Source organism: Oscillospiraceae bacterium (assembly GCA_025757685.1).
In the GTDB taxonomy this organism is placed as follows: Bacteria; Bacillota; Clostridia; order Oscillospirales; family Acutalibacteraceae; genus CAG-217.
This window is the reverse complement of record CP107220.1, coordinates 1137501-1252843: the sequence shown is the minus strand read 5'-3', so window position 1 is coordinate 1252843 and position 115343 is coordinate 1137501. Positions and strand designations below refer to the sequence as shown.

Sequence of the window (115343 nt, the reverse complement as noted above, 5' to 3'; positions counted from 1 at the left end):
CCTGCCTGTCTACTTCCCACACCATTCGGGCCGCCAAGATCATGAAGATGGTGGCTGCCGCCATGGGCAAGGAAGAGGACATTGCCGCTTATGACGCAGACATTCAGCGGATGAGTGACGCTCTGAACCGTTACAGCTGGGACGAAAAGAGCGGCTATTACGCCTACTCCGTCTATGACGATGACAAAAACTATCAAGGCATTTTCACCACCGACGCCGGGGAGAACTACGACAAGGGCATGGACGGTGTGTATCCGCTGTTTGCCGGGGCTGCTCCGGAGGCGCGGCGGGAGCGTCTGCTGGCGCATATTAAGAACCCGGACGAAATGTGGTCCGCTGCCGGCATCAGCGCGGTGGATATGACAGCCTCCTACTATTTTGACGACGGCTACTGGAACGGCAATGTGTGGATGAGCCACCAGTTCTTTATGTGGAAGACCATGTTTGACCTGGGCGAGACGGAATTTGCCTTTGAGGTTGCCCGTCGAGCGCTGGATATGTGGAAGGAAGAGACGGACTTCTCTTACAACACCTATGAGTGCTTTGGTATTCAGACCCGCCGCGGCGGTTGGTTCCACAATTTCGGCGGCCTGTCCGCGCCTATCAATGTGTGGGCGGACTGCTACTATCGCCCGGGCACCTTTACCTGCGGGCTGGATGTGTGGACGGACAGCCAGAAGCTTACGGACACCTCTGCGGAGGTCCACTTCCGTTACACCGGCGACAATGGGCAGTATGCCTTTGTGCTCACCCTGTCGGATGCGCACAGCTATCGGCTGACCTTAGATGGACAAGAACTGGATTACGCTCTGCGCAGTGACGGCTGTATGGAGATTACCCTGCCGGGCACGGTGCGCAGCGGCGTGCTGAAGGCAGAGATGAAATAAAGGAGAACGCAATGGCAGCGAAGTTGTATGGCGCAGACAATGCGCCGCTGAAAATTCAATTTATCACCGATCCGCATTACTACTCCCGCAAGGGGGGCACCGAGGGCAAGGCTTACGAAAAAGCCGAGGCCAAGAGCCAAAAGGTCATTAAGGACAGCGACCTGGTGATCAAAGCCGGGTTCGATTTGCTGTGTGCGGACACTTCCACGGATATTGTGGTGCTGGCCGGCGATACCACCCGGGACGGAGAGCTGGCCTCTCACGCCGAGTTTATTGAAATGCTCCGGGACCTGAAAAAGCGAGGCAAGCGGGTGTATGTGATCACTGCTACCCACGATTATCGGGACGGCGGCGTGGCTGACGGCTATGACGGCGACAAAAAGATTCAGGTGCCGGCGGTGGAGGAGCGCCACGATCTGTGGCAGATGTACTATGAGTTCGGCCCCAACGAGGCCATTGCTACCCACCCGGACAGCATGAGCTATGTGGTGCAGCTGGCCCCCGGCTATCGGCTGTTTGCTCTGAATGACGATACCAACTATAAGCCGGAGGGGGAGAGCGGCTCCGGGTACAGCGACGACTGTATGGCCTGGATTCTGGATCAGCTGGAGGACGCTCGCAAAAATGATCAGTTTGTGATCGCTATGACCCATCACCCCATGATCGCTCCCAGTCCTTTTTATGCCATTATCGGCAAGGGGGATATGCAGCGCAATCATGAGACCACCCGGGAGATTTTTGCGGACAACGGACTGCAATGTATGCTCACCGGTCACACCCATATTCACGACATCAGCGTGGTAGAGACCAAAAAGGGCAACACTTTTTATGACATTGCCTGCGGTGCTATGATCGGCTGCCCGCCCACCATGCGCAACATTACGCTGGACCCGGCCCACGCCAAAGTGGATGTGGAGACGGTGACCATTACCGATGTGCCGGGGCTGGACACCGGCGGCAAGCCTTTTGACCAGTATATGCGCACGTTTTTCTTCGGTATGATCTCCGAGCTGCTGGACGCTGCGGCCACGGATATTGACCATTTGGCAGAGATGACAGACGCTTTTTCCGTTCCCGGCGAAAAGGTCAAAAAACTGGGCTGGCTGATTAAGCCCATTGCCAAGTGGCTGAACAAGCTGACCTTTAAGAAAGCCTGGCGCCTGTGCAAGAAAGAAAACGGCCTGACCAAGAAAGATATTGCGGACATTGCCGATCATCGGGTGGTGGACTTTATTTTAGAGCTGGTGCAGAACCTGTATTGCGGCGACTCGCCTTACGGTCCGGATACGCGGGAGTACAAGATCTGCTGTGGGTTGCTGAACGTGATCGACGCGTTCCTGAACACCATTCACTTCTCCATCGGCAAGGTGCTGAAGGGCGCCACCTCTGTGCGCAGTCTGGTAGAGCCGCTGCTGTGGAATCCGGGTCCCTGCGACGCCAACGCCACGCTGCCCCTGTATCCTTTGTACGATGATGAGAACCCGGCGCTGAAAAAGGCAGAAAAGCCCGCCTTTGACGACCCGGTGCGCCCCAGCAAAAAGGGCCCGCTGGTGCTGGCGATCCTGGTGCTGCTGGTGATTTTGGTGCTGGCGATCCTCGTTGGCCTGATCGCTTTGGTAGTATGGGCTGTGGTTGCCATTGTGCACGCTGCCACCACCGGCTGTATTGGCGCGCTGCCTTTCCTTTTTTAATTCTGTAAAATAAAGGTTGCAATCTTAGCCAAAAAATAGTATAATGAACCCGTTATTTTTGTACAGTCCATGAGAAAGGGGTAAAATAATTATGGCAGATGACAAAAAGAAGAAAATTAGCCTTGGCGGTATCGACAACGCCGCTGAGGAAAAAGGCTCTTTTATGAAGACCCTTTGGCAGCTTGTAAAGTTCCTGGTGGTATCCGGTTTGGTAACGATCATCCAGCTGGTGCTGGCCAATGTGCTCCCGTTAATTTTTGACGGCGTGACCGCTACGCTGCCCGTTTTCCTGCAGGGTATCTTTGATCCCAATGTGATTTTTGACGCCTCCACCAAAGAGGGCATCGAGCAGGTAGGCAAGTATGTGATCGACGGCACCATTCAGAACGGTTCTGTTGTTGGCGGTGTGGTAACCTGGGGCTATCTGCTTCCGTTCTTCCTGTCCAACCTGATTGCAAACATCTATGGCTTCTATCAGAACAAAAAGACCACCTTTAAGTCTGATGCGCCTTGGTACAGCTTTGCGTTCTATATCGTTTTGATGATCGCGCTGATCCTGTTCTCCACCTGGTTCCAGGGCTGGCTGGTTGGCATTATCGCCAAGATCAACTGGGCTTGGATTCAGCCTTTGGCCAGAACCATTGCCGGCTTGGCTGCCGGTTTTGTGCAGATGGTGGTGCTCTTCCCCATGGAAAAGTTTGTCCTTTTGAAAGAAAAGAAGAAGGACGGCGAGGAAGCTGCCGCAGAGGCTGCTGCCGAGTAATCGCTGCTTTAGCAAAAATGAAAGACCGCTTTCCGTTTTTCGGAGAGCGGCTTTTTCTTGCCTAAAAGTAAGGAGTATGGTATAATCACAGCAGAACGCGGAAACTGTAAGAAAAGCCCATTGGCAGTTGGGATGTGACCATATGGAAAAGAAGAAAAAACTGTGGCGGGTGTTGATTCCTGTTTTGGTGGCACTGGCCGTAATTGTTGCCTTTGCCATCAGCGGCACCATTACCCGCAGGGCAGATGAGAAGAAGCCTACGGCGCCCACCAAGGTGTCTGTGGTTAACCAAACGGAGGATCACACGGAAGAGACCCAGGGCAAGACCCGGGTGCGCTTGGTGGCAGTAGGGGACAACCTGATCCACAATACCCTAATCGCTGCCGGAGAGCAAAAGGACGGCAGCCGGAATTACGACGCCTTTTATCAGGATATTAAGCAGTATATTGAACCGGCGGATATTGCCGTTATCAATCAGGAGACGGTGCTGGGCGGCAGCAGCTTTGACTATTCCGGCTATCCCTGCTTTAATTCACCCTGGGAGATTGGTGACGCCGCCATTGCCGCCGGGTTTGATATTTTTACCTGCGCCACCAATCATACTATGGATATGGGCAGTGCCGGGGTGGAGAAAGAGCTGGAATACTTCGGCAAGCATAAAGAGGCGGTGCACCTGGGCACCAACGCCTCTCAGGCGGATTATGACAAGATTACTTATTATGAGAAGAACAATATTACCTTTGCTCTGCTGAATTACACCTACGGCACCAATGGCATTGACTTGCCCAAGGACAAGCCCTGGCTGGTGAATTTGATGGACAAGGACAAGATTCGGAAAGACATTACCGAGGCGCGCAAGCATGCGGATGTGGTGATGGTCTTTCCGCACTGGGGCACGGAGAACAGCCACAAGGTGTCCGATTACCAAAAGGAATATACAAAGCTGTTTTCTGACCTGGGTGTAGACATTGTCATCGGCAGCCACCCGCATGTGCTCCAGCCGGTGGCGTGGGTGACCAACGAAAAGAGCGGCAAAAAAATGCTGGTCTACTACTCCCTGGGTAATTTTATCAGCCACCAGATCAATCTGCCCCAACTGTGCGGCGGTATGGCGGAGGTGACGATCGAAAAGGAGAATGGAAAGATCAACATCTCCTCTGCTAAACTGGCGCCGGTGGTGTGCCATTACAGCCGGGGCGGTAACGGTTTTGTGTTTTCCGTCTATAAGCTCAGTGATTATACCGACGAGCTGGCCGCCACCCAGGCGCAGAAGGGTGCCACGGTGAAGTATTTTACCGATTTGTCGAAAAAAGTTATTCCCGCCGAATTTCTGGACATATAGCAAACAGTCTGTCTATCCTGTGCATATTGTACAAAAGGCGTGCACAATTCCTGCCGCCAATTACAAGATTTGCCAAAGTTGTCAAAAACCGTTGACAAACCCGGGACAATGTGATTATAATGGCATTGTATTCAGAACGAGGGCGTTCCGTTGATAGCGGAGCGCCCTCATTTTTTATTGCCTTTGGCAGTAAGAAAATTCTGTGCTATCTATCATTTCTTAAGAGAGGAGTATTTGCTATGAGTAAATACACAAAGGAAGACATCATCAAAAGCGCACAGGAAAATAATGTAGAGTTTATCCGCTTGCAGTTTACGGATATGTTCGGCATTATGAAGAATGTGGCCATCACCCTGTCCCAGCTGGAGAAGGCGCTGGACAATGACTGTATGTTTGACGGTTCTTCCATCGACGGCTTTGTTCGCATTGATGAGTCCGATATGTATCTGCACCCGGATTACGACACTTGGACCATCTTCCCCTGGAGAAAGCACCAGAATGCGCAGACCGCTCGACTGATCTGCTCCGTATATAAATCCGATAATGAGACCCCCTTCATGGGTGACCCCCGCAATGTGCTGCAAAAGGTGATGGACGAGGCTGCCGAGATGGGCTTTGGCTTTAATGTTGGCCCGGAGTGCGAGTTCTTCCTGTTTAAGCTGGACGAGAACGGCAACCCCACCCTGGAGACCGGCGACGAGGGCGGTTACTTTGACCTGAACCCCATCGACCACGGCGAGAACTGCCGTCGGGATATTTGCCTGGCCCTGGAGGATATGGGCTACACCATTGAGGCTTCCCACCACGAAGTGGCCGAGGGGCAGCACGAGATCGACTTCCAGTTTGGTGATGTAATGCTCAGTGCCGACCGTGTAATGACTTTTAAGCATGTGGTTAAGACTTACGCTGCCAAGCATGGCCTGCACGCTACCTTTATGCCCAAGCCCATTTATGGTATCAACGGTTCCGGTATGCACACCAACATGAGCCTGTATTATTTGAAGGACGGCAAGAACGCTTTTGATGACCCCAACGGCGAGATGGGCCTGTCCGAGACCGCTTATAATTTCATCGCAGGTATTATGGCCCATATTCGCGGCATTGCAGCGTTCTCCAACCCCACCGTGAACTCTTACAAGCGTTTGGTACCCGGCTATGAGGCACCGTCTTACCTGGTATGGTCCGCTTCCAACCGCTCCTGCCTGGTGCGTATTCCTGCCGCTCGCGGCAAGGGCACTCGCGTAGAACTGCGCTGCCCGGATCCCACCTGCAACCCCTATTTGGAGATGGCTTTGTGCCTGGCTGCCGGTCTGGACGGAATTAAGAATAAGATGACCCCCGCTTCTCCCATTGACTACAATGTGTTCGGTCTGTCCGACGAGGAGTTGAAAGCCGCCGGCATTGATTGCCTGCCCGGCAGCCTGAAAGAGGCTATTGAAGCCGCTAAGGCAGATCCGTTTATTAAGGAAACCCTGGGTGACCATGTGTTCAATAACTATATTGAAGGCAAGGAGAATGAATGGGACGAGTACCGCACCAAGGTCTCTCAGTGGGAGATCGACAAGTACATGGTACTGTATTGATTTTGCCCTCTCTTACGGTCGGCACTGTCTTTTGACAGGGTCGGTCATTTGCCGGCGCCGGGCCATTGGCGCGGTGTCGGCATTCTTTAGCACAATGGAGTGCTCGAACTTTTGTTTTCGAGCGCTCTTTTTTTATTTCCATTTTTAAGCTTTTTTTGATGAAAAGGAGGATTTTATGGGGCTTGAAACAATCATGGAAACGGTGAACAGCGAGCTGTTCGGCGTGTGGTTTTTGATCGGCGCAGTGCTGGTTTTCTTTATGCAGTGCGGCTTTGCTATGGTAGAGACCGGCTTTACCAGAGCCAAGAACGCCGGCAATATTATTATGAAAAACCTGATGGACTTTTGTATCGGCACGGTGATGTTCATTCTGTTGGGCTACGGACTGATGTGCGGTCAGGACTATATCGCCGGGGTGATCGGTCTGCCCAACCTGGGCATTTTCACCCACTATAATGATTTCAACTGGTCCAACTTTGTATTTAACCTGGTGTTCTGTGCCACGGCGGCCACCATTGTGTCCGGCGCTATGGCAGAGCGTACCAAGTTTTCTGCCTACTGCATTTACTCAGCAGTGATCTCCGCTGTGGTGTATCCCATCGAGGCAGGCTGGGTCTGGAATGTGGACGGCAACGGCTGGCTGCAAAAGCTGGGCTTCCACGACTACGCCGGATCTTGCGCCATTCACATGGTGGGCGGTATCGCAGCACTGATCGGCGCCATCTTTCTCGGTCCTCGGATCGGTAAGTACCATACGGACGAAAAAACCGGCAAAAAGACACCCAAAGCCATTCCCGGTCACTCCTTGACTCTGGGCGCGCTGGGCGTGTTTATCCTGTGGTTTGCCTGGTACGGCTTTAACGGCGCGGCGGCTACCGATGTACCCACTTTGGCGTCTATCCTGGTGACCACCACCGTAGCGCCGGCTGTGGCCACTTGCACCACCATGATCTTTACTTGGATCAAGGACGGCAAGCCGGATGTGTCCATGTCCCTGAACGGCTCTTTGGCCGGGCTGGTGGCTGTGACCGCCTCCTGTGATGTAACGGACGCTTTGGGCTCCGGAATCATCGGCGCTGTGGCCGGTATTCTGGTGGTGCTGGTTGTGGAGCTGCTGGATAAGAAATTGCATATTGACGACCCGGTAGGCGCTGTGGCTGTACACATGGCCAACGGTATTTGGGGCACGCTGGCCGTAGGCCTGTTTGCCACGGACAAAGCACCGGGCTATGCAGTGTCCGGCCTGACCCATACGGGTCTGTTCTACGGCGGCGGGCTGCACCTGCTGGGTACCCAGTTAATCGGTTTTGCGGCTGTGGCCGGTTGGGCGGCAGTGACCCTGACCATCACTTTCTTTATTCTGAACAAGACCGTGGGCCTGCGGGTCAGCGCGGAAGAAGAGATCAAGGGGCTGGACGCCACCGAGCACAACCTGCCCTCTGCCTATGCGGACTTTATGCCCGTCGGCGGCTTTGCTGCCGTGCCGGTAACGGAAAGCGGCTTGCCGGCTGCACCGGTAGAAAAGGCTGTTCCGGTAGAGACTTATACCACCAAACCGGACGCTAAGCTCAGCGAAGTGGTGATGCTCTTTAACCCGGCCAAGCTGGAACGGGTGAAGGACGCCATGAACGCGGTGGGCGTTACCGGTATGACCGTGACCAATGTAATGGGCTGCGGTACCCAGAAGGGTCATGTGCGTAAGTACCGCGGTGTGGAAATCGAGGAGCTGAACCTGAACCCCAAGATGAAGCTGGAAATGGTGATCTCCGCCGTGCCGGTGGAAACGGTGATCGCCGCTGCCAGAGAGGCGCTATATACCGGTAATATCGGTGATGGTAAGATTTTTGTTTATGATGTGGAGGACGCAGTAAAGGTGCGCACCGGCGCACGGGGCTATGACGCTCTCCAGGGTACGGACGACTGATCGTCCCTACCTATCGCGGCTTTGCCATTATACGGTGGCAAAGCCGCTTTTTTGTACAAAAGAACCAAAAGTGAGCGGTAATTCACAGAGAAGAGCGCAATTCTTTGTGAAATTCACTATAATTATGCTGATTTTGTGTTGTAGATTTTTATAGTGGGCGCATTGACGGGTAATCGACAGTGTTGTACAATAAAGTATAGGTTTTTTTTGAAGAAATACAGATACAGGAGTGATGAATATGCTGCGAGAGGGCGAAGTGCGCATTCCCTCCGGCTGCGCCATTGCCGCCATTATTGACCGCAAGGGTGAGCCGATCAATGGGTCGGAGATTATCCAGTCCATTGCCTTGATGCACGACCGTTCCAACGGCTTGGGCGGCGGTTTTGCCGCCTATGGCATTTATCCCGATCACAAGACGGATATTGCCTTTCATGTGTTTTACCAGTCGGTACAGGCACGAGGCGCTTGCGAGGAGTTTTTGTTCAAGCATTTTAATGTGGATGTTTCCGAGCGCATTCCCACCAAGAAGATCGCGTCCATAGAGAATGGACCGGACATTTGGCGGTATTTTGCCAAGCCCAATAAGGTGCGGATGAAAGAGGCCCGTTTGGACGAGGACGAATATACCGCCCAGTGCGTGATCCATGTGAACAACGAGATCGACGGCGCTTTTATTTTTTCCAGCGGCAAGAATATGGGCTGCTTTAAGGCTGTGGGCTATCCGGAGGATGTGGGCGAGTTCTACATGCTGAATCAGTATGATGCCTATTTGTGGACAGCACATGGTCGCTTTCCTACCAACACCCCCGGCTGGTGGGGCGGGGCACACCCCTTTAATCTGCTGGACTGGTCTGTGGTGCATAACGGCGAGATTTCGTCCTATGACGCTAACCGTCGGTATATTGAGCAGTTTGGCTATGTGTGTACCATGCAAACGGATACGGAAGTGATTACTTATCTGTTTGACCACCTGATCCGTCACCATCAGCTGCCCATTGATGTGGCAGCCGATGTGCTTACGGCCCCGGAGTGGGACGAGATTGACCGTATGGACCCGGAGCGGAAAGAGTATTTTACCAACCTGCGCTCGATCTATAATGGCGCCTTGGTGAACGGGCCGTTCTCTGTGATCCTTGGCTCCAACAAGGGGCTGCTGGCCATCAACGACCGGCTGAAATTGCGATCCCTGACTGCGGCTACCAAGGGCAATCGGGCGTATTTTGCTTCAGAGGAGTCCGCCATTCGCGTGATCTGCCCCCACCCGGAAAAAGTGTGGTCCGTCAGCGGTGCGGAGCCGGTATTTATCCCACTGGAACTGGCAAAGGAGGAAGACGATGATTAATTATATTCCCCGCCGGTTCACCATTGTGCGGGATCGGGAACTTTGTATTGATTGCGGCTGCTGTGTGCGTCAGTGCTCCAACGAGTGCCATAGCTTTGGACCGGACGGCAAAACCGTGGTGTCCCATTCTCAGGATTGCGTGGCCTGCCATCGGTGCGTGGATCTGTGCCCCACCGGCGCCCTTCGGATCGAAAAATATGTGTGCGACTATCGGGACAATGCCAACTGGACCCCGCGCTATCAGCAAGAGATCTGCCGCCAGGCAAATACCGGCGGCGTGCTGCTGTCCGCTATGGGCAACCCGCAGCCGTATCCCATTTATTGGGACAAAATTTTGCTTAATGCCTCCCAGGTGACCAACCCCTCTATTGACCCTTTGCGGGAGCCGATGGAAATCCGCACCATTTTGGGTCGTAAACCGGATCGTCTGCAAGTGGAGCGCAAGGGCAAGTCCGTGACCAAAATGCCGCCGCAGGTGATGTTGGAGACGCCCATTATGTTCTCTGCCATGAGCTTTGGCTCCATCAGCCTGAATGCCCAAAAATCTCTGGCCATGGCTGCCAAGAATATGGGCACGCTGTTTAATACCGGTGAGGGCGGTTTGCACCCGGACCTGGCGTCTTACGGCGACTGTGCCGTGGTACAGGTGGCCTCCGGCCGCTTCGGTGTGCATAAGGATTATTTGAATAACTCTAAGTTTGTAGAAATTAAGATCGGCCAGGGGGCCAAGCCGGGGATCGGCGGCCATCTGCCCGGTGAAAAGGTGAATGTGGAAGTCAGCAATGCGCGTATGATCCCGGTGGGATCGGACGCCATTTCACCTGCTCCGCATCATGATATTTATTCCATTGAGGACCTGCGCCAGCTGATCTGGTCGCTGAAGCAGGCCACGGATAACAAAAAGCCCATTTCCGTTAAGATTGCAGCGGTACATAACATTGCGGCCATCGCCTCCGGCGTGGCTCGTGCCGGTGCGGATATTGTGGTAATCGACGGCTTTCGCGGCGGCACCGGCGCAGCGCCCACCCGCATACGCGACAATGTGGGTATTCCCATTGAGCTGGCGCTGGCAGCTGCGGACCAGCGGCTGCGGGACGAGGGCATTCGTTCCACCGTGTCTTTGGTGGCTGCCGGTTCTTTTCGCTGCTCCTCTGATGTGATCAAGGCGATTGCTCTGGGTGCGGATGCGGTGTATATCGCCTCTGCGCCGCTAATCGCCATGGGCTGCCATATGTGCCAAACCTGCAACACCGGTAAGTGCAACTGGGGCATTGCCACCCAGCGTCCGGATCTGACCCGGCGACTGAATCCGGAGATCGCTCATCAGCGGGTGGAAAACCTGCTCTCCGCCTGGAACCATGAGATGAAAGAGATCATGGGCGGCATGGGCATCAACTCCGTTGACTCCCTGCGCGGCAACAGACTGATGCTCCGTGGTATTGGTCTGACTGATCGGGAATTGCAAATTTTGGGCATTAAGCACGCCGGGGAATAAGGAGGACAGTGAGATGAAAAAAGTATTTGCACGAGAGGAACTTTGCGTCAACTGCCACCTGTGTGAAGTCTATTGCAAAACGGCACATTCAGCCTCCGGCGATGTGCTGACAGCCAATAAATATGAGAATCCGGCGCCTATCAGCCGGGTAAAGGTGTACGGCGACCGTGTAGCCTCCGTGGCGGTGAACTGCCGTCATTGCGATGACCCGGCCTGTGTGAAGGCATGCATTACCGGCGCTATGCACAAAGACAAAAAGACCGGCATTGTGTCCGTAGACCCGGACAAATGCATCGGCTGCATGACCTGCCTGGCGGTGTGCCCCATCGGGTGTATTCAGCCCGGCAATATTGCCTACAAGTGCGACCTGTGCGGCGGGGAAGAACCGGCGTGCGTCAAGGGTTGCCCCAATCGAGCCTTGGTTTGGGTAGAAGCGGGAGGTGCTGCCAAGTGAAGTATGTGATCATCGGTGCCTCTGCCGCCGGACTGGCTGCGGCGGAGCAAATTCGCAAGACGGACCCGGCAGGCGCGGTTACCCTGCTGACTCGGGAGACGGATCTGCCGTACTCTCGTCCGTCTATCAGTTATTACTTAAAGGGCCTGGTGCGGCGGGGTCAAATGCGCTTGCGCACCCCGGCTTACTATAAAGAGCAAAAAATAGAGATCGTCACCGACGTAGAGGTGACCGCCATTGATCGGGCGAAAAAGGCCGTTAAGTGCGGGCGCAAGGTGTATAGCTATGATAAGCTGTGCCTGTGCACCGGCTCCGTGCCCTTTGTGCCGCCGATGCAGAATGTAAGCGGCAAGCGCAATGTGTGCGGCTTTTTGACCGCGGCAGATGCCCAGACTGTGCACGATCTGGCAAGTGCGAACACCCGCGCCGTGGTGATCGGTGCCGGGCTGATCGGTATGAAGGCCGCCGAAGGCTTGAGCAAAATTTGCAAAAGCGTAGATGTGGTGGAGCTGTCCGGTCGGGTATTGCCCTCTATTTTAGATGAAAAGAGCGCCAAGCTGGTGCGCCGCCATTTAGAGCACCACGGTCTGCGCTTCCACCTGGGTCAAACGGTGACCCGGGCTAAGTGCAGCGGTAAGACGGTGCAGCGGGTGGTGCTGCAAAACGGCAAGGAACTGCCCTGCGATCTGCTGGTGGTGGCAGTGGGCGTGCGCCCGGCCACGGCACTGGCTGAGGCGGCGGGCCTGACAGTGGAGCGGGGGATTATCACCGATCCGGCCACCATGCAGACCTCGGACCCGGATATTTACGCCGCCGGGGATTGCGCCGTGTCTGTGGATATGTTGGACGGCAGTAAGAAAATCTTGGCTCTGTGGCCGAATGCAGTGGCACAAGGGCGTGCCGCAGGCAGCCAAATGGCCGGCGGCGACCTGACCGTCGGCGGTACCTATGCGGTGAACGCTATTGATTTTTACGGTCTGCGTATTTGCACCTGCGGGCTGATCAACGCTAAGGGCGACGGCTATACGGACCGTGTGGCTGCCGCAGACGATAGCTACAAGCGCCTGGTGTTCCGGGACGGCAAGCTGGTGGGCTATGTGCTCATCAACGCCAGCGAGAACGCCGGAATCTATACATCTTTGATCTCCGGCGGTGTGCCGTTGGAGGGTTTGCAAGGGGATTTGATGGATAGTCCCAATCTGTTCTGGTTCCCCAAGGAGACCCGGATCACCAAGTTGAGAGGAGGCGTGCAGCTGTGAATATTGAGGCAGGACTGTGCAAGTATGCAGAGCTGAACGACAAAATTAAGCAGGAGCTGCGCACCAAGAAAAAGGTAACGATCACGGCGGTGAACGGTCAGCGCTATATCGGCTGCGCCCTGGACGCAGGCAAAACCATTCAGGTGCACGGCACCCCGGGCAATGATATGGCTTGCTACTTAAATGGTGGCAAGGTGGAGGTGTTTGGCAACTGCCAGGACGCAGTGGGCAACACTATGAACGGCGGCGAGATCGTCATTCACGGCCACGCCGGCGACGCTATGGGCTATGGTATGCGGGACGGCCAGATCTTTGTAGAGACCAATGTGGCCTGCCGCGGCGGGATCCATATGAAGGAGTTTGAACAGATGAAGCCGGTGCTGGTGATCGGTCGCAATGCCGGTTCCTTCTTGGGCGAGTATATGGCCGGAGGTACCATTGTGCTGCTGGGACTGGGTATGAAGCGAGGCGAAAAGCTGTTTGGCACCCACTGCGCCTCCGGTATGCACGGAGGCAAGATCTTTGTGCGGGGCAGCTTCCCCAAGGAGAACATCAGCCCGAACATTAAAGTGACGGCCTTAACGGACGCGGACCGGCAGGAATTGGAGGGGTATTTGAAGAAATACTGCAAGTATTTTGGCGTTTCCATGGACGAGATCATGAAAAAACCGTTCAAAAAGTTGGCTCCCGCCACCTCCAGACCTTACGCAAACCTTTACACGCCCAACTAATGGTATTATAATAGAGAAAAGAGCGACAACCACACGGGATAGGAGAGAGCGATGTTCGATAGTTTGCACGAGGAATGCGGTGTTTTCGGCGTATTTGAAAATCAGACCACCACGGTGGCCCAGACGGCGTATCTGGCTCTGTTTGCCTTGCAGCACAGAGGACAGGAGAGTTGCGGCATTGCCGTGAATGACGACGGCGTGTTTCGCCACCATCGGGGCGACGGACTGGTGCCGGATGTGTTCAGCAAGGAGCAGCTGGCTGCCCTGGGTACAGGTAATATGGCCATCGGTCATGTGCGCTACTCCACCACCGGCGGCAAAAACGCCAACAATATTCAGCCCCTGGTCATTCGCCATATTAAGGGTAATTTGGCGGTGGCACATAACGGCAATTTGGTAAATGCCCCGGAGCTGCGCCGCCAGTTTGAGCTGAAGGGCGCCATTTTTCACGGCACATCGGACACCGAGTCCATTGCCTATTCTATTGTAGAGGAACGCCTGCACAGTAAGAGCACGGAAGAGGCGATCGAAAAAATCATGCCCCGGCTGCAAGGGGCGTTCTCTTGCGTGGTGATGACTGCCACCAAACTCATTGCATTTCGCGACCCCAATGGCTTTCGGCCTCTTTGTCTGGGTAAGACTGCGGACGATGCTTATGTGGTGGCGTCGGAGAGTTGTGCGCTGGATTCCATCGGCGCTCACTTTGTGCGGGATATTGCTCCCGGCGAGATCGTTGTGATCAGCAAGGAAGGCGTGCGCTCCATTACCACCCATTGCGGCGGACCACGCCATATTTGTGTGTTTGAGTACATCTATTTTGCTCGGCCGGATAGTGTGATTGAGGGCGTGTCTGTGCAGCACGCCAGAATGCGGGCCGGTGCGTACCTGGCGAAGGAGCACCCGGTAGACGCGGATATTGTCATCGGCGTGCCGGACAGCGGCCTGGACGCCGCCTTGGGCTATGCCCAGGAGAGCGGCATCCCTTACGGCATTGGATTTATCAAGAACCGCTACATCGGCCGCAGCTTTATTCAGCCTACCCAAGGTCAGCGTGAGGACGCGGTGAAGATCAAGCTGAATGTACTGCGAGAGAATATCAAGGGCAAGCGGGTGGTGATGATCGACGACTCTATCGTTCGCGGCACCACCAGCGCTCGGATTGTCAGCCTGCTGCGAGAGGCCGGCGCCACCGAGGTGCATATGCGGGTTTCTGCCCCTCCGTTTCGGCATCCTTGCTTCTTTGGAACGGACATTGATAGCGAAGAAAACCTGATTGCATGCAAATTTCACGAAATTTCTGAAATTTCTTGCCAATTAGGGGTTGACAGCTTGGGGTATCTTAGTGTAGAATCTACTCACGAACTTGCGAAGGAGTCCGGATTCGATTTTTGCGACGGTTGTTTCACCGGCCATTATCCCATCCCCACCCCGAAGCAGCAGTCCAAGGATAAGTTTGAGGAAAAGCTGAATCAGTTCTCCTCTTACTACCAGGTCTTGGATTAAAAGTGAATAAGCGGACGCACCTTGCGCCCGCTGTATATGGAGAGTTGTCCGAGCTGGCCGAAGGAGCACGATTGGAAATCGTGTAACATCTAAACGGGTGTTCGAGGGTTCGAATCCCTTGCTCTCCGCCAAAAAAGCCCCGAATGGCGCGTGATTGCGCGAATTCGGGGCTTTCTTTCTTTGCTTTTTTCTGTTTTGCACTTGTGGCAATTTGTGTGCCAATGTTGGTGTTTGACGGCATTTTTGTCCTACTTTTGTCTTACTCGTTCAGGAAGAAACAAAGTCGTTTAACTGCTCGGCGGTACGCTGTGCTCTGCTCTGTCGAATGTGGGTGTACACATCCATAGTCAGTTCTACCTTGGAGTGCCCCAGCAGCTGGGAAGCGTCTTTGGCCGATAGATCGGCGTCAAAGCAGATGGTGGCAAAGGCGTGTCGCAATTGGTGCGGGATGAGTAACCGCTCCGGCACCCGCTGGGCCAGGGATCCGGTAACCGGCAAGTCCATGACCGTACCGGCAGATATGACCTATAGCCAGTGGTATGAAAAGTATGTGGAGAAAAATGGCGGCGTTATTCGTGGCGCAAGAGGCGTAGATAAACCGGCCGTGGAGGAACAGGCGGAAGCTGTATATCTTGGCCAAATCAATCCGCAGTCTGAGCAGGAACGCAATGCCTATGTGGATCGGTTTATTACACAGTACGAGCGCGCCGACGAGGAGCACATGCTGGTTATTGACCGCACCGGCAAAGTGTATTCCGTTACCAGTCACCAGCCGGATTATATCGACTTAACCGGCGTTGACATTTCCATGAAAGGCAGTTACAATATACATAATCACCCAGCGGATCAAACGCAGTTTTCATTCAGTGATGAGGCGGATGTTCCCAGCATGATTGCCGATGGCACCGGCGTGATGGAAGCCTTTGACCATAAATATCGTTATCGCCTGGAACAGATGGACGGAGTAACACTTAAAGAGTGGGAAGAAGCAAAAGAACAAGCAAAAGATAATGTTTCTTCGACGATGATAAGGAAACATCTTGGACTCTTAGACTATGAAGAAAATGCAAAGCACATACTGATCGAGGAGACCTGCCGTATTTTAGGGAAAGGAGTGTATACCAGATGGAAGAAGTAAAGATTAGTGAGGAAGAACTGGCTGAACTCAAAGCGCTTGATCACGAATATGCAATCCGGGAAAGAAAAATCAGTAAAGCATGGTTGGCGGCGCACCCCGGAGTATCCAGGGGGGAGTGCAATACGCCGGAAATGCGGGCACTACGAGAAGAGAAAAAGCAAAAATACTTTGAAATCGTGGAGAAATACGAAAAGCTATTTCAAAAACAAGAAAAGCAATAAATAACCCAAAGTGAGCAGAGCTGCAATGCAGCCCTGCTCTTTTTATACCCATTTTCAGGCTATGCCTGTGGGAATATATCATTTAACGAACCGGCAGCGTACGGTTTGGGAAAGGAGTCAGCAATGACAAAACACAATGCCGAGATGGAAAACAGCAGAGAACAGAGCCGGGTGTGCGCACGCCTGCCGCTGAACCTCCAGCTGTTTGCCGAAGATACCGGCGAAGCAGAAGCAGATACCGACACAGAGGGGGCAGCGGGCAGCACCGGCGCCGGTCTCTGTGATTGCCGCTATGGTGAAAAGAGCAGCCGACTGCATTTTGGTTCTTGCAAAGCGTTCATTTCCGTTGCCCGGATGATTGCTTGAAAACCGGGCTTTTCTGTTTGTCAGAGTATAAAATATTGTTGCCCCGTTGTATGATGACGGATTTTGGCTGAAAATTGCATATTTTCAAAAAAGTTAGTGGTCGGTATTGACAAATATTACTCTTTTGTAGCATAATAGCTGAGAGGAGGAGTGAAAATGGTAATAGAAGAGACGCGGGATTTAGCCGAAACTGCGGATTGTGTAGTGATCGAAGCCATTTTAGTGGATGACGGATTGCGTTACAAACAGCTTTCCGTCGGCATCAAAGACGAAAACGGCGACATTATTCGTATCGTCCCTATTTCAACCGTTCTGATCTAGAAAGAAGCCGAGCAGTGTGAAACTGCTCGGCTATCTTTTTGCAAAAAAGATGTTTTACAGTATTAAACTGCGGTTCCTTTTGTACATTGCGTTATTTGACGGTGAAGAAGCTGCCGTACTCCGGGTCGCTGCGCATGGAGTAGGTGTCGGTAGGACTGACGATAATATGATCCAGCAGCTGCACATGAATGGAGCGCAGAATGGAAAGCAGACGAATGGTGAATTCCAGATCCTGCGCAGAGGGTTGGGCCTTGCCGCCGGGATGGTTGTGTGCCAGCATAACAGCGCTGGCGTTGTCTCGCAGAATATGTTCCATCAAAGTGCGCTGATCCACAGCGGCCAGGTTGACGCTGCCGCTGCCTACGGCGTGGGTTTGCAAGATTTTGGCACTGCCGTCCAGGGTGACCAAGTACACCTGCTCGGTGGTTTTGTCCCGTAACAGATTGGCAAAGTAGGCGCAGGACTGGGCGGCATCCGTCAGGTGCTTGACCGGTTTGTTTTGATTCTGACGGATCCGCCGGTTCAGATCCCGTACCAGCAGAATCTGTACGGCGGTCTGTTCGCCGACGCCCGGCACTTGTTGCAGATCTGCTGCGCCGGCGGCAAACACCTGCTCCAGCGAGCCGAAGCGGTTAATGAGCGCATAGGCAATGGGCTTTACATCTTTGCGGGGAATGCTGATGGACAGCAGCAATTCCAGCAACTGGTGGTCCGGCATAGCGTCGCCGCCGCCTTGCAGATAAGCGGCACGCATACGGGCTCGGTGCCCATCCCTGCTGATTTCCATTCATATCCCTCCTGACCCTGAAAGCAAAAAAGGCGTGCCTCCGCATTTGCGGAGAACACGCTTTTGTGTTCTACTGTATATTATACAAGAAAATGTGGCATTTGTAAAGACGATTACTTACCCGGTGCGTCGCTGCGGCCCACCAGGTAGTCCAGGGTCACATCATAGTGGTCTGCCAGTTTGCAAAGGGCTGCCAGGGGGATCTCCCGCTGGCCGTTTTCATACATGGAATAGGTGCTTTGACCCACATTCAGCAAGGCTGCCATTTGCCGCTGCGTTTCGTCCCGGTCCTCTCGTAAATCCTTTAGCCGCACGGCAAATTCCCTCCTTGGTACTCAGTATAGCTATTGTACAAAATCCGCGGAACGACATTTGTAATTATCACGAATTGTGATACTTTTTGTGACGAACTTTGACCTTTTGTGACAATATTGTCATTTTATAAAAATAGATTGACTTTCCGGGTCTATCCGTGTATTATTGTATCAATGAACTGTACTACGCACCATAATACGGTGAGAACGGCGAATCTTTCGCATATCTTTAGATTTTGTTGCGTTTCTTTTTAGGTTTTTATGATTGAATAATGGTAAGACGATTTGTTAAGTAGGTGAACAAAATGAAAAATGTACTTGAATTACTGGAACGCACTGCGGCACGTTTGCCAAGGCAGACCGCCTTTGCAGATCAGCAGTGCAGCTATGACTACCAAACGGTGGTGAACATTGCCGAATCCGTGGGCAGTGCGCTGGCCGCGAATGGAGACCGTAATTGCCCGGTGGCGGTGCTGATGGAGCGGGGCGCACCCTGTTTGGTGACCCTGATGGGGGTGCTGTACAGCGGCAACTTCTATGTGGTGCTGGATCCGGAAATGCCCGCCGAGCGGGTGAATAAGATTTTGCGCACCTTGCAGCCTACGGCACTGATCTGTGACGAGGTCCACAAGGATGACCCGGCCGGACTGGATTATGACGGCAAGGTGTATAGCGCAGAAGCGCTGGCGGCCGGTCAGGCACAACCGGAGCTTTTGCAAACGGTGCGCCGGCGTATGATCGATACGGACCCGGCCTATGCCATTTTTACCTCCGGCTCCACCGGCAACCCTAAGGGCGTGGTGGTGAACCATCGCAGCGTGCTGGCGTATTCCGCTTGGGCGGCCGATACCTTTGGCATCAGCGAAAAGACGATTTTCGGCAACCAAACGCCCTTTTATTTCAGTATGTCGGTGACGGATATTTACGCTACGATTCGCACCGGAGCGCAGTTACATGTGATCCCCAAGTCGTATTTCTCCTTCCCGGCTCTGCTGATCCGCTACCTGAATGAGCGGCAGGTAAACACCATTTATTGGGTGCCCTCCGCCCTGTCCATTGTGGCCAACTTAAAGGTGCTGGACTTTATGATGGCGGAGCATATTGAAAAGGTGCTGTTTGCCGGTGAGGTCATGCCTGCCAAGCAGCTGAATTACTGGCGCAGCAAGTATCCGAACGCCCTGTTTGCCAACCTGTTTGGCCCGACGGAAACCACGGATATTTGCACCTACTACATTGTGGATCGGGAGATCAAAGACACGGAGAGCGTGCCCATCGGCATTGCCTGTGACAATTGCGACAGCTTTGTGGTTACCGAGGACGGGCGGCTGGCCGGAATCGGCGAGGAGGGCGAACTGTACGCCAGAGGTTCATTCCTGGCTATGGGCTACTATAACGACCCGGACAAAACGGCGGCTGCCTTTGTGCAAAATCCGCTGCAAAGTCACTATCCGGAGCGGGTGTATAAAACCGGCGATCTGGTGCGGTGGAATGAACGGGGCGAGCTGATTTATCTTTCTCGTCGGGATTTCCAAATTAAGCACATGGGCTACCGGATCGAACTGGGCGAGATTGAGGCGGCTGCCACGGCCCAACCGGGAGTGGATGTGTCCGTGTGCTTGTACGACCAGGCGGCGGATCAGCTGATTTTGATCTATGTAGGTGCGAAGGCGGAGCAGGAGACCGTGCGGCAGGCATTGCAGGCAGCGTTGCCCGCCTATATGCTGCCGGCCAAGGTCATTCAGGCCAAGACCATCCCTTACAACCAAAACGGCAAAACCGACCGTAAGGCGTTGGCTGCCGCATACTTTAACAAAGCTGACTAAAGTCCATTCAAAAATTTATATATAATGAAAAAGGAGAACTAAAAATGGAAGAATTGCTTGAAATCTTGGAAGAAATGAAACCCGGTGTAGACTTTAAGTCTGAGACACACTTGATTGATGACAAGGTGTTTGACTCTCTGGCGATTATGGCGCTGGTGGCAAAACTCAGCGATGAGTTTGATGTGGAGATTACCCCGCTGATGATTGTGCCGGAGAACTTTCAGTCCGCCCAGGCGATGTGGCAGATGATTGAAAAATTGCAGGACGAATAAAAATTATACATAAGGTAAGCAAGTTATGTCATTTACATCTGTTACTTACTTTCTCTTTGTAGGAATCAGCCTGCTGATTTATACCATTGTGCCCAAGCGGGCCAAATGGTGCGTGTTGCTGGGCGCCAGCGCCGTTTACTATGTGATGGCAGCGGGGCTGCGCACGCTGTGGCTGGTGGCGGCCATCCTGATCGTATACGGTGGCGGGCTGCTGCTGGGCCACCTGAATGATCAGGGCAAAGCCCGGCGCAAGGCAGCTGCCGACAAAGAGGAAAAGAAACAAATTCGCAAAAAATATGACGCCAAGAAGCGCGCGGTGGTCACCGTGGCGGTACTGGGCGTCTTTGGGTTGTTAATAGCCTTAAAATATGTAAATTTCCTGGGAGAGAGCGCCTACGGCATTGCCGGGCTGTTTGGCAGCAAGAGCACCTATCAGCCGGTGCAAATTCTGCTGCCCCTGGGTATTTCTTACTATACCCTGTGTGCGGTCAGCTATGTGGTGGATGTGTACAGAGGTAAGTACAAGCCGGAGCGTAACTTCTTCAAACTGGCGCTGTTTCTCAGCTTCTTCCCCCAAATGACGGAGGGTCCTATCGGCAAGTATGAGATCATGATGCCCCGGTTGGTGGAGGGCCACAGCTTTGACTTTGAGCGAGACGCCCAAGCGGTGATGCGTATCTTTTGGGGTATGTTTAAGAAGATGGTCATTGCCGACCGAGCCAACCTGTTTGTTACCGGTGTGTTTGACAACGGCGACCAGGCCGGGTCTATGGTGCTGCTGGGCACCCTGCTTTATACTGTGCAGATCTACTGCGAATTCTCCGGCTGTATGGATATTGTGTGCGCCACCGGCCAGCTGTTTGGGGTGGAGATGCAAGAGAACTTCCGTCGCCCTATTTTCTCCAAAACCATCAACGAATTTTGGCAGCGGTGGCACATTACCCTGGGCGCGTGGATCAAGGAGTATGTGTTCTTCTCCGTGTCCCTGTCCAAGGGGCTGATGAATTTAAGTAAGCATACCAGAAAGAAATTAAACGATTATTTTGCCAACTTGGTGCCCATGACCTTTGCGCTGTTTTGTGTGTGGTTCTTTAACGGCATTTGGCACGGCGCCAGTTGGAAGTATGTACTCTACGGGCTGTATTATTACATTTTAATGATGATCGGTATGTACCTGCGCCCGGTGTCGGACAAGCTGCTGCACGCACTGCATATTGCGCCGGAGAGTAAGGGCTTTGCCCTGTTCCAGATGGTGCGTACTTTCCTGATCGTCAATGTGGGCATGATGCTGTTCCGCTGCCACACCATTCCCCAGTGGGGCCAGAGCCTGGCGCGTATCTTTACGGATTTTGACGGCGCTTGCTTAACCAACGGCACGGTGCTGTCTCTGGGTAACGACTGGCAGGATTTCCTGATTATGGGTATCGGCGTGCTGGTGGTAGGCATTGTAGAGGTGCTGCAAGAGAAGGGCCACACCATTCGCACGGAGCTGGCTCGCCGTCCGGTAGTGCTGCGGTATGCGGTGTTCTTGGCGCTGATTATCGGCGTGATCGTCTTTGGCGCCTACGGTACCGGCTATGAAACGGTAGCGCCTATTTACGGTCAATTCTAAGGAGGGGTGCATGATGACTGCAAAGACTAAGTTGATATTGAAAAATTGCACCCGCCTGGTGTCCTTTATTTTGATTTTGCTGCTTTTGCTCTACGGTATTTCCTTTCTATTGGAGCCGAAGAACAATGATGACGCAGCCGGGTTCGTGAACCCCAACGCCAGCGGCTATCTGTCGCTGGAGAAGGACACGCTGGATGTGTTTATTGTAGGCAACAGTGATGCTTACAGCGGTTTTTCGCCTATGGAAATGTGGAAAAACTACGGCTTTACCTCTTATGTCAGCGGTACCGGCAAGCAGCTGATCGGCGAATCTATTCGCGCGGTGGAGAATTGCTTAAAAACCCAAAAGCCCAAGGTGGTGATCCTGGAAACGGATCAGCTGTACACCAACTCCAACTCTGTTCAAGTGATTGCCCGGGATGCGCGTAAGCAGATGCTCAACCAGTTCAGCGTGCTGGAGTACCACGATCGGTGGAAGCAGTTTGACCCCAAGATGGCGGTTAAGCGCAAGTCCTACTCTGCCCGCTTTGCCTCCAAGGGGCAGTTTGTGTCCGGTGCCAAGGTGCCGTATCGGGGCAAGGAATATATCAAAAAGACCAAAAAGCGAGACGAGATCAATCCGCTGTTTGTGCGCAAGCTGGACGAGCTGAATGCGCTGTGCAAAAAGAACGGTGCCCAGCTGATTTTGGTGCAGGTGCCGTCCCAAACCACCTGGACCTATGCCCGCCACAATGCGGTGAATGATTATGCCAAGAAAAACGGCATTCCGTTCCTGGATTTGGATCTGAAACGCAAGGAGATCGGCTTTAGCTGGAAAACGGACAGCCGGGACGCCGGCAACCACCTGAACTGCTACGGCGCCAAAAAAGTATCGCTCTATGTGGGGCAGTACATTAAGAACCATGTGCAGCTGGAGGATAAGCGCCAAAATGCAGCATACGCCGGGTGGAACGATGACTACACCACCTACATCAAGCACCTGAAAGAGGGCGGCGATGTGGAAAAGCGCAAAGGCCCTACGGCGGGGCAAAACAACAACCCTGTGCCCAACGACCGGCATAAGAAAGAACAGCCCCATACCGGCGACCCTTACGATCCCTCCGTTCAAGCTGTTTCCAAGCAATAAAGATACAAAGACTGTCGCAGTGCTTATGCTGCGGCAGCTTTTTGTTTTGCCGACCAAATTTTACCGGTTCTTTAGATTTCCTTTGCGTTGCTTTTAAGAATGTGTGGTTAAATGTGTACAACGGGTTTTCCGTTGGGGATTTTTGTGGTACAATGGAGCAAGCACTTTGTATCACTTGAGGGAGATGAGAGCAATGTTTACGGTATTGGTGTGCGATGATGACGCGGCGATCTTAGAGTCTCTGCGCATTTATCTTAGCCAGGAGGGCTATCGGGTGCTGTGTGCCCGGGACGGGCTGGAGGCGCTGGAGCAAGTACAGGGGGAGGAGATCCACTGTATGGTGCTGGACATTATGATGCCTCGGCTGGACGGACTGAAAACCACATTAAAGCTGCGGGAGAAATATAATTTTCCCATTATTCTGCTGTCGGCCAAAAGCGAGGACACGGACAAGATCGCCGGTCTGGGCTTTGGCGCCGATGATTATGTGACCAAGCCCTTCAACCCGCTGGAGTTGACCGCTCGGGTCAAGAGCCAAATCCGTCGCTATGTGCGTCTTGGCAGCCTGGAGGTGCGGGAGAGCCAGCTGGTCACCGGCGGCCTGGTGCTGGATACGGATACCAAGGAAGTGACGGTAGACGGCGACCCGGTACGGCTGACTGCCCGGGAGTATAAGATATTGGAATATCTGATGCACAATATCGGCCGTGTGCTCTCCAGCGCCCAAATCTATGAAGCGGTATGGAACGAACCGGCCTACGGCACGGAAAAGACCGTGACGGTGCACATTCGCAACATTCGTGAAAAGATTGAGATCAACCCCAAGGAGCCCAAATACTTAAAGGTGGTGTATGGACTTGGATACAAAGTGGAAAAGTGTTAGAGAAAGCAGATGGTTTAAGGCGCTGTGCGTGGTGCTCTCTATGGTGCTGGCCTTTAGCTCGGTGGCACTGTTGAGCGCCGTGATGCGGGTCAGCGGCCTGTATAACGATGATGCATTTACCGATCCGTCCGTAGCGAAAAAGGGAAGTCTGGTACAGACTACGATTTTCAAAGCAGAGCTGGACGAGATCGTCAATGAGATCACGCTGCTGGCGGGGCAAAAGCAGCTGCAACAAAAGGCGGCTGCCCTGAAGAAAGCCAAGGCGGACAGCGTGGCGGCCGCACTGGAGCAATATAAGAAGAACCAGGCCACGGCCATTCGCAAAACGCTGGTGTTCTATGCCGGGCTGAAAAATGAAGATATTACAAATATCGGCAAGAATATACCCAACTATAAAGTGCCCACCAAGACCATAAAGAAAGTGGTGGCAGAGGATCGGGACGCACCGGGGCTGATTCGGGATTTGCAACAGATTGTCAACGGCACCCGGGCGGGGGAGGATTATCAGCCCTATTTGCAGCTGGCAAATTGGCTGCGCAGCAGTAACGGCGTGGAGTATTATAGCGATATGTCGGAAGAGCCGGACGACCTAATCCGCTATTACACGTTCGATTTTACGGTGGATGGCCAAACGGTATCGGCGGATATGTATGATGATGACCTGACCTTGGGCGAGACGATCAAATCGGCTGAGACCCACATCAAAAAGCTCTATGACAAAGCGGTGGTGAAACGATTTCAATTCGCTGCCGACGAGCAGCAGGAGATGCGCCAAAATTTGCAAGAGCTGCAATGCCTGCAATTCTATGCCAAGGACAATATCACCGGTCAGGTGGTCAGCCAGTTGGCAGAGGGCAAATCGCCGGCGTCGCTAAAGAACGCGCCGGTGTACTATTCCAAGACCAAAGCGGGGGAGAACCTGCGGGGCACGGATTACGGTGCCGGCAATGCCAGATCGGACGCTGCACAGTACCTAATGGACGGAGATATGAGCATTTATGTAGGCATAGACCCCACTGTGGCCGGCGGCAACGATATGCTTCCGGACTTTGTGGAATTGAATGCCTTGTGCACCCGTATGCAAAATGTAAATACCGTGGCAATGACCGTAGCGGCTGTTTGCCTGGCGGTGCTGGCCCTTGCCTTTTTGGTGCTGGCCTGTCTGGGTTGCGGTCGCCGTGCCGGTACGGACGGTGTGCGCCTGCTGTGGATGGATTATATTCCCTTGGAGCTGCACACGGCGATCATCGCCGCAGCAATTGCTGGGCTGGGTGTGGTGCTGTTCGGTAATTTGTTTAATGACCTGTCCAATTATTATGGCTATCAGCTCAGCACCCTGTATTACGGCGGACTGTTCTTAGCGGCCTGCGGCGCTTTGGGCGCGGTGGCCTGGGGGCTGTATGCAGAGTTGACCCTGTCTTTTGTGCGCCTTTGCAAGTCTAAGAAACACTTGTATAAGGGCACGCTGCTGTATTATATTTGCTTGGGGATTTGGCGTCTGTTGTGCAAACTGCACCGGTTCAATCGGCGTGTGATCCGGGGGCTGGCCTATACCCCGCGGCACTTTAAGCGCAATATGGTCTTTTGCGCCGTAGGCTATCTGCTGATCAATATTATATTGGTGCTGCTGTTTGCATCGTTTCTGAATGGAGAGGCGCCGGTGGTCGGTGTGATCAGCGGCTTGGTAGGCCTGGGCTTTAACGGCTTTTGCGTGGGCTACGCGCTGCGCTTTTTGTTCCAGCTGGACCGGGTGATTGAGGCCGCAGCCAACCGCACGGATGTGGAGGCGGCACATCTCCACCCGGCACTGGCCGCCATGGCCGGCAGTCTGCGTTATACCAATCAGGAGCTGCACAACGCCGTGGATCAGGCAGTGCGGGATGAACGGCTGAAAACGGAGTTGATCACCAATGTGTCCCACGACTTAAAGACCCCGATTACCTCCATTATTACTTATACGGATTTGCTGTCCAAGTGCCCCCAGACGGACGAAAAAGCCAAGGAATATATGGCTGTTTTGACGGAAAAGAGCACCAAGCTGGCACGGCTTGTGGAGGATTTGATTGAGGCGTCCAAGCTGTCCTCCGGCAACATCACCCTGCACCCTATGGTGCTGGATCTGGGCGAACTGACCGCCCAGGCGATCGGGGAGTACCAAAAGGAATTTGAGGAGAACCGGCTGCAACTGGTGCTGGATCCGGATTTGCCCCGGGTACAGGCGTTTGCCGACGGTTCCAAAACCTACCGGGTGCTGGAAAATCTGCTGCAAAATGCCAAGAAGTATTCTGCCGCAGACTCCCGGGTGTATGTGCGTGTGTATAAGCAAGGGGATTTCGGCGTGTTTGAAATTAAAAATATTTCTGCCGAGCCGCTGAATATTTCACCTCAGGAGCTGACGCAACGGTTTGTGCGAGGCGACGCTTCCCGCACCAAGGAGGGCAACGGTCTGGGCCTAAGCATTGCCCAGGAGTTGTGCAGCGCCCAGCAAGGGAAGTTAGAGCTGCTCATTGACGGCGATTTGTTTAAGGCTCGGGTGTATTTGCCGCAGCCGAAGAACGCCCTGCCGCAGGACACAGCGGAATAACGTCATAGATAACAAAAGACAGTTACCCGTTTTTGGGTAACTGCCTTTCTTTTTTCGCTTGTATTTACTTTTCGCTTTGACCTTTTGGCTTCATGGCGTTGTAAGAGGTGCGCACCGCGTCATCGCTGATGTTGCAGCCCAGTTCGTACAGGGGCACCTTGGCAAATATGGTCTCCAGCATATCAAACAGCCGCTCCATAGCGTTAGGCCCCAGCTTGCGCACTGTTTGGGAGAAAATGTTGAACACTGCCTTTTTGGTGTCTGCCGGGTGGATAAAATTCTCCTCCGCCCGCTCAAGGAAGCAAATGCCCGCCAGGGGAACCATGCCTGGGGTGGAGTAATCATATTTTCCGCTCCAGGGGGTGCCGCAGGCATACACCCGGTCGCCTACCAGGCGAATGGCCGGTTTGTCGTCATTGAGCATATACGCCCGGTTGCCAAAGTGCTTGAGCCACAGGGCGGTGTGGGTGGATTTGCCGGTGCCGCTGTCTGCGGAAAAAGCGTAGGCCGCGCCGTCCACCACCACGCAGCTGGAGTGGAGCAAAATACCTTGGAATTTCAGCAGCTGGGTGTAAAAATCCGAGCCGGTGAGCATATAGTACCAGTCGTCCCGGTTCATCTCCGGGTGCTCGGCCATAGCGTCCGTTACCCGCTGCTCCGTCACATCAATGGTCATGTCCGCCGTCTGCCCCTCTTGGTCCTTGCACAGGTAGGGACGGGCTTGCTTTTCTGTTCTGCCGGTGGGGTGCTTGATCTCCACCACCAGCCCGGCAATATCGTAAAACGGCATAGTTGCACCTCAATTCTACCCATTAGTATATAAGAAAAAGCACCTACCGTCAAGGCAAAATCTACCTGCATTTTTTGCCGCTCCGGCTCTTGACAAACAGTCAAAATCGGTGTATGCTATGTCGTAGAACAAATGTTCGATAATGGGAAAGGAGCCGTAGGGAATGGAGCGCACCGTTTTGCATGTGGATTGCAACAAGTTTTATGCCTCGGTGGAGTGCTTGCACCGCCCGGAGCTGCGAGACAAACCGGTGGCGGTGGGCGGCAGCACGGAGAGCCGCCACGGAATTATCCTGACGAAAAACGAAATTGCCTCCCGCTATGGCTTGGTGGCAGGGGAGCCGCTGTGGCAGGCGCGGCAAAAGTGCCCGCAGTTGGTGGTGGTGCCGCCGAACTTCCCGCTGTATATGCGCTTTTCCAAGATGGCACGGCGGATCTATGAGGATTACAGCGACTATATTGAGCCTTTCGGGCTGGACGAGAACTGGCTGGATGTGACCGGCGATGACCGCACCGGGGAACAGATCGCCCAGGAAATTCGCTGTCGGGTAAAGGCGGAACTGGGCATTACCGTCAGCGTGGGGGTCAGCTTTAACAAGATCTTTGCCAAATTGGGTTCAGATTATAAAAAGCCGGACGCGGTAACGGTTATCAGCCGGGAAAACTACCACCGGGTGGTGTGGCCCCTGCCGTGCAGTGATCTTTTGTGCGTCGGCCCGGCCACCACCCGCAAGCTGAACGCTTACGGCGTTTATACCATCGGCGAGTTGGCGGCGGCTCGGTCGGATTTTTTGCAAGGTCTGCTGGGCAAGAACGGGCTGATGCTCCGTGCCTTTGCCCGGGGGGAGGATACTTCGCCGGTACAGCATATGGATGCCAAGGCGGCGGTCAAGAGTGTGGGCAATTCCACCACCACGCCCCGGGATCTGGTGGATGATACGGATGTAAAGGTGGTCTTTACCGTGCTGGCAGAGAGTGTGGCCCGCCGTATGCGGGAGCAGGGACTGCAAGGGCGCACGGTGTGCATCTCCTTGCGGGATAAGAATTTGCAAACCTTTACCCGGCGACACAAGCTGGCCGCCGCCACCGATGTGAGCACGGAGATTTTGCAGGCGGCTATGGCGCTGTTTTGTGCCAATTATCGCTGGGGCGCACCCTTGCGCAGCATTGGATTGTCGGTGACGGACTTTGAGCTGGAACCCTGTGTGCAGTTTGATTTGGCCCATACCCAGGAGCAGCGGGAGCGGGCAGCCAAGCTGGAGCGCACGGTGGATGATTTGAAGCGCCGCTTTGGCAACTACTGTATTCAGCGGGCCAGTTTGCTGGGGGATACCGGGCTGTCCCGTTTTAATCCCCACGATGACCATACCATACACCCCGTTGGATTTTTAACCGGAAAGGAACAGGCAGGATGAAAAATTATGTGCGCGTGCTGGCGCTGTATAATGAGGAGGGCGATATTCGCCCGGTAAAGATGGAGTGGGAGGAGCGATGGCTGGATGTGGACCGTGTACTGGATATTCGCCCGGCGGCGTCTCTGCGTTCCGGGGGCGCCGGACTGCGCTACACCTGCAGCATTGCCGGTGTGCCCACTTATTTGTTTTTAGAGGAGACAAAATGGTTTTTTGAACTTGCAAAATAGAATCGGATAGCGTATAATGTGCCTATGAAGAAGATTAAAGAATTATTTATCAAGTACAAAGAAATCATTATGTATCTCATCTTCGGCGTGGCCACCACAGGTGTGAACTGGGTGGTGTACAGCCTGCTGATGAAGGCGGTGCTGGTGCATGCTCCCGGCAGCGACGATGTGAAGATGACGGTAAGCAATGTGATTGCCTGGATTGCTGCGGTGATCTTTGCCTTTATCACCAACAAACTGTGGGTGTTTGAGAGCAAAAGCTGGGTACCCAAGGTGGCGGCGCGGGAGTTTGTGTCCTTTGTGGTCTCTCGACTGGCGACCGGCGTGATCGAGTGGTTCGGCCCATTGCTGCTGTTTAAGATTGGGCTGGATCAGGACCTGTTTGGGGTCAAGGGCTTTGTAGCCAAGATCGTTTGCTCCGTGCTGGTGGTGATCCTCAACTATGTGTTCTCCAAGCTCTTGGTATTCACCAAAAAGAAAAAGAGTGCGGACGCACCGGCAAATCCAAACGAAAAATAGGCAATGCGTATAAGAAAAGAGTGCTGCGGCGCTCTTTTTTTGTTGGCTTTAGAATTGCAAGGCGCAGTCGTTTGTGGTAAAATAATGAACGGAAATTTTAGATTGCGAGGTATTTTCGTATGGCAAAAGCATATCAGGAAATGACAAAAGACGAATTGCTCCGGGAGCAGGAGAGCCTGCTGGCTCGGTACAAGGACTTTCAGGCCAAGGGACTGCAGCTGGATATGAGCAGAGGTAAGCCCTGCAAAGAGCAGCTGGATCTGTCCGTGGGTATGAATGATGTGAAGGACTATGTGTCCGGCGGCGTGGATGTGCGCAACTACGGCATTTTGGACGGTATTGCCAGCTGTAAGCAGCTGTTTGCCGAGTTGCTGGAGGTGCCGGCCGAAAATGTGATCATCGGCCCCAACGAGAGTCTGACTTTGATGTTTGATTTTATCTGCCAGTGCTACACCCATGGCATCGGCGGTAAACCCTGGAGCCAGGAAAAGGAAGTGAAGATCCTGTGCCCGGTGCCCGGCTATGATCGCCACTTTACCGTGTGCCAGTATTTTGGGCTGCAAATGGTGAATGTGCCGATGAACGCCGACGGACCGGATATGGACACCATTGAAGAATTGGTGAAGGATCCCAGCGTGAAGGGTATGTTCTGTGTGCCCAAGTATTCCAACCCCACCGGCATCACTTTCTCCGATGCAGTGGTGCGCCGTATTGCGGCGCTTCGCCCGGCGGCAGAGGACTTCCGCATTGTGTGGGACAACGCCTATTGCGTGCATGATCTGGACGAGGACGGCGATAAGCTGCTGAATATTTTTGATTTGCTGCCGGAATACGGCAATGAGGATATGGTTATTGAGGTGGCCTCTACCTCTAAGATCACTTTCCCCGGCGCAGGCGTGTCCTGCCTGGTGGCCAGCAAGAAAAATTTGGATCTGATCCGTCAGCGCCTGACGGTGCAGACCATCAGCTATGACAAGATGAACCAGCACCGCCATGTGGAATTCTTTAAGAATGCGGACGGCGTGCGTGCCCACATGAAGAAACATGCGGCAATTTTGAAGCCTAAGTTTGATATTGTACTGGATCGCCTGAACAAGGAACTGAGCGGCCTGGGGATCGCTGACTGGTTCTCCCCCAAGGGTGGTTACTTTATCAGCCTGGATGTGCTGCCCGGCACCGCCAAGCGCGTGGGCGAGCTGTGCAAGGCCGGCGGCGTGACCCTCACCAGCGTGGGCGCCACTTATCCCTATGGCATTGACCCACAGGACAGCAACATTCGCATTGCACCTTCTTTCCCGCCCAATGAGGAGATGGCCTTGGCAGCGGAGCTGCTGTGCATTTGCACCCGCCTGGCTGCCATTGAGAAGCTGGTGGGCTGATGCAGGCCGGAGCTTCTACCGCTTGCTTTTATCCTTTGGAGACGGAGCGGGCTTTGCAGCAGGTGACGGAACTGGGCTTTCCTTTTGCGGAGGTGTTCTTTAACGCTCGGCAGGAGTTACGCCCGGCCTTTGTGCGCCAACTGGCAGCCATTGCTGGGAACGGCGGCACACAGGTGGTGTCCGTGCACCCCTTTTCCAGCTTTATGGAAAGCAGCTGCATTTTTGGCGATTACCAGCGCCGGTTTGAAGATACCATTGATATTTATAAAGAAACCTGCCATGCGGCAGCGCTGCTGGGCGCCCAATTTGTGGTGATCCACGGGGCGGTTGCCCAGCCCAAGATTCCCATTCCGGAGGAACGGTATTTTGCGCGCTTTTTGCAGCTGGTGGAGATCGGCCGCGCCGAGGGCGTGACCGTGTGCCAGGAAAATGTGAACCGCTTTAAGAGCCAGCACATTGCCTTCTGCGACCGGATGCGCCGCGCGCTGGGAGACGACTTCCGCATGGTGCTGGACATTAAGCAGGCGGTGCGTGCCGGGGAGGATCCCTTTGCGTTTCTGGATACCTTCCAAAAGGAGATCGTCCATGTGCACATCAGCGATCATTCCCCGGAAAAGGACTGCCAGCCCCCGGGGCAGGGAAGCTTTGACTTTCAGCGGCTGTACCGCACTTTGGGTGATCGGGTGCATTATATGATTGAGATCTACTCCCGCGGCTATCGGGTGGCGGCGGAGCTGCAGCGGGCCAAGGCCTACCTGGATACAATCAAGTAGGAGGTGGGCACTTTGGCTAAAACCAGCAACAAGACCATGGGCATTTTTTGCATTTTGTTGTCCGGGCTGTGCTTTACGGGTATGAATACCTTTGTGCGCCTGTCCGGCGATCTGCCCACCATGCAAAAGGTCTTTTTTCGCAATTTTGTGGCGATGATCTTTGCCTTTTTGATGATGGTGCGCAAGAAAGACAGCTTTCGTCCCAAACCGGGGAACATTAAGTACCTGCTTATTCGTTCCGTTGGGGGCGTGGCCGGTATGGTGGGTAACTTCTATGCCATTGATCGACTGGACCTTAGCGACGCGTCTATGCTCAATAAAATGAGTCCCTTTTTTGCCCTGGTGTTCTCTGCGATCTTCATTAAAGAAAAAGTGCGGCCCAAGCAGGCGATTGCTATTGTGGTGGCATTCTTAGGGGCACTTTGCATTATTAAACCCACTTTTGCCAATGCAAATTTATTTGCCAGTGTTTGCGGCTTCTTAGGCGGTATGGCTGCCGGCGGGGCGTACACCTGCGTGCGGTACTTAGGGCTGCGGGGCGAGAACGGACGGTTGATCGTCTTTTTCTTCTCCGCTTTTTCCAGTGCGACGATGTTGCCGTTTTTGCTGTTTAACTATCATTATATGACCTGGCAGCAATGGGCAACCTTACTACTGGCGGGCGCTTGCGCCGCCGGTGGGCAATTCTCCATTACCGCCGCCTATACCCATGCTCCCAGCCGAGAGATCAGCGTGTATGACTACGCCCAGGTGATTTTTGCGGCCGTTGTGGGCTATTTGGTGTTTGGCGATGTGCCGGATGTGCTATCCTTTGTGGGCTACGCGGTAATCTGTGGTATGGCACTGTGGATGTTCTTCTATAATCGTAAGGCAGACGGCACTGCCCCTGCCAAAAAGGTGTAAAGGCAAAAAACTTGCTTTTTTTGACCAATTATGGTATAGTACGGATTGTACAGAATTTTATGGCAAGAGCCGTATCTTTCAACAGGGGGGATAACTATGAAGTGTCCGTTTTGCGGTTATGCAGAGAGCAAAGTGATTGACTCGCGTCCTACCGACGAGAATGAGCGCATTCGCCGTCGTCGGGAGTGTATGCAGTGCGGCAAGCGCTTTACCACTTATGAGATCATTGAGGATGTGCCCATTATTGTGGTGAAGAAGGACAAAAGCCGTGAGGTCTTTGACCGCAACAAAATTCTGAAAGGTATGCTCCGCGCCTGCGAAAAGAGACCGGTGACCGTAGAGGCTCTGGAGACTGCGATTTCTGAGATCGAGACCACTCTGCAAAGTGCCTTGGATCGTGAGGTCACCAGCGTGCGCATCGGCGAGCTGATTATGGAAAAGCTGCGGGGAATCGACGAGGTGGCTTATGTGCGCTTTGCTTCTGTTTACAAGGAGTTTGACAGCGCCAGTGCCTTTGTGGACGAAATTTCCAAATTGCAATAAACCTGTTTCGCGCCCGGCATTTGTCGGGTGCTTTTTTCTTTTTTATCTCGGGTATTGAAAACCTACTAAATATATGGTATTATAGGTTAAAGAAAGGATGTGACGGTATGAAAATCTCTACCAAAGGACGCTACGCACTGCGTATGATGTTAGATTTGGCCGAGCACAGGGAACAGGGCTTTGTGTCGCTGAAGGAGATCGCCGCCCGTCAGGATATATCCAAGAAGTATTTGGAGCAGATCGTGGCGGTGCTTAACCGCCCGGATTTCTTAAAGACCAACCGGGGCTACCAGGGGGGCTATCGTCTGGCCAAGACCCCGGACCAGTATACGGTTGGCGATATTCTTCGTTTGACAGAGGGCGGCTTGGCGCCGGTGGCCTGCCTGGAGGAGGAGCCGAACACCTGCCCCCGTGCCGCTTCCTGCGCTACGCTGCCGGTGTGGGCCGGGCTGTATAAAGCCATCAATACCTACCTGGACAGCATTACCCTGCAAGACCTGCTGGAGCAGGAGCACAAAAATGACGATTACTCCTATGTGATCTAAACGCGAACCGCCTTGTTGATACAGGGCGGTATTTTTTGTTCAAAGAGGGTTGACAAATACCCATAGGGGGTATATAGTAAAAATACCCCATGGGGGTATAGAAAGGAAGTGCTGTTGTGGCAGATAAAGACGAAATGCAGCCGGTTTGTGCTTGCTGTGCTAAGAAGAAAGTGCGAGACCCGGAGGAGTACCGGCGGCTGATCCATCGACTGAACCGCATTGAGGGCCAAATTCGCGGGATCAAGGGTATGATTGAGAAGGATGCCTACTGCACGGATATTTTGGCCCAGTCCGCAGCAGCCGGTGCGGCGCTGAATGCCTTTAACCGAGAACTGCTGTCCACGCATATTCGCACCTGTGTTGCGGAGGATATTAAGGCCGGCAAGGATGAAACGCTGGACGATTTGCTGGCCACATTGCAAAAATTGATGAGATAGCGGCGCATATTGGCGCCGGGAGGTGAGAGTTTGGAACAATACAATGTGACGGGGATGAGCTGCGCTGCGTGCAGTGCCCGGGTGGAAAAAGCGGTGCGCGCCGTGCCCGGGGTGGAAAGCTGCTCCGTCAGTCTGCTTACCAATTCAATGGGCGTTACCGGTACGGCTGCCCCGGAACAGATCATCGCCGCTGTGGAAAAGGCCGGTTACGGCGCCGGCTTAAAACAAAAGGGCGGCGCTGCCCCGCAGCCGGCGGCAGACCCGCTGAAAGATACCCAGACGCCAAAATTGTTGCGTCGGCTGATCAGTTCCGTGGTGTTTTTGCTGATTTTAATGTACTTTTCCATGGGACATATGATGTGGAACTGGCCGCTACCGTCGGCCTTAGAGGGCAACCACATGGCCATGGGGCTGCTCCAAATGCTGCTGACCATTATTATCATGATCATCAACGGCCGCTTTTTTGTCAGCGGCTTTAAGAGCCTGTGGCACCGGGCGCCCAATATGGACACCCTGGTGGCGCTGGGCGCAGCTGCGGCTTTTGGGTACAGCACTTACGCGCTGTTTGCCATGACCGGCGCCCAGGTGGCGGGCGATGCAGACGGCGTGATGCACTATATGCACGAGTTTTACTTTGAGTCCGCCGCGATGATTTTAACGCTGATTACCGTGGGCAAAACCCTGGAGGCCCGCTCCAAAGGCAAGACCACAGACGCGCTGAAGCGCTTGATGCAGCTGACCCCCAAGACGGCGGTGCTGCTGGAGAACGGGAAAGAGCGTACAGTACCTATTGAGCAGGTGATGTGCGGTATGGAGTTTGCCGTGCGGCCGGGGGAGCATGTGCCGGTAGACGGCGTCATTCTGGAGGGCAGCAGTGCGCTGGACGAAAGCGCCCTTACCGGTGAGAGCGTGCCGGTGGACAAGACCGTGGGCGATCCGGTGTCTGCCGCCACGGTGAACACCTCCGGCTACTTACGGTGCCGTGCCACTCGGGTGGGGGAGGACACCACTCTGTCCCAAATCATTCAAATGGTCAGCGACGCTGCCGCCACCAAGGCGCCCATTGCCAAGATCGCCGATCGGGTGTCCGGCGTGTTTGTGCCGGTGGTGATGGCCATCGCCCTGGTGACCACCGTGGTGTGGCTGCTTACCGGTCAGAGCTTTGGCTATGCGCTGGCCCGCGGGATCTCCGTGCTGGTGATCAGCTGTCCTTGCGCATTGGGACTGGCCACGCCGGTAGCCATTATGGTGGGCAACGGGCTGGGTGCCAAAAACGGCATTCTCTTTAAGACCGCTGTGTCTTTGGAGGAGACCGGCAAGGCACAGATCGTGGTGCTGGACAAAACCGGTACCATTACCGAGGGCACGCCTAAGGTGACAGACTTGGTACCTGCCCTCGGGGTGGAGGAAAGCCGCCTGGCAGCGCTGGCCTGTGCGCTGGAACAAAAGAGTGAGCACCCGCTGGCAAAAGCGGTGACCGCATACGGCGCGGAAAGGCAAATCACGCCGGAACCGGTCACGGATTTTGAGGCGCTGCCGGGCAATGGATTGCAGGCAACGCTGAACGGCAAATTGCTGCTGGGCGGCAGTCTCAGCTATATGCGTAGTCGGGTGTCGGTGCCGAAAAATATGGAACAGCAAGCGGCAGCGCTGGCGGAGCAGGGCAAAACGCCCTTGTTCTTTGCCTATGATGGCGCACTGCTGGGTATGATCGCCGTGGCTGATGTGATTAAGCCGGACAGCCCGGAAGCTATCGCAGCACTGCAAAAGATGGGTATTCGTGTCGTGATGCTCACCGGCGACAATCCTCGCACCGCTGCGGCTATCGGTCGGCAGGCGGGAGTCGATCGGGTGATTGCCGGCGTGCTGCCCCAGGGCAAGGAACAGGTGGTGCGCGACCTGATGAGGCAAGGCAAGGTCATTATGGTGGGCGATGGTATTAACGACGCGCCGGCCTTGACCCGAGCCAATATCGGTATGGCCATCGGCGCCGGTACGGATGTAGCCATTGATGCGGCGGATGTGGTGCTGATGCACAGCCGCCTAAGCGATGTGACCGCCGCCATTCGCCTAAGCCGTGCCACACTGACCAATATTCACGAGAACCTGTTTTGGGCGTTCTTCTATAATGTGATCGGTATTCCTTTGGCGGCAGGGGTTTGGATCCCCATTTTCGGCTGGACTCTGAACCCTATGTTCGGCGCAGCGGCTATGAGCCTGTCCAGCTTCTGCGTGGTGGCCAACGCCCTGCGGCTGAACTTTTTTAAGCTATATTCCCCCAAGCGGGATAAGAAAATCAAACACCCGGTGGTGCTGGCAGCACTGCCTATGGAAAAGGAGAATTCTGCAATGACAAAAGTAATGAAAGTGGAGGGTATGATGTGCCCCCATTGTGAGATGACGGTAAAGAAAGCGCTGGAGGCTCTGCCCCAGGTGGACAGCGCCGTTGCCAGCCACACGGACGGCACCGCCACGGTGACCTTAAACGGCGATGTGGATGACGCTGTGCTAAAAAAGGCCATTGAGGACCAAGGCTATACCGTGAAGGACTAAAAGGAAAAATGAAAGGCTCTCCGGCTTGCATGCACGTGCCGGGGAGCCTTTTTTGCGTTCTTCCACCGGGGGTGGAGTCATTTCCACGCACCGTGCCTTGCCAAATGGGCGCTCTGCTGCCTATACTGGAGTTGCCCCCGGGCAGAAAGGATGATTGTGTGAAACGGATTTTAGCTCTCTTACTTTGTGTGGTATCGGTATTGGCACTGTGCGCTTGCAGCAAGACAGATATTGCCCAACCGGCAGGCGCTCGGTTTGACAAGCCACTGCAGCAGCAGACGGAGAACCAACTCCAGCCCCAAAGCAATATTTACCTGACGGCGGATACATTCTACTATGCCACGGAGGATACTGATGAGCGGAACACCTTTGGCACGCCCCAAAAGCTGATGGCCTATGACCTGCTGACCGGCAAGACCCGCACGGTGCTGAACGGGGTGAGTGATATTGCGCAGCTGTGCCGCATAGGCAACACCCTGTATTTTACCTGCTATACTTATACTGACACGGACAAAACCCAGTGGGGCTTTTGCCTGTATGCTTACGATATAGACAAGGATTGGCCAGCATGCATTTACGCCACGCCCAATACCAGTGACGGGGTGGCGTTGGCTCCTTGCGGGTACACGCTGTTCTACCTGTGCAACACGCGGAACCAGGACGGTATGAGCGCAGACGAAAGCGGCAAAGGTGAGCTGCACGCCTGCACAGCCGCAGAGGACAAGGTGCTGCAATCCGGTCTGGAGACGGATCGTGCCTACTTCTATGATTGGTCGGACAGCGCGGCGTACCTGCTGACCAACAACGGCGGTACGGATTCGTGCTATCATCTGGACTACAAGGGAAAAATGACCCCCACCAACCACCGGCCCAAAACAGAGCCACGGGAAGAAAATGCCGAGCCCTCGACAAAACCGGTGATTGTGGCGGATTATCAAAATTATTCCATAGAGATCACCTGTACGGTACCCAAAAAGCCGGGAGACAGCGACTGTGGCTATCGTTATATTGCCGGGTATGTGCTCAAGGAAAAAGCCACCGGCAAGTCTTACGCCCTGTGCAGCGGCAGCTACTGGTATTATTACATTTAAAACGACGGTTGTCCCCTTTTGTCGCTTTTGTGCAAAATTGACAAATAATGCTTGCGAAGCGATGATAAAACTGGTAATATAGAAAGGTAAAGGGGGATTTCTATGTCCAGTCAAGTACGTACATATACGGCTAAGGAACGGAATATGTACCTGGTGGGTATGATGGGTCAGAATATGATCTACAACATCATCGGCACCGGGCTGTATTTCTACTTCCAGTCGGTGATCTTTATTCCGGCAATGGCCATCAGTATCTTTATGGCCGTGGCGCGGGTGTGGGACGCCATTAACGACCCAATGATGGGCACCTTTGTGGACCGCACCAACACCAAGTGGGGCAAGTGCCGACCGTATTTGCTGTTTTCACCGGCCGTTATTCTGGTGATCACCATACTGACCTTCTGTAACGGTATGTATAGCTCTGCCAACACCCCGGGCAAGAATGCCCTGATCGTGGGCTGGGCTGCCGTGTCTTATATCCTGTGGGGTATGTGCTACACGGTAGGGGATATTCCCTTGTGGGGCGTGACCTCCCGTATGACAGAGGTGGAGAAGGACCGGGCGTCCATTCTCTCCTTTGCCCGTATTGCAGCGGGCCTGGGCGGCGGCGTGGTGCTGCTGACCATCAATCCGCTGTCTCAGGCACTGGGGAAAAAGTTGGAGTCCGCTGCCGGTTCTGTACTGAAGGGCCAACAAATGGGCTTTATCATCGTGGCAGTGATCTTAACGGTAATCGGCTGTGGTATGTTCCAGATGACCGGTGTTTTTGTGCGGGAGCGTGTGCCCTCTGCGGAGCAAAAGTTCGGGTTTAAGGAGAACTTTAAGATCATGTGGGGCAACAAGCCCTTCCGCAACCAGCTGATTAGCGGTGTGCTGCGCTCGCCCATTCAGATTTTGCTGTCTGTTGCCATGACCCTGATGTCTTATTACTACGGCAACTACTTTGGCGATTATATGCTGTATATGATTATCTTCGGCGGCGCTATTTTTGGCGGTCAGTTTATCGCCATGGCGCTGGTGCCCAAGCTGGCGGAGAAACACGATAAAACGCGTATGCTCATCGGCTCTACCATTATGGGCGCCATTCCCTTTGCACTGATCTACCCGGTGTACCTGCTGGCGCCCCGGGATCTGGATCAGCCGCTGTGGGTGGCAATCCTGTTTGTGGTCTTTGCTCTGGCAGGCGGCGGCATAGGCGCTTTGAGTGTGCTCCAGTCCGTGATGATCGCCGACGCGGTGGACTATGAGGAGTACCACAAGGGCTATCGGCCGGACGGTGTGTTCTTCTCCGGCCAGTCTTTTATTACCAAGCTGTCCGCCGGGATCAGCTCCATTATTCAGGGCGTCGGCTACTCCATCGTGGGCTTTAGCGGCGACAATGTAAGCGCCTGCAACGAGGCTCTGCGTGCCGGTGCGTCCTTTAAGGATCAGTTTCCCCAGTATGCGGGGATGATGTTCTTCCTGTGTTCGATCCCGCCGGCTATCGGTCTGTTTTTGTCCATCATTCCGCTGCGTCACTACGGTATGACAGACGAGGAGCACCGCACCATTTTGGAAGCGCTGGTGCAGCGCCGTAATGCCCAGACAGAAGAAACCGCAGATAACTGATGAAACCAATAAAGCCTGAGGGCTGCGCGGCTCTCAGGCTTTTGCTATATTCGGAGGCATTATGACCATTCGACCCTATCGCCCGGCGGACCGGGACCGGCTGCGCCAAATTTGCCGGGAGACGGCGGCCAAGCCGTTTCAAAGAACCGGGCGCACCTTAGAGGCGGTAACGCTGATTTATAACGACTATTTTACTGCCTACGAGCCGGATCATATTTTTGTGCTGGCGGACGAAAGCGATCGGGCAGTGGGGTACATTCTCTGTGCTGCGGACTATCGGGGCTTTGTACATCGCTACCGCACCACTTATCTGCGCCGGGTGTTGCGCACAGCGCCAGATCAGGCGGCGGGCTTGCTGGGCTATTTGTGGTGCCTGGGCAAAATCAAAAACCGGCCGGTGCACTTCCACCTGGATATATTGCCGCCCTATCAGCGGCAGGGGTGGGGTACACGGCTAATGGACACCCTGTGCCGTCATTTGCGGGAGCGGGGCGTAGACTACCTTTCCTGCTGCGGGGTCAGCCGAGACTCCGCCGGGTACAAAATGTATCGCAAATACGGCTTTACAGAGAGTTACGATTACGGCCATAACATCGTATCTTTGTCCCTGCGGCTGTAAGTGAAATTGCAAAGTGGACAAATGTCTTTCATTTTGACGCACACTGTCGCTTTTGCACAAATAATACTTGCTATTTGCTACACATACTGGTAAAATAGAAGAAAAAATATAGGGGGACTCGATAAAGTGTCAAACCAAACAAGGACCTATACCAAAAAAGAGCGTAATATGTACCTCACCGGTATGCTGGGTCAAAACCTGATCTACAACATTGTAGCCACAGGTCTGTATTTCTATTTCCAAAATGTAATTTGCCTGCCGGCAATGGCTTTGGGCTGGATTTTTGCCCTGGCTCGTGTGTGGGACGCCATCAATGACCCGATGATGGGCACCATTGTGGACCGCACCCGTACCAAGTGGGGCAAATGCCGTCCGTACCTGATTATTTTCCCTGCCATTATCGGCGTGGTCACCGTTTTGGCATTCCTCAACGGCAACTATGCCACTGCCACTTCAAACACCCAAAAGGTGCTGATCGTGGCTTGGGCTGCCGTGTCTTACATCGCTTGGGGTATGTGCTTTACCGTGTGTGATATTCCGCTGTGGGGCATTACTTCCCTGATGACGGAGGACGAGGACGACCGCAGCAAGCTGCTGGGCTTGGCCCGTATCGTTGCCGGTATCGGCGGCGTTGGCGTGCTGGTGGTGCAGATCGCCCAGGTTGTAGGCGGTATTTTTGAGGGCAAAGGCTATTCTCAGGCCAAGGCTTCTCAGTACGGCTTTATCCTGACCGTGATTATTATGACCGTGATCGCCACTGTTCTCTTTGAGTTTGCCGGCATCGGCACCAAAGAGCGGGTGGAGCAGGCAGAGAAAAAATATACCTTTACCGAGAACTTCAAAATTATGTTCCAGAACAAGCCGTTCCGCCAGATTTTGATCTCCGGTATTCTCAGAAGTCCCATTCAGCTGCTCATGCTCATTGCCATGACGCTGATTACCTATTATTACGCCAACGGCGACTTTATGAATGTGTTGAAAACAGACGATACCGGTGCTATGGTGGGTATTAACTGGAGCATTTTGGTGCGCCTGGCTGTGATCGCCGCTGCCGTGTTCCTGGGTCAGTTTATTGCTATGGGCATTACTCCGTCATTGATTCGCAAGCACGAGAAAAAGAGCGTTTATAACTTCTATTCCGTTGCAGGCGCCGTGCCTTTTGCTCTGCTGTATGTGTTCTTTAAGATCGCCCACGGCGATGTAAAGACCTCTATGGTATGGGTGGTCCTTACCGGGCTGTGCTTCTTCTTTGCAGGCGCTGCCATGGGTGGTATCAATGTGCTCCAGTCCGTGATGATCGCCGACTGCGTGGACTACGAGGAGTACCACAACGGCGTGCGTACCGACGGTGTATTCTTCTCCGGCCAGTCCTTTATCACCAAGCTGTCCGGCGGTATCGCCTCTATCCTGTCTGCTGTGGTGTACCACTTTGTAGGTTATAGTGACGCCAATATTTTGAAGCTGAATGAAGCCCTGAAGAGCGGCGCAGATTTCTTGAGTTATGACGGTGGTTCCGGCGCCGGTAAGTACGCCGCCACCATGTTCTTCCTGATCTCCATTCCGCCTGCCATCGGTATGGTTCTCTCCGCATTGCCCACCATTAAGTATGCAATGTCCGATAAAGAGCATAGCCGTATCCTGAGCGAGTTGGTAGCTAAGCGCGCTGCTAAGGGCGAGGACAGCGCTGAATAAGATCAACCAATAAAAACAAAAGCACCGCTGCGGCGGTGCTTTTTTGTGCGTTCTATGCCTTGCTCTTTAGAAAAGAGGCTTCCGAGACTGCGCAAGGACGGCACAGCAATCCCTCTGTGCGCTTTTTACCGATTGTTGATACCGTACGCGTAAAAGACAAAAAGCGTGAATACAGCTGCTCTCAGGCTGCGCTAAAGGACAAGGACAGTGCGCGCTGCTGCTAAAAAGGAAATACAAAGAAATGGGTAATAAAAAGCGCTTCCCGCAGGAAGCGCTTTTTATGATTTTCAGGGTATTTAGGCTTCTTCGCTTTCCATCAGCTTTTCGCGCTTAGCCTCCAGCTCAGCCTGGGCCTGGGCCTTCACCTTGCCGGTGTACTTGTTAAAGAACATAGGAATGATGGTCAGGATAAAGCCCACAGCCGGTACAATGGTCACCAGCGCCAGCAGCATTTTTTGGGTGCTGGCAGACTGCTCAAAGAAGATTTGACGCCCGGCGTTATCCACCAGGGATTTGTCTACGGCCTTAAAGTCCGTTTGCGCCAGCAGCTGACCGAACACGAAGGTGGCAATTGCGGCGTTTACCTTAGACAGGAAGGTTTGGAATGCAAAGCACACACCCTCCTGGCGCTCGCCGGTCTTCCACTCCAAATAGTCGATGGAGTCGGCAATCAGCGCGTAGGTGATCACATTGTAAATGCCAAGGGGCAGACCCATCAGAAACAGGAAAATCCACAGGATAAAGATGTTGATCTTGGTTACATCTTGTGCCAAAATCACATAGCAAAGGCCGTGCACGGCAAAGCCAAACAGGGCGGAGCCAATGTAGATCTGCTTTAAGCTGAACTTCTTGCGCAGCAGGGGGAAGATGGCCATGGCAGGCACCATGCCCACGCCGATGGCTACGGTTAGGGTGGTTACAATGGTGCCGCGAGGGATCCAGAAGGAATAGGCTGCCGCAGCGTCCACATTGGGTACCAGGGTGCTTTGTGCGCCGGGCAGGAAGTCCATAAAGATCTGGCGGAAGTCTGTATAATTCTGAATAATAATGTAATTGCCGATATAGTCCGCGCATTGGTTGGCGGTAACCATAGTGGAGCCCAGAACGGAAGCGGCAATAACGATCAGCAGCAGCTTGTTCTTGCCCAGCACCACAAAAGTCTCCTTGAAGGAGGGGGTGTGGTCCATCTTGGGCACGCGCTCTTTGGATACAAAGAAGATGAGAATGGACAGCCCGCAGCCCAGCAGGGCAAAGATCAGGGCGCCTACAAAGAAACCTTTGTTATAGCCCATGTTGCTCTGGTACAGAATGGGCACCAGCAACGCCGGCAGAATGCCACCGAAGGTGGAGCCCAGGCGGGCGGTGGAAATAAAGGAAGTACGCTCACTCTCCAGCGGGGTAATCACAGAGGACAGACCCCAGAAAGGCACGTCCTGCACGGTAAAGGCCACACCCCACAGAATGTAGGTGATCAGCGCCCACACAAAGGCGGCGGTGGAACCCTCCTTAAAGGGCGCAGTAAACAGCAATATTGTGCAGATAGCAATGGGCACCGGTGCAAACAGCAGATAAGGCCGCATTTTGCCCCACTTGGACTTGGTGCGATCTACGATCATGCCCATCACCGGGTCATTGAGAGCGTCAAAGATACGGCCAATCAAGATGATTGTGGTACCCTGGGACAGGGACAGTCCGGCGCCGTTTTGGAAGAATACCAAGGTAAACATGGACATCAGCGTGTAAATACCGGAGCGGCCGAAGGCACCCACGGTAAAGCATATCCGCTCCCTGGTGGTTAGGTATTTTTTTTGTGGTTCGTTCATTATTTTTTCCTCACTTTCAGGGCGGGGAGAATCACAGGTGCGGCTTCTCCGGCATTTTTCATTTCACGCAGCAGCAGGTATTTCAGCTCCTGGCGCACATGGCTGTAACGGGGATCACGGATCAGGTTGCAGCGCTCAATGGGATCCTTCTCCAAATCATAAAGATAATCCTCAAAGTATACACCGGCATTGTACTTCAGATAGCCGGTAGGTGCTAAGGTGCGCACCGCGTATTTGAACCGGTCCGTACGAATGGCGCGGCCGCACTGACTTTCGCTGATCTGCATAAACACACAGTCGTGAAGCGGCTGTGTCGTCTGCTGCATTTGGCACAGATCCTTGCCCATGTAACTGGGCGGTATGGGAATGCCCGCCAGACTCAGGAAAGTGGGGGGCAGGTCAATGAGGGAGGTGAGCCGGTTCTCTGCCTTGCCGCCGTCAAAGCCGCCGCCTTTGATGATCAGCGGGGTGTGGGTGGCGCTGTCGTGGCAGGAGCGCTTGTACTCCAAATTGCGGGTCTTAAAGTGGCTGCCGTGGTCTGAGGAATAGATGATAACCGTGTCATCATAAATGCCCAGATCCTTGAGCTTTTGCACCAGGCGGCCCACATTATAGTCCAACCGATTGATGGCGGAGATATAGTCCGGGTACATCTCTTTATAGTCACCCTTTAGGAAGGTGAGGTCCGGGGGCAGAGGATAGTCCTTGTATTGATTGACGGTCTCTTTATAGCCCTCGTAATGATGGTGGTCGTTTTGGTGGTGGGGCTCCAGCTGGCTGATAAATAGGAAGAAGGGTTTGTCTGCCTCCCGTCCGCTCTCCAGGTATTCCAGAGCAAAGTCGTTGATACAGTCAGCCCGGTAGCCGGTAAAGTCCAGCTTGTTGCCGTCGCCGTCAAAGATGTAGCCGTCGTAGCCGTGGCTGGTGAATTCCAGCACATCCGCTGCCCGCCAGTAGCGGTACTCGCCCTGCTTCTCTTTCGGTACCGGCGTGGCCTCGCAGTGGGTGCCGATCCCCGGTAGCCGGTCAGAGGCCAAGTGCCACTTGCCCACATAAGCAGTGTCATACCCGGCTTCGTTAAAGTAATGGGCCAGCGGGGTAATGCTTTCCGGCAGGGGAATGCCGTTCCAGTAGCAGCCGCACTGGGTAGCATACACACCGGTTTGCAGGCATGCACGGGCCGGGCCGCACACCGGCTGGCAGGTAAAGTTGTTCTCAAAGAGGGTGCCCTCTTTGGCCAGCTGCATCAGGTTAGGGGTCACCGTTTCATTGACGGTATCCCACCGCTGCTGATCGCTGAAGTAGAAGATGATGTTCTTACGCTTTGCCATGTTCAACTCCTGTTCCTGAACTGCACCCGTGGGCGCAGCGTATTGTCTTTTTATTTATCCGGCCATAAAGCCGGTGATTGCATTATAGATATTCAGGCAGATAAATACGCCCAGCACCGCGGAAAATACCCGGGTGACGATCTTGTTGTTAGCCTTTTTATTCAGTGCTGCGCCAATGATACCGGCGATCACAGCTGCCGGGGCCGCAATTAGCAGAATGCGGTAGTCAAACTTGGGCACCGTGGCGGTGGCTACATAGGTCACCAGCTTGGACAGCTGGCTAAAGAAGATGACGGCCACGCTGTACACAGTGGCTTCCTTCATGCTCATAGAAAAGAACAGCAGGAAGAACATAATGTTGATGGGTCCGCCGCCAATGCCCAAGAAGCTGGACAGAATGCCCAGCACGACGCCACCCAGAAGAATGGTGATCGGGTTCTTTAAGTGAAAGCTCTTTTTGCCCTTGTTCACATACCATAGAGCCACTGTCAGCAGACAGGCCAACAGTACAGCCTGGTAAGCCATAGCCAGGTTGTCGCTGAGCAGTCGGTTAAACAGATCAAAAATGTGCTTGCCTGCAAAGCCGCCTAAAATAGACCCGGCAGAGATCAGCAGCACGGTCTTAAAGTCCACCTTGGTCTTGGCACGCAGGTGCTTTACGGTGGAACTGCAACTCATGGCAAAAACGGACACGGAGGAGATAAAGTTGATGACCTCGGTGGTGTCGTCTACCAGCAGGGTCAGCAGCGGTTTAATAATCACCCCGGAGCCGCCGCCTAAAAAGGCGCCGATGCCGGAAGCGAGAAAGATAATTACGCCGTAAACAACAAACATCATTGATCCTTGCCCTCCGTCTCTTGCTCCAAGTAAACAGTGGCAGAATTGTATGCCAGTTCAAAGCCCTCTTTGTCGAGAAGCTCTTTGATTTGCAGGTTCAAACGATTTTTGATTTGCCCCAGCTCCACTACGGTGGGGGCGATCACATAATAGTACACCTGCACATCCATGCCGTGGGCACCGTAATTCACAAAATCTGTTCGAATATCATCCTGTACGACTGCCGGATCGGCCTGCAACAGTGCTCGCAGATCCTGCTCAAACCGCTCTAAGTCCGTGCGGCTGTGTTTATAATGCAAAGTGAAAGTTTGGTCGATCAGTCGCTTTTCCATATCCGCATAGTTAATAATGCTCTGATTGGTCAGGGCTGTATTGGGCAGCACATAACGGCTGCCGTCCAGCGCTCGCAGGGTGGTGGAGCGCACGGCAATGTCCTCCACCGTACCGCTTAATTCTCCAACGGCGATAAAGTCCCCCACGCGAAACGGCTTGTTAAATACAATGATAAAGCCGGAGATCAGGTTCTCCACCGCATCTTTACAGGCAAAGGCCACAGCCACGCCGCCGATGCCTAAAGCGGCAAAAATGCGTGTGGCGGAGTAGCCCAGCAGTTCCAGCACCAGCAGTGCGCCGATGCAGATGATCACGATCTTGGCTACATTGGAGATAAAGCGAAAGGCGGTCAGCCGGGTTTTGTCCTCGCCGGCTGCCGTGTCAAAGGTATAGTTGTCCAGCTCGCCGTTCAGTAGGCGCACGCCGCCCCAGCAGGCGCACACAATGCCGCCGGCCTTAATGAGAAACAGGCCGATCTTATGCAGCTCTCCGGAGGGGGCGATGATTTGCAGACCCAGGGCAATGCCGGCCAGTACCAAGGAAAAGGCCAGGGGCTTTTTCAGTCCGTCTTTAATCAGGGATTGCACCCGGGGTTTGCGGCGGCAAAAGGTCTTGCCAATAACGGTGAGTATTCCCCCGGAAATGATATTTCGTAACAGAAGCAGCACCACAACGCTCCCCACAGCGATCAGCGTGCGGATCAGCAGTTCTTCAGTGGTTTCTACTCCTTGTATGTTTTTGCGCAGGTTCTCTACGAACTGCGGTATTGCGATGGTCAGCATAGACATTCCTAACTGCCCTCCAAAGAGGACGCTTCATTTCATAAGCCGTAAAATCTATTATATAATTTGTAAAGGACCTTGTCAATGCAGCGGGGCGTTAATGGTCGTTGTCGTCCAAATGGGTCGGAATACAGTAAAAATTGCTTTCCCACGCCGGAATGTACGGACTGTGGCGGAAGTACAGCTTGTAGTCCGGGCAAAGGTTTAGAATTTGCAGCGGTAGGGAGAACAAATCTTCGTTGCGATGGTAGGCGCATACATACAGTTTGGGCCGCCAGGTGATAATGGTGTGGGCGGCGCCGGTCAGCGCCTTGCTTTCGCTGCCCTCAATGTCCATTTTCAGCAGGGTCACCGGCGCGCCTTGCAGCAGGCTGTCCAGATCCGTGGCCTCCACCGCCGTACCGGTGGGCGACAGGTGGGAATTGCGCCCGGCACAGGCATTAAAATGTAAAGTGGTCTGCCGGTTCCAGGCACTTTTATTGTAAAGGTGAACGCCTTGCATACCCTCGGTGGAGCGGCACAGCTTTTTGAAGTTTTTGCCATCTGGCTCCAAGGCGTAAATGGATTTGTATTTTCCGCACGAATACTGCAAAAATTGGCGAATTGTGTCGCCGTTATAAGCACCCATATCCACCAAAATCTCCTGTTGGTTCACTTGCAAAATTTCGGTAAAAATCTCGTCCATATTTGCGAACGAATTGTAAAGGTAATCAACTTTACCGCTGATTTTGTAACGCAATACGGAATGATACACCCGGCGGCTCTCCTCATCGGCCAATTTGGCGTAAACAGTCTCTATTTCCGCCCGGTGGGCAGCGGCGTATTCCCGGGTAAACAGCCCTACGCCGGCCACCGGAATATCCGGTGCATACACCGGGTGCTCTCGATTGATCCGGGCGATGTTTTCCAGTACCTCCGGGCGCTGGCTGGCAAAGCCCAGTACCACATTAAAGTCCGTAAATTGGGCGCACACCTCCCGGTAGCGCTGCACCGTGTGGCCCAAAAAAGACTGGCCTCGCACAAAATCATCACTGGCAAAGACCGCAGTGATGTGCATTCCCTTGCTTTCTAACACGGCATTGATTTTCTCCGCCCCGTCGCCCATGCCATAGAGCACCAGGGGCTTGCCCTCCCGGCGCAGTCGGTCCCAAATATTCTCTTCCGTCAGCAAATCGTCTATCATAGCTACCTGCCTTTCTGCCTTATATCTTAACATATTTGACAATCTAAAATAAAGTGTATATAATAAATAAACGGAAAAATTTGTATTGCACAGGAGGCAGGGGCCATTATGGGCGGGAACAGCCTGATTGACCGATTATTTAAGCGAGAGAGCACAACGAAAGAGGAAATTCGCCAGCTGGTGGACGAGGACCAGGCCAAAGGAGAACTGGAAGCGTCTCAGCGGGAAATGATCCACAATATCTTTGATTTTGACCGGCTTTGTGCGGAGGATATTATGACCCATCGCACAGAGATTGAGGCAGTGGAGGAGACGGCCACCATCGGTTATGCCGCTGCCTTTGCATTGGAGGCAGGGTGTTCCCGGATTCCTGTATTTCACGAGGATCTGGATAATGTGCAGGGCATTCTCTATGTAAAAGACCTGCTGCCCTTTGTGGGTAAGCCTGTGCCGGCGGGCACCCGGCTGACGGACTATGTGCGGGAGCCGCTGTTTGTACCGGAGAGTATTCCCTGCGGCAAGCTGTTCGCCACTATGACGGACAAGCGTATCCAGATGGCCATTGTGGTGGATGAATATGGCGGTACTGCCGGGCTGGTGACCATGGAGGATATTCTGGAGAGCATTGTGGGCAATATTATGGACGAGTACGACGAGGAAGAGGCGGATGTAATCCAAACCGGGGAGCACACCTTCACCTTTGATGGCTCGGTAGATATGAATGACGCGGAAAAGGCGCTGGGCGTGCCCTTGCCGGAGGGGGATTATGACACGCTGGCAGGCTTTTTGATCAGCCGCCTGGGCTATCTTCCCACCGGCAAGGAGACCCAGCCGGTAACGGTGGATTATGAGAATGTGCACTTTACCGTTTGCGGGGTAGAGGAGCGCAGAATTGAACGGATAAAGGCAGAAGTTAAAGTATGACAGAACAGGTAATCACCTTTGAAGCGATGGAACAGGCAGCGAACCTGTTTGGCAGCTTCGATGAAAACATAAAGCTATTGGAGCGGGAGTACGGCGTGACCATCACCTGCCGCGGTGCAGACCTGAAGGTGGTGGGGGACGCAGAGAATGTGGCCGCCGCTGCCCGGGCGCTGAACGGACTGCTGACTCTAATTAACAAAGGCGAGCAGCTGACGGAGCAGAATGTGCGCTATGTGATCTCGCTGGTGGGCGAGGGCAACGAGGATGTGCTCTCCTTCATGACCACGGACTCGGTGTGCGTGACGGCCAAGGGTCGCCCGGTGAAGCCAAAGACCGTGGGCCAAAAGCGGTACTGCGAGTCCATCGCCAAAAACACCATCACCTTTGGCGTGGGCCCGGCCGGTACCGGTAAGACTTACCTGGCTGTGGCAATGGCGGTCACCGCCTTTCGTGCCAAAGAGGTGAACCGGATCATTTTGACCCGCCCGGCGGTGGAAGCGGGGGAGAAGTTGGGCTTCCTGCCCGGCGACCTGCAAAGTAAGGTAGACCCGTACCTGCGCCCGTTATATGACGCGCTGTTTGATATGCTGGGGGCTGAGAGTTTTCAGCGCTACCAGGAGCGAGGCGCTATCGAGGTGGCACCGCTGGCCTATATGCGTGGGCGTACCTTGGATGACAGTTTTATTATCCTGGATGAGGCCCAAAACACCACGCCGGAGCAGATGAAAATGTTTTTGACCCGCCTGGGGTTCAACTCCAAAATGGTGGTCACCGGCGACATTACCCAGATTGACCTGCCGGAGGGCAAGCGCTCCGGGCTGGTGAAGGTGATGGACATTCTAAAGCATGTAGATGATATTGAAATTCATAAATTCAGCCAGAAGGATGTGGTGCGCCACCGGTTGGTGCAGGACATTATTCGGGCGTATGAAAAATATGAGGAGAAAAACAAGTAATGGAATCTGTAAAAGTGGTCATTTCAAACGATCAAAAGGCAGTGAAGGTGCCTACCGGTATTCGGTTGCTGATCCGCCGTTGTTGCCACGCTGTGCTGGAGCTGGAGCATTTCGAGGGCAGCGCAGAGGTGAGCGTGCGCTTTGTGGATAACGAACAGATCCGTGAGCTGAACAAAGAATATCGGAACATCGACAGAGAGACGGACGTACTTAGCTTCCCTCTGGGGGAGAACGGTGTGTACGACATTAACCACGATACCGGCGCCAAGCTGCTGGGGGATATTGTGATCTCTATGGAGAAAGCCATGGAGCAGGCAGAGCTGTATAATCACCCCTTGCAGCGGGAGATCGGCTTTTTGACCGTCCATTCCATGCTGCACCTGCTGGGCTACGACCATGAGCAGGGCGGACTGGAAGAAGTGCGTATGCGCGAAAAGGAAGAAACCGTGCTGACCCAAATCGGCTGGAAGCGGGACAGTAGCTATTACATGGGAGACGAGTCATGACCCGATCTGCATTTATTGCCATTATCGGCAAGCCCAATGTGGGCAAATCTTCTATTTTGAACCGACTTACCGGCAGCAAGATCGCCATTGTGTCTTCTAAGCCACAGACCACCCGTACCAAGATCATGGGTGTGCTGACTCGGGACGAGGTGCAGTTGGTGTTTACGGACACCCCCGGTTTTCACCATGCCCACAACAAGCTGGGCGAGCATATGAACCAGGCGGTAGGCGACACGGTAGGCGGCGTGGACGCCTGCCTGTTTGTGGTGGAGCCTAAGGGCGAGCTCAACGATAAGGAGCAGGAACTGCTGGCAATGTGCAAAAAGCAGCGCTTGCCGGTGATCCTGGCCATTAACAAAATTGACATGTTGCGGGACAAGACGGAACTGGCTCCCCGCATTGGCCAGTTGGCAGGGCTGTATGACTTTACGGCTGTGGTGCCTTGCAGCGCCCAGACCGGCGAGGGTATGCAGGATCTGCTGACGGAGATGGAACGCCTGGCGCTGCCGTCGCCCCATTTTTTTCCGGACGATACCTTGACGGATCAGCCGGAGCGGGTGCTGGCGGCGGAAATGATTCGGGAGAAGATCCTGCGCCTAATGGATAAAGAGATTCCCCACGGCATTGCCGTTGCTATTGAGAAGATGAAGGAACGCCCGGACGGCAGCTGTTTGGATGTGGACGCCACCATTTACTGCGAGCGGGAGAGCCATAAGGGTATGGTCATCGGAAAGGGCGGCGCTATGCTTAAAAAGATCGCCACATTTGCTCGGCAGGATATGGAGCGCTTTTTCGGGATCAAGGTCAATCTGCACACCTGGGTTAAGGTGAAAGAGGACTGGCGCAACCGTGAGGGTCTGATCCACAACTTTGGTTTGGATAACGAATAAATCGATTTTTTGCCGCTGCGGTGTTGGATTTTGTCCTTGGATGAATTTGGCACAAATGGCGTTGCACGCATAGGATACAATAAAAACGGTGATCCTATGTCGATGGCAGAGAACAGCTGGCAACAGTTTATACAAACCGGCCGTGTGGCCGATTATTTGAAATACAAGGAAGAGGAACGACAAGAGGGGCATGAACAGTACCACCAAAGGGTTAGTGATACGGGAGCAGACCACCGGGGAGAATGATCGCCTGGTGACTTTGCTGACGGCGGATCACGGGCTGGTGCGTGCGTTTGTGCGAGGCGGCAAGCAGCTGAAGAATCGGCGTGCGGCTGCCACCTCCCTTTTTTGCTATGGCGAGTTTGCCCTGTACCGTGGGCGCGACGCTTATACGGTAGACAGTGCGGCACCCATTGAGGTGTTTTTTGGCTTGCGGCAGGATATTGATCGGCTGGCAGCTGCCCAATATTTTGCCCAGCTTAGCTACGAATTGGCGGCGGAGGAACAACCGGCGCCGGAATTGTTGCGCCTGCTGCTGAACACCCTGCACCTATTGTGCAAGGGTACCAAGCCGCTGGTGCAGATTAAGGCGGTGTTTGAGCTGCGCGCCCTGTCCATCTCCGGTTATATGCCCAATATTTTGGCCTGCGCCAACTGCGGGACGTATGAAACACCGGTGATGTACTTTGATGTGGACGGGGGCTGCATTTACTGTGAGCATTGCCCCAAGGCAGGCGCCGTGGCGGTACCCAAGACGGTGATGACCGCCGTGCGCTACATTTGCCTGACGGAGCCGGGGCGTATTTTTGGCTTTGCTCTGTCGCCGGAGCAAATGGCACTGCTGGGCCAAGTGACGGAGCAGTACACCCTGCGGCGGCTGGACCGGCGCTTTACCACACTGGAATTCTACAAGTCCCTGCAAGCCGGGGACGCGACTACATAGCATCATAATGGATAGAGATATGGATAAGAATTTGCAAACCTTGGAACTGGATAAGGTGCTTGCCCTTTTGGCGGAACAGACTACCTGTGACGACGCCAAAGAGGCGGCATTGGCGCTGCGCCCTGCGGCAGACCCGGGGGAGATTGCTCTCCTGCTGGATCAGACGGAGGACGCTTTTTCTATGCTGGCCCGGTTCGGCGCGCCGTCTTTTGGCGGGCTGCATAATGTAAATGGTCCGTTGCAGCGGGCGGCAGCCGGCGGGTGCCTGAATATGACGGAGTTGCTGCAGGTGGGCGACACCCTGCGGGCGCTGCGCATTCTGGACGACTGGCACGGCCATTTGGCGGGTACAAGCTCGTCCCTGAATTTCTTTTTTGACGGCATTACGGTAAACAAATATTTGGAGAACCGGATCTTTACCTGCATTGTCAGTCCGGAGGAAATGGCGGACAAGGCCTCGGAAGAACTTTACGACATTCGTCGGAAGATTAAGGCCAAGGCGGCGGCCATTCGGCAACGGCTGGACGGTATGATCCACTCCACCCATTACCAAAAATTCTTGCAAGAGCCCATCGTCACCCAGCGTGGCGGGCGCTTTGTAGTGCCGGTAAAGGCGGAGCACCGGGGCGAGGTGCCCGGTCTGGTGCATGACACCTCCTCCAGCGGCGCTACGGTGTTTATCGAGCCGGCGGCGGTGGTGGACGCCAACAATGACATTAAGGTGTTAGAGGGCCGGGAGCGGGAAGAGGTGCAGCGCATTCTCTTTGAACTGTCTGCAGAGGCAGGCACTTTTGCAGAGAGCGTGCGCCACAGTTATGACAGTGCTGTGCGGCTGAACCTGATCTTTGCCAAGGCGCACTTGGCATACCAAATGAAAGCTGCTCGTCCCCAGCTGAATATTGATGGTATAACGGATCTGAAAAATGCCCGCCATCCGCTGATTGATAAAGAGCGGGTGGTGCCGGTGCATATTACCCTGGGTACGGACTATGATACTTTGGTGATCACCGGCCCCAATACCGGCGGCAAGACGGTGACCTTAAAGACCCTGGGTCTGCTGACGGCGATGGTGGGCTGCGGGTTGTTGATCCCGGTATCAGACGGCAGCAAACTGGCGCTGTACCGTCAAATCTTGGTGGATATCGGAGATGAACAGAGCATTGCCCAAAACCTGTCCACTTTCTCCTCTCATATGGTGAATATTATTGATATTATGGGAAAGGCGGACAAAGACTCCCTGGTGCTGATCGACGAGTTGGGCGCCGGGACGGATCCCATCGAGGGCGCGGCGCTGGCAGTGTCTGTCATTGAATATCTGCGCCAAAAGGGAGCGCACATTGCCGCCACCACCCATTATGCGGAGCTGAAAGCCTATGCGCTGGATACGCCCGGGGTCAGTAACGGCTGCTGCGAGTTTGATGTGGAGACCCTGCGGCCGACCTATCGGCTGCTGATCGGCGTGCCCGGTCGGTCCAACGCCTTTGCCATTACGGAGCACCTGGGCATGGATCCGGCGGTGGTGCGGGCAGCTAAGGAGATTGTCGGCTCGGAGAACCGGCAGTTTGAGTCTGTGTTGGAGAACCTGGAGAGCGCTCGAAAGGCACTGGACGAGGAGCGGGCAGCGGCGTCCAAGGAACGGCAAGAGGCGGAGCGGCTGGCTGCCAAGGCCAGAGAAGAAAAGTCCAAGATCGACACCCTGCGGGATCGAGAACTGGACAAGGCTAAGCGAGAGGCACAGCGGCTGGTAGATGCTGCCAAACGCACATCTTCGGATTTCCTGCTCCAGCTGGAGCAGTTGAAGAAAGAGCAGACTGCCACCAACGCCACGGAATTGGCTCGCAAGACCAGGCGGGAGATCAAAAATCGCTTGGGTGAGTTGGACGATATTGTGAACCCCAACCGGCTGAACACCGATTGGGATACGGATTATAAGTTGCCCCGCCCCTTGCAGGTAGGGGACCATGTGCTCATCAAGGGCATTGGTGAGGGCGACGTGCTGGAACTGGGCAGCAAGATCTTGGTTTCCTCCGGTATGCTGAAAACGCGGGTCAAGCCGACGGATCTGCGCCTGCTGCCGCACAAGAAGAAAGCGCCGATCACCGGCCAGCGCACCCTGCGGCGCACCACCTCCCGGGCAGACGCGGATGTAAAAACCGAGCTGGATCTGCGAGGCCAAACGGTAGAGGAAGCCCTGGGCAACCTGGGTCTGTTTATTGATAAGTGCGTGCTCAATAACATATCCGAGGTGCGCATTATCCACGGCAAAGGAACCGGCGCGCTGCGTACCGCCGTACAGGAAGAACTGCGCCACCACCCCAATGTGGCCGAGTATCGGCTGGGGGTGTACGGCGAGGGCGAGAACGGCGTGACCATTGCCAAGCTCAAGTAGCCCTTATATATAAACATACTATAATATAGCGATTTGCACAGCGTTCAGGCCGATTGGCTTGGGCGCTGCGTTTATTTTATTGGTACAATGTCGTATAACTTTTGCTGCCAAAAATTAAATTTTTCAAAAATTCGGTCAAAGCGACGCGACGAAATTTTTCCACGGCGCGGGGCGTTTCTTACTAAATATGGAGAACGGCAACTACATCTTGTGGTTCGACAGGGGAGAGACACCAAAAAACCGGTGGTTCTGCTTTGGTGATTTTTACAAAAATGGAGCCGGATTTTCTGTCATTTTGCACAATGAAAAAAATTCCAAAGAACTTCAAAAAAAGGCTTGACAGCAGGGGCTCTATATAATATAATATTGCCTGCGTGTGATTGGGCGTATTATATATATAATATATAGACACCGCAACACACAACCAGATATGCGTTGATGCCGGAGGTTGCGCTCCTACCCAGAGCGGTAATTTCGGCGGAGTATGTCCGATTTCAAACCGGGCGAAACGAATCATTGTACGACGCGGACCGTAAGGGGTCCCTGCAGAGCGTGACTTGCGAACGCGCTGTGCACCGTGTAACCGTGCCCGAATGAACTGCCTTCATTCGGCTTTATTTACGGTAAGGGTTGAAACACACGGGTGGGTAGTCAAACAATGGTTGCTCGCACCATCAAAATTCATGGAGGAATTTCACATGGCAGCAAGTAAAGTTAAGATCCGCATCAGACTGAAGGGCTATGACCACAACCTGGTGGACCAGGCTGCGGAGAAGATCGTAGACACCGCAAAGCGCACCGGCGCTCAGGTGAGCGGTCCCATCCCGCTTCCCACCGAAAAGGAAGTTGTTACCATCCTGCGTGCTGTACACAAGTACAAGGACAGCCGTGAGCAGTTTGAGCAGAGAACACACAAGAGACTCATCGACATTCTCAGACCTTCCAACAAGACGGTGGAAGCGCTGACAAGTCTTGAGCTCCCGGCAGGCGTTGAGATCGAGATTAAGCTCTAATTGAACTGAAAACAGATCGCAACCCGGTCGAGGTCATGTTGGGGAGACCCAACCAATAACCAAAGGAGGAATAAACATGAAGAAAGGTCTTATCGGTAAGAAAATCGGCATGACCCAGGTCTTCGACGCACAGGGTCATGCAATCCCTGTAACCGTTGTGGAGGCCGGTCCTTGCACGATTACCCAGAAGAAGACAATGGAGAACGACGGCTATGAGGCCATTCAGGTTGGCTTTGGCGATGTGAAGATCACACGCGTCAACAAACCGATGAAAGGTCATTTTGACAAAGCCGATGTGGCTCCCAAGAAGACACTGAAGGAATTTCGTCTGGACGACATTTCCGCAATGAATGTAGGTGACATCCTGAAGGCCGATATTTTCGCTCCCGGCGAAAAGATCGATGTGAAGGGCACCAGCAAGGGTAAGGGCACCGCAGGCGCCATTAAGCGCTGGAACTTCTCTCGTCTGAGAATGAGCCACGGTACCGGCCCCAACGCCCGTCACGCCGGTTCTTTGGGTGCCTGCTCCAGTCCTTCTCGCGTATTTAAGGGCAAGAAGATGGCAGGTCACCTGGGTCACGAGACCGTAACCGTTCAAAACCTCGAGGTTGTTAAGGTGGATGCCGAGAATAACCTCATCGCCATCAAGGGCGCCGTTCCCGGCCCCAAGGGCGGCATTGTTGTCATCGCTGACGCAGTGAAAGCTTAACGAAAGGAGAGATTAAAATGGCACAGGTTCAGGTTTATAACCAGGAAGGTAAGAAAACTTCTAAATTGGAACTTGCAGATTCCGTTTTCGCCATTGAGCCGAACGAATCCGCAATGCATCTTGCAGTGGTCAGCTATCTGGCTAACCAGCGTCAGGGCACACAGTCAACTCTCACTCGTTCTGAGGTCAGCGGCGGCGGTGCAAAGCCCTGGAGACAGAAAGGCACCGGTCGTGCCCGTCAGGGTTCTACCAGAAGCCCGCAGTGGACTCACGGCGGTATTGCTCTCGGCCCGAAGCCCAGAACATACGGCATCAGCATCAACAAGAAGGTGCGCAGACTGGCTATGAAGTCCGCGCTGTCCAGCAAGGTTGCTGCTGAGGAGATGATGGTAGTTAACAAGGTAGAGCTGGAAGGCATTAAGACCAAAGCTGTGGTCGAGATGCTCACCAAGCTGAAGGCTGCCAAGAAGACCCTGATCGTCACCGCAGATAAGGACGAGAAGATTTATAAGAGCGCACGGAACATCGCCGGCGTTAAGGTTGTGACCGTCAACACCCTTTGCGTGTATGACATCCTCAACTGCGACAGCTTCGTTGTTCTGAAGGACGCCGCCAAGAAGATCGAGGAGGTATATGCATAATGAAAGCTGCACAGGACATTATCATTAAGCCGATCATTACGGAAGAGTCCATGACCGGCATCATGATGAAGAAATATACCTTCAAAGTTGCCAAAGACGCCGGCAAGATTGAGATCAAGAAGGCTGTTGAGGAACTGTTCCCCGGCACCAAGGTGAAGAAAGTAAACACCCTGAATGTAAGAGGTCAGAAGCGCCGCCAGGGCGCCAACGTGGGTTACACCCCCTCTTGGAAGAAGGCTGTGGTTACCCTCACCGAGGACTCCAAGGAGATTGAGTTCTTCAACGATATGATGTAATCTCTTATACATTATATATACAAACACTAAGACAACCATGATTTCGGGTGATGAGGTATGAAAGGAGCCATCCTTTCGCAAAGTTATCCGGAAAGGAGAAATAAGAATGGCAATCAAAACTTATAAGCCGACTACGCCGTCCAGACGGAATATGTCGGTTACCGATTACTCTTCTCTGTCCAAGGTTGCTCCGGAGCGTTCTCTGCTTCAGCCGCTGAACAAAAAGTCCGGCCGCAACTCCTACGGCAGAATCACCGTTCGTCATCGTGGCGGCGGTAACAGAAAAAAATACCGTGTGATCGACTTCAAGCGCAACAAGTTTGATGTTCCCGCTGAGGTCAAGACCATTGAGTATGATCCCAACAGAAGCGCGCACATCGCTCTCATCCAGTATGAGGACGGCGTGAAGAGCTACATCACCGCTCCCGAAGGCCTGAAGGTAGGCGACACCGTGGTAGCCGGTACGGATGTAGACATCGTGGCCGGTAACGCTCTGCCGCTGCAGAACATTCCCGTTGGTACCATGGTACACAATGTGGAGCTGTATCCCGGTAATGGCGCACAGCTGGCTCGCTCTGCCGGTAACGGCGCACAGCTGATGGCTTTGGAAGGTCCGTACGCACTGCTGCGTCTGCCCTCCGGCGAGCTGCGCAACGTGCCCTGCAACTGCATGGCTACCATTGGCGTGGTTGGCAACGCCGATCATGCAAATGTGAAGATCGGTAAGGCCGGTCGTAAGCGCAATATGGGCTTCCGTCCCACTGTTCGTGGTTCTGTAATGAACCCCAACGACCACCCGCACGGTGGTGGTGAGGGTAAGTCCCCCATCGGCCGTCCCGGTCCTTGCACCCCTTGGGGCAAGCCTGCTCTGGGTTATAAGACCCGCAGCAAGAAGAAAAAGTCTGACAAGATGATCGTTCGCCGTCGCAACGGTAAATAAGAAGAAAGGAGAAGATTAAATGAGTAGAAGTGCCAAGAAGGGCTTTTATGTTGAAGAAAGCCTGTTCAAAAAGGTTGAAGCCCTGAACGCTAAGGGCGACAAGCAGGTTATCAAGACCTGGTCCAGAAGTTCCACAATCTTCCCTGAATTCGTAGGTCATACCTTTGCTGTTCACGACGGAAGAAAGCATGTACCGGTCTATGTGACCGAGGACATGGTCGGCCATAAGCTGGGTGAGTTCGCGCCCACCAGAACGTTTAGAGGCCACGCAGGCTCCAAGTCATCTAAGTAATCGGAAAGGAGATTTATTATGGAAGCTACAGCAAAAGCAACGTACGTCCGTATCTCTCCCAGAAAGGTTCAGATCGTACTTGATTTAATCAGAAAGCAGCCTGCCGACAAGGCCATGGCTATTCTGCAATACACCCCCAAAGCCGCTTGTGAGCCTGTGATGAAGGTGCTCAAGTCCGCGATGGCAAATGCAGAGAACAACCACAATATGGATGTTTCCCGTCTGTATGTGAGCGACTGCAATGTAGGCGCCGGCCCCACTCTGAAGAGAATTCAGGCCAGAGCCCAGGGCAGAGCTTACAGAATCAACAAGAGAACATCTCACATCACCATTACCGTTAAGGAAATGGAAGACTAAGCGAGGAGGAAGAGTTAAATGGGACAGAAATGTAATCCTACCGGTCTCAGAATCGGTGTCATTAAAAACTGGGACTCCCGCTGGTACGCAAAGAAGGGCGAGTTCGGCGATACCCTTGTAGAGGACTACAAGCTGCGTAAGTATCTGCTGGAGACCCTTTCCGGCGCAGGTGTTCCTAAGGTGGAGATTGAGCGTGACGCCAAGCGTGTGCGCATTAACATCCACTGTGCAAAGCCCGGTATGGTGATCGGCAAGCAGGGCGCTGAGATCGAAAAGCTCAGAGCACTGTGTGCCAAGAAGCTGGGCAAAGAGCTGAACGAAGTGTACATTAACATCGTTGAGATCAAGCAGCCCGATCTGAATGCAACTTTGGTTGCTCAGAATGTGGCCGGTCAGCTGGAGCGGCGTGTATCTTTTCGTCGTGCAGTAAAGGGCGCTATCCGCAACACCATGCGTTTGGACGCTCGCGGTATCAAGATCCAGGTCAGCGGCCGTGTAGGCGGCGCCGAGATCGCGCGTACCGAGACATACAAAGAGGGTACGATCCCGCTGCAGACCATCCGTGCAGACATTGACTACGGTTTGGTTGAGGCTAAGACCACTTACGGCCGTATCGGCGTAAAGGTTTGGATCTACCAGGGCGAGGTTCTTCACGAGTCTCGTAATAAGAGAAGAAATCGTCGGGAAGGAGGAAATCGATAATGCTGTTACCTAAGCGTGTTAAGCACCGCAAGCAGCACAGAGGTCGTATGACCGGTGTGGCTACCCGCGGCAATAAAGTTACCTACGGTGAGTACGGTCTGATGACCACTGAGCCTGCATGGATCACTGCGGCACAGATCGAGGCTGCCCGTATCGCTATGACCCGTTACACCAAGCGTGGCGGTCAGGTATGGATCAAGATTTTCCCCGACAAGCCCATTACCGCTCGTCCTGCCGATACCCGAATGGGTAAAGGTAAAGGTAACGTGGATTACTGGGTAGCCGTGGTAAAGCCCGGTCGCGTTATGTTTGAGCTGGGCGGCGTTGAGGAGTCTGTGGCGCGCGAGGCTATGCGTCTTGCTGCCAACAAGCTCCCCGTAAAATGCAAGTTCGTTAAGAAAGAGGGAGGCGAGCAGGAATGAAAGCAGCAGAAATCCGTGCTTTGAGCGCCGATCAGCGCGCAAAGAAGTTGGCAGAGCTCAAGGATGAACTCTTCAACCTGCATTTCCAGCAGGCCATCAATCAGCTCGACAACCCTATGAGAATTAAAGCGGTCAAGAAGGACATTGCACGCATTAAGACTGTAGAGCGCGCAATCGAACTCGAAAGCGCTAACTCTTAAGAAGGAGGTAACTGATCATGGAAAGAAACCTCAGAAAGACAAGAGTTGGTCTTGTTTCCAGCGATAAGATGGATAAGACAGTTGTGGTTAGCATTCAGGACAGAGTGGCTCACCCGCTGTATGGCAAGATCGTAAACCGTACCGTGAAGTACAAAGCACACGACGAGAAGAATGAGTGCGGCGTAGGCGACAAGGTTATGATTATGGAGACCCGTCCCTACAGCAAAGACAAGAGATGGCGTGTGGTTGAGATCATTGAAAAGGCTAAATAATTCAAACGGATTACTTGGTTTTTCATACAGACTGCTTTTGCAGTCGGAACTAAAATAATAACTGCAAGATGAGCAAAGTGTTATTTTGCAGTACGAAGGAGGAAAATGCTGTGATACAACAGGAAAGTCGGCTGAAGGTCGCAGACAACACCGGTGCTAAAGAGATCCTTTGCATTCGCGTGCTGGGCGGCTCCGGCAGAAGATACGCCAACATCGGCGACGTGATCGTTGCTTCCGTCAAGAAAGCAGCACCCGGCGGCGTGGTGAAAAAGGGCGAAGTTGTTAAAGCAGTCATCGTTCGTACAACCAAAGGTGTACGTCGTGACGACGGCCAGTACATTCGTTTTGATGAAAATGCTGCCGTAATTATCAAAGAGGATAAAACGCCTCGTGGCACCCGTATTTTTGGACCCGTAGCAAGAGAGCTTCGTGATAAGGATTACATGAAGATTTTGTCCCTTGCTCCGGAAGTGCTTTAATGGAGGTGCGAGAGAATGAGTAAGATGTTTGTAAAATCCGGCGATACCGTTCAGGTGCTGTCCGGTAAATCCAAGGGCGTGCGCGGCGAAGTTGTTGCTGTTAGCCCTGCTGAGGGTAAAGTCATCGTCAAGAAGGTCAATGTGGTTACCAAGCATGTAAAGCCCCGCAAGATGGGCGAGGCCGGCGGCCTGATTGATGTTGAGTCCGCGCTGTACGCTTCTAAGGTACAGCTGGTGTGCCCCAAATGTAACGAGGCGACCCGCGTCGGCCACAAAAAGGGCGGCGCACGCATTTGCAAAAAATGCGGCAACGAATTTTAAGTAAGGGAGGAACATAACAATGGCTGCAAGGTTAAAAGAAACCTATAAGAGCGAAGTTGCTCCGGCATTGATGAAGAAATTCGGCTACAAATCTGTTATGCAAATCCCGAAGCTTGACAAGATTGTTATCAATGTTGGTTGCGGCGAAGCCCGCGAAAACTCTAAGGTTGTAGATGCAATCATCTCCGACCTGTCCCAGATCACCGGTCAGCGCCCCGTGGTGTGCCGCGCAAAGAAGTCTGTTGCTAACTTCAAGCTGCGTGAGGGCATGCCCATCGGCGTAAAGGTCACTCTGCGTGGCGAGAGAATGTATGAATTCCTGGACAGATTCTTTAATCTGGCTCTCCCCAGAGTGCGTGACTTCAGAGGGATCAATGCAAACTCCTTTGACGGCCGTGGTAACTACGCCATGGGTATCAAAGAGCAGTTGATTTTCCCCGAGATCGAATATGACAAGATCGACAAGGTGCGCGGTATGGATATCATTATGGTAACCACCGCAAACACAGACGAAGAAGCACGGGAGCTGCTCAAGCTGATGGGCGCACCGTTTGCAGAGTAAGGAGGGATTATCGTGGCAAAAACATCTATGAAAGTCAAGGCAGTTCGTCCTGCCAAGTATTCCACCAGACAGCACAACAGATGTAAGATCTGCGGTAGACCCCACGCATACCTGCGTAAGTATGGCGTGTGCCGTATCTGCTTCAGAGAGCTGGCTCACAAGGGCGAGATCCCCGGTGTGCGCAAGGCATCTTGGTAATCTGAGAATTGAAGATCGAATAAGGAGGAAATATCAATGCATATTACAGACCCTATCGCTGATATGCTGACCAGAATTCGCAATGCGAATTCCGCAAAGCACGATACTGTAGATATTCCCGCATCTAACATGAAGAAGTCAATTGCTCAGATTCTGGTAGATGAAGGTTATATCAAAGGCTACAAAGTAATTGAAGACGGCAAGCAGGGCGTTATCCGCGTGACCCTGAAGTATGGCGAGGGCAAGAGCCGCGTCATCACCGGTCTGCGCCGCGTGTCTAAGCCCGGTCTTCGTAAGTATTCAAGCGTTGAGGATATGCCCAAGGTTATGAAGGGCCTGGGCGTAGCCATCGTTTCTACATCAAAAGGCGTAATGACAGACAAAGAAGCTCGCAAAGAGAATGTGGGCGGCGAAGTTCTGGCATTTATTTGGTAAGGAGGTGCAGTCGTATGTCACGAATTGGCTTAAAGCCTATTGAAATTCCTGCCGGCGTTGACGTAAAGGTTGACGGAACGACTGTTACCGTAAAGGGCCCCAAAGGGGAACTTACCCGGAATGTTCATCCGAACATGGCAGTCGCAGTAGAAGGCAACGAAGTTATTGTAAAAAGACCCAACGATGAGAAGGAGAACAAGTCTCTTCACGGCTTGACCCGCACCCTCATTCACAACATGGTTCTGGGCGTGACCGAGGGCTTCAAGAAGAATCTGGAAGTCAACGGTGTTGGTTACAGAGTACAGGTACAGAACAACAAGCTCACAATGAACCTTGGCTTTTCTCACCAGGTGATCATGGATGCACCGGAAGGCATTACCATTGAGTGCCCCAGTGCCAACGCCATTGTCATCAGCGGCGCAGACAAGCAGGCCGTAGGTCAGTTTGCCGCACAGGTCCGCGAGAAGAGACCCCCGGAACCCTACAAGGGCAAGGGTATCAAGTATGACTTTGAGCATATTCGCCGCAAGGAAGGCAAAGCAGGTAAGAAATAAGGGAAGGAGTGAATTACAATGGTTTCAAGACAAGACGCCAATAAGGCAAGACAAAAGCGCCACATTCGTGTTCGTGGCAAAATCAGCGGCACTGCTGCTCGTCCCAGACTCAACGTATATCGCTCCCTCAGCAATATTTACGTTCAGCTCATTGATGATGTTGCCGGTGTAACGCTGGCAAGTGCATCCACTACTGAGAAGGACTTTGCACAGTACGGCGGAAATGTAGAAGCAGCTAAGGCTGTTGGTAAGACATTAGCAGAAAGAGCCACCGCAAAGGGCATCACCGAGTGCGTATTTGACCGTGGCGGTTACGTGTATCACGGTCGTGTGGCTGCGGTTGCAGACGGCGCTCGTGAGGGCGGACTGAAGTTCTAACGAAGGAGGTAAATACTTTTGGCTACAAAGATTGACGCATCTTCAATGGAACTTGAAGAAAGAGTGGTTACCATCAACCGTGTTTCTAAAACCGTAAAGGGCGGTCGAATTTTTAAGTTCTCCGCACTGGTGGTTGTTGGTGATAAGAATGGTCTGGTCGGTTTCGGTATCGGTAAGTCCGGCGAGGTTCCGGACGCAATCCGTAAGGGGATCGAGGACGCAAAGAAGAATTTGATCAAAGTATCTCTGCGGGGTACGACCATTCCCCATGAGATCACCGGTAAGTTCGGTGCTGGCGAAGTGCTGCTTATGCCCGCTCCCAAAGGTACCGGCGTGATCGCCGGCGGCCCGGTTCGTGCGGTTGTTGAGACCGTTGGTATCGGCGACATCCGTACCAAGGCCGTTCGCTCAAACAACCCGTACAATGTGGTTCGCGCCACCATTGACGGCTTGAGCAGACTGCGCACGGCAGAGGAAGTTGCTGCTGTTCGCGGTAAGTCAGTGAAAGAAATCGTAGGATAAGGAGGGGCGCATTATGGCAGATATTAGAATCAAACTTACAAAAAGCCTGATCGGCAGTAAGCAGGACCAGATCGCCACCGCCCACTCTCTTGGCCTGCGGAAGATCGGCAACGAAACCGTTCAGCCGAACAACGACGCAACTCAGGGCAAGATCAAGAAGATCGCACACCTGATCACCGTTGTTGAAGAATAAGGGGAGGTAGCAAGATGAAATTACATGAACTTTCTCCTGCTGAAGGCTCCAAAAAGAGTGTTAAGCGTATCGGTCGCGGTACTGCTTCCGGCCAGGGTAAAACCGCCGGTAAAGGCCAGAAGGGTCAGAAGGCCCGTTCCGGTTACAGCAGACGGCCCGGCTTTGAAGGTGGTCAGATGCCCCTTCAGCGCCGCGTGCCCAAAAGAGGTTTCAACAACATTTTTGCAACGGAGTACGCCATTGTCAATGTGTCTGATCTGAACGACAGATTTGAGGACGGCGCAACCGTGAACGCTGAGAGCCTGGTGGCCTCCGGTCTTTTGAAGAAGACCCTGGACGGTGTAAAGGTTCTGGGCAAGGGCGAGATTACTAAGGCTCTGACCGTTCAGGTCACCGCTATCAGTGAGAGCGCCAAATCTAAGATTGAGGCAGCAGGTGGCAAGGTGGAGGTGCTGTAAATGATCAAGACCTTCGTAAACGCTTGGAAAGTTGCGGACATCCGCAAAAAGCTTTTGTTTACAGCATTTGTTATCCTTGTTTTCCGAATTGGCTCTGTCATTCCTGTTCCTTTCCTGAACATTGTAGATGAGATCAATGTAGGTAAGGGCAACACCATTTTAACCTACCTGAGCTTGATGACCGGTAGTGCATTCACATACGGAACAATTTTCGCTATGTCCATCACACCGTACATCAATGCCTCCATTATTATGCAGCTTCTTGCTGTGGCCATTCCTGCACTGGAGCGGTTGCAGAAGGAGGGCGAAGAAGGCAGAAAGAAGATTGGCACGATCACGCGTTTCGTTACGGTTGGTCTGGGTCTGTTGCAGTCCCTGGCATACTTCTTCTTCCTGCGTGCCAACGGCTATCTGATGAAGGATGCCAGCGGCGCAGCATTCACCGGCTTTGACGCCGTGTTCCAGGCAGTGGTCATTATTGCAGTGCTCACCGCCGGCACAGCCGTGATTATGTGGCTGGGCGAGCAGATCACCATTTCCGGTATCGGTAACGGTATTTCCATTATCCTTTTTGCCGGCATCGTGTCTCGTTTCCCCACCCTGATCAAGCAGCTGTTCCAGTACCTGGACACCGGCCGTACCGTGTACAAAGTTCTGGTTCCCGTGGTGTGCGTGATCTTCCTTTTGATGATCGCTTACATCGTATTTATGGATAACTCAGAGCGCCGGCTGCCCATTCAGTACGCCAAGCGCGTTGTGGGCCGCAAAATGTACGGCGGTCAGTCCACCCACATGCCCATTAAGATCAATATGAGCGGCGTGCTGCCCATCATTTTTGCATCTTCTATTTTGTCCCTGCCCGGTACGGTGCAGATGTTCATTTCTGCTGACAAGTACAAGGGCACCGGCTGGGAGAAGTTCTTTGACGCCTTCCAGAGTGACTCTTGGTGGTATGCGGGTATGTACTTCCTGCTGATCATCTTCTTTGCCTATTTCTACAGCACCATTCAGTACAACCCGATTGAAATGGCAAATAATCTTCGTAAAAACAACGGCGCAATTCCCGGCATTCGTCCCGGCAAGCCCACTTCCGATTACATCATGCGGGTTCTGTCCCGTCTGACCTTGATCGGTTCTTTGATGCTTTGCGTAGTTGCCTTGTTCCCCATCGTGTACTCCTTGATTTGTAAGGCGGCGATTCCGCCCCTGGAGACCGGCGGTGACGACGGCGGCATGAGCATCACCCTGGGCGGTACATCCATCATCATTATGTGCGGTGTAGCTCTGGAGACGGTGCGTCAGCTGGAAAGCCAGTTGATGATGCGCCACTATAAAGGCTTCCTTGACTGATTATAAGGAGAACGCAAGATGAATTTGATCCTTCTTGGCGCGCCCGGTGCCGGCAAAGGCACCCAGGCGGAAAAGATTGTTGAAAAGTATGGTATTCCTGCCATCTCCACCGGTAACATCATCCGTGCCGCTCTGAAAGAGGGCACCGAGATGGGCCTGAAGGCCAAGTCCTATATGGACGCAGGCCAGTTGGTTCCGGACGATGTGGTTATCGGGATCATCAAGGACAGACTGGAACAAAAAGATTGCGAAAACGGATTTATTCTGGACGGATTTCCTCGTACCATTCCTCAAGCCCAGGCGCTTGAGGACATGGGCGTGGCTATTGATAAGGTCATTGATATAGAAGTCCCTGACGAGAAAATTACCGCCAGAATGTCCGGCCGCCGTGTATGTTCAAAGTGTGCAAATTCCTACCACATGCTTTATAAAAAGCCCAAGGTGGACGGTGTTTGTGACGCTTGCGGCGGTGCACTGATTCAACGCAAGGACGATGCGCCGGAGACGGTGCAGGCTCGCCTTGTGGAATACCACAAGATGACCGAGCCGCTGAAAGACTTTTACGACAAGCTGGGTAAGCTGGCAGTCGTAGAGGGTCAGGAAGAGGTGGCAGACACCACGGCACTCGTTTTTGCAGCACTGGAGGATTAACATGGTCGTGCTGAAAAGCAGCAGAGAACTGGAGCTGATGAAAGAGGCTTGCAAGATCTCCGCTGAAGCATTGATGGTAGCAGGTGAGGCTGTTAAGCCGGGCATCTCTACAAAGGAAATCGATAAGATCGCTTATGATCTGATCATCAAACGGGGCGCTAAGCCCAATTTCCTGCACTATGGGGGTTATCCCGCTACTGCATGTATATCCATAAATGATGAAGTGATCCACGGTATACCGAAAAAGGACCGCATCCTCCAAGAGGGTGACATTGTCAGCATCGACCTGGGTGCGGCCAAAAACGGTTATAACGGCGATAATGCTGCCACATTTGCAGTCGGGTCTTGCTCGCCCGAGGCAAAGCGGCTGATGGATACCACCCGCGAGAGCCTGTATAAAGGCATTGAGCAGGCGATACCCGGCAACAGGATCGGCGATATCGGCCACGCAGTACAAGAATATTGCGAGGCGCGCGGATACGGTGTCGTTCGTGACTTTGTGGGTCACGGCGTGGGCACCAAACTTCATGAAGACCCCAGCGTACCAAACTTCGGTCACGCAGGACGCGGTATCAGACTATTACCCGGAATGACATTGGCAATTGAACCAATGATAAATCTGGGGACCTATAAGGTAAAACAGCTTTCAGACGGTTGGACGGTCAAGACGGCAGACGGCAAGCTGGCTGCGCACTTTGAGCACACCATTGCCATTACCTCTAACGGTCCGGTCATTTTGACCAAAGTCTGAGGCGTTAATCAATTGCAGGCGATTACGCCGTAATGTGATTCCAGATAAGAGCGAACATCAATTCAAGATCCTATCCATAAGAGAGGTAAACGATGTCAAAGTCAGATATGATTGAAGTGGAAGGTACTGTGGTTGAGGCGCTGCCCAACACGACCTTTAAGGTAGCACTCCAAAATGACCACATCATTTTAGCCCATATCAGCGGTAAGCTGCGGATGAACAACATTCGTATTCTTCCCGGTGATAAGGTAACGATTGAGATGTCACCCTATGACCTGAACAAGGGTCGTATTATTTGGCGCTCAAAGTAAATAAAGGAGGATATTCAAATGAAAGTCAGACCTTCTGTAAAGAAAATTTGCGACAAATGCAAAGTGATTAAGCGCAATGGTAAAGTCATGGTTATCTGTGAAAATCCAAAGCACAAACAGCGTCAGGGCTAATCCTGAGCAATAATTCGGAGGTAAAACAATATGGCACGTATTTCTGGTGTTGACTTGCCCAACGACAAGAGAGTTGAGATCGGCCTTACTTACATCTATGGTATCGGCCGTACCACTGCTACTCAGATCGTAGAGGCAACCGGAATTGATCCCGATACTCGTTGCAGAGATCTTACCGAGGATCAGGTTTCCAAAATTCGTGATTACATTGAGAAGAACCTGAATGTTGAAGGTGATCTGCGCAGAGACAGAGCATTTGACATTAAGAGACTCATTGAAATTAACTGCTATCGCGGTATGCGCCATCGTCAGGGCCTGCCTGTAAGAGGACAGACCTCCAAGAACAACGCCCGCACCCGCAAAGGTCCCAAGAAGACCATAGCAAACAAGAAGAAATAAGCGTAGGAGGATATTCGTAGTATGGCTACAAAAAAGACCACTGGCTCTCGCAAACGCCGCGAGAAGAAGAATATTGAACGTGGTGCTGCCCATATTCAGTCAACCTTCAACAACACCATCGTAACCATCACGGACACGCAGGGCAATGCCGTTTCTTGGGCGTCTGCCGGCGAAATGGGTTTCCGTGGTTCCAAGAAGTCTACTCCCTTTGCTGCACAGACTGCTGCCGAGGTTGCTGCTAAGGCTGCTATGGAGCATGGTATGAAGACGGTGGAAGTTTTCGTTAAAGGCCCCGGCTCCGGCCGTGAAGCTGCCATCCGCGCACTTCAGACCGCCGGTCTGGATGTAACCCTGATTAAGGATGTTACCCCCATTCCGCACAACGGCTGCCGTCCGCCTAAGAGACGTCGTGTATAATCTAACGGAGGTGTAGAAGATATGGCAAAGAATTCAGAGCCCATCGCAAAGCGCTGCAAAGCACTCGGCATTTCTCCGGCTGTTATGGGCTATACAAATAAGGATACATTCAGAAATTCTTATACCAAGAATCGCCGCAAGAAGAGCGAGTATGCTATGCAGCTGCAGGAAAAGCAGAAAGTGAAGTTCATCTACGGCATTCTGGAGAAGCAGTTCCATTCTTACTATGAGAAGGCAGCTAAGGCTCCCGGCCAGACCGGTGCTGTGCTGTTGACCATGGTAGAGACTCGTTTGGACAATGTGGCTTTCCGCACCGGTTTTTGCAAGACCCGTCGTGAGGCCCGCCAGGCTGTTTCTCACGGTCACTTCACCGTGAACGGCAAAAAGGTCAACATTCCCTCCTACCTTGTGAAGGCCGGCGATGTGATCGCTGTGGTGGATAAGAGCAAGGAGAACGGCAGATTTAAGCTCGTGAAGGAAGAGGGCGTTTATGGTAACGCTCCCAAGTGGCTGGAGGTTGATGCAGAGAAACTGACCGCTAAGGTTGTGGCTCTGCCCACCCGTGAAGACATTGATTATCCTGTTGAAGAGCACTTGATCGTTGAGTTCTATTCTAGATAATAGTTGATCATTCTGTTATTTAGCTGTTAAAATCAAAATAGGAGGCTTTTAAATGATTGAAATTGATAAGCCGAAAATCGAGATTGTAGATTTATCTACTCAGGGAAGCAGAAGCGTAGGTAAGTTTGTGGTGGAACCTCTGGAAAGAGGTTTCGGCGCAACTCTGGGCAACGGTATGCGGAGAGTGCTGCTCTCCTCTCTGCCCGGCTATGCCATCACTTCCGTGAAGATTGATGGTGTGCTGCACGAGTTTTCTACCATTCCGCATGTGAAGGAAGATGTGACGGAGATCGTTTTGAATCTCAAAAACGTTATTCTGAAGATTCACGATGAGCAGCCGAAGATGCTGCACATTGAGGCCAGCGGAGAAGGCGAGATCACTGCGGGCGATATTATTCATGACGCAGATGTAGAGATCCTGAATCCCGAGCTGCACATTGCTTATCTGGACGCCGGCGCCAGCGTATCTATGGAGCTGACGGCAGACAGCGGCCGCGGCTATGTGCCCTGTGACCGCAACAAGCAGCTGATGGATTTGCCCATCGGCACCATTGCAATCGACTCTATCTACACCCCGGTGCTCAAGGTGAATTATACCGTAGAGAACACCCGTGTAGGTCAGCAGACAGACCTTGATAAACTGATTCTTGATGTTGAGACGGACGGCACCATTCCGGCTGACGAGGCCGCTTCTTTGGCTGCTAAGATTCTCAACGACCACCTGATGCTGTTTGTGGATCTCTCTGAGGAGATCGGCAACCAGGATATTATGGTGGAGAAGGATGACGACGGCAAGGAGAAGGTTCTGGAGATGACCATTGAGGAACTGGATCTGTCCGTGCGCTCTTTCAACTGTCTCAAGCGAGCAGGCATTAACACAGTAGAGGATTTGATCAGCAAATCCGAAGAAGATATGATGAAGGTTAGAAACCTGGGCCGCAAGTCCCTGGACGAGGTGGTTGCCAAGCTGCAATCCCTGGGCTTCAGCCTGAGTCACGATGAGGATTAAAGGAGGGAATTTCAATGCCAGGTTCCAGAAAATTGGGCAGACCTACTGACCACAGAAAAGCAATGCTCAGAGGTATGGTTACTTTTCTTTTAGAAAACGGCAAGATTGAAACTACCGTTACCAGAGCGAAAGAGGTTCGCGCTATGGCTGAGAAGATGATCACTCTCGGCAAGAAGAACACTTTGGCTTCCAAAAGACAGGTGCTTTCCTATGTTACCAAGGAAGATGTTGTAAAGAAGTTGTTTGATGAGATCGCTCCCAAGTACGAGGACAGAAACGGCGGTTACACCCGCATTGTAAAGACTGGCCCCCGTCGCGGCGACGCAGCTGAGATGTGCATCATCGAGCTTGTATAAGCGCAGGTCATTATGACGGTTATAGGCGTATGTACCCCGGTACATACGCCTTTTTTCATGGTCGTGGCGTTTAATTATAAAAATCACCAAAGTGTGCAGACACTTTGCCCACAGCAGCCGTCTTATAGAGTGTACACACAATGAGAAACGCTTTGATCAGCAGAAAGGAAATGTACGATGTTCGGTAAAAAGAAAATTGAGGCCGTGTCCGTATTAGATCTGCGCAACTATACGCCCCAGGCACTGCGCAAGATCAGCTCTATTCAAGCGGTAAGCACCATTTTGCTGCCGGAGAATCCTTCACCGGCCTTCGCAGAGGCCTATGCGGATATAACCAAGGGGGCCATTGCCCAGGAGGTGTTTGCGCCTATGGACAAAGTGGCCCAGTATAACGGGCTGAATGTGCTGGGCTCTACGCTGCCGGAGGGCGCCATTTGCCTTTGTAACGGTATGACCATCTTTCGGCGGGCAGCCGGGGAGAAGCACGCCCGGGTCTTTCTGAGCGGTATAGGCATTGCAGAGCAGGGCACCGGCCTGGTGATTGAGAACCTGAACGGTATGTTCCGGGAATTGGATCGGGATCTGGACCATTTGCACCAGTTCTCCGCAGAGCTGCGGGCAGGTGCGGATTTGCTGTCCCGATTGGAGGACGGCGCGGTGATCGTGGTGGGCAGCAGCCTGTTTTTTGCGCCGGATGTGACCCCGGAGATGATCACGGATAAGCACCTGTTGTTTATCGTAGGTGCGGTTGCTGTATGTCCCAAGCCGCTGCTGGGCACGGTGCAGGCCAACAGCATAGTAGGCAATATGGTCATGGACGAAGAAGCGTATGAAGCATTCCGAAAAAAGTACAAAGTATGAGCACTTTAATGCTGTTTATGCTGGATCTTTTGCTGCGGTGCTGCGTTGGATTCGTGGCCGTGTGCCTGCTGATTTGGCCGAGGAGCTGACCCAGCAGACCTTTATGCAGTATTGGCAGTGGCTGCTGGCGGCGGCTGCTTTCCCCAAGTCGGACAAAAGCCTGCTGCTGTCCATTGCCCGCAGCGTGTGTGCCGACCACTACCGGGCCATTGCTGCCCGGGTAGTGTGCGTGGCAATACCGGAGGACTTTGACCTGCCGGATCGGGCGGATCCCATCACCATGGTAGAGTGGGCGCAGGTGCTGGGTATGCTGGGGCGAGAGGATCAGATTTTGCTCGCTATGCGGCGTCAGGGCTACGGCAGTAAAGAGATTGGTCTGGCACTGGGTATTTCCGGCTCTGCAGTGCGTACCCGGTTGCAAAAGGTGCGCAAGCTGCTGCGTAAGGTGCTGGCGGACTGACGGTTGCACCGGCGTCAGGCTTATGGTATAATGACAACAGAATATGTGAGGTGGTATCCTGATGAAAAAGTACAGTGTGATCTTTTGTTTTCTGCTGGCAACTGTGTTTGTTGGGGTGCCATCTTTTTTTGCCTTTGCCGGGGAGCAGGGGACTTTAGGTGATAGTCAGGTGGATTATGTGTTTGAGGAGAGTACCGGCACCTTGACCCTCACCGGCACCGGTGCTACGCCGGATTACACCCCGGAGAGTCTGCCGCCATTTGCCGCCCACCGCAGCCAAATCCGTACAGTGAAAGTGGAGGAGGGCATTACCGGTCTGGGGGACAATCTGCTTCGCCAGTTGACGGCTGTTACGGATGTGCAGTTGCCGGAGAGCCTGAGAACGATTGGCAGTAACACCTTTTTCCATGTCGCAGCCTTGCAGTCGATACGAATTCCTGCCGGGGTCACGGGGATTGGCAGCTATGCCTTTGCCGCTTGCTCCGGGCTGACGGATATTCAGTTTGATAATATGGCCGGCAGTTTGCAGCTGGGCGCCTGTGCCTTTATTGACTGCAAGGCGCTGACCGCTGCGCAGTTCCCGGTGGGTACCGGCTTTGGTCAGTACGCAGTTGGGTACCAGGACGAGGACGGCCGTCCCATGACTGCCTTTACCCTGCGGGGACTGACCGGCACCACAGCCCAGTATTATGCGGACGCAGCGGCACAGATTACCTTTGATCCGGCGCTGGAGCTGACCCAAGGCGCCACCTTTGGCAACACATTTCAATCCTACAGCGGTACAGATTGGTATCGCTATACCCCTACTGCTACCGGTACTTACCATTTTTACTCCATGGGCAGTGTGGACACGGTGGCGCGCCTATGCGACGGCAGCAAGGCGGACCTGGGGCAAGGCAGCGACGACCGTTCCCTTTATGATCTGAATTTTGATCTCACCTGTACTTTGCAGGCAGGGGAGACCTATTATTTTCAAGTGACCAATAATCACAGCCTGGGGGCATACACGGCGTATCTGTATCCAGGCAAAGTGATCGGTTTTTCTGCCGCATTCCCGGCAGATCAGGTGTTGGTCACCGGTGTGGATAGCACGGCGCGCACGGACAGCGATGGGCAGGCCTATGCTTACTTTGACCTGAACGCCTTTACCGATCGGTTGCAAATTACCATCACTTATGATACCGGCGACCGGGTGACCCTGCCGCTGACAGAGAAAAACTATAACGGCCATGTCTTTTCTTTGACGGACGATCAGACCACCCATCACTGGACAGAGGGTACATACACCGCCACTCTGACCTGGGGTGACCAAACGGCTGCTGTGCCGGTGCAAGTACACACCCATGTGTATACCGCCCAACGCACAGAACCCACTTGCGTGGCAGACGGCCAAATCCTTTACACCTGCACTTGCGGTGACAGCTATGCCACCCCGATTGCCAAGCTGGGGCATACGGCGCCTGCCACCCATCGAGTTGAGCCCACATGCACCCTGCCGGGTTATACTTATGATTATTGCACCCGGTGCAGAGCGCATTTGTCCGACACCGTCAGTACCCCGGCGTTGGGGCACGATTATACCGCCGTTGTGATCCCGCCGACGACAACAGAGGAGGGCTACACCCGCTACACCTGCCGGCGCTGCGGCAGCAGCTATGATGCGAATTATCAACCGGCGCTTCGCTACACCGTTACCGGGCGTGCGGTGGCAATGGAGAGCACGGACGGCAGTCACCCCCACAATTATCTGTTGGTGGGCACGACGATAGAGTGGAACGATGAGAGCGTGCAAACCGGCGAGGACGGCACATTTTCCATTGCCGTGGCGCCGGGTACTTATACCTTGACCGTGGGGGCGGATTTTTACTTATGCCGCCAGGTGCAGGTAACGGTCACTACACAGAGCGTAGACTTGGGCGATGTGCCGGTGATGACCTATGATTTGACCGGCGATGGGTATGTGAACGCCCGGGATCTGGTGACTTTACAGCAGTACGCAGCCGATATTGACCGGGGCGATGGCGCGTATGAGCGGTTGTTGGATTTTAACGGAGACGGGCGAATTACCGCTGCGGATATGGACGGCGCTGCCGGTTTTATCGGTGCCGGCAAGCTGGACGAAAGCATTTACGATTAACAGAGAAAACCAACCTGTGGAAACACGGGTTGGTTTTTGTATTTTTCTATTGAAAAAGCACCGCATATAGCGTATAATAGCCGTAATATAAACGAAAAAACACTTGCCATACCCGGTGCCGCACCCGGTGCGCCACCGCAAACGGAGGACAGTTTTATGAAAAAAGTTGCAGTCATTATGGGCTCGGACAGCGATCTGCCGGTGGTGGCACCGGCCATTAAGCAGCTGCGGGAGCTGAGCATTGAGACCGAGGTGCATGTAATGAGCGCCCACCGTACCCCCAAGGAGGCTATGGCCTTTGCAGAGAGTGCCCGGGAGAACGGCTTTGGCGTGATCCTGGCAGCCGCCGGTATGGCGGCGCACCTGGGCGGCGTGCTGGCCGCTTCCACCACGCTGCCGGTGATTGGTATTCCGTGCAGCGCCAAGGTGCTGGACGGTATGGACGCCATGCTGGCTACGGTGATGATGCCCCCGGGTATTCCGGTGGCTACCGTTGGGGTCAATGCGGCTAAGAACGCAGCGCTGCTGGCAGCGGAAATTCTGGCTGTGGGCAATGACGACTTAATGGACAAACTGGTGCAAATGCGGGCGGATATGGCCGCTGCCGTGCGCCAAAAAGATACAGACCTGCAAAAGAAACTGGAGGAGATTTGAGTATGGAAAAGAGTTTTAGTGCAAGTTATGCGGCAGCCGGTGTAGATGTGACCGCCGGTTATGAGTCTGTGGAGCGGATCAAGGCCCATGTAAAGCGCACCACCGTGCCCGGCGTGCTGGGTGGGATCGGCGGCTTTGGCGGTATGTTTCAACTGCCGGTGAATGACTATAAAGAGCCGGTGCTGGTCAGCGGTACAGACGGTGTAGGCACCAAGCTGAAGATCGCCTTTTTAATGGATAAGCACGACACCGTAGGTATCGATTGTGTGGCTATGTGCGTCAACGATGTGGCTTGCTCCGGTGCCAAGCCCCTGTTCTTCCTGGATTATATTGCCTGCGGCAAAAACTTCCCGGAGAAGATTGAGCAGATCGTGGCCGGTGTGGCTGAGGGCTGTGTACAGGCCGGCTGCGCTCTGGTCGGCGGCGAGACTGCGGAGATGCCCGGCTTTTATCCGGAGGACGAGTATGACCTGGCCGGGTTCTCCGTTGGCGTTGGCGAAAAGAGCAAGTTGGTCAGCGGTGAGGAACTGCAAGCCGGAGACGCGCTTATCGGCGTGGCCTCCTCCGGCGTACATTCTAATGGCTTCTCTTTGGTGCGCAAGGTGTTTAACATTTCTTCTCAGCGGCTGCATGTGCAGGTGCCTGAGCTGGGCAAGAGCCTGGGCGAGGAGTTGCTGACGCCCACCCGCATTTATGTAAAGCCCCTGCTGGCACTGATGGACAGCGTGCGGGTGCACGCCATCAGCCACATTACCGGCGGCGGTTTCTATGAGAATGTGCCCCGTATGCTGCAAGATGGTTTCACCGCTGTGATTGAGAAAGACAAGTGCTTTAAGAAGCCTATTTTTGACCTGATCGCCAAAGAAGGCAACATTCCGGAGCGGGATATGTATAATACCTTTAATATGGGCACCGGTTTGGTGATTGCCGTAGACGCCACGAAGGCGGACGAGGCCGTGCGGATCCTGCAACAGGCAGGGGAGCAGGCTGCAATCATCGGCCAAATCAAGTCCGGCGAGAAAGGCGTGGAGCTGGTATGAAGCGCATTGTGGTGTTAGTTTCCGGTGGGGGCACCAATTTGCAGGCTTTGCTGGACGCCCAAGACAGGGGAGAGATCCCCGGTGGGCAAATTACCTGCGTGATCGCTTCCAAGCCCGGCGTGTATGCGCTGGAGCGAGCCGCGGCCCACGGTATTCCCGGTAAGGTTTTGGAGCGCAAGGCGTACCCGGATGTACATGCTTATTCTGCTGCCATGCGGGACCTGCTGCTGGCGGAGCAGGCGGATCTGGTGGTGTATGCCGGGTTCCTGACCATTCTTGATGAACAGGTGGTAGACGCTTTCCCCGGCAAAATGATGAACATTCACCCGGCGTTGATTCCATCTTTTTGCGGCAAGGGCTATTACGGGCTCCATGTGCATGAGGCGGTGCTGCAAAGCGGAGTCAAGCTGACCGGCGCTACGGTGCACTTTGTGACTGCCGACTGCGACGCCGGTCCCATCATCGCCCAAAAGGCGGTGCCGGTGCTGGAGGGGGACACCTCGGAGGTTTTGCAGCGGCGGGTGATGGAACAGTGCGAATGGCAGCTGCTGCCTCAGGCGGTGGCACTCTTTTGCCAAGATAAAATTCAGATTACGGGCAACAAGACCCGTATTTTAGATTGAGGTACATTATGGAGATACAACAGCTTTCAACCCTGCTGTCCGGCAACAGCTATCCCGGCCGTGGGATCGTGTTGGGTCGCAGCAAGGATGGGAAAACGGCAATGATCGCCTATTTTATTATGGGGCGTAGCGTCAATTCCCGCAACCGTGTGTTTGAGGAGAACGACCGTGGCGGCATTCGCACCAAGGCTTTTGATGAGAGCAAGATGGAGGATCCGTCTTTGATCATTTACAACCCGGTGCTGTGCTTGGACGGCAAGACCATTGTCACCAACGGTGACCAGACGGATACCATCTATGACTTTATGGCAAAGGGCAAGTGCTATCGCCACGCGCTGCTTACCCGGGAGTTTGAGCCGGACGCGCCCAACTACACCCCCAGAATCAGCGGCGTTGTCAAGCCAAACGGCGACTACAACCTGTCCATCTTAAAGTCCAATATGGGTCGGGGTGACTCCTGCCTGCGTTATTTCTTTGAGTATGCAGCGGTGCCCGGTCTGGGCCATTTGATCCACACCTACAAGGGCGACGGCGATCCGATCCCGTCCTTTGAGGGCGAGCCGGTGCCGGTGGAGATGGACGGCGACCTGGACAGCTTTACTCAAATGATTTGGGACAGCCTGAACGAGGACAACAAAGTTTCCCTCTTTACCCGTTTTATTGATTTGGAGAGCGGTAAGGCAGAGAGTCGGATTATCAATAAAAACAAATAAAATACAGAAAATACAGGAGAATTGGCGGCAAAACGGCAGTTCTCCTAAAAGTCTTTTTTGGAGGTCAAAGAATATGACGGTTTTGGTGGTAGGCGGCGGTGGCCGCGAGCACGCATTGGTGCGCAAGATCAAAGAGTCGCCCAGAGTGGACAGTGTGCATTGCTGCCCGGGCAATGGGGGCATTGCCTATGATGCAGTGTGTCACAATGTGGCGGCGATGGATATAGACGGCGTCGTAGCGCTGGCAAAGGAGATTCAGGCAGACCTGGTGGTCGTGGCCCCGGACGATCCGCTGGTGGCCGGTATGGTAGATGCCCTGAACGCGGCGGGCTTTGCCACTTTTGGCCCCCGAGCCAACGCGGCTATCATTGAAGGCTCCAAGGTATTCTCTAAGGATCTGATGCAAAAGTACCACATTCCCACCGCCGAGTATCGGGTATTTGACGATCCCCGGGCGGCCATTGAATATATTACGGAGAAAAACGAATTTCCCACAGTCATTAAGGCAGACGGTCTGGCTTTTGGCAAGGGCGTGCTGATTCCGGAAACTTTGGAAGAAGCGGTGGCCGGTGTTAAGGAAATTATGGAGGACAAGGTATTCGGTGCCTCCGGCAATCATATTGTGGTGGAGGAGTTCCTTACCGGGCCGGAAGTGTCTGTGCTGGCCTTTACCGACGGCAAGTGCGTGCGGCCTATGGTGTCCTCCATGGATCACAAGCGAGCACTGGACGGCGACAAGGGGCTGAATACCGGCGGTATGGGCACTGTGTCCCCCAACCCGTACTATACGGAAGCGGTGGCACAGCAATGTATGGACACCATCTTCCTGCCCACCATTGCGGCGATGAATGCCGAAGGGCGCACCTTCCAAGGCTGCCTCTACTTTGGTTTGATGCTTACCCCTAAGGGTCCCAAGGTGATTGAATACAACTGCCGTTTCGGTGACCCGGAGACCCAGGTGGTGCTGCCCCGGCTGGAAACGGATATTATGGATATTTTTGACGCCATTAACACCGGTACGCTGGCGCAGCTGGATATTCGGTGGAGTGATAAAGCCTGCGCCTGTGTAATTTTGGCCAGCGGCGGTTACCCCAAGTCTTACCCCAAGGGGCTGGAGATCACCGGTCTGACCGATGGGCAGCGAGCGGGAGTTACCGTGTACCATGCTGGTACAGCGCAAAAGGAAGGCAAGCTGGTGACTGCCGGCGGGCGGGTGCTGGGCATTACCGCCTTGGGTGACAATTTGCAGGCGGCGCTGGATACCGCCTATGCCGCTGCACGGGAAGTGCACTTTGACGGTGTGCATTACAGAAAAGACATTGGAGCCCGCGCATTGGCTGCCGGCAAATGTGAATAGGCTATGAACTTTACAAATTGTTATTGACAATTATACAGGCTGTGATATAATAGACACGTTACACACTTTGTATAATTTTTAATCGAAGAGGCGAAATTATGGCAACTGTTAAAAAGAGTAAAAAACGAATTATCGTTCCCATCGCCATTGTGTTGGTGATCGCCATTATCGTGACCAGTATCTTTATTGTGCGCAAGGTCAACGGCGGCGAGCAGGTGACCCTGCACACCATCTCTACCGGCGATATTTACGAGACGGTCAGCGCTACCGGCGATGTGACCGCAGGCGCCAGCCGTACATACAAGGTCGGCACTGTGGCAACTGTAAAAGAAGTGTTTGTCCAAAAGGGCGACAAGGTCAAAGAGGGCGACAAACTGGCTACCTTTGATACCTCTAATGTGGACGCCCAGATCTCCAAATTGCAGGGGACTTATACGGACGCTAAGAAGGCGTACAACACCGCTCGCAGCAATCAGACTGCCGCTAAGTCGAATTTGGCAGCGGTCAATAAGCAGATCAACACGCTGGAAAAGCAGATTGCCAAGCTGCAGAAGCGTGCCAATACCACTACCTCAAAGAAGAAGACCACAACGAAAAAGCACCGCACCACGCTGCCGACCACAGTTCCCACAACGCGGGTGACCACCACCAAAGAAACCACCGCTAAGGCCGCTACCTATACGGTAAAGGCAACGGTGCTGGCCGGCCAGGAGAGCTACGGTACCGTGCAGGTGGGTAATAATACCGCCGGTTCTACCAGTGCAGGTAAGTATGACGAGGGTGCAGATGTGGTGATCAAGGCTGTTCCTGTCAAGGATTACAGCTTCTCCGGTTGGTACGATGCCAACGGCACGAAATTGAAGTCCTCCAAGCAGGTGACTGTTCAGGTGCGTGGTAATGTGCAGTATATTGCGCAGTTTGAGAAGACCAGCACCACCGGTGCGCTCGCGGATCTGTCCGATACCTTGGCCGAGATTGCCGATAATATTCGCGATATGACCAATGATGTGGATACCATGATGCAGATCATGAAGACCACAGCGGACGCCATCAGTAAGGCGTTGGATAGAAATATTACCGATTCCAACGCCATCGCCAACGCGGTGGAAAAGGCCATTCGTGACGCCATCAGCGACGGATTGATTAACGAGGACAATCTGAAAGTGATGGGCGATGTGCTGGCAAAGAGTATTGCACAGGCTGTAAAGGAAATTGATTGGAAGAGCGTTGCAAAAGACCTGACCAGTACGACGGATATACAGTTGACCACCAAGCAGCTGCAATTGGCTGCCCTGTATGCGCAGTCCAAAATGTATGCGGTAGAGGCTTCCGACACCGCTGTCAGCGCACAAAAGAGCGTAATGGAGGGTGCAGAGAGTGCCCTGACCGCTTTGCAGGACGCAAACAAGGATTTGCAGGCCGGTTGGACCGCTTCTTTTGACGGTACCATCACCACCTGCGATCTGGTAGCCGGGGAGCAGACCTCCCTGGTCAATGACGGTATTGTGCTGGAGAATATGAACACCATGGTCGTGACCATCAGCCTGAGTGAGTACGATAACTATCGGGTGAAGGTGGGTATGCCCTGCACCATTTCCACTGCTTACGGTAAGTATGAGGGCGAGGTGACTGCCAAGGCACCTACCGCCACCGGCGGCTCTACCGGCTCCATCTTGGACAATGTAGGTTCCATGGCCGGTATCAGCGGTCTGTCCAGCCTAACCAGCTCCGGTGCAGGCGTGGAGTGTACGGTAGAAGTGAAACACCCGGACGAGAACATTATCATCGGTTTTGAAGCCAATGTGGTGATTAGCACCGGTGAGTACCTGGGCGTTGTAACTGTGCCCACCGGCTCGATTGTACTGGATAAGACCGGCACCTATGTGTACCTCTACAACGAGAAGGAAAAGACGGTCACCAAGACTGCCATTACCACCGGCGCTATGTCTGACAGCGCCTACCAGGTAACCGACGGCCTGAAAGCCGGGGACAAGATCGTTGCCGCACCATCCACTACCTATAAGGAAGACTCCTTTAAGGTTAAGGTGGTTGACAAACTGAGTACAACGAAATAAGGAGCACTTTTTGTGAACATTTCAGAAAGCTTTAAAATCGCTGTCAAAGCCATAAAGGCGAACTGGATGCGCTCGCTCCTGACGATGTTGGGTATCATTATCGGTATCAGCTCTGTGATCATGATTGTGGGAGCCGGTACCGGTGCCCGGGACTATATTGTCTCTTTAATCGAGGATATGGGCTCCAACGCCGTGATGGTCTCGGTGGATACCACCCAGGCTACGGACAACGACTACATTACCTTGAAGGATGTAGAGAATATTAAAAGCCGTGTAAACGGCGTAGATCGCTGCTCGCCTATGCTGATGGGCTTTGGTAAGGCCACCATTGACTCCCAGGCCAAGGAAGCTACCGCCATGCTGGTTGGCGTAAACAGCGACATTCAGTACGCCTTGACCGAAGGCTGCACCTACGGTCGGTTCTTTACCGATGAGGAGTACAGCGCCAATTCGCCTATTGCCGTGATCGGTATTAACAGTGCGCAAAGTGTATTTGGGTATGAAGATGTGACCGGCGAGTATGTGACTGTGTCCTCCAGCGGTAAGTCCATGAAGGTCAAGATAGCGGGTGTGGCCAATATTGACCAGATTGCCCAGTCCGCCGGCGGCAGTTCCTCTCTGTCAACTATGTTTCAGCAGAACGAGGACTCTCCGGTGATCGCATTGTTTATGCCATGCACGACGCTGACCCAGATCACCGGCGCCAACTCCAACCTGAGCTCCATTTTCGTGATCGCCCAGGACGGTGCAGACAATGACGCTGTAGGTAACGCCACCGTCAACTATTTGAAAGCGGCCCACGGCAATTTTGCCAAGAATATGTATATTGCCCAGAATATGGCCACCTATATTCAGATCGTAGATATTGTTATGCAGGTGCTGACCGCATTTATTGCCTGTGTAGGTGCCATTTCCCTAATCGTTGGCGGTATCGGCGTGATGAACATTATGCTGGTGTCCGTAACCGAGCGAACGCGGGAGATCGGCATACGAAAGTCCTTGGGCGCAAAGACCAAGGTGATCACCTTGCAGTTCCTAACCGAATCGGTGATTTTGTGCTTGATCGGCGGTATCATTGGCCTAGTATTGGGTATTGCAGGCGCGTATGCGGCCTGTGCCGTTATCAATATTACCCCCAAGATCACTTGGTGGGTGATCCTGCTGGCACTGGCATTCTCCAGCGGTGTTGGGCTGTTCTTCGGCATTTACCCGGCCCGCAAGGCTGCTAAGCTGTCGCCTATTGAGGCGCTGCGCCGAGAGTAAGTCAAAATTTATACAAAGTAAGACCGTATCGACAGGCATAGTTGGTACGGTCTTTGTTTTAGGTATTGAAAAAGATGGCATAATAGTGTAAAATAAAAGGACATTTTGAGCGTATGCGCAAGAATAAGGGAGGACCCTTGTATGGAGAGTATTCAGCAGGTGATCGACCGCTTTGATTTTCAGGGCAAGACGGCGGATTGCCGGGCCTTTGGCAACGGCCATATCAATACAACCTATATCATTACCACCGATCTGCCGGAGGGCGGTCAGCAGCGCTACGTGCTGCAGAAAGTCAATCACAATGTATTTCGTGACATTGACCGGCTGATGCAGAATGTGTTTGCAGTTACTTCCTTTTTGCAGGAGAAGATTCGGGCTGCCGGCGGCGACCCGGACCGGGAGACCCTGCACTTTATCAAGACCAAGGATGGCGCGCAGTATTACACTGCACCGGATGGGGATTACTTCCGCGCCTATGTGTTTGTAAAGGACTCTATCAGCTATGACGCGGTGGAGAGCGCAGCTCTGTTCCAAAAGAGCGGCGAGGCATTCGGCCGGTTCCAGCACCTGCTGGCGGATTTTCCGGCTGAGACTCTGTATGAGACGATTCCGAATTTCCACAACACCCTGTGGCGGTATGAGAACGAGTTTCTCCCGGCGGTAAAAGCCGATAAGGCCGGTCGTGCCGCCGCTGTGCAGGCGGAAATTCAGTTCGTAAAGGACCGCAAGGCGGATACCCATCGGCTTAGCGACCTGGCGGCTGCCGGGCAGTTGCCCCTGCGGGTGACCCATAATGATACCAAGCTGAATAATGTGCTGTTTGACGCCACCGCCGGCGAGGCCATTTGTGTGATCGACCTGGACACGGTCATGCCGGGTCTTGCCCATTATGATTTTGGCGACTCTATTCGCTTTGGTGCCAACACCGCCGCCGAGGACGAGGCAGACCTGTCCAAGGTGAGTTTGGATCTGGAGTATTTCGGCGCCTATGCCAAGGGGTTTTTGTCCCAGGCGGGGGAGAGCCTGACCCAAACGGAGATCGACCAGTTGGCCTTTTCTGCCAAGTTGATGACCTTTGAGTGCGGTATGCGATTTTTGACCGATTACCTGAACGGCGACACCTACTTTAAGACCGCTTACCCGGAGCATAACCTGGTGCGCGCCCGCAACCAGTTTGCCCTGGTGGCGGATATGGAGCGCAAAATGGACCAAATGGAAGCGCTGATCGCTGCACTGTAAAAAGAAACAGCAAAGAATATGGGAGGCACTCTGTTGGGAGCGCCTCCGTATTTTTTAGAGGGCTTTTTATGCTGAAAAGATCCATAGCGGCGCACACAGGCAAAATATAAAAGCGCAACCCCTATGGGTTGCGCTTTTTTGTATAGATTTTGCTGGATCAAACCACGCCTTGCGCCATCATGGCATCGGCCACTTTCATAAAGCCGGCGATGTTGGCACCAACAACGAAGTTGTCGCGGGCATTGTACTTTTCACAAGCCTCTTTCATGTTGTGGTAGATGTTGACCATAATGCCTTGCAGCTTGGCGTCTACCTCATCAAAAGTCCAGCTGGAGCGAATGGAGTTCTGGCCCATCTCCAGTGCGGAGGTGGCTACGCCGCCGGCGTTGGAAGCTTTGCCGGGCAGGAACAGAATGTGATTTTGCAGGAACACCTCTGTAGCCGCTGCGTCCGTGGGCATATTGGCGCCCTCACACACTGCGTAGCAGCCGGTGTCTACCAGGCGCTGCGCCTGCGCGGCGTGGATCTCATTCTGGGTGGCGCAGGGGAGCGCCACATCGCAGGTCACGGCATCCCACACAGAGCCCTCTGCATAAGTGGCGGTGGGGTGGCTCTCAGCGTACACAGAAATGCGCTTTCTGTCTACTTCCTTAATCTGCTTTACAGCCTCTACATCAATGCCGTTTTCGTCAATCACATAGCCGGTAGAATCGGAGCAGCAGATGACTTTTGCACCTAACTGCCGAGCCTTCTCCATAGCGTAAATGGCCACATTACCGGAGCCGGACACGGCCACACGAGCACCTTTAAGATCCTTATTGTGGTCCTTGAGCATTTCCTCGGTAATATACACCAGGCCGTAGCCGGTAGCCTCTGTACGGGCAAGGGAGCCGCCGAAGCTCAGGCCCTTACCGGTGAGCACGCCCTCGGAGCGGTTCGTCAGTTTCTTGTACTGACCGTATAAGTAACCTACCTCGCGGGCACCGGTGCCGATGTCGCCGGCGGGTACGTCCTCGTCCGCGCCTACATATTTATACAGCTCATTCATAAATGCCTGGCAGAAGCGCATCACTTCCATATCGCTCTTGCCCTTGGGGTCAAAGTCAGAGCCGCCCTTGGCGCCGCCGATGGGCAGGCCGGTCAGGCTGTTTTTGAAGATCTGCTCAAAGCCAAGAAACTTGATGATAGACAGGTTTACGCTGGGGTGCAGGCGCAGACCGCCTTTGTAGGGGCCGATGGCGGAGTTAAACTGCACGCGGTAGCCGCGGTTTACATGCACCTGGCCATGATCGTCCACCCACGGAATACGGAACATGATCTGCCGTTCCGGCTCAACCAACCGCTCCAACAAGCTGGTTTTTTGGTATTTCGGATCGTTGTTGACCACCGGCGCCAATGCGTCTAAAACCTCTGTGGCGGCCTGGATAAATTCCGGCTGATCCGGGTTCTTTGCTTTCAGATCTGCCAGCACTTTTTCTGTATAAGTCATACAAAATCCCTCTCTTCAGAAGCGTTGCTTCCGTTTATTTTTGTATAAATTATACCAATATCATAGGTATTAGTCAATGTACGCGTATCTATTTTTCCACTTTGCACAAAAAAGATTGCCGTGAGTTTTCACTCACGGCAAAATTGAATAAAAATGCGTTTTTCGGTGTACGCCGGTCAGCTACAAATTAACTGACCGTAGCCTTTGCCTCGTTTGTAGATCACGCAGGTTTGGCCGTTCGGCGCCAGATAAACAAAGAAGCTGTGTCCCAGCATTTCCATTTGCACGATGGCCTCATCGTCGGTCATCATTTGCAATTGAATGTTCTTTTTGCGCTGAATATCCACAGCGGAGCTGTCATAGCTCTCAAAGTCATCCATGGTCACTTCTTCTATGGGCTCCAGCATGGAGGCGATCTGGTCAATGCCGCCCTTGCGCTTCTTATCTACCAGGTAGGTCTTTAGCTTGCGCAGCTTTCGCTTCAGGTCGTCTACTGCCATATCAATGACCGGCTCAATCTTGTCTGCCCGTGCCTCGCCGCGGATAAAGGAGCCAATGTACTTGACTGTAATGTCGCACTTGTAGCCGTCCTTTACCTTGGCTAAGGTCACATCAAAGGAGGCGTTGTCAGGCAGCATTTTTTCAATGCGCTGCAGCTCTTTGTCAATACCGTCTTTGGTGCCTTGCTTTAGGTCAAATCCTCTTGCCGTAATGTTGATCATACTATCACCCCTTTGGGAATTCAGAGACATACCTCTGTACCCATATTATACACCACCGAGAGAGAAAGAAAAAGTATTGAGGTTTTGGCTGTTTTGTAGTATAATATATAGCCGACGGCTCCGGCGCTCGGCTCACCGATACATATGGCGAAAGTCAGGGCCTGTTTGGCACAGACAAAGAGAACGGATAAAAGAAAGTATAAGAAAAGAGCACACCATAATCGGTGTGCTCTTCCTGTTTATCCGGCTTAGATGGTGCCGTCCCAGGTGGAGACTTCCGTTGCCTTTTTCTCCTCCTCATCGAACCAGTGGGTGGTGACCGCCTTGCTCTCTGTGTAGAAGCGATAAGCGTCCTTACCCAGGCAATGCAGGTCGCCGAAGAAGGACTTTTTGTGCCCGCTGAAGGGGATAAAGCCTACCGGTACCGGAATACCCACGTTGATGCCGACCTGGCCGCCGTCGGTACGGCGGGCAAACTCCCGGGCATAATAGCCGCTCTGGGTGTAGATCACGGAGCCGTTGGCATAGGGGTTGGCGTTCATAATGGCCAAGCCCTCCTCAAAGTCCTTGCACCGTTTGATGCATAGCACCGGACCAAAGACTTCTTCGTCGCCGATGGTCATATCTGCCGTTACATGATCAAAGATGGTGGGGCCTACATAGTAACCGTTCTCGTAGCCCTCCACAACGGTGTTACGGCCGTCCAACACCAGGGTGGCGCCCTCGGCTACGCCCTTGTCAATATCAGCCAGTACCTCTTTATAATGCTTTTCGTAAGTGATGGGACCCAGGCGGGAGCTCTTGTCCCAGGCAGGGCCGCAGTTTACTTTCTCCGCCTGCTTTTTCAGCTCGGCTACAAAGGCGTCTGCAATGCTGTCCTGTACCACGCAGCAGGACAACGCCATGCAGCGCTGACCGGCACAGCCGAATGCAGAGTTGATCACGCCGGCTACCGTACGCTCTAAGGCGCAGTCCTCCATCACCAGGGCATGGTTCTTGGCCTGGCACAGGGCCTGGCAGCGCTTGCCGTTGGCAGCGGCTTTTTCATAGATTTTCAGACCCACCGGGGTGGAGCCAACAAAGGTAATGCCCTTAACATCCGGGTGCTCCAGAATGGTGTTGATCTCATTGCGAGAGCAGGTGACCACATTGATGACACCGTCCGGCACGCCTGCGTCCTTGTACAGCTGGGCAAAAAGCATGGCGGTCTTGGGGGTCAAGGAAGCGGCTTTCAGCACCAGGGTGTTGCCGGTGGCAATACAGGTGGGTGCCATCCAGCCAAAGGGGATCATGGCCGGGAAGTTTACAGGCACAATGCCGGCAAACACGCCCAGCGGCTCTCTGTATTTCACGGTATCATACCCGCGGGAGGCGTCCATAATGGACTCACCCATCATCAGGGACGGTACCTGGGTGGCCAGCTCTGTGCCTTCTTTTGCCTTGAGCACATCTCCCTCGGATTCTGCCCAAACTTTGCCGTTTTCCTTGGCAACACTCATGGTCAGTTCATCCATGCGCTCCAGGATCAGTTCCCGCACTCTATATAGAATCTGTGCCCGCTTAATGGCCGGGGTGGCGCTCCAGCCCGGATAGGCAGCTTTGGCGGCCGCAATGGCCTCCAGCACCTCATCGTTGGTGCAGCAGGGCGCCTGGCCGGTGATTTCGCCGGTGGACGGATTGTGCAGGTCGTACCATTTGTCCGTCTTGGACTCACGGAACTGACCGTTTACAAAATACTTTAGCTTTTCTGCCATAGATTTTACCTCTCTTATCCTCCCCGCCGCAAAGCGGAGCATAATTTTGCAATTTCATTGTACCACAGCCCCTACGCCAAAATCAATACCCAGCCGTCGAGAACGGCCTAAATTGAACAAAAGTACGCTTGCCGTCACATTTGATCGACTGCTGCATAGAATGGGTAAGAAATAACGGCAAAGAAGGGGTAGTATGGGCGAGTGTACCGTGGTATTGGTGGGCGGCAACAATGGAGGTAAGGAGCATTTGCTGCAGGAGCTTTTGGGGCGGCGGCAGGGGGGTGCCTGGTGTTATTCGTACCGGCATATTACTTATGATTTGCGGCTGCTGCCTCTGTGCGCTCTGCAAAGTCCGGCGCTGCGCGGGGCGGACTGTACGGTGCTGGTGACCCCGGCGCTGGATCTGCAGCGGGCACTGGCGGCGTTGCCTGCCCTTTGGCAGCGCAGTCATCGGTTGGTGGTGTACATCACGGATAGGGGTGCTGCCCGGCGGCGCGGTGTTATCATTGACCCGGCAGCGCTGTCCGCCGGGCTGGGGTGCCCGGTGGTGGTGGCCACCCCTTACAGCAGCCGTGGGGTCAATCGGCTGCTGGCTGCGGTGGACCGGGTGGTACATTTTCCGCCGGTGCCCCATACCCTGGGGGATACGCATATCCAAACGGTACTGGCGGCAGCGGTGCGCCCGGGGAATCGTGTGCGCACATTTCGTCGGTGCCGGGTGTGGACGGCGGTGCTGTGCGTGACCCTGTGGGCGTTGGCTGCTTTGCTCTTGGTGTTGCTATTGCATTTTGGCAGGGGATAGAGCGCTTTTCAGTCATATATATTTGAGAAAAAATGACATTCTCTGCTAAAAGAATCGGGTTCGGCACGACTTCTCCACAGTTCAAAGCGGTAGCAAATGCTGCCGCTTTTTTTCTTTGTTGTACTGCTTTAACGCTTTGCTACGCTACAATTTCCTGAATTTGGCGAATATTTATGCAAGATCATGAATTTCTGCTTGCATTTTTGTCAGAGTTATCTTAAAATATAATTATCTTTTTTCAAAATCTGAACAGGAGGCCTGAACATGAGAGAAGAATCCAAATCCTATGCCCGCGAAGCTATGGACATTGTGGAACACGCCGCACACAAGATCGGCTCCCGCTTGCCCGGTTCCGACGGTGAAATCAAATTTCATCAGTATATGGGCGACAAGCTGCGCGACATCGGCATTGAACCGAAGACGGAGGAGTTCGCCGTTTCACCCCGTTCCGGTATCGGCGGTCTGTCCTATGCCGGTTGGTCCGGCGTGATCCTGAGCATCGGCGCCATTATTGCCCTGGCCAGCGGCTTTAATAAGCTGTGGTACGCCCTGGCTGCGCTGGGTCTCATTACGATCTTTTGGCTGGTGATGAGCTGCTTTTTCTACAAGACCTGGTTTGATATGTTCTTCCCCCAGGAGATCAGCCGCAATACCCTTGGCGTGCTGGAGCCGGAGGACGGCAAGTATGACTATACCATTATCCTGTCCGGCCATACGGATACGTCCTGGTGCTGGCGCCACAGTGAGCACGCATATAAGTATGCCAAGACCAAGCCGATTATGGGCCTGATCGCTACATATGGCAAGGTGGGCTTCGGCGCGGTTTGCTTTTTCTTTATTGCGCTGTTTTCTGTGTTTATGGCTGTCGTGAACATTTGCAATTACGCCGGCGCCCAGTGGGCACAGACCATGCTGGCCTCTCAGGGCTGGAACACCTTTATGTTCATTATGAACTTCGTGCCCATCGTTACCGCCATTGGTTCTCTGTTTGTGGTGATGTGGGGCGATCCTAATCCCCGCAACGCTTCTCGCGGCGCTATGGATAACGCCACCGGCATTGGCCTAAGCTATGCGGTGATCAAGTATTTCAAGGAGCACCCGGAAAAGATGCCTAAGAACTGCCGCATTGTAGACGCCAATATCGGCTCTGAGGAGGCGGGTCTACGCGGCTCCATGTACTTTGCCCAGGAGCACCGCTTTGACGATCTGTCCCAGAACGCCTGGAACATTAACATTGACTCTGTGGCAGATAAAGAGTATTTTGAAGTGGTGATCAAGGACGACTGGCAGGGCGTGCGCTTTGATACGGATATGGAAAAGATGTTTAAGGACACCTTTAACGAGATGGGTATCGAGAGCAAGACAAACGGTTGTATCCACAATCCCGTTGGCGGCTGCGACTCTACACCTATGACCCGCGCGGGTATTAAGTCCGTGACCTTTGCGGCCCAGAACCCCATGCTCACCTATTATTACCACACCTGGCGGGATATGCCGGAGCGGTTTGAGATGGAGACCGTAGGCGACGGCTTTGATGTGATCCTTGGCGTGATCGACAAGATCGCTGCTTTCCAGGAAAAGAATGGCTACAACGGCCCTCAGAAGAAATAAGAATGCCCATGAGAACACCCCAAGGTTGCAAGCCTTGGGGTGATTTTTTGTATAGATAAAAAAGAACGGATGGCTATGTGCCATCCGTTCTTTGCGCTGTTTAGTTGTTGTGGGGGAAGACGACGGTCAGCATCCACTTGAAATTCTCCGGGGCGTACACCGAATGGGGCTTTTTGGCGGGCATCACCAGCGCCTCGCCGGGCTTTACCAGGTAGGGCACACCGTCTACGGTGAACTGACCCACACCCTCCAGCACGGTAACCATAGCGTCGCCGGTGGAATCATGGGTGCCGATCTCCTCACCGGCTGCAAAGGCAAACAGGGTCACGCTGACGGCGTCATTCTGCGCCAGGGTTTTGCTGACCACTTGGCCGGGCTGCACCTGGACTTGATCTGCAAGACGGAAAATCGCCTCATGAGGTACATTCTTAATATAAGGCATCGTTGCACTTCCTTTCTTTGATCTTATCTCTATTATAGCAAACCCGCAGCCAAATATCCACCATAAAATAAAACCCGCCGGCAGAAGTCGGCGGGTCGTTTTGGTATGGCCGGTTATTTCAGCTTTTCTGCCCAGGCGGTGACGGCGGGCATGGGGGTCTCTTGGCGGTCGCCGCCGGTGGAGTCGAACTGCACATCCGTTTGGGCTATGACTTTTGCGCCCTTGGCGCAGGCTTTCATGTCCGCCAGCGCATGGCCGGGCCAGCCGCCGTGGGTGGCAAACAGGACCAACTCTTTGCCGGTCAGATCCGTTTCTGTTAAGAAAGTGCGCACAGCCGGGGCCATGGTGTACCACCAGGTGGGGGTGCCCAGCACAATGCGGTCATAGTATGCCGGGTCCTTGTCCAGGGGCTTGATGGGCGGGCAGACCTTGTTTTGCGTCTCTGTCTTGGACAGACCGTACACCAACTCGTCATAAGAGCAGTTGTAGGGCTGCACCGTGTCAATGGCCGCCAGGTCTGCACCCAGGGTGGACGCGATCTCCCGGGCGATCTTCTTGGTATTGCCCCGGGATTGGGAATAATAGACCACCAATGTTATTGCCATTTTCGTTCTCCTTACAGGTTTTGCAGATCGTCGCTAATTTGTGCGGAGGTCAGGCGGTTTTCTTCCAGCACCGACTGCACATCGTATCGATCAAGGAATTCTTTTTGCAGGCCGTAGCACAGCACCTTGGTGTCTGTTTTGCCGTAGTAGGCTGCGATTTTTTGGCCAAAGCCGCCGTCCAGCACGCCGTCCTCCAGGGTGACTACGGTTTTATGGGTCTTGCCCAACTGGGCCAGCAGTTCCTTGTCCAGCCCGGTGATATAGTAGGGGTTGATCACCGTGGGGCGCACGCCGGTGCGCTTTTCATATTCCGCAGCCGCTTGCTGTGCCAGGGGATAAAAGCTGCCCAGGCCGATAAAGGCCACATCGCTGCCCGCCTGGGTCACTTCATAGGTGTTCAGCTTGCCAAAGTCCTTGGTGACTGTCTTGCCGTCGGAGAGTACGCCGCAGGCCGGTACGCGAATGGCTACCGGGTGCTCCCGTTGCGTCATGCTCCAGTGCAGCATGGCAAAATACTCCTCCTTGGTGGCGGGGGCCAGGTACACCAGGTTGGGAATGTTAGAGATCATGGGAATGTCAAAGATGCCCAGGTGGGTCACATCGTTCATACCGTACACAGAGGCGGCGAACACCAGCAGAGAGGCCGGGTTGTTATTGATGCACAGGTCCTGGCTCAGCTGGTCATAGGTGCGCTGCAAAAAGGAGCTGTACACGCCATACACCGGCTTGGCACCGCCGGCAGCCAGTCCGCTGGCCAGCGCTACGGCGGTCTCCTCGGCAATGCCCACATCCATGAATTGTTTGCCTGCCTGCTTGCGCAGATCCTCGGTAAAGCCGAATACGGTGGGGGTGCCGGAGGTGATGGCCACCACTTTGGGGTCCTTTTGCATTTCCTCCAGCAGATACCGGGCGGTCAGATCGCCGTAGTCCTCGCCCTCAAAGTGCACTGTGCTCTCGCCGGTTTTAGGGTCGAAGGGCATACACCAGTGCCAGTTCTCCTTGTGGGTTTCTGCCGGGGCGTAGCCCTTGCCTTTCTCGGTGACAATGTGCACCACTACCGGGTGGTCGCAGTCCTTGACCTGCTGAAAGGTCTCAATCAGCGCGTCTGTGTTATTGCCATCCGGCTGGAATACATAATCAAGCCCCATAGCGCGGAACAGGTTGCACTCTGCCTTGCCGCCGGTTTGGCGCAGCAGCTTCAAATTTTTATAAATGCCGCCGTGGTTCTCTGCAATGGACATACCGTTGTCGTTGACCACGATGATCAGATTGCTGTCCATCTCACCGGCCAGGTCCAGCCCCTCCAGTGCCTCGCCGCCGGACAGAGAGCCGTCGCCGATAATGGCCACCACATTGTGGTGCTCGCCCTTAGCGTCCCGGGCCTTTGCCAAGCCGCAGGCCAGGCTGACGGAGGTGGAAGTATGGCCCAGCGTAAAGGGGTCGTGGGCGCTCTCCTGGGGCGCGCTGTACCCGGTAATATCGTCATACCGGGCCGGGTCTAAGAAGCCGTAGCTGCGCCCGGTAAGCATCTTGTGGGGATAGGTCTGGTGGGACACATCAAAGACAAACCGGTCCTTGGGGGAGTCAAACACCGTGTGCAGGGCAATGGTGGCCTCCACCAGTCCCAGATTGGGACCGCAGTGGCCGCCGTGGTGGCTGAGTTTTTGAATCAGCGCGGTGCGCATTTCTGTCGCCAGGACTGTGCGCTCTGGGCTGTTTAAGGCTTTTACATCGGCAGGGCCGTTGATCTTTTCCAAATACATTTTGCGTTTTCTCCTTTTGTTAATCCCAGGTGAGCTTGCCGGTTTTTACCGCCACCTGGTAGCGAGAGATCTTGTACTCCAATTTGTCCAGCATACGCTGCGTGTCTGCCATTTGGGCCTCCAGTGCGACTTTCTGGTCCAGCAGCAGTTGCAACCGGTCGGGAATGGTGCTGTCGCCCTGCATATAGAGCCGCACATACTCGATCATCACCTCTACCGGCAGACCGGCGCTGCGCATACAAATGGCCAGTTCTACCCAGCCAAGATCGTCTTCTTGATAATCCCGAATGCCGCCGCCTGTGCGGTGCACCTGGGGGATCATACCCACCCGCTCGTAGTAGCGCAGGGTGTCTTGGGAAATGTTGTACTTTTCGCTGACTTCTTTAATGGTCATAGGCTCACCTCGTTTCAAGGGTAGTATATACCTTTGAGTTGACTCTAAGTCAAGACTTTTTTGAACTTTTTTTGATTTCCGTAAAAAAAGCAGTCGATTTTTATCGACTGCTTTATGTTTGGATTTACTTGATAATCAGCTGCCGGTGGTCTGCCGGGGTTAGGCGAATGTTCGGTGCAAAGGGGGTGTCGCCCCGATTTTCTACCTGCACGGTAACGGTATCGGCAGCACAAGCAACGGTAAAGACCGCGTCCACGCAGTGACCGTCCCGGTAGGCATAGGTGTGGCCGTCATCATCAAAGTAGCGGCTTTGGAAGGTGCCGTCGGCAATGGGATAAACGGTGAACTGCACCCGACTGGGCTTTTGGAACCCGGTAGGCCCAATGTCCAGAGGGAATACGCAGCCGCCACGCACAAAATAGGGCACGGTGCCGGTAGCGGGAATGTGCAGTGCCACTGTCTGCCCGCCGGTGTAACACCGATCGTCCTTGTACCAGATCTCACCGGACGGCAAGTAGACTTCTATATCCTCTATGCCTTGATCCAGCACGCAGGCTGCCAGCAGGTCGCGCCCCAGCAAAAAGGCAGGATCGTCCGGATGGATTTGCCGGTCGTCATAATAAAGACACAGGGGTGCCTGCAAGGGCAGCTCCTCCTGTACGCTGCGGTAGGCGGTGCTGTAATAGTAGGGCAGCAGAGCCTTACGCTGGTCAAACAGGGCATGCACACTGTCCATCACCTCCGGATAGCTCCAGGGCATGGTGGCGGAGCCGTCCGCATTCCAGGAATGAATGGTAAAGCGGGGCTCAAATACACCGTGCTGGATCCAACGCAGCAGCAGCTCCTTGGAAGGCATTTCCCCGGAAAAACCGCCCAGATCGTGGCCGTAAAAGTAAAAGCCGGACAGGCTCAGGGTCATGCCTACATAGTGACAGTAGCGCAGATCGTGGAAGGATGTATAGTTGTCACCGCTCCAGGTTTGGGCCAACCGTCGCAGACCGATCCCGGCACTGCGGGTGGAGAGAAACGGCCGTTCTGCCGGGCGCATTTCCGTTTGCGCTCGGTAAGAACTGAGTACCATTAAGTAGGTGAGCGCCGGGCGAATGTGGGCAGCCGGGGCCGCCTTGCCGCCAAAGCCCACAGCCACGGCGGTAGGGTCCTGAATGTCAAATTCGTTATTGTCGTTCCAAGTGGCGTCCATGCCGTTTTGCAGCAGTTTTTCCGTCACCTGATCGTGCCAAAAAGCAAAGGCCTCCGGGTTCGTAAAGTCCAGGTAACTGCCCAGGCCGTCCCAAAACTGGGTAACATAGGGGCTGCCGTCTGCATTCTTGACAAAGAGACCCTTGGCCGCCAGGTCATCGTACATCGGGTGGCTGGTTAGGAACGCCGGCTTGATGTTGGGAATCAGGTGCACTCCGGCGGCGTTGAATTTACCGATAAACCGTGCCGGGTCCGGGAACTTCTCTCTGTTCCAGTGGAACACGCAGCGCTGGTTGCCGATGGCGGTGTAGCCGGAGGACAGATAAAACCCGCTGCAATTCAGATCCAGCTCCCGCACTTTGGCAAGGAACGCGTCCATCTTTTCTTCTGACTTGGGGGCGTCCGTATAAGCCATGGTACTGGCGCAGTAGTCAAAGCTCCACTTGGGGGGCAGCGGCTGGCGGCCCACTGTGCGGCAAAACTGCTGCAAGATCTCTAACTTGCTGCCAAAGAATACATAGTACACCAGGCAGTCTTCAGCAGAGCGATAACACTTAAACGGCGGGTAGTAGTTGTTGATCTCCCGGCCCAGATCCATCTCACCGGGGGCCGTGGTGTCATAGAAAATGCCGTAGCAGCCTACGCTGTTTTGGCAGATGTAAAAGGGCGTGTGCTTGTAAAGCGGGTCGGTCATGGCGGCGTCAAAGCCCATGCTGTCCGCTGTGTCTATGCGAAAGCGTCGCCCGGCTTTGTTCACGCTGCCGCCCTTATCGCCCAGGCCGTAGATCCGCTCATCCCGCTCCCGCGTGATGTAGTGAGTGGCGCCGGTGCCAAACTCTTTGTCCAAATTATAGGCCAACGGCCCTCGATCCGCAAAGAGCACCCGATCGCCGATCTTGTAGGTGAGCAGCAGATTGTGGAAATCCAGCTCTGCCGTTACCCCGCAAGGCAAGGCAAAGGCGGTGCCGCTATCGTTCTCCGTGACAGTGGGCGCTGTCGGCTGAAAACCCACGGTACTCAGTCGCGCTCTGCCCTGGGGGCCGATGGACGCGTTGTCCGGGTCAATATTAAAGGTGGGCAGCAGGTCGTCTGCGTTACGATAGAGCGCCACACGCAGGCAGCTGCCGGAGAGAAAGTCCAACTGCGCCTGCCAGCCGTCGGCGGCATAAGTGCGCCCGGTGGGCGTGGCGGTGGTTTGGGTAAAGTTGTGGTCAAATTTCATTTATACCGGTCCTTTGTTATGAAGTGTTTCTTTAATGAGACGGCCGTCCGGGAAGGGCGCCATACGGCTGGGGTCACCAAAGCGCATGACCTTGGCGGTGCCTGCTTTCCAGCGGGGCAGGGCGTTGCAGTTGGGATTGCCACACTTGACAAAGTTGGCAAAGGCCGCCACCATTTGACGAGAGATCTCCCTGTCCGTATCGGTAAAGGGTCGCCAGTTGTTTTGCAGTGTACCAAAGGCATAAAGCAGGTCTGCCGTGTGCCAGGCGCCGTAGTTGTCGCCGGGCAGATCCCGGTCAAAACAGTAGGCGTAGCAGGGGCTGCCCTTGTCGTCATGAGCCCAGCGGCGGATCAGACCGGACACAAGGGCAGGAATCATATCCGCGTTGGTCATGCCCAGGATCTTTGGCATTTTGGGTATGGTGCGCATATTGAATGTGGCTTTGGTCAGCAGCTTGCCATCAAACACAGGGAAGGTGTAGAGCATACTGAGTTTGTCGCTTTTACAGGCGTCCAGCCAGGCGTAATACAGGGTGCGGGCATCTGTTTGGCGCAGGGCGTTCATATCTGCTGCTCCGGCGTTTTGGCAGATTTGGTCCCAGAATTTACCCACCTTTTCAATGGATTGGGGGCGTGCGGCTGCCCGTTGCAGTCCCGGTCCGCTCATCATAATGGCGCCTCGGTACCAGTCCCGGCACAGGGGAGAGGAGATGAGAATATCCACGCTCATCGCCCCGGCGCTCTGCCCCAGCAGCGTTACGCGGTGGGGGTCGCCGCCCAGGGCTGCAATGTTGCGGCGCACCCAGCGGATCGCCTCCAGCTGGTCGTATAGCCCGTAGTTGCCGCAGGTGCCGTCCGCTTCTTTCAGCTGCGGGTGGGCGCAAAAGCCATAGGGTCCCAGCCGGTAATTCATGGCTACAAAGATCACGCCTTTTTTTGCGTAAGCGGTGCCGCTGATGTGGCGTTCGTCGGTGGAGCCGCCGGTAAAGCTGCCCCCGTGAATGTAAATGAGCACCGGGCAGTCCTTGGCGTCCTTAGGCGCCCAAATGTTCAGGTACTGGCAGTCCTCGCTGTAAGTGAAATGGCAGCCTACCCGAAATTCTTTACTGTAAAAAGGATTGACCTTGGTATCCTCGTCAAAGCCCCGGTGCTGGTAGCAGCAGGCACCGAATTGGGTGGCGTCGTAAACGCCCTCCCAGTGCTCTACCGGCCGGGGATATTCCCAACGGGCGGCGGTGGCGTAGCGAATGCCACGGTACTCCAGGTGGTCCTCCAGCTCCAGCCCTTGCAGTGCACCGCAGGGTGTGGTGCGGGTAATGGTTTGCATATTGATTCCCCCTTATATCTGTTCATTTCCATTATATAGGACTACCTCTGCAAAATCAATTCTCTATGGAAAAAATTGCACCCGGGCGAAAAAATGGACGGCGGCTTGCAATGCCCTTGCGTTTATGATAAAGTGAACTTAATGTGCGCGGCACAGATGAAGGAGAACTGATATGAAGTTTTTGCATTTATCCGATCTGCACCTGGGCAAGCGGGTGCACGGCTTTTCTATGCTGGAGGATCAGGCATATATTCTGCAGCAGATCATTGACTGCATTGCCGCAGAGCAGCCGGACGGTGTGCTGATCTGCGGAGATATTTATGACAAGGCGGTGCCGTCGGCGGAGGCTGTGGCATTGTGCGACGATTTTTTTTATCATTTGGCGCAGCGAAAGGTGCCGGTGTTTGCCATCAGCGGCAACCACGACTCCCCGGAGCGGCTGGCCTTTGGCAGTCGGCTTATGGATGGCAGCGGGGTACACTTTTCGCCGGTTTATGACGGTGGGGTGCAGCCCTTTGTGCTGACGGATAAATGGGGCGAAGTGGGCATTTATATGCTCCCCTTTGTGAAGCCCGCTCATGTGCGCCGCTATTTTCCTGAGGCGGAGATTGACAGCTATACGGACGCACTGTCCGCCGCTGTCAGCGCTATGCAGGTGGATACCTCCCGGCGCAATGTGCTGCTGACGCACCAGTTCGTTACCGGCGCTGCCACCTCGGACTCAGAGGAACTGTCCGTAGGCGGTACGGACAATGTGGACGGCAGCGTGTTTGACCCCTTTGACTATGTGGCGCTGGGGCATATTCATCGCCCCCAGAATATGGGCAGCCCGCGGCTGCGGTACTGCGGCTCCCCACTGAAGTATTCCTTTTCAGAGGCAGGGCACCAAAAAAGCGTGACCGTGGTGGAACTGGGGGCAAAAGGGGACCTGCAAGTGCGCACGGTGCCGCTGTCCCCTCGCAGAGATTTAACGCAGCTGCGGGGTAGCTATATGGAACTGACCGCCCGGGACTATTATACCAACGGAGATTTTCAACAGAATTATCTGCATATTACGCTGACGGATGAGCAGGATGTGCCGGACGCCATGGGTCGCCTGCGCAGTATTTATCCTTACTTAATGCTGCTGGACTACGACAACGCCCGCACCCGTGCCCTGGGGCAGGTGCATGACGGTGCGGCGACGGAAAAGCAGTCGCCGTTTGATGTGTTTGCAGAATTTTACCGCCGCCAAAACGGTACGGATCTGACAGAAGAGCAGGCTGCCTTTTTGCGCAGCCAGATGGAAAGTGTGTGGGAGGAGAAAGTATGAGACCGCTAAAACTTACTTTGTCCGCCTTTGGTCCTTATGCTCGGGAGCAGGTGCTGGATTTTTCCAAGCTGGGTACCGGCGGCGTGTATTTGATTACCGGCGATACCGGTGCCGGCAAGACCACTATTTTTGACGGCATTATTTTTGCACTGTATGGCAAGGCCAGCGGCAAAAGCCGGGAGCCATCCACCTTGCGCTCCAAGTACGCAGCACCGGAGACTCCCACCTTTGCAGAGTTGACTTTTGCATACGACCGGGCGGTGTACACTGTGCGCCGCAGCCCGGAATACCGGCGGCCCAAGACCCGGGGTGAGGGCATGACTACCCAGCACGCTATGGCGGAGCTGACCTGCCCGGACGGTCGGGTGATTACCAAACAAACGGAAGTGGATGACGAAATCACCGCCTTGCTTGGGCTGGATCACGATCAGTTTTGCCAAATCGCCATGCTGGCGCAAGGGGATTTTTTGCGTTTGCTGCTTGCCAAGACAGAGGATCGCAGCCGCATCTTCCAAAAGCTGTTTGATACCGGGCGGTATGCCTGCTTGCAGGAGAAGCTGCGACAGTCTGCTTTGGAGGTAAAGCGCGCCTATGACGCCGGGCAGGAAAAATTGCGCCAATACGGCGAAGGGGTGCGCTGCCCGGAGGACTCTATGCTGTTTGCCAAAGCCCGGGCGCTGCAACAAGGTCAGCTGCCCTTTTCTGAAAGCCGAGAGGTGTTGGAACAGCTGATTCAGTTAGACACGACTGCCGCTGCGGAGAACACCCGCCAAACGGCAGAAATACAAGAGAAAATGCAAGCTGACCGGGCAGCATTGACAGCTGCGGAGCGCCGTTTAAAACTGGAACAACAGCTGCAAGAGCTGACCCGGCAGCAGGCGGAATTGACTCCCAAGCAAGCGGCGGCAGCGGATAGATTGAAACAGTGCGCCGCACAGGCAGAGGAGACGAAACCGCTTACTGCCCGCCTGGCTTTGCTGCAAGCCCAGCTGCCCAAGTACGACCGGCTGACCAAAGCACAGCAGATCTTGGCAGAGGTGCAGCAGCAGGCAGAGCAGCAAACAGCGGCATACACAGCAGCCGGTGACGCTGCGGAAAAAGCCCGCGCGGAACAAACCCGTTTGGAACAGCGGCGGCAGGAACTGCAAGGGGCGGCCGCCGGGTTGGAGCAGGCCAAGGCTGCCTGTACACAGGCCCGGCAAAAGGTAGAGGCGTTGACTGCTTTAGAACAGCAGCGGGCTGCGCTGCAAACTACGGAAAATACTTATCGCCGTGCTGCTGCCGATTACCAGGCTGCGGCAGCGCACGCCCAGCGATTGGAGCAGGATTATCAGCGCCAGAACCGGGCTTTTCTGGACAGCCAAGCCGGGGTGTTGGCGGCAGATTTACAGCCGGGTGCACCTTGCCCGGTGTGCGGCGCCACGGAACACCCTCATCCGGCGATTTTGCCCACGCAGGCGCCTACACAGTCGCAGTTGGAGGCAACCCAGCAGGCGGCCCGATCCGCTATGGCAAAGGCCACGACTGCCAGCCAGTCCGCCGGTGGCGCAAAGGGACAGTACCGAGAACAGCAGCGGGCGTTTATTGCCGGGTGGCAAGCGCTACTTGGTGATTTGCCGGAGGAGCCGCAATCGGTTTTGGCAGAAGCGCTGTCACAGGCACAGACGGCTTGTACCGTGGCGGAAGCGAATAAGCAGGCCGCCCAGGCAGCCGCAGAAGAAGCGGCGCAGGTGGAGCAGGCTTTGCCGCAAGTCACCGCGCGCACCACAGCGCGTGTCCGGCAGCAAACGGAATTGCAATTGCAGGTGCAGCAGCTGCAACAAGAGGTCAAGCAGCAGCAAAGTCGGTGTAGCGAATTGGCGGCAGAATTGCCTTTTGCTACCCAGTCAGCTGCGGAAGAGGAACAGCGTCGTTTAACGGAGAAACGAAATGCCTTAGAACAGGCACACCAAAAGGCGCAAGCTGCCGTGGCAGAGCTGGACAAGCAGGCGGCGGCCTTGACAGCCACTTTGCAGCAGACCCGGCAGCAGTTGGAGGCTTGCCCGGCAGCGGACCCGGCGGCATTGCGCGCCCAGCTGGCGCAGTTGCAGACCTGGCTGCATACGCTGACCGATCAAGGCAAGACACTGGCTGTGCGGCTCCAGACCAATCAAACGGTGCTGGATCAAATGCGGCACACGGCGGCCGAACTGGAGGCGGCGGAGCACCGCTACGGCTGGATAAAAGCCTTGGCAGATACTGCCACCGGCAACTTGACCGGTAAAGAAAAGGTCACCTTGGAGACCTATGTGCAAATGCAGGACTTGGACGCGGTGCTGGCCTGTGCCAACACCCGCTTTATGGTTATGTCTGGCGGACAGTACGAGCTGGTGCGCCGCCAAACGGCAGAGAACAATCGCAACCAGTCCGGACTGGATCTGGATGTGATCGACCATTATAACGGCACCACCCGCAGTGTAAAGAGTTTGTCCGGCGGCGAGTCCTTTAAGGCCTCTTTGTCGCTGGCGCTGGGGCTGTCGGATCGAGTACAGAGCGCCGCCGGCGGCGTGCGGCTGGACGCGATGTTTGTGGACGAGGGCTTCGGCTCTCTGGACGAGGAGTCCCTCCACCAGGCACTGCACGCCCTGACGGATCTGGCTCGCAGCGACCGGTTGGTGGGAATCATCTCCCATGTGGCGGACCTGCGCGCGGCCATCGACCGGCAGATTTTGGTCACCAAGGCTCCCACCGGCGGCAGCCACGCCACCATCCTATAACTGCATTTAGATACAAAACACCCCCGCACGGCTTGCTGCTGTGCAGGGGTGTTTTTGCTTATTGATTATTGTTTGGCGGCCTTCGCAATGCAGCCCATGGCGTTTAGGCTGCGAGGATAGCCGATGTAGGGCAGACACTGGAGCACCACTTTGGTCAGGAATGCTGCGTCGTTGCCCATGTTCATATTGCCCTTGGCGTGGGCAATCAACTGGGGCTCGCAGCCCCCTTGGGCAGAGAGAAAGCAGAAGGTGATCATCTCTCGCTGGGCCAGATCCAACCCGGTGCGGGTGTAGTAATCGCCAAAGCAGTTGGCTGCCAAATAGCGGTTGACGGTGCCGGCTTTCCAAGCCTCATTCATGTGTTCGCCAAAGATTTTGACTTGGGCGGCAATGCCTTTCTCCAGCCGATCATTCATGGTGGTGGTTGCCTGGCCGGGTAGTGGTAGGGCAATGCCGGCGGCGGTCAGCGCGTCGTTGGTGGCGTGCAGAAACGGCAGCGCACGGCCATAGCCCAGGTAATCGGTGGCCTGGTACACCATCTCTTTGACTGCCACCGGGTCAAGCCCCTCTTGCAGCGCTTGGGGCAGTGCCTCTTTGTAGGCGTCTACACTGCCGTTGCCGGTGAGAGTGGCCAGAATCGCCAGCCAGCGGGTGGTGGGCTCCAGCATGCTGTCCGGTTCGTTTCTTACTTCTTCAAGAAATGCGCCCAGTCGCTGGGTGTATTCCGGGTCTGTGCTTTGCAAACTCATTTTTCTTCCTCCAGTGCGTTATAATCTGCGTCGCTCACCGGCTCGCACCATTCGTTAGAGGCATTCTCACCGGGCACTTCCATAGCAATGTGGGAGAACCAACTGTCGCCCTTAGCGCCGTGCCAGTGCTTAACCTCCGGCGGAATGGTGATGACCATGCCCTCGTGCAGCGCTACCGGAGCCTTTCCCCATTCCTGGTACCAGCCCTCACCGGCGGTGCAGATCAGCAACTGACCGCCGCCTTTTGTGGCGTGGTGAATGTGCCAGTTGTTGCGGCACCCCGGCTCAAAGGTCACATTGGACAAATGCAGCGCCGTGACCTGGGGATCGGTAAGGGGATTCAGATAAGAATTGCCTACAAAGTATTGGGCATAAGCCGTGTTGGCGGCGCCTTTGCCAAATGCGTTGGCACCGACAAAGGCTTCTTCTGTTGCGTATTTCATAGATAAAATCTCCTTGTTTTGGTTTCTTTTATCATAGCACTTTGAGTTTACTCCAAGTCAAGGGGGTTCGGTAAATTTTTTTCGTTTTTTTGCTGCCGCTTGACAGCAGGCGGCAGCTATGCTACAATACGGGACGAAAATTCGGTTGTGGATTTTTCCGGAGTTGCTCATCTTTTCGCCACACACTCTTTGGAGTGCGTGGCTTTTTTATACCTGCACGCAGAAAGGAAAACAGATGGACGAACAGTTTATGCGCAAAAAGGCAGTGTTGCCGCTGATTACCTCTATGGCGCTGCCCATGGTGCTCTCCATGCTGGTGAACGCCCTTTATAATATTGTAGACAGCTACTTTGTGGCCCGCATCAGCGAGGACGCTATGACGGCGTTGTCCCTGGTGTATCCCTTGCAAAATCTGGTCAACGCCATTGCCATCGGCTTTGGCGTGGGGATCAGCGCCGTGATCGCTTTGTATTTGGGCGCCGGAAAGCAGAAACGCGCGGACCAGGCAGCCACGCAGGGTATGCTGTGGGCGCTGGTGCACGGGGTGCTGCTCACCGGCGTGTGTATTGCCATCATTCCGCTGTTTTTGCAGGCGTTTACCAAGGATCAAGCGGTGATCGATCTGGGAGTGCGCTACGGGCGTATTGTGTTTGGTTTTTCCATTATTATCAACGCAGACTTGGCATTTGAAAAGATTTTTCAGGCAGTCGGTCGTATGAAGGTGACCATGGTGGGTCTGGGCCTGGGGTGCCTGGCCAATATTATTTTGGATCCGCTGTTGATCTTCGGTCTGGGGCCGTTCCCCAAAATGGGCATTGACGGCGCAGCGCTGGCTACCGGGCTGGGTCAGGTGCTTACTCTGGTGATCTACCTGCTGTTCTATTACCTGCGCCCCATTTCTGTCAAGATCCGCTTGCAGCATCTTCGGCCGTCCCGGCACCTGGTGGGTCGCTTGTATGCCATCGGTATTCCGGCGGTACTGAATTTGGCTTTGCCTTCGGTGCTGATCTCTGCACTGAACGCCATCTTGGCTACATTCTCTCAAACCTATGTGCTGATTTTAGGCGCATATTACAAACTGCAAACGTTTCTGTACCTGCCGGCCAACGGCATTGTGCAGGGCATGCGCCCGGTGATTGGGTTCAATTACGGCGCCAAGGAATATGGGCGGGTCAAGCAGATCTTCCGCACCGTATTAGTGATGACTGCTGCCATTATGGTGGTGGGCACCGTGCTGTGCCTGGTGATTCCCGGTCAACTGATCGGTCTTTTTACCGAGAATGCAGCTACTGTTGCCGCCGGTAAAACAGCGCTGCGAATCATCAGCGGCGGGTTCATTGTGTCCGCCGTATCGGTGACTGCTTCCGGTGCGCTGGAGGGACTGGGCAAGGGCACGCCGTCCTTAGTGATTTCTCTTTGCCGGTATTTGGTCATCATCGTCCCGTTGGCATTCCTGCTGAGTCGAGTGCTGGGCGCCGCCGGTGTGTGGCATGCCTTTTGGATCACCGAGTTGTTCACCGCCGGTATTGCCCTGGCGGTGTACCGCAAAGCCGTGCAGATCAAAGTCTGATTATAAATGCACAGAACAAAGCCGCACAGATCTTTCTGTGCGGCTTCTTTGCGTCTATTTATTTTATGCTGTTTCTATGCTGCTTAGGAAGCGCAGAAACTGGGCTTTACCGGCTTCATTACGGTCAAACACGCCGCACTGCTCCAAAATGGCAGCAAAGACTTTGCCCACTTCCTGTTGCAGAATGTCCATGCAATTCTCGGCGGTTAAGGCGTTCTTGGCGGCGATCTCCATTGCCCAGTCCTTGTGTTTGGCAATGCGTTCGTCGGCGGCAATGTCTGTGCCATGGAGCAGTGCGTCACGCAACAGCTCCAGCTCTGTCTTTAACCGGGCGGGCAGTACTGCCAAACCCATAACCTCAATCAGGCCGATATTCTCTTTCTTAATATGATGGTATTCCGGGTGGGGGTGGTACAGTCCGTCCGGGCATGCCGGGGTGGTAATGTTGTTGCGCAGCACCAGATCCAGTTCATATTTACCGTTCCGGAACCGTGCGATGGGGGTAATGGTGTTGTGGGGTGTGCCATCGGTCTCGGCGTAGATAAAGGCATCCGGGTCCGTATAGCCGCGCCAGGCTTGCAGCACTTTGTCTGCCAGGTCGCAAATGCGCGCCGGTTCATCCCCACGCAGGCGCAGTACGGACATGGGCCACTTGACGATTCCGGCCTCAATATCTTTATATCCGGCAAAGGCATAGGGGGTCTCTATCGGTGCCTTTGTCATAGCAAAGGTATAGTGCCCGCCTTGGAAGTGCTCGTGGGTGAGAATGGAGCCGCCTACGATGGGCAGGTCTGCATTGGAGCCTACAAAATAGTGGGGAAACTTTTCTACAAAATCAAACAGCTTTTGGAACGCGCTGCGGTCGATTTTCATCGGCGTGTGCCGGCTGTTAAATACAATACAGTGCTCGTTATAGTAGCCGTAAGGCGAATACTGCAAGAACCAGGGGCCGCCGCCCATTTCCAGGGGAATGATCCGGTGGTTTTGCCGTGCCGGGTGATTGACCCGCCCGGCGTAGCCCTCGTTCTCCTTGCACAGCTGGCACTTGGGGTAAGCGCTTTGCTTCATTTGCAGGGCAGCCGCAATGGCCTTGGGGTCCTTCTCCGGCTTGGATAGATTGATGGTTATATCCATATCGCCGTAAGGGGTGGGAGTGATCCACTTAGCGTCCTTGGCCAGTCGGTCCGCACGAATGTAATTGGTGGTCTTGCTAAAGGCGTAGTAATCATCTGTGGCTGCCTTGGGGCTCTCTGCGTACAGATCCCAAAATCGGCGGATCACCGCAGAGGGTCGCGGGGTCAGCAGACCCATCAGCTTGGTGTCAAAAAGATCCCGGTACACCACAGAGTCCTGGCACAGCCCGTTTGCGCAAGCATAGTTTAGCAGAGAGTCTAAAATTTCCGTCAGTGCCGGTTGGCCGGTGACGGTGCGTTCCTCGTATGCGTCCAGCTCCAGCGCCGCCAGCAACGCATTGACAGCCCAGGTGCGATCCGCCTCTTCAATCAGGCCGGTGCGTACGCCGTAATCTGCCAGCGCTGTGATTCCCTCAAATACATCCATGATTCTACCTTCGCTTTCTGCCCTAACAGCGGGATTTTTTGGAGCCTTTATTTTACCACATTTTGCCCTGCGTGGCAACCGATTTGCACAAAAAGGACGGAATTTGCTTTGACGGCTCGCTTTCTATGCGCACCCAAACAGGCGTCTCTGCATAGTATGCAGAGAAAAGGAGAGATGGTATGTTTAGTTATATAAAAAAATTGCAATACCCCATCAATATTAAGAATCCGGATCCCCGCGCTGCGTCCATTATCATCAGTCAGTACGGCGGCCCGGATGGGGAACTGGGTGCCAGTCTGCGCTATTTGTCCCAGCGGTATTCTATGCCGTATCCGGAGTTGAAGGGTCTGCTCACGGACATTGGTGTGGAGGAGCTGGGGCACCTGGAAATGATCGGCGCCATGGTGCACCAACTGACCCGCAACTTGACGGAAAAGCAGATCGAAGAAAATCCCGGATTTGCCGCCTACTTTGTGGATCACACCGCCGGTGTGTATCCAACCTCTGCCAGTGGCTCCCCTTGGAACGCAGCGAGTATCGGCGTAAAGGGCGACACCATTGCCGACCTGAACGAGGATCTGGCGGCGGAGCAAAAGGCGCGGGTCACCTATGACAACATTCTGCGCCTGGTAGACGATCCGGATATTATCCAACCAATCAAGTTCCTGCGGGAGCGGGAGATCGTCCATTATCAGCGCTTCGGTGAGGGGCTGCGGGTAGCCACCGATAAGCTGAACAGCAAAAATTACTATATGACCAATCCGTCGTTTGACAAATAAGCCGATAAAAATACCCCGGTACAAAGTTGCATTGCCTTTGTGCCGGGGCGTTTTTTTATTTGGTTGTAAGGGCGGTGAGCAGGGCGCGGCAGCCGGTGGCGATATCCTGATAAGCGCGGGCGAAATCCCGGCTGTACCAAGGGTCGGCCACATCGCCGCCGTGGGCATAGTCCAGCAGCTTTTTGATCTTATGCTGCGGGTCGCCGCCCAGCATACGGTGCAGATTACGCACATTGTTGCCATCCATGGCCAGCAGCAGATCGTAGTAGTCATAATCGGCGACAGTCAGCTGTCGGGCGCGCTTGCCGTCACAGGACAAGCCGTGGGCAGCCAACTCTGCCTTGGCAGGCGGGTACACCGGATTGCCTTTGCCGTGCCAGATCTCTTCTCGGCTGGTGGCAGCGGACGCAATCTCAAATTGATCTGCCAGTCCCACCTGCCGCACCATATCCTTAAAGATGAATTCCGCCATAGGCGAGCGGCAAATGTTGCCGTGGCACACGAACAAAATGCGTATCGGCCGGTTCGTTACGCTCATTCTGCCAGCTTGGCCAAAATGGCGTCTACCGCTTCTGCAGTGGGTGCGGTCTCAGAGAAACTCTTGTCCCGGGCGGTCAGCTCCACCACGCCGTTTTTCAGATTCCTGGGGCTGACGATCACCCGCAGGGGTACGCCCAGCAGATCTGCGTCGGAGAACATAACGCCGGCGCTGACAGAACGGTCATCGTAGATCACTTCTACGCCCTTCTCCTGCAAGGTGTTGTACAGTGTATCGGCAAAGGCGCGCACTTCTTCATTGTCTGCACGCACAGCACACAGGTGCACCTGCCAGGGGGCAATGGCCTTGGGCCAAATGGGACCGTAGTCGTCGTGGTGCGCCTCGCACACAGCGGCGGCCAGTCGGCCAACGCCAATGCCGTAGCAGCCCATGATCGGCACACGGCTCTTGCCGTCCCGATCCGTATAGGTCATACCCATAGGCTCGGTGTACTTCTTGCCCAGCTGGAAGATGTTGCCCACCTCAATACCACGGGAAATATGAATGCTCTTTTTGCCGCAGCAGGGGCAGATACCGCCCTCAACCACCTTGGCAAAATCGTGGTATTCCGCGCCGGGCACATCCCGCTGCATGTCCACGCCGGTGTAGTGGTAATCCGTCTCGTTGGCACCGGCACACAGGTTGTTGCGCCCCTCCAGGGAGCGGTCGTATAGCACGGTAAAGTCGCCGCTTAGGTTGGCAGGACCGATAAAGCCGGCGTGCAGACCACATTCTTCTGTAATTACTGCCGGATGAATTTCCTCACCCAAAAAGTTGGTGAGCTTGGTCTCGTTCACTTCCAGGTCGCCTCGCAGGAACAGTACCACATATTTGTCTTCATTATTGGTCTGGTACACCACGGCCTTGGCACTGTCCTTAGAGTCGGCGTGCAGATAGGTGCATACTTCCTCAATGGTGTGCATATCCGGGGTGTGCACTTTAGTCAGCGGCTGGGAGGGGGCATTTTCCACCGGCTCCAGGATAGACTCGGCAGCCTCCATGTTGGCCTTATATCCGCAGTCGTCGCACAGCACGATAGAGTCCTCACCAATGGGGGTCAGGAACATAAATTCGTGGGATACGCTGCCGCCCATCATACCGGAGTCTGAAGCAACAGAGATCACCTCCGGCACACCGGCGCGGGCAAAAATGCGCTCATAAGCCTTGTGGCACTTTTCGTAATAATCGTCCAGGTCCTCCTGGCTGGTGTGGAAGGAGTAAGCGTCCTTCATAGTGAACTCACGCACACGGATCAGTCCGGCTCTGGGGCGCGCCTCGTCCCGGAACTTGGTCTGAATTTGATAGATCATAAAGGGGTACTTGGTGTAGGTGCCGGCGTATTCTCGCACCAGTTGCACCGCAGCCTCCTCGTGGGTCATACCCAGCACCATATCGGCACCGTTGCGGTCCGTAAAGCGCAGCAACTCTTTGCCGATACTCTCATACCGGCCGGACTCTGCCCACAGAGAGGCGGGCATCACCACCGGGAACTGCACTTCCTGACCGTCCAGGGCGTCCATCTCTTCCCGCATGATTTGCTCCAGCTTCTTCAGCACCCGCTTTAAGGGCGGGTAAGAGGAGTAAATGCCGTTTGCCACATACTTGATGTAGCCGCCGCGCACCATCAGGGCGTGGCTGTCTACCTGACAGTCTGCCGGGCGCTCCTTAAAGCGATCGCCAACTAAGTGTTCCAGTTTCATACAAAAAACCTCCAAAAAATAAAGCCCTAAGCCGATCTGTGACGATCGGTTTAGGGCGAATCATTGATCCGTGTTACCACCTAAATTCAGGCTGAGCCTGCACTCTGCGCGCTCTGTAACGGGAGCTCCCGGTACGCCTTAATAGCCTTTGCGTTCGGCGCACAGCTCAAAGATGGGTTCCTCCGCCGCCTGCCCAGGCTTGCACCGACCGCCTGTTCTCTCTGCACAGGGTGGGGGAGTACTGTTTCTCGTCCTTGCTGTTACCTTGGTATCATAGCAAATCGGGAACGAAAAGTCAAGAGTGCTCCGGGTTTGTCTGATCTTTTCTCTGTCCGGTGCAGCGGCGAGCCAAGCCGCGCACTGCCGGATCCAGTCGCGGCTCCAGTCCCATGGCGATTATCAGCGCCGCCACGGTGAGCAGGAGAAAGAACATGCCCTGCATATACCAGCCGGGCAACCCGGCGCACAGCTTGACAGATAGCTTGTTGAGCCAGCCATATAAATTGGGCTGGTTGTGAATGGCCATCAGGTACAGAGCGTGTACGCCCAAGTAGGCGAGACCTTTGTTCAGCATTGGCACCTTGCCCAGCGCCAGGCTGATACCGAGGATTCCGGCGCAGCCCAGTGCAGCCGCCGCCAAACTCAGCAGCGGGCGAGAGGCAGTCAAATCGTACATATCCTGTGGCGCTGCCTGCGCCAGCAAGCCACAGCCGACAGTCAGCACAGTGCCGCCAATGCCGCAGGCGACAACCATCGCCGGCTTGGTACACTGCTTTTGCAAAGAACGAAACACACCTTGCAGCAGGGTACCAATAAACAGATAAAAGGCCGCCTCCATGGGGCGAAGAACTGTCAGCCCTACCATGCCCAGCACCCGGCCCACGCCGGTCAGGGCGGCAAAGTCCACGGCTCTGCCTACACCGGCTGCCAGCAAAAACAGCCCGGCTAGGAACAACCCTTGTGCCCAGCGGGGCAGCGTGCTGCCGATGAGCAGACTGCAAAGCAGTTTGCCAAAAAACAGGGTGCTGAAAAACCAAAGTACATTAAATCCGCACCCAACCAAAGCGGCAATGCCGTCCAGTGCCAGTGCCTTGTAGTTGCCGTGGCCTGCAATACAGGTCACCGCGCTGCACAGCAGATAAATGGCGCTGAACAGAATGTAATAAAACAGCAGCCGGGCGTTCTTCTCCCAAAAACGACGGAGAGAAAAGCTGCATGCTTCCCTTTGCATGACCAGCCCGGATACCACAAAGAACAGGGGCATCACATAGCCGCCCAGCGCCGTATGCAAAGGCGAGGTGGGCAGGGTGTTGTACAGGATCACCGAGAGAATGCCCAACCCTTTGGCAATATCCAGTTCTATTATACGCCCGGTGCGAGGCGGCATTGCCGATTGCTTCATTTTTCCGTCTCCTTGTGGAATATAAGCTTTATACAATTTTATTGTAGCAACCTGCCTACGGCTTGTCAATTCTTTTATCCCTGCCGGATATAGGCGCTAATCAAAGGAAAAACGCAACTTATTCTTTACATCGGCGCCAAAAAATGGTACTATAGATTGTATTGCTTTGCACCGGTAGTGCTGCAAAGCGCCAAATTTTGTTGGAGGTACTGTTTATGACCAGTGCACAAGTTTGTATTCTGATCTCTATAGCCGTGTACCTGATCGCTATGCTGGCTATTGGTATTGTGTGCTCCAAGCGCAACAATACAGTGGACGATTTCTATTTGGGCGGCCGTCGGTTGGGGCCGGTGGTTACTGCCATGAGTGCCGAGGCGTCGGATATGTCCAGCTGGCTGCTGATGGGTCTGCCGGGCGTTGCCTATCTGACCGGTGTTGCAGATCCGGGATGGACAGCCATTGGCCTTGGTGTGGGCACTTACATCAACTGGCTGGTGGTGGCACGCCGTCTGCGCCGGTATTCCGCCCGTATTGGCGCCATTACCGTGCCGGACTTTTTCTCCCGTCGATTTGGAGAGAAAAAACATATTCTTACCGCCATGGCAGCCATTTTAATTATTGTATTCTTTGTGCCGTACACAGCCTCCGGTTTTGCTGCCTGTGGCAAGCTGTTTGGCACGCTGTTCGGTATGGACTATCATGTGGCAATGATCATTTCCGCCATTGTGATCGTGGGCTATACCGCTACCGGCGGGTTTACTGCTGCGTCTACCACTGACTTAGTGCAGAGCATTGTAATGAGCATTGCGCTGGTGGTGGTGCTGGTGTTTGGCGTGTCTAAGGCCGGCGGCGTGGGCGCCGTGGTGGAGAATGCGCAGAGCATGAGCGGCTATCTGTCCATGACGGCTACCTATGACCCGGAAAGCGGCAAATCCGCCACATACAACTTGTTGAAAATTTTGTCTACCGCCGCCTGGGGGCTGGGCTACTTTGGTATGCCCCACATTCTGCTGCGGTTTATGGCCATTGAAGATGATCGCAAATTAAAGACCTCTCGCCGCATTGCTACCATTTGGGTCGTGATCTCTATGTTCATTGCCGTGGTGATCGGCGTAGTTGGCTCCGCTATGGTCAAGAACGGCGCTATGGGTGCGCTGGCAGACAAGGAAACCATTATTGTGCAGATCGCCAATCTGCTGTCCCAGCACGGGGTAGTTGCTGCACTGCTGGCAGGTGTGATCCTGGCGGGCATTTTGGCCAGCACTATGTCCACGGCGGACAGCCAGCTGTTGGCTGCCTCCTCCGGCGTCAGCGAGAATATTTTGGGCAGCCTGTTCAACCTGAATTTGTCTGCCAAGGCTAAGATGATCGTGGCTCGGGTGACCCTACTGGGTATTGCCGTGGTAGGCATCTTTATGGCTTGGGATTCTAACGCTTCTGTGTTTAAGATCGTCAGCTTTGCTTGGGCGGGCTTTGGCGCGTCCTTTGGTCCGGTAATGCTGCTGGCACTGTTTTGGCGGCGCTCCAACCGCTACGGCGCTGTGGCCGGTATGATCGCCGGCGCGGTAATGGTGTTCCTGTGGAAGTATTGCATTGCCGATCTGGCACCGGTTTTGAAGATTTACGAGCTGCTGCCTGCGTTCCTGTTTGGTCTGCTGGTGAATGTGGTGGTGTCCCTGTGCACCCCTGCGCCGGACAAAGAGGTGCTGGAGCAGTATGACGCGGTAAAGGCAGAAAAATGAGCCCTTTGAACGATCCGAGAGAAGCGTTGCGCCGTGCCCTGCAATATGATGCCGGAGATCCCAAGCGGATACAGCATTTGATCAAGGTGTATGCTTTTGCCGAAATGATCGCCGATGGGGAGCATTTGCCCGACGCGCAGCGGCGCGTATTGCTGACAGCCGCTGCACTTCATGATATTGGTATTCACAATGCTCAGCTGCATTACGGTTCCTCTGCCGGTAAATACCAAGAGCTGGAGGGCCCGCCGGTGGTATGCCAACTGCTTGCAGACTGGCCAAAGGATTTTGTGGAAGAAGTTTGTGATCTGGTGGCCAGACACCATACCTATACCGGTGTGGACCGATTGACTTTGCGCATTTTAATTGAGGCGGACTTTTTGGTGAATGCGTATGAGGAGGGGCTTTCTGAAGAAGCCGTGCAAGTCGGCAGAGAAAAGCTGTTCACCACTGCGACGGGAAAGCGCCTGTTGCAAATGCTTTATGCAGTATAAGATAATAAAAAACGCAAGGTGTATTTCGCACCTTGCGTTTTTTTGTGTCGTTTAAGATTTATTTTACAAAGCGGATCAGCCGATTGGTAAGTAGGGCTGCCAGCAGGATCTTGCCACACTCCGGCAGCAGGAATGGCACCACGCAGGTGGCCAGCGCCGCTTTTAATGTGGCTTTGTAAGCAATGATGAACCACACGGTGCCAAAGGCGTAGCACACAGTCAGGCCGATCACCATAAACAGGATCAACTGCCAAAACTTGTGACCGAACTTTTGCACCAAAGCGCCGGTGATCAGTGCGGTCAGGACAAAGCCGACAATGTAGCCGCCGGTGGGACCGGTAATGGCTGCCACGCCGCTTTTGAACCCGGTAAAGATGGGCAGTCCTACCATACCCAGCAGAATGTACACGATCACGGATACGGTGGAGCGCTTCCACCCCAGCAGTCCGGCGCACAGGCAAACGGCAAAGGTCTGCATGGTAAAGGACACGGTCATGGGCACGGCGATCTGGGCACACACAGCGATCAGTGCGGCGAACAGACCGATATAGGCAATGTCTACCGTGCGGAGTTTTTTCTTCTTCTTGCTACTTTCGGCAGCTGCGGTTGTTTCTGACATACTTTTTACCTCACATTGAATTTTGTACTATTATGCCTTGATTTTGCGTAAATGTCAACCAAAATCGTAAAATAAGTTGACAATTTGCAATTCCACGGCAAAATTTTGCACGATTCCTGCCCTATTGCACAAATTCTTTGACACTTTTTTGTGCACTGTACTGAATTTTAAGAATTTGGTCCATACCGGTAGGCAAAGGCCGCGCCAGCGTGTATAATGGTGCTGATTTTTGAAGAAGGAGCGCACTTATGCAGCTGTTAGAAACAAAAAAAGAGAATTATATCGGCCAGGCAGATCCATTTATTCTGGAAAGCGGCGGTCGATATTACATTTATACCACCGGCGATGATGGCATTTACGCTTACAGCTCGGATGATCTGCTCACCGGTTGGCAATTTCACGGTATGGTGTTTACCGTGCCTGGGGAGCATAGCTTCTGGGCGCCCAGCGTTATTGAACTGGATGGTACTTATTATATGTATTGTTCTTATGAGTTCTTTGGCGATACTCCGGATCAGGGCGGCCATCGGGAGGCGCTGTTTGTCAGTCAGGCGGATAATCCCCTGGGTCCCTTTGGGCAGGAAAAGCAGATCCTGCATCCCTTTTCCATTGACTCCCAGATTGTGCAGAACGAGAGCGGTCTGTATTTGTTCTATTCTACCAATACGTTTGAGGTTGACCGGATCGGCACTTATATTGTGGTGGATAAGATGCTGGATCCGTACACCCCGGCAGGACACCCGGTGCCGGTGGTGGTGCCCACCCTGGACGAGGAGATCTTCCGTCGGGATCGGTACAAGACGGGCCAGCACTGGCACACCATTGAGGGCGCCTGCTACTTTCGGGAGGGGGACTGGCAGTATGTAATGTACAGCGGCAACTGCTACTTGCAGCCTACCTATTATATAGGATATGCCCGAGCCAAGACGGACGAAACGGATCTAACTAAGATCAAGTTTGAAAAGGTGCCGGATGACCATACCTATGCACCGGTGATTCGCGCCAATGATTGGGAGGAGGGCACCGGTCATCACAGCGTGATCAAGAAGGATGGCGTATGGTACGCGGTGTACCACGCCCGTAATGTGGAGGACGACGGTTTTGAAGGCGACCGCCGCAACGCCCGCATTTGCCGATTGGAAGTGAAGGACGGCACCATTACCGCTCACCGCTATCCGGATCATATATAGGCATAATGCACCGCTGCTCACTACCAAATCTTGTGTACTGTATGCTGCCGGCGTACTAATGTTTACAGTTTGTTCATAAAAATCTCGCATTTGCTTGCATTTTTTTGTTGAAATTTGAGCAGCAAGATGATATACTACTACTATACTTATAAGGAGGGTACTGCCTTGAGTAAAGAAAAGAAGCTTGCTAAAAAAGAAGCGAAGGCGGCCAAGAGAGAAGCAAAGGCTGAAAAGGCACTTGCTAAGGCAAACGCCAAAGCGGAAAAGAAGCATGCAAAGGCTTATGAGAAATTCGTAAAAGAAACTACGAAGAAAAACGAAAAAGGGGAAAAGAAAGCGGCCGCAGGCGGCAAAGCATTTACCGCCATTGCCATTCCGACCATCGATGCTTTCCAGACTAAGGGAGAGATCAAAGCAGAGAAGGCCGGCCAGAAGGCATACGCTAAGTTGGTCAAGAAGATCGACAAGAAGAATGCTAAGCTGGAAAAGAAGTGCGCTAAGAAGGGTAAACCTTTCGTTCCGATCCCCACACCGTCTCAGGACGAGATGGCGGCAAGACCGGAGAACAAGGGCGGCAAGATCGTCCTAATTGTGATCCTGATCCTGCTCATTTGGTTCTTGATCTACTTTATCGTTCGTTTTGGCGCGTTTGTTTACAATCCCGCCCAGGAAACGACGGCTGCGGAAGAGGGAACAAAAGTGGCTCAGACTTACGATGCGTATTCCAACCCGCATAAGATTACAACCACACCGGATTACAGCATTGCGGATGCGAAACTGCTGCTGAAGCAGACCATTCACGATAACTGGCAGGAGGTTGGCTACAGTGCGGATCCGTCCAGCAGTTCTATCTCTTACAACAATAAGGTAGTTACTGTTAACGGTGCAGATTGCTATGTGTTTAGCTGCTCTGGCAAGACTTTTGCTGTGGCTGTTAAGTTGTCTGCTGTGTACTATGCACATAATGGCGAGTACCAGCCGCTGACCTTTAACAACACCAATTACCTGTTTAAGTAATTACATACAGCCCACCTTTTTCAGGTGGGCTGTTTTTCTATGTGTTTTCTATTCTAAAGATAATATTAGTCATAGAAAAAGACCGCTGTGTTTTCCACTGCGGTCTTTGTTACTTATGTTATAGTGTGCTGATGTCGTAGGGTGTGCGTTGGTAAACAAAATAGTTGAGCCAGTTAGAAAAAATCAGGCTGGCTGTACTTTTCCAACTGACCAAGGGCACCAGGTTCTCATCATCGTGGGGAAAGTAGTTGTAGGGCCTGTCAATGTCCAGTCCTTTGCTCTTGTCACGAAAGTATTCTTTGGCCAGTGTATCTCGGTCGTATTCACTGTGCCCGGTAGAGAAGAAGTTGCGGCACTCCATATCGGACAGCAGGCAGACACCGGCAATATCACTGTATGCCAGGATCTGTAAGTCCTTTACCTGGGCAATGTCCTGCCGCAGAATTTCCGTATGCCGGGAGTGGGGAATGTAAAACACATCGTCCAGTCCCCGCATCAGTGGATGGGTCACATCTAAACTGCGGTGGGGGAATACGCCGAACATCTTTTTGCTGAGCGGGTGCTTTGGAATACCGTAGTGGTAGTACAGCCCCGCTTGCGCGCCCCAGCAAATATGGAAGGTGCTATATACATTGGTCTTTGTCCAATCCATGATCCGGCAAAGCTCGTCCCAGTAGTCCACTTCCTCAAAAGGCATTTGCTCCACCGGCGCGCCGGTGATGATCATACCGTCGTATTTCCTGTCCTTTATCTGATCAAAGGTATAGTAGAACTTGTCCATGTGACTTTTAGAGGTATGCTTGGCAGTATGACTGCTTACCTGCAGAAAGTCCACATTCACTTGCAGCGGCGTGTTACTCAGCAGACGCAGCAGCTGGGTCTCCGTGTCGATCTTGGTGGGCATCAAATTTAATATAATGATATGCAGGGGGCGGATGTCTTGCGTGTCCGCGCGCTTGTTGCTCATGACAAAGATATTCTCGATTTCCAAGCTTTGCTTCGCCGGCAATTCGTTATCAATACGAATGGGCATTGCAGATTCCTCCTTATACATTATATATATCGTTTAGCCATTATAGCAAATTGAGCACGGAATTGCAACCCAGTAAAAAAGTTGAAATTGGGTCTTGACATTTGCTGATCGGCGCGCTATAATATCACACGTTGCTTAACCGCAGCGCAGCCGACAGCAAGGCGCGGACGCTTGATTGTTTTGATCCCGCCGCTGTTAAAAAGATGAAAAACTTGAAAAAAGATGTTGACATTTGCGGCAAGTTGTGGTATAGTTATCTAGCGCTCGAGAGAAGAGCGGCCGGCCGAAAGGACGGTTAAGGACCTTGAAAATTAAACAACGACGAGAAAGTAAGGAAC

120 protein-coding genes, 1 tRNA gene and 1 other annotated feature (1 of these 122 only partly in view) are annotated in these 115343 nt (G+C 53.8%); of the genes, 95 read left to right on the top strand and 26 right to left on the bottom strand.

What is annotated here, in order from left to right:
- From OGM59_05850 to OGM59_05790, 13 genes are all read left to right on the top strand, one after another.
- Window positions 1-887, top strand: partial view of a trehalase family glycosidase gene (locus OGM59_05850; GenBank protein ID UYI90227.1) — the 3' portion only. Its footprint begins 1801 nt before the window's first position; only the last 887 of its 2688 coding nucleotides appear in the window; the start codon falls outside the window, past its left edge; the stop codon is at window positions 885-887.
- A gap of 11 nt (window positions 888-898) precedes the next feature.
- A complete protein-coding gene (locus OGM59_05845) occupies window positions 899-2578 on the top strand; it encodes a metallophosphoesterase (protein UYI90226.1) in 1680 nt (559 codons plus the stop codon).
- 91 nt (window positions 2579-2669) lie between these two features.
- Window positions 2670-3341: a hypothetical protein gene (locus tag OGM59_05840; protein ID UYI90225.1), complete on the top strand. Its 672-nt coding sequence runs from the start codon at window positions 2670-2672 to the stop codon at window positions 3339-3341.
- Between the two features lie 142 nt (window positions 3342-3483).
- Window positions 3484-4683, top strand: coding sequence for a CapA family protein (locus OGM59_05835; protein ID UYI90224.1), 1200 nt, complete (start codon window positions 3484-3486; stop codon window positions 4681-4683).
- A gap of 239 nt (window positions 4684-4922) precedes the next feature.
- Window positions 4923-6266, top strand: a complete 1344-nt coding sequence (gene glnA / locus OGM59_05830) for a type I glutamate--ammonia ligase (protein UYI90223.1) — start codon at window positions 4923-4925, stop codon at window positions 6264-6266.
- Window positions 6267-6441: 175 nt separating this feature from the next.
- Window positions 6442-8190 (top strand): ammonium transporter, encoded by a 1749-nt coding sequence (locus tag OGM59_05825; protein UYI90222.1) that lies wholly within the window; start codon window positions 6442-6444, stop codon window positions 8188-8190.
- A 238-nt stretch (window positions 8191-8428) separates the two neighbouring features.
- A complete protein-coding gene (locus OGM59_05820) occupies window positions 8429-9532 on the top strand; it encodes a glutamine amidotransferase family protein (protein UYI90221.1) in 1104 nt (367 codons plus the stop codon).
- A complete protein-coding gene (locus tag OGM59_05815; protein ID UYI90220.1) occupies window positions 9525-11027 on the top strand; it encodes a glutamate synthase-related protein in 1503 nt (500 codons plus the stop codon). The genes OGM59_05820 and OGM59_05815 overlap by 8 nt, the downstream gene beginning before the upstream one ends.
- Before the next feature lie 13 nt (window positions 11028-11040).
- On the top strand, window positions 11041-11481 hold the full coding sequence (locus tag OGM59_05810) for a 4Fe-4S dicluster domain-containing protein (GenBank protein UYI90219.1): 441 nt from the start codon (window positions 11041-11043) through the stop codon (window positions 11479-11481).
- Window positions 11478-12740, top strand: a complete 1263-nt coding sequence (locus tag OGM59_05805; GenBank protein ID UYI90218.1) for an FAD-dependent oxidoreductase — start codon at window positions 11478-11480, stop codon at window positions 12738-12740. The genes OGM59_05810 and OGM59_05805 overlap by 4 nt, the downstream gene beginning before the upstream one ends.
- The gene (locus OGM59_05800) at window positions 12737-13471 is read left to right on the top strand and encodes a hypothetical protein (GenBank protein ID UYI90217.1); all 735 of its coding nucleotides are present in this window, start codon (window positions 12737-12739) and stop codon (window positions 13469-13471) included. Before OGM59_05805 ends, OGM59_05800 begins: the two co-directional genes overlap by 4 nt.
- Before the next feature lie 51 nt (window positions 13472-13522).
- Window positions 13523-14974, top strand: coding sequence for an amidophosphoribosyltransferase (gene purF / locus OGM59_05795; GenBank protein ID UYI90216.1), 1452 nt, complete (start codon window positions 13523-13525; stop codon window positions 14972-14974).
- A gap of 38 nt (window positions 14975-15012) precedes the next feature.
- Window positions 15013-15105 (top strand) — tRNA-Ser (locus OGM59_05790).
- A 136-nt stretch (window positions 15106-15241) separates the two neighbouring features.
- Here the strand turns inward: OGM59_05790 and OGM59_05785 are convergent.
- Entirely contained in the window at window positions 15242-15412 is a 171-nt protein-coding gene (locus OGM59_05785) for a hypothetical protein (protein UYI90215.1), read from the bottom strand.
- 10 nt (window positions 15413-15422) lie between these two features.
- Here OGM59_05785 and OGM59_05780 point away from each other — a divergent pair, with 10 nt between their 5' ends.
- The 4 genes from OGM59_05780 (at window position 15423) to OGM59_05765 (ending at window position 17020) form a co-directional block, all read left to right on the top strand.
- Window positions 15423-16112, top strand: coding sequence for a hypothetical protein (locus OGM59_05780; GenBank protein ID UYI90214.1), 690 nt, complete (start codon window positions 15423-15425; stop codon window positions 16110-16112).
- The gene (locus tag OGM59_05775; protein UYI90213.1) at window positions 16100-16333 is read left to right on the top strand and encodes a hypothetical protein; all 234 of its coding nucleotides are present in this window, start codon (window positions 16100-16102) and stop codon (window positions 16331-16333) included. The genes OGM59_05780 and OGM59_05775 overlap by 13 nt, the downstream gene beginning before the upstream one ends.
- A gap of 123 nt (window positions 16334-16456) precedes the next feature.
- A complete protein-coding gene (locus OGM59_05770; GenBank protein UYI90212.1) occupies window positions 16457-16699 on the top strand; it encodes a hypothetical protein in 243 nt (80 codons plus the stop codon).
- A gap of 156 nt (window positions 16700-16855) precedes the next feature.
- Window positions 16856-17020 carry a hypothetical protein gene (locus OGM59_05765; GenBank protein ID UYI90211.1) on the top strand — a complete coding sequence of 55 codons (165 nt, stop codon included), beginning with the start codon at window positions 16856-16858 and terminating at the stop codon, window positions 17018-17020.
- A gap of 91 nt (window positions 17021-17111) precedes the next feature.
- On the opposite strand, the gene radC is transcribed toward OGM59_05765, so the two are convergent.
- Together radC and OGM59_05755 are read right to left on the bottom strand one after the other, a co-directional pair.
- A complete protein-coding gene (gene radC, locus OGM59_05760; GenBank protein UYI90210.1) occupies window positions 17112-17807 on the bottom strand; it encodes a DNA repair protein RadC in 696 nt (231 codons plus the stop codon).
- A 113-nt stretch (window positions 17808-17920) separates the two neighbouring features.
- Window positions 17921-18121: a helix-turn-helix domain-containing protein gene (locus OGM59_05755; GenBank protein ID UYI90209.1), complete on the bottom strand. Its 201-nt coding sequence runs from the start codon at window positions 18119-18121 to the stop codon at window positions 17921-17923.
- A gap of 305 nt (window positions 18122-18426) precedes the next feature.
- Here OGM59_05755 and OGM59_05750 point away from each other — a divergent pair, with 305 nt between their 5' ends.
- The 6 genes from OGM59_05750 (at window position 18427) to OGM59_05725 (ending at window position 26421) form a co-directional block, all read left to right on the top strand.
- Complete coding sequence (locus tag OGM59_05750; protein UYI90208.1) at window positions 18427-19944, top strand: amino acid adenylation domain-containing protein; 1518 nt, start codon at window positions 18427-18429, stop codon at window positions 19942-19944.
- A 44-nt stretch (window positions 19945-19988) separates the two neighbouring features.
- Window positions 19989-20216, top strand: a complete 228-nt coding sequence (locus OGM59_05745) for an acyl carrier protein (GenBank protein ID UYI90207.1) — start codon at window positions 19989-19991, stop codon at window positions 20214-20216.
- A 25-nt stretch (window positions 20217-20241) separates the two neighbouring features.
- Window positions 20242-21828, top strand: a complete 1587-nt coding sequence (locus OGM59_05740) for an MBOAT family protein (protein ID UYI90206.1) — start codon at window positions 20242-20244, stop codon at window positions 21826-21828.
- Between the two features lie 10 nt (window positions 21829-21838).
- Window positions 21839-22954, top strand: coding sequence for a hypothetical protein (locus tag OGM59_05735; protein ID UYI90205.1), 1116 nt, complete (start codon window positions 21839-21841; stop codon window positions 22952-22954).
- Between the two features lie 193 nt (window positions 22955-23147).
- Window positions 23148-23837, top strand: a complete 690-nt coding sequence (locus OGM59_05730; protein ID UYI90204.1) for a response regulator transcription factor — start codon at window positions 23148-23150, stop codon at window positions 23835-23837.
- Entirely contained in the window at window positions 23806-26421 is a 2616-nt protein-coding gene (locus OGM59_05725) for a HAMP domain-containing histidine kinase (protein ID UYI90203.1), read from the top strand. Before OGM59_05730 ends, OGM59_05725 begins: the two co-directional genes overlap by 32 nt.
- Before the next feature lie 64 nt (window positions 26422-26485).
- Here the strand turns inward: OGM59_05725 and OGM59_05720 are convergent, their stop codons facing one another.
- A complete protein-coding gene (locus OGM59_05720) occupies window positions 26486-27211 on the bottom strand; it encodes a hypothetical protein (GenBank protein UYI90202.1) in 726 nt (241 codons plus the stop codon).
- Between the two features lie 163 nt (window positions 27212-27374).
- On the opposite strand from OGM59_05720, the gene dinB reads away from it, so the two are divergent.
- The 14 genes from dinB (at window position 27375) to OGM59_05650 (ending at window position 41514) form a co-directional block, all read left to right on the top strand.
- The gene (gene dinB / locus OGM59_05715; protein UYI90201.1) at window positions 27375-28625 is read left to right on the top strand and encodes a DNA polymerase IV; all 1251 of its coding nucleotides are present in this window, start codon (window positions 27375-27377) and stop codon (window positions 28623-28625) included.
- A complete protein-coding gene (locus OGM59_05710; GenBank protein UYI90200.1) occupies window positions 28622-28852 on the top strand; it encodes a hypothetical protein in 231 nt (76 codons plus the stop codon). The genes dinB and OGM59_05710 overlap by 4 nt, the downstream gene beginning before the upstream one ends.
- Before the next feature lie 24 nt (window positions 28853-28876).
- The gene (locus OGM59_05705) at window positions 28877-29371 is read left to right on the top strand and encodes a GtrA family protein (protein ID UYI90199.1); all 495 of its coding nucleotides are present in this window, start codon (window positions 28877-28879) and stop codon (window positions 29369-29371) included.
- Window positions 29372-29490: 119 nt separating this feature from the next.
- Entirely contained in the window at window positions 29491-30750 is a 1260-nt protein-coding gene (locus tag OGM59_05700; GenBank protein ID UYI90198.1) for an aminotransferase class I/II-fold pyridoxal phosphate-dependent enzyme, read from the top strand.
- A complete protein-coding gene (locus OGM59_05695; protein ID UYI90197.1) occupies window positions 30750-31523 on the top strand; it encodes a sugar phosphate isomerase/epimerase in 774 nt (257 codons plus the stop codon). The genes OGM59_05700 and OGM59_05695 overlap by 1 nt, the downstream gene beginning before the upstream one ends.
- A gap of 36 nt (window positions 31524-31559) precedes the next feature.
- The gene (locus tag OGM59_05690) at window positions 31560-32426 is read left to right on the top strand and encodes a DMT family transporter (protein UYI91761.1); all 867 of its coding nucleotides are present in this window, start codon (window positions 31560-31562) and stop codon (window positions 32424-32426) included.
- A gap of 96 nt (window positions 32427-32522) precedes the next feature.
- Window positions 32523-32969: a transcriptional regulator NrdR gene (gene nrdR, locus OGM59_05685; protein ID UYI90196.1), complete on the top strand. Its 447-nt coding sequence runs from the start codon at window positions 32523-32525 to the stop codon at window positions 32967-32969.
- A gap of 107 nt (window positions 32970-33076) precedes the next feature.
- Window positions 33077-33514, top strand: coding sequence for an Rrf2 family transcriptional regulator (locus tag OGM59_05680; GenBank protein UYI90195.1), 438 nt, complete (start codon window positions 33077-33079; stop codon window positions 33512-33514).
- A gap of 134 nt (window positions 33515-33648) precedes the next feature.
- A complete protein-coding gene (locus OGM59_05675) occupies window positions 33649-33951 on the top strand; it encodes a metal-sensing transcriptional repressor (protein UYI91760.1) in 303 nt (100 codons plus the stop codon).
- A gap of 30 nt (window positions 33952-33981) precedes the next feature.
- Entirely contained in the window at window positions 33982-36504 is a 2523-nt protein-coding gene (locus tag OGM59_05670) for a heavy metal translocating P-type ATPase (protein UYI90194.1), read from the top strand.
- A 158-nt stretch (window positions 36505-36662) separates the two neighbouring features.
- Window positions 36663-37595 (top strand): hypothetical protein, encoded by a 933-nt coding sequence (locus OGM59_05665; protein UYI90193.1) that lies wholly within the window; start codon window positions 36663-36665, stop codon window positions 37593-37595.
- Window positions 37596-37697: 102 nt separating this feature from the next.
- The gene (locus OGM59_05660; GenBank protein UYI90192.1) at window positions 37698-39203 is read left to right on the top strand and encodes a glycoside-pentoside-hexuronide (GPH):cation symporter; all 1506 of its coding nucleotides are present in this window, start codon (window positions 37698-37700) and stop codon (window positions 39201-39203) included.
- Window positions 39204-39264: 61 nt separating this feature from the next.
- Window positions 39265-39822 (top strand): GNAT family N-acetyltransferase, encoded by a 558-nt coding sequence (locus OGM59_05655; GenBank protein UYI90191.1) that lies wholly within the window; start codon window positions 39265-39267, stop codon window positions 39820-39822.
- A gap of 126 nt (window positions 39823-39948) precedes the next feature.
- Window positions 39949-41514 (top strand): MFS transporter, encoded by a 1566-nt coding sequence (locus OGM59_05650; GenBank protein ID UYI90190.1) that lies wholly within the window; start codon window positions 39949-39951, stop codon window positions 41512-41514.
- Window positions 41515-41810: 296 nt separating this feature from the next.
- Here OGM59_05650 and OGM59_05645 read toward each other — a convergent pair whose 3' ends face one another.
- The 5 genes from OGM59_05645 to OGM59_05625 form a co-directional block, all read right to left on the bottom strand.
- Window positions 41811-43337, bottom strand: coding sequence for an MFS transporter (locus OGM59_05645; protein ID UYI90189.1), 1527 nt, complete (start codon window positions 43335-43337; stop codon window positions 41811-41813).
- Entirely contained in the window at window positions 43337-44668 is a 1332-nt protein-coding gene (locus tag OGM59_05640; protein UYI90188.1) for a sulfatase-like hydrolase/transferase, read from the bottom strand. The genes OGM59_05645 and OGM59_05640 overlap by 1 nt, the downstream gene beginning before the upstream one ends.
- A 54-nt stretch (window positions 44669-44722) precedes the next feature.
- Window positions 44723-45505, bottom strand: coding sequence for a sulfite exporter TauE/SafE family protein (locus OGM59_05635; GenBank protein ID UYI90187.1), 783 nt, complete (start codon window positions 45503-45505; stop codon window positions 44723-44725).
- A complete protein-coding gene (locus OGM59_05630; protein ID UYI90186.1) occupies window positions 45502-46620 on the bottom strand; it encodes a mechanosensitive ion channel family protein in 1119 nt (372 codons plus the stop codon). The genes OGM59_05635 and OGM59_05630 overlap by 4 nt, the downstream gene beginning before the upstream one ends.
- A gap of 97 nt (window positions 46621-46717) precedes the next feature.
- Complete coding sequence (locus tag OGM59_05625) at window positions 46718-47803, bottom strand: FkbM family methyltransferase (protein UYI90185.1); 1086 nt, start codon at window positions 47801-47803, stop codon at window positions 46718-46720.
- A 108-nt stretch (window positions 47804-47911) separates the two neighbouring features.
- Between OGM59_05625 and OGM59_05620 the strand changes: the two genes are divergently transcribed.
- From OGM59_05620 to OGM59_05385, 48 genes are all read left to right on the top strand, one after another.
- Window positions 47912-48727, top strand: a complete 816-nt coding sequence (locus OGM59_05620; protein UYI90184.1) for a hemolysin family protein — start codon at window positions 47912-47914, stop codon at window positions 48725-48727.
- Window positions 48724-49683, top strand: a complete 960-nt coding sequence (locus tag OGM59_05615; GenBank protein ID UYI90183.1) for a PhoH family protein — start codon at window positions 48724-48726, stop codon at window positions 49681-49683. The genes OGM59_05620 and OGM59_05615 overlap by 4 nt, the downstream gene beginning before the upstream one ends.
- Window positions 49683-50189 (top strand): rRNA maturation RNase YbeY, encoded by a 507-nt coding sequence (ybeY, locus tag OGM59_05610; GenBank protein UYI90182.1) that lies wholly within the window; start codon window positions 49683-49685, stop codon window positions 50187-50189. Before OGM59_05615 ends, ybeY begins: the two co-directional genes overlap by 1 nt.
- On the top strand, window positions 50186-51079 hold the full coding sequence (gene era, locus OGM59_05605; GenBank protein ID UYI90181.1) for a GTPase Era: 894 nt from the start codon (window positions 50186-50188) through the stop codon (window positions 51077-51079). The genes ybeY and era overlap by 4 nt, the downstream gene beginning before the upstream one ends.
- A 190-nt stretch (window positions 51080-51269) precedes the next feature.
- Window positions 51270-52022, top strand: coding sequence for a DNA repair protein RecO (gene recO, locus OGM59_05600; GenBank protein ID UYI90180.1), 753 nt, complete (start codon window positions 51270-51272; stop codon window positions 52020-52022).
- Window positions 52023-52041: 19 nt separating this feature from the next.
- Entirely contained in the window at window positions 52042-54411 is a 2370-nt protein-coding gene (locus OGM59_05595) for an endonuclease MutS2 (GenBank protein ID UYI90179.1), read from the top strand.
- Window positions 54412-55109: 698 nt separating this feature from the next.
- Window positions 55110-55424 (top strand): 30S ribosomal protein S10, encoded by a 315-nt coding sequence (rpsJ, locus tag OGM59_05590; protein ID UYI90178.1) that lies wholly within the window; start codon window positions 55110-55112, stop codon window positions 55422-55424.
- A gap of 76 nt (window positions 55425-55500) precedes the next feature.
- On the top strand, window positions 55501-56133 hold the full coding sequence (gene rplC / locus OGM59_05585; GenBank protein UYI90177.1) for a 50S ribosomal protein L3: 633 nt from the start codon (window positions 55501-55503) through the stop codon (window positions 56131-56133).
- 17 nt (window positions 56134-56150) lie between these two features.
- The gene (gene rplD / locus OGM59_05580; GenBank protein UYI90176.1) at window positions 56151-56774 is read left to right on the top strand and encodes a 50S ribosomal protein L4; all 624 of its coding nucleotides are present in this window, start codon (window positions 56151-56153) and stop codon (window positions 56772-56774) included.
- A complete protein-coding gene (gene rplW, locus OGM59_05575) occupies window positions 56774-57070 on the top strand; it encodes a 50S ribosomal protein L23 (protein ID UYI90175.1) in 297 nt (98 codons plus the stop codon). The genes rplD and rplW overlap by 1 nt, the downstream gene beginning before the upstream one ends.
- A gap of 106 nt (window positions 57071-57176) precedes the next feature.
- Window positions 57177-58010 carry a 50S ribosomal protein L2 gene (gene rplB / locus OGM59_05570; protein ID UYI90174.1) on the top strand — a complete coding sequence of 278 codons (834 nt, stop codon included), beginning with the start codon at window positions 57177-57179 and terminating at the stop codon, window positions 58008-58010.
- 19 nt (window positions 58011-58029) lie between these two features.
- On the top strand, window positions 58030-58302 hold the full coding sequence (gene rpsS, locus OGM59_05565; GenBank protein UYI90173.1) for a 30S ribosomal protein S19: 273 nt from the start codon (window positions 58030-58032) through the stop codon (window positions 58300-58302).
- An 18-nt stretch (window positions 58303-58320) separates the two neighbouring features.
- Window positions 58321-58659 (top strand): 50S ribosomal protein L22, encoded by a 339-nt coding sequence (gene rplV / locus OGM59_05560; protein UYI90172.1) that lies wholly within the window; start codon window positions 58321-58323, stop codon window positions 58657-58659.
- An 18-nt stretch (window positions 58660-58677) separates the two neighbouring features.
- Window positions 58678-59361 carry a 30S ribosomal protein S3 gene (rpsC, locus tag OGM59_05555; protein UYI90171.1) on the top strand — a complete coding sequence of 228 codons (684 nt, stop codon included), beginning with the start codon at window positions 58678-58680 and terminating at the stop codon, window positions 59359-59361.
- On the top strand, window positions 59361-59783 hold the full coding sequence (rplP, locus tag OGM59_05550) for a 50S ribosomal protein L16 (protein UYI90170.1): 423 nt from the start codon (window positions 59361-59363) through the stop codon (window positions 59781-59783). Before rpsC ends, rplP begins: the two co-directional genes overlap by 1 nt.
- Window positions 59780-59983 carry a 50S ribosomal protein L29 gene (gene rpmC / locus OGM59_05545; GenBank protein UYI90169.1) on the top strand — a complete coding sequence of 68 codons (204 nt, stop codon included), beginning with the start codon at window positions 59780-59782 and terminating at the stop codon, window positions 59981-59983. Before rplP ends, rpmC begins: the two co-directional genes overlap by 4 nt.
- Before the next feature lie 17 nt (window positions 59984-60000).
- Complete coding sequence (rpsQ, locus tag OGM59_05540) at window positions 60001-60255, top strand: 30S ribosomal protein S17 (protein ID UYI90168.1); 255 nt, start codon at window positions 60001-60003, stop codon at window positions 60253-60255.
- Between the two features lie 110 nt (window positions 60256-60365).
- The gene (rplN, locus tag OGM59_05535; protein ID UYI90167.1) at window positions 60366-60734 is read left to right on the top strand and encodes a 50S ribosomal protein L14; all 369 of its coding nucleotides are present in this window, start codon (window positions 60366-60368) and stop codon (window positions 60732-60734) included.
- A gap of 15 nt (window positions 60735-60749) precedes the next feature.
- On the top strand, window positions 60750-61055 hold the full coding sequence (gene rplX / locus OGM59_05530; protein ID UYI90166.1) for a 50S ribosomal protein L24: 306 nt from the start codon (window positions 60750-60752) through the stop codon (window positions 61053-61055).
- 19 nt (window positions 61056-61074) lie between these two features.
- Window positions 61075-61617 (top strand): 50S ribosomal protein L5, encoded by a 543-nt coding sequence (gene rplE, locus OGM59_05525; protein UYI90165.1) that lies wholly within the window; start codon window positions 61075-61077, stop codon window positions 61615-61617.
- Between the two features lie 12 nt (window positions 61618-61629).
- A complete protein-coding gene (locus tag OGM59_05520; GenBank protein UYI90164.1) occupies window positions 61630-61815 on the top strand; it encodes a type Z 30S ribosomal protein S14 in 186 nt (61 codons plus the stop codon).
- Window positions 61816-61851: 36 nt separating this feature from the next.
- Window positions 61852-62250, top strand: a complete 399-nt coding sequence (gene rpsH / locus OGM59_05515; protein ID UYI90163.1) for a 30S ribosomal protein S8 — start codon at window positions 61852-61854, stop codon at window positions 62248-62250.
- Window positions 62251-62264: 14 nt separating this feature from the next.
- On the top strand, window positions 62265-62804 hold the full coding sequence (rplF, locus tag OGM59_05510) for a 50S ribosomal protein L6 (protein UYI90162.1): 540 nt from the start codon (window positions 62265-62267) through the stop codon (window positions 62802-62804).
- A gap of 18 nt (window positions 62805-62822) precedes the next feature.
- The gene (gene rplR, locus OGM59_05505) at window positions 62823-63182 is read left to right on the top strand and encodes a 50S ribosomal protein L18 (GenBank protein ID UYI90161.1); all 360 of its coding nucleotides are present in this window, start codon (window positions 62823-62825) and stop codon (window positions 63180-63182) included.
- Between the two features lie 18 nt (window positions 63183-63200).
- Window positions 63201-63704 carry a 30S ribosomal protein S5 gene (rpsE, locus tag OGM59_05500; protein UYI90160.1) on the top strand — a complete coding sequence of 168 codons (504 nt, stop codon included), beginning with the start codon at window positions 63201-63203 and terminating at the stop codon, window positions 63702-63704.
- Window positions 63705-63717: 13 nt separating this feature from the next.
- Window positions 63718-63897, top strand: coding sequence for a 50S ribosomal protein L30 (gene rpmD, locus OGM59_05495; GenBank protein ID UYI90159.1), 180 nt, complete (start codon window positions 63718-63720; stop codon window positions 63895-63897).
- A 14-nt stretch (window positions 63898-63911) separates the two neighbouring features.
- Window positions 63912-64355 carry a 50S ribosomal protein L15 gene (gene rplO, locus OGM59_05490; protein ID UYI90158.1) on the top strand — a complete coding sequence of 148 codons (444 nt, stop codon included), beginning with the start codon at window positions 63912-63914 and terminating at the stop codon, window positions 64353-64355.
- Window positions 64356-65705 carry a preprotein translocase subunit SecY gene (gene secY, locus OGM59_05485; GenBank protein ID UYI90157.1) on the top strand — a complete coding sequence of 450 codons (1350 nt, stop codon included), beginning with the start codon at window positions 64356-64358 and terminating at the stop codon, window positions 65703-65705.
- Between the two features lie 18 nt (window positions 65706-65723).
- On the top strand, window positions 65724-66356 hold the full coding sequence (locus OGM59_05480) for an adenylate kinase (GenBank protein ID UYI90156.1): 633 nt from the start codon (window positions 65724-65726) through the stop codon (window positions 66354-66356).
- Window position 66357: 1 nt separating this feature from the next.
- Complete coding sequence (gene map, locus OGM59_05475; GenBank protein ID UYI90155.1) at window positions 66358-67107, top strand: type I methionyl aminopeptidase; 750 nt, start codon at window positions 66358-66360, stop codon at window positions 67105-67107.
- A gap of 92 nt (window positions 67108-67199) precedes the next feature.
- Window positions 67200-67418 (top strand): translation initiation factor IF-1, encoded by a 219-nt coding sequence (gene infA, locus OGM59_05470; protein UYI90154.1) that lies wholly within the window; start codon window positions 67200-67202, stop codon window positions 67416-67418.
- 18 nt (window positions 67419-67436) lie between these two features.
- Window positions 67437-67550, top strand: a complete 114-nt coding sequence (gene rpmJ / locus OGM59_05465) for a 50S ribosomal protein L36 (protein ID UYI90153.1) — start codon at window positions 67437-67439, stop codon at window positions 67548-67550.
- Between the two features lie 30 nt (window positions 67551-67580).
- Window positions 67581-67949, top strand: coding sequence for a 30S ribosomal protein S13 (gene rpsM, locus OGM59_05460; GenBank protein ID UYI90152.1), 369 nt, complete (start codon window positions 67581-67583; stop codon window positions 67947-67949).
- A gap of 21 nt (window positions 67950-67970) precedes the next feature.
- Window positions 67971-68366, top strand: coding sequence for a 30S ribosomal protein S11 (gene rpsK / locus OGM59_05455; GenBank protein UYI90151.1), 396 nt, complete (start codon window positions 67971-67973; stop codon window positions 68364-68366).
- A 21-nt stretch (window positions 68367-68387) separates the two neighbouring features.
- Window positions 68388-68987, top strand: coding sequence for a 30S ribosomal protein S4 (gene rpsD, locus OGM59_05450; GenBank protein ID UYI90150.1), 600 nt, complete (start codon window positions 68388-68390; stop codon window positions 68985-68987).
- 52 nt (window positions 68988-69039) lie between these two features.
- On the top strand, window positions 69040-69996 hold the full coding sequence (locus tag OGM59_05445) for a DNA-directed RNA polymerase subunit alpha (GenBank protein ID UYI90149.1): 957 nt from the start codon (window positions 69040-69042) through the stop codon (window positions 69994-69996).
- Window positions 69997-70010: 14 nt separating this feature from the next.
- The gene (gene rplQ, locus OGM59_05440; protein ID UYI90148.1) at window positions 70011-70352 is read left to right on the top strand and encodes a 50S ribosomal protein L17; all 342 of its coding nucleotides are present in this window, start codon (window positions 70011-70013) and stop codon (window positions 70350-70352) included.
- Window positions 70353-70529: 177 nt separating this feature from the next.
- Window positions 70530-71213 (top strand): hypothetical protein, encoded by a 684-nt coding sequence (locus OGM59_05435; protein ID UYI90147.1) that lies wholly within the window; start codon window positions 70530-70532, stop codon window positions 71211-71213.
- Window positions 71182-71673, top strand: coding sequence for a hypothetical protein (locus OGM59_05430; protein ID UYI90146.1), 492 nt, complete (start codon window positions 71182-71184; stop codon window positions 71671-71673). Before OGM59_05435 ends, OGM59_05430 begins: the two co-directional genes overlap by 32 nt.
- 61 nt (window positions 71674-71734) lie before the next feature.
- Window positions 71735-73810 (top strand): leucine-rich repeat protein, encoded by a 2076-nt coding sequence (locus OGM59_05425; GenBank protein ID UYI90145.1) that lies wholly within the window; start codon window positions 71735-71737, stop codon window positions 73808-73810.
- Window positions 73811-73966: 156 nt separating this feature from the next.
- A complete protein-coding gene (purE, locus tag OGM59_05420; protein ID UYI90144.1) occupies window positions 73967-74464 on the top strand; it encodes a 5-(carboxyamino)imidazole ribonucleotide mutase in 498 nt (165 codons plus the stop codon).
- Window positions 74465-74466: 2 nt separating this feature from the next.
- The gene (gene purM, locus OGM59_05415) at window positions 74467-75504 is read left to right on the top strand and encodes a phosphoribosylformylglycinamidine cyclo-ligase (protein UYI90143.1); all 1038 of its coding nucleotides are present in this window, start codon (window positions 74467-74469) and stop codon (window positions 75502-75504) included.
- Window positions 75501-76127 carry a phosphoribosylglycinamide formyltransferase gene (purN, locus tag OGM59_05410; protein ID UYI90142.1) on the top strand — a complete coding sequence of 209 codons (627 nt, stop codon included), beginning with the start codon at window positions 75501-75503 and terminating at the stop codon, window positions 76125-76127. Before purM ends, purN begins: the two co-directional genes overlap by 4 nt.
- A gap of 8 nt (window positions 76128-76135) precedes the next feature.
- A complete protein-coding gene (locus OGM59_05405) occupies window positions 76136-76840 on the top strand; it encodes an IMP cyclohydrolase (GenBank protein UYI90141.1) in 705 nt (234 codons plus the stop codon).
- 73 nt (window positions 76841-76913) lie between these two features.
- Window positions 76914-78197 (top strand): phosphoribosylamine--glycine ligase, encoded by a 1284-nt coding sequence (gene purD / locus OGM59_05400; protein ID UYI90140.1) that lies wholly within the window; start codon window positions 76914-76916, stop codon window positions 78195-78197.
- A 98-nt stretch (window positions 78198-78295) separates the two neighbouring features.
- Window positions 78296-80272, top strand: coding sequence for a biotin/lipoyl-binding protein (locus OGM59_05395; GenBank protein UYI90139.1), 1977 nt, complete (start codon window positions 78296-78298; stop codon window positions 80270-80272).
- Between the two features lie 12 nt (window positions 80273-80284).
- Window positions 80285-81535 carry an ABC transporter permease gene (locus OGM59_05390; protein ID UYI90138.1) on the top strand — a complete coding sequence of 417 codons (1251 nt, stop codon included), beginning with the start codon at window positions 80285-80287 and terminating at the stop codon, window positions 81533-81535.
- 141 nt (window positions 81536-81676) lie between these two features.
- Window positions 81677-82774 carry an aminoglycoside phosphotransferase family protein gene (locus OGM59_05385; protein UYI90137.1) on the top strand — a complete coding sequence of 366 codons (1098 nt, stop codon included), beginning with the start codon at window positions 81677-81679 and terminating at the stop codon, window positions 82772-82774.
- A 157-nt stretch (window positions 82775-82931) separates the two neighbouring features.
- Here OGM59_05385 and gdhA read toward each other — a convergent pair whose 3' ends face one another.
- The 3 genes from gdhA to OGM59_05370 form a co-directional block, all read right to left on the bottom strand.
- On the bottom strand, window positions 82932-84263 hold the full coding sequence (gene gdhA / locus OGM59_05380) for an NADP-specific glutamate dehydrogenase (protein ID UYI90136.1): 1332 nt from the start codon (window positions 84261-84263) through the stop codon (window positions 82932-82934).
- Between the two features lie 176 nt (window positions 84264-84439).
- Entirely contained in the window at window positions 84440-84985 is a 546-nt protein-coding gene (raiA, locus tag OGM59_05375; protein ID UYI90135.1) for a ribosome-associated translation inhibitor RaiA, read from the bottom strand.
- Between the two features lie 248 nt (window positions 84986-85233).
- Window positions 85234-86739, bottom strand: coding sequence for a CoA-acylating methylmalonate-semialdehyde dehydrogenase (locus tag OGM59_05370; protein UYI90134.1), 1506 nt, complete (start codon window positions 86737-86739; stop codon window positions 85234-85236).
- A gap of 193 nt (window positions 86740-86932) precedes the next feature.
- Between OGM59_05370 and OGM59_05365 the strand changes: the two genes are divergently transcribed.
- Together OGM59_05365 and OGM59_05360 are read left to right on the top strand one after the other, a co-directional pair.
- Window positions 86933-87541, top strand: a complete 609-nt coding sequence (locus OGM59_05365) for a hypothetical protein (protein ID UYI90133.1) — start codon at window positions 86933-86935, stop codon at window positions 87539-87541.
- Between the two features lie 264 nt (window positions 87542-87805).
- A complete protein-coding gene (locus OGM59_05360) occupies window positions 87806-89152 on the top strand; it encodes a M28 family peptidase (GenBank protein ID UYI90132.1) in 1347 nt (448 codons plus the stop codon).
- A gap of 100 nt (window positions 89153-89252) precedes the next feature.
- Here OGM59_05360 and OGM59_05355 read toward each other — a convergent pair whose 3' ends face one another.
- The 6 genes from OGM59_05355 to OGM59_05330 form a co-directional block, all read right to left on the bottom strand.
- A complete protein-coding gene (locus tag OGM59_05355) occupies window positions 89253-89594 on the bottom strand; it encodes a cupin domain-containing protein (protein UYI90131.1) in 342 nt (113 codons plus the stop codon).
- Between the two features lie 113 nt (window positions 89595-89707).
- The gene (locus OGM59_05350) at window positions 89708-90199 is read right to left on the bottom strand and encodes an NAD(P)H-dependent oxidoreductase (GenBank protein ID UYI90130.1); all 492 of its coding nucleotides are present in this window, start codon (window positions 90197-90199) and stop codon (window positions 89708-89710) included.
- Between the two features lie 11 nt (window positions 90200-90210).
- Window positions 90211-91962 carry a 1-deoxy-D-xylulose-5-phosphate synthase gene (locus OGM59_05345; GenBank protein ID UYI90129.1) on the bottom strand — a complete coding sequence of 584 codons (1752 nt, stop codon included), beginning with the start codon at window positions 91960-91962 and terminating at the stop codon, window positions 90211-90213.
- 19 nt (window positions 91963-91981) lie between these two features.
- The gene (locus OGM59_05340) at window positions 91982-92356 is read right to left on the bottom strand and encodes a MerR family transcriptional regulator (protein UYI90128.1); all 375 of its coding nucleotides are present in this window, start codon (window positions 92354-92356) and stop codon (window positions 91982-91984) included.
- Window positions 92357-92480: 124 nt separating this feature from the next.
- Window positions 92481-94778 carry a DUF5110 domain-containing protein gene (locus tag OGM59_05335; GenBank protein UYI90127.1) on the bottom strand — a complete coding sequence of 766 codons (2298 nt, stop codon included), beginning with the start codon at window positions 94776-94778 and terminating at the stop codon, window positions 92481-92483.
- Window positions 94779-96104: a carboxylesterase family protein gene (locus tag OGM59_05330; protein UYI90126.1), complete on the bottom strand. Its 1326-nt coding sequence runs from the start codon at window positions 96102-96104 to the stop codon at window positions 94779-94781.
- A gap of 172 nt (window positions 96105-96276) precedes the next feature.
- Here OGM59_05330 and OGM59_05325 point away from each other — a divergent pair, with 172 nt between their 5' ends.
- Together OGM59_05325 and OGM59_05320 are read left to right on the top strand one after the other, a co-directional pair.
- Window positions 96277-97416, top strand: a complete 1140-nt coding sequence (locus OGM59_05325) for an exonuclease SbcCD subunit D (GenBank protein UYI90125.1) — start codon at window positions 96277-96279, stop codon at window positions 97414-97416.
- The gene (locus tag OGM59_05320; GenBank protein ID UYI90124.1) at window positions 97413-100172 is read left to right on the top strand and encodes an SMC family ATPase; all 2760 of its coding nucleotides are present in this window, start codon (window positions 97413-97415) and stop codon (window positions 100170-100172) included. The genes OGM59_05325 and OGM59_05320 overlap by 4 nt, the downstream gene beginning before the upstream one ends.
- 65 nt (window positions 100173-100237) lie before the next feature.
- Here OGM59_05320 and OGM59_05315 read toward each other — a convergent pair whose 3' ends face one another.
- Both OGM59_05315 and OGM59_05310 read right to left on the bottom strand, forming a co-directional pair.
- On the bottom strand, window positions 100238-100921 hold the full coding sequence (locus OGM59_05315) for a carboxymuconolactone decarboxylase family protein (protein UYI90123.1): 684 nt from the start codon (window positions 100919-100921) through the stop codon (window positions 100238-100240).
- Window positions 100918-101364: a cupin domain-containing protein gene (locus OGM59_05310; GenBank protein UYI90122.1), complete on the bottom strand. Its 447-nt coding sequence runs from the start codon at window positions 101362-101364 to the stop codon at window positions 100918-100920. Before OGM59_05310 ends, OGM59_05315 begins: the two co-directional genes overlap by 4 nt.
- Before the next feature lie 235 nt (window positions 101365-101599).
- On the opposite strand from OGM59_05310, the gene OGM59_05305 reads away from it, so the two are divergent.
- Complete coding sequence (locus OGM59_05305; GenBank protein UYI90121.1) at window positions 101600-102934, top strand: MATE family efflux transporter; 1335 nt, start codon at window positions 101600-101602, stop codon at window positions 102932-102934.
- A gap of 63 nt (window positions 102935-102997) precedes the next feature.
- Here OGM59_05305 and galT read toward each other — a convergent pair whose 3' ends face one another.
- Window positions 102998-104494 carry a UDP-glucose--hexose-1-phosphate uridylyltransferase gene (galT, locus tag OGM59_05300; protein UYI90120.1) on the bottom strand — a complete coding sequence of 499 codons (1497 nt, stop codon included), beginning with the start codon at window positions 104492-104494 and terminating at the stop codon, window positions 102998-103000.
- 179 nt (window positions 104495-104673) lie between these two features.
- Between galT and OGM59_05295 the strand changes: the two genes are divergently transcribed.
- Window positions 104674-105273 (top strand): manganese catalase family protein, encoded by a 600-nt coding sequence (locus OGM59_05295; protein ID UYI90119.1) that lies wholly within the window; start codon window positions 104674-104676, stop codon window positions 105271-105273.
- Between the two features lie 55 nt (window positions 105274-105328).
- On the opposite strand, the gene OGM59_05290 is transcribed toward OGM59_05295, so the two are convergent.
- The 3 genes from OGM59_05290 to OGM59_05280 all read right to left on the bottom strand — a co-directional run bounded on the left by OGM59_05290 (window position 105329) and on the right by OGM59_05280 (window position 108913).
- Window positions 105329-105811: a low molecular weight phosphotyrosine protein phosphatase gene (locus OGM59_05290; protein UYI90118.1), complete on the bottom strand. Its 483-nt coding sequence runs from the start codon at window positions 105809-105811 to the stop codon at window positions 105329-105331.
- Window positions 105808-107511: a proline--tRNA ligase gene (locus OGM59_05285; GenBank protein UYI90117.1), complete on the bottom strand. Its 1704-nt coding sequence runs from the start codon at window positions 107509-107511 to the stop codon at window positions 105808-105810. The genes OGM59_05290 and OGM59_05285 overlap by 4 nt, the downstream gene beginning before the upstream one ends.
- A gap of 48 nt (window positions 107512-107559) precedes the next feature.
- Window positions 107560-107775 (bottom strand) — a binding site (T-box leader).
- 31 nt (window positions 107776-107806) lie between these two features.
- Entirely contained in the window at window positions 107807-108913 is a 1107-nt protein-coding gene (locus tag OGM59_05280) for a hypothetical protein (GenBank protein ID UYI90116.1), read from the bottom strand.
- Between the two features lie 215 nt (window positions 108914-109128).
- On the opposite strand from OGM59_05280, the gene OGM59_05275 reads away from it, so the two are divergent.
- Both OGM59_05275 and OGM59_05270 read left to right on the top strand, forming a co-directional pair.
- A complete protein-coding gene (locus OGM59_05275; protein ID UYI90115.1) occupies window positions 109129-110655 on the top strand; it encodes a sodium/proline symporter in 1527 nt (508 codons plus the stop codon).
- A complete protein-coding gene (locus tag OGM59_05270; GenBank protein ID UYI90114.1) occupies window positions 110652-111146 on the top strand; it encodes an HD domain-containing protein in 495 nt (164 codons plus the stop codon). Before OGM59_05275 ends, OGM59_05270 begins: the two co-directional genes overlap by 4 nt.
- Before the next feature lie 58 nt (window positions 111147-111204).
- Here the strand turns inward: OGM59_05270 and OGM59_05265 are convergent, their stop codons facing one another.
- On the bottom strand, window positions 111205-111765 hold the full coding sequence (locus tag OGM59_05265; GenBank protein ID UYI90113.1) for a biotin transporter BioY: 561 nt from the start codon (window positions 111763-111765) through the stop codon (window positions 111205-111207).
- A 248-nt stretch (window positions 111766-112013) separates the two neighbouring features.
- Here OGM59_05265 and OGM59_05260 point away from each other — a divergent pair, with 248 nt between their 5' ends.
- Both OGM59_05260 and OGM59_05255 read left to right on the top strand, forming a co-directional pair.
- Window positions 112014-112955 (top strand): glycoside hydrolase family 43 protein, encoded by a 942-nt coding sequence (locus tag OGM59_05260; protein UYI90112.1) that lies wholly within the window; start codon window positions 112014-112016, stop codon window positions 112953-112955.
- A gap of 165 nt (window positions 112956-113120) precedes the next feature.
- Entirely contained in the window at window positions 113121-113972 is an 852-nt protein-coding gene (locus OGM59_05255) for a hypothetical protein (protein ID UYI90111.1), read from the top strand.
- A gap of 118 nt (window positions 113973-114090) precedes the next feature.
- On the opposite strand, the gene metA is transcribed toward OGM59_05255, so the two are convergent.
- Entirely contained in the window at window positions 114091-115005 is a 915-nt protein-coding gene (gene metA / locus OGM59_05250) for a homoserine O-succinyltransferase (protein UYI90110.1), read from the bottom strand.
- Window positions 115006-115343: the final 338 nt, after the last annotated feature.

Bases quoted from the DNA above. Each gene is read 5' to 3' on its own strand.
- era (UYI90181.1), top strand. From the start codon at position 50,186: ATGACCCGATCTGCATTTATTGCCATTATCGGCAAGCCCAATGTGGGC.
- OGM59_05435 (UYI90147.1), top strand. From the start codon at position 70,530: ATGTTCGGTAAAAAGAAAATTGAGGCCGTGTCCGTATTAGATCTGCGC.
- rpsH (UYI90163.1), top strand. From the start codon at position 61,852: ATGCATATTACAGACCCTATCGCTGATATGCTGACCAGAATTCGCAAT.
- OGM59_05445 (UYI90149.1), top strand. From the start codon at position 69,040: ATGATTGAAATTGATAAGCCGAAAATCGAGATTGTAGATTTATCTACT.
- OGM59_05355 (UYI90131.1), bottom strand. From the start codon at position 89,594: ATGCCTTATATTAAGAATGTACCTCATGAGGCGATTTTCCGTCTTGCA.
- OGM59_05260 (UYI90112.1), top strand. From the start codon at position 112,014: ATGCAGCTGTTAGAAACAAAAAAAGAGAATTATATCGGCCAGGCAGAT.
- OGM59_05840 (UYI90225.1), top strand. From the start codon at position 2,670: ATGGCAGATGACAAAAAGAAGAAAATTAGCCTTGGCGGTATCGACAAC.
- OGM59_05365 (UYI90133.1), top strand. From the start codon at position 86,933: ATGGGCGAGTGTACCGTGGTATTGGTGGGCGGCAACAATGGAGGTAAG.
- rplP (UYI90170.1), top strand. From the start codon at position 59,361: ATGCTGTTACCTAAGCGTGTTAAGCACCGCAAGCAGCACAGAGGTCGT.
- OGM59_05835 (UYI90224.1), top strand. From the start codon at position 3,484: ATGGAAAAGAAGAAAAAACTGTGGCGGGTGTTGATTCCTGTTTTGGTG.
- nrdR (UYI90196.1), top strand. From the start codon at position 32,523: ATGAAGTGTCCGTTTTGCGGTTATGCAGAGAGCAAAGTGATTGACTCG.
- OGM59_05615 (UYI90183.1), top strand. From the start codon at position 48,724: ATGACAGAACAGGTAATCACCTTTGAAGCGATGGAACAGGCAGCGAAC.
- OGM59_05690 (UYI91761.1), top strand. From the start codon at position 31,560: ATGGGCATTTTTTGCATTTTGTTGTCCGGGCTGTGCTTTACGGGTATG.
- rplR (UYI90161.1), top strand. From the start codon at position 62,823: ATGGTTTCAAGACAAGACGCCAATAAGGCAAGACAAAAGCGCCACATT.
- OGM59_05305 (UYI90121.1), top strand. From the start codon at position 101,600: ATGGACGAACAGTTTATGCGCAAAAAGGCAGTGTTGCCGCTGATTACC.
- dinB (UYI90201.1), top strand. From the start codon at position 27,375: ATGGAGCGCACCGTTTTGCATGTGGATTGCAACAAGTTTTATGCCTCG.
- OGM59_05620 (UYI90184.1), top strand. From the start codon at position 47,912: ATGGGCGGGAACAGCCTGATTGACCGATTATTTAAGCGAGAGAGCACA.
- rplD (UYI90176.1), top strand. From the start codon at position 56,151: ATGGCACAGGTTCAGGTTTATAACCAGGAAGGTAAGAAAACTTCTAAA.
- OGM59_05735 (UYI90205.1), top strand. From the start codon at position 21,839: ATGATGACTGCAAAGACTAAGTTGATATTGAAAAATTGCACCCGCCTG.
- infA (UYI90154.1), top strand. From the start codon at position 67,200: ATGTCAAAGTCAGATATGATTGAAGTGGAAGGTACTGTGGTTGAGGCG.
- OGM59_05820 (UYI90221.1), top strand. From the start codon at position 8,429: ATGCTGCGAGAGGGCGAAGTGCGCATTCCCTCCGGCTGCGCCATTGCC.
- rpmD (UYI90159.1), top strand. From the start codon at position 63,718: ATGGCAGATATTAGAATCAAACTTACAAAAAGCCTGATCGGCAGTAAG.
- OGM59_05745 (UYI90207.1), top strand. From the start codon at position 19,989: ATGGAAGAATTGCTTGAAATCTTGGAAGAAATGAAACCCGGTGTAGAC.
- OGM59_05360 (UYI90132.1), top strand. From the start codon at position 87,806: ATGAGAGAAGAATCCAAATCCTATGCCCGCGAAGCTATGGACATTGTG.
- rpsM (UYI90152.1), top strand. From the start codon at position 67,581: ATGGCACGTATTTCTGGTGTTGACTTGCCCAACGACAAGAGAGTTGAG.
- OGM59_05720 (UYI90202.1), bottom strand. From the start codon at position 27,211: ATGCCGTTTTACGATATTGCCGGGCTGGTGGTGGAGATCAAGCACCCC.
- OGM59_05320 (UYI90124.1), top strand. From the start codon at position 97,413: ATGAGACCGCTAAAACTTACTTTGTCCGCCTTTGGTCCTTATGCTCGG.
- rplF (UYI90162.1), top strand. From the start codon at position 62,265: ATGTCACGAATTGGCTTAAAGCCTATTGAAATTCCTGCCGGCGTTGAC.
- rplC (UYI90177.1), top strand. From the start codon at position 55,501: ATGAAGAAAGGTCTTATCGGTAAGAAAATCGGCATGACCCAGGTCTTC.
- recO (UYI90180.1), top strand. From the start codon at position 51,270: ATGAACAGTACCACCAAAGGGTTAGTGATACGGGAGCAGACCACCGGG.
- OGM59_05765 (UYI90211.1), top strand. From the start codon at position 16,856: ATGGTAATAGAAGAGACGCGGGATTTAGCCGAAACTGCGGATTGTGTA.
- OGM59_05630 (UYI90186.1), bottom strand. From the start codon at position 46,620: ATGCTGACCATCGCAATACCGCAGTTCGTAGAGAACCTGCGCAAAAAC.
- radC (UYI90210.1), bottom strand. From the start codon at position 17,807: ATGGAAATCAGCAGGGATGGGCACCGAGCCCGTATGCGTGCCGCTTAT.
- OGM59_05385 (UYI90137.1), top strand. From the start codon at position 81,677: ATGGAGAGTATTCAGCAGGTGATCGACCGCTTTGATTTTCAGGGCAAG.
- OGM59_05370 (UYI90134.1), bottom strand. From the start codon at position 86,739: ATGGCAGAAAAGCTAAAGTATTTTGTAAACGGTCAGTTCCGTGAGTCC.
- rpmC (UYI90169.1), top strand. From the start codon at position 59,780: ATGAAAGCAGCAGAAATCCGTGCTTTGAGCGCCGATCAGCGCGCAAAG.
- OGM59_05290 (UYI90118.1), bottom strand. From the start codon at position 105,811: ATGAGCGTAACGAACCGGCCGATACGCATTTTGTTCGTGTGCCACGGC.
- rplE (UYI90165.1), top strand. From the start codon at position 61,075: ATGGCTGCAAGGTTAAAAGAAACCTATAAGAGCGAAGTTGCTCCGGCA.
- OGM59_05270 (UYI90114.1), top strand. From the start codon at position 110,652: ATGAGCCCTTTGAACGATCCGAGAGAAGCGTTGCGCCGTGCCCTGCAA.
- OGM59_05655 (UYI90191.1), top strand. From the start codon at position 39,265: ATGACCATTCGACCCTATCGCCCGGCGGACCGGGACCGGCTGCGCCAA.
- rplV (UYI90172.1), top strand. From the start codon at position 58,321: ATGGAAGCTACAGCAAAAGCAACGTACGTCCGTATCTCTCCCAGAAAG.
- OGM59_05265 (UYI90113.1), bottom strand. From the start codon at position 111,765: ATGTCAGAAACAACCGCAGCTGCCGAAAGTAGCAAGAAGAAGAAAAAA.
- OGM59_05635 (UYI90187.1), bottom strand. From the start codon at position 45,505: ATGATGTTTGTTGTTTACGGCGTAATTATCTTTCTCGCTTCCGGCATC.
- OGM59_05280 (UYI90116.1), bottom strand. From the start codon at position 108,913: ATGAAGCAATCGGCAATGCCGCCTCGCACCGGGCGTATAATAGAACTG.
- OGM59_05330 (UYI90126.1), bottom strand. From the start codon at position 96,104: ATGCAAACCATTACCCGCACCACACCCTGCGGTGCACTGCAAGGGCTG.
- rpsK (UYI90151.1), top strand. From the start codon at position 67,971: ATGGCTACAAAAAAGACCACTGGCTCTCGCAAACGCCGCGAGAAGAAG.
- rplO (UYI90158.1), top strand. From the start codon at position 63,912: ATGAAATTACATGAACTTTCTCCTGCTGAAGGCTCCAAAAAGAGTGTT.
- OGM59_05315 (UYI90123.1), bottom strand. From the start codon at position 100,921: ATGAGTTTGCAAAGCACAGACCCGGAATACACCCAGCGACTGGGCGCA.
- OGM59_05345 (UYI90129.1), bottom strand. From the start codon at position 91,962: ATGTATTTGGAAAAGATCAACGGCCCTGCCGATGTAAAAGCCTTAAAC.
- glnA (UYI90223.1), top strand. From the start codon at position 4,923: ATGAGTAAATACACAAAGGAAGACATCATCAAAAGCGCACAGGAAAAT.
- OGM59_05810 (UYI90219.1), top strand. From the start codon at position 11,041: ATGAAAAAAGTATTTGCACGAGAGGAACTTTGCGTCAACTGCCACCTG.
- OGM59_05660 (UYI90192.1), top strand. From the start codon at position 37,698: ATGTCCAGTCAAGTACGTACATATACGGCTAAGGAACGGAATATGTAC.
- OGM59_05725 (UYI90203.1), top strand. From the start codon at position 23,806: ATGGACTTGGATACAAAGTGGAAAAGTGTTAGAGAAAGCAGATGGTTT.
- OGM59_05815 (UYI90220.1), top strand. From the start codon at position 9,525: ATGATTAATTATATTCCCCGCCGGTTCACCATTGTGCGGGATCGGGAA.
- OGM59_05645 (UYI90189.1), bottom strand. From the start codon at position 43,337: ATGAACGAACCACAAAAAAAATACCTAACCACCAGGGAGCGGATATGC.
- OGM59_05770 (UYI90212.1), top strand. From the start codon at position 16,457: ATGACAAAACACAATGCCGAGATGGAAAACAGCAGAGAACAGAGCCGG.
- purF (UYI90216.1), top strand. From the start codon at position 13,523: ATGTTCGATAGTTTGCACGAGGAATGCGGTGTTTTCGGCGTATTTGAA.
- OGM59_05310 (UYI90122.1), bottom strand. From the start codon at position 101,364: ATGAAATACGCAACAGAAGAAGCCTTTGTCGGTGCCAACGCATTTGGC.
- OGM59_05340 (UYI90128.1), bottom strand. From the start codon at position 92,356: ATGACCATTAAAGAAGTCAGCGAAAAGTACAACATTTCCCAAGACACC.
- OGM59_05405 (UYI90141.1), top strand. From the start codon at position 76,136: ATGGAGATACAACAGCTTTCAACCCTGCTGTCCGGCAACAGCTATCCC.
- secY (UYI90157.1), top strand. From the start codon at position 64,356: ATGATCAAGACCTTCGTAAACGCTTGGAAAGTTGCGGACATCCGCAAA.
- OGM59_05275 (UYI90115.1), top strand. From the start codon at position 109,129: ATGACCAGTGCACAAGTTTGTATTCTGATCTCTATAGCCGTGTACCTG.
- OGM59_05285 (UYI90117.1), bottom strand. From the start codon at position 107,511: ATGAAACTGGAACACTTAGTTGGCGATCGCTTTAAGGAGCGCCCGGCA.
- rpsQ (UYI90168.1), top strand. From the start codon at position 60,001: ATGGAAAGAAACCTCAGAAAGACAAGAGTTGGTCTTGTTTCCAGCGAT.
- map (UYI90155.1), top strand. From the start codon at position 66,358: ATGGTCGTGCTGAAAAGCAGCAGAGAACTGGAGCTGATGAAAGAGGCT.
- OGM59_05750 (UYI90208.1), top strand. From the start codon at position 18,427: ATGAAAAATGTACTTGAATTACTGGAACGCACTGCGGCACGTTTGCCA.
- OGM59_05675 (UYI91760.1), top strand. From the start codon at position 33,649: ATGCAGCCGGTTTGTGCTTGCTGTGCTAAGAAGAAAGTGCGAGACCCG.
- OGM59_05640 (UYI90188.1), bottom strand. From the start codon at position 44,668: ATGGCAAAGCGTAAGAACATCATCTTCTACTTCAGCGATCAGCAGCGG.
- OGM59_05480 (UYI90156.1), top strand. From the start codon at position 65,724: ATGAATTTGATCCTTCTTGGCGCGCCCGGTGCCGGCAAAGGCACCCAG.
- rplX (UYI90166.1), top strand. From the start codon at position 60,750: ATGAGTAAGATGTTTGTAAAATCCGGCGATACCGTTCAGGTGCTGTCC.
- OGM59_05740 (UYI90206.1), top strand. From the start codon at position 20,242: ATGTCATTTACATCTGTTACTTACTTTCTCTTTGTAGGAATCAGCCTG.
- rpmJ (UYI90153.1), top strand. From the start codon at position 67,437: ATGAAAGTCAGACCTTCTGTAAAGAAAATTTGCGACAAATGCAAAGTG.
- OGM59_05710 (UYI90200.1), top strand. From the start codon at position 28,622: ATGAAAAATTATGTGCGCGTGCTGGCGCTGTATAATGAGGAGGGCGAT.
- purE (UYI90144.1), top strand. From the start codon at position 73,967: ATGAAAAAAGTTGCAGTCATTATGGGCTCGGACAGCGATCTGCCGGTG.
- rplB (UYI90174.1), top strand. From the start codon at position 57,177: ATGGCAATCAAAACTTATAAGCCGACTACGCCGTCCAGACGGAATATG.
- rplW (UYI90175.1), top strand. From the start codon at position 56,774: ATGAAAGCTGCACAGGACATTATCATTAAGCCGATCATTACGGAAGAG.
- OGM59_05705 (UYI90199.1), top strand. From the start codon at position 28,877: ATGAAGAAGATTAAAGAATTATTTATCAAGTACAAAGAAATCATTATG.
- OGM59_05700 (UYI90198.1), top strand. From the start codon at position 29,491: ATGGCAAAAGCATATCAGGAAATGACAAAAGACGAATTGCTCCGGGAG.
- OGM59_05625 (UYI90185.1), bottom strand. From the start codon at position 47,803: ATGATAGACGATTTGCTGACGGAAGAGAATATTTGGGACCGACTGCGC.
- OGM59_05350 (UYI90130.1), bottom strand. From the start codon at position 90,199: ATGGCAATAACATTGGTGGTCTATTATTCCCAATCCCGGGGCAATACC.
- OGM59_05325 (UYI90125.1), top strand. From the start codon at position 96,277: ATGAAGTTTTTGCATTTATCCGATCTGCACCTGGGCAAGCGGGTGCAC.
- OGM59_05730 (UYI90204.1), top strand. From the start codon at position 23,148: ATGTTTACGGTATTGGTGTGCGATGATGACGCGGCGATCTTAGAGTCT.
- OGM59_05425 (UYI90145.1), top strand. From the start codon at position 71,735: ATGAAAAAGTACAGTGTGATCTTTTGTTTTCTGCTGGCAACTGTGTTT.
- OGM59_05825 (UYI90222.1), top strand. From the start codon at position 6,442: ATGGGGCTTGAAACAATCATGGAAACGGTGAACAGCGAGCTGTTCGGC.
- OGM59_05845 (UYI90226.1), top strand. From the start codon at position 899: ATGGCAGCGAAGTTGTATGGCGCAGACAATGCGCCGCTGAAAATTCAA.
- purM (UYI90143.1), top strand. From the start codon at position 74,467: ATGGAAAAGAGTTTTAGTGCAAGTTATGCGGCAGCCGGTGTAGATGTG.
- OGM59_05775 (UYI90213.1), top strand. From the start codon at position 16,100: ATGGAAGAAGTAAAGATTAGTGAGGAAGAACTGGCTGAACTCAAAGCG.
- rpsD (UYI90150.1), top strand. From the start codon at position 68,388: ATGGCAAAGAATTCAGAGCCCATCGCAAAGCGCTGCAAAGCACTCGGC.
- metA (UYI90110.1), bottom strand. From the start codon at position 115,005: ATGCCCATTCGTATTGATAACGAATTGCCGGCGAAGCAAAGCTTGGAA.
- OGM59_05595 (UYI90179.1), top strand. From the start codon at position 52,042: ATGGATAAGAATTTGCAAACCTTGGAACTGGATAAGGTGCTTGCCCTT.
- OGM59_05395 (UYI90139.1), top strand. From the start codon at position 78,296: ATGGCAACTGTTAAAAAGAGTAAAAAACGAATTATCGTTCCCATCGCC.
- rpsJ (UYI90178.1), top strand. From the start codon at position 55,110: ATGGCAGCAAGTAAAGTTAAGATCCGCATCAGACTGAAGGGCTATGAC.
- purD (UYI90140.1), top strand. From the start codon at position 76,914: ATGACGGTTTTGGTGGTAGGCGGCGGTGGCCGCGAGCACGCATTGGTG.
- OGM59_05430 (UYI90146.1), top strand. From the start codon at position 71,182: ATGAAGCATTCCGAAAAAAGTACAAAGTATGAGCACTTTAATGCTGTT.
- galT (UYI90120.1), bottom strand. From the start codon at position 104,494: ATGGATGTATTTGAGGGAATCACAGCGCTGGCAGATTACGGCGTACGC.
- OGM59_05695 (UYI90197.1), top strand. From the start codon at position 30,750: ATGCAGGCCGGAGCTTCTACCGCTTGCTTTTATCCTTTGGAGACGGAG.
- rpsS (UYI90173.1), top strand. From the start codon at position 58,030: ATGAGTAGAAGTGCCAAGAAGGGCTTTTATGTTGAAGAAAGCCTGTTC.
- gdhA (UYI90136.1), bottom strand. From the start codon at position 84,263: ATGACTTATACAGAAAAAGTGCTGGCAGATCTGAAAGCAAAGAACCCG.
- ybeY (UYI90182.1), top strand. From the start codon at position 49,683: ATGGAATCTGTAAAAGTGGTCATTTCAAACGATCAAAAGGCAGTGAAG.
- OGM59_05335 (UYI90127.1), bottom strand. From the start codon at position 94,778: ATGAAATTTGACCACAACTTTACCCAAACCACCGCCACGCCCACCGGG.
- OGM59_05295 (UYI90119.1), top strand. From the start codon at position 104,674: ATGTTTAGTTATATAAAAAAATTGCAATACCCCATCAATATTAAGAAT.
- OGM59_05680 (UYI90195.1), top strand. From the start codon at position 33,077: ATGAAAATCTCTACCAAAGGACGCTACGCACTGCGTATGATGTTAGAT.
- rplQ (UYI90148.1), top strand. From the start codon at position 70,011: ATGCCAGGTTCCAGAAAATTGGGCAGACCTACTGACCACAGAAAAGCA.
- OGM59_05780 (UYI90214.1), top strand. From the start codon at position 15,423: ATGAGTAACCGCTCCGGCACCCGCTGGGCCAGGGATCCGGTAACCGGC.
- rpsC (UYI90171.1), top strand. From the start codon at position 58,678: ATGGGACAGAAATGTAATCCTACCGGTCTCAGAATCGGTGTCATTAAA.
- raiA (UYI90135.1), bottom strand. From the start codon at position 84,985: ATGATCAACATTACGGCAAGAGGATTTGACCTAAAGCAAGGCACCAAA.
- purN (UYI90142.1), top strand. From the start codon at position 75,501: ATGAAGCGCATTGTGGTGTTAGTTTCCGGTGGGGGCACCAATTTGCAG.